A 114,432-nucleotide genomic window follows, 5' to 3' on the forward strand; every position below is an offset into this window, starting at 1 on the left:
CTTGTCCCTATAACCTTGACGGTTACAGTGCATTTACTCTTTGATGAGAGTTACCCTCGCTTTACTTCTTCCGGATTGAGATCGATTGCTGCTCCACTGAGAGCAATCGATCGTACAAGTCATGCCTGATGACCATAGCAAGTCGGTCCCACCCCTTCCCATCCCGAACAGGACCGTGAAACGACTTTGCGCCGATGATAGTGCTGCAACCAGTGTGAAAGTAGGTTATCGTCAGGCTGTTATATAGAAAAACCCCGCTAGCGTGTGCTGGCGGGGTTTTTTGCTTTGGAACTCAGGTTTTGTTGCCCGGAAACCGGTGGCGTAGCAGGGAATTCGAGGAGCATCGCTCTTCGCCTGCGCAGCGGAGATGGCCTGCAAGCCATCTCTCCTTCCAGGCACCAGTTTCCAGGAAATGTTTCAAAATAATAGGTAGCTGTCACCGGTTTTGCCGTCAGGCTACATATAACAAAACCCCGCTAGCGTGTGCTGGCGGGGTTTTTTGCTTTGAGCTCATGCCCGGCTATGTCGACACGGCCCACCTGCGCGAACTGAACGGCGGCGACGCGCGGCGCAAGCCCTTCCTGCAAACCGAGGCCCGGGCGGTGAGCCGGATGGTTGCCGCCATTGCCCGGCGCGAGGCGCAGTGCATATTCCCCTGGCAATTGCACATGCTGATCCGGCTGTTCAACTGCTTGCCACGGTCCGTGCAGAGCCTGCGGAAAAAATAAGGCCCGCACGAGGCGGGCCTTGGTCATGCGCGGGCGTGAATCAGAACCGGTAAGCCAGCTTCACCACGCCATAATCGACGCCGCTGTTCGGCTTCTTGATGCTGCCGTTGGAGAAGTGCTGCATCTTCACCGCTACTTCCCAGTTCTTGTTGAACACATAGCCAATGCCGATGTGGTCGCCGAACTGGAACGCCGTCGACAGGCGGTCATCGTTGTTGTTATAGGTTTCGGACATCAAGTGCGCGCCGATACCGATCTCGGCATAGAAGCCCAGCTTGCTCTTGTTCTCGAAGCGGAATACCGGCGTAAAGCCGATATCGACGATATGCTGCTTGTCGCCGGGGACGTTGTTGTACTGGCGGCCCTGCCAGTAACCGGCGCTGGCATCCCAGTAGCCGGTCAGGTGCGTGTTGCCGGAATCGAACCAGCTCCAGTTCGGGTTCCAGTCCTTGGTCACGCCCACACGCGCCATGCGGATCTTCGATGCGGTGGCGGCTTCGCCGTACACACCGTCGATCAATTGGCCTTCGGCCGCGAATGCGGCGTTGGCCGCCAGCAGTGCGGCCACGGCCGCGATCATTTTCTTCATGTTCATGTTCTCTCAAGTGACATGCTGTATGCATAATCGATACGGCAATCCGGCTATTGTAGCGGCCTCGGCCGATTTAAGCTGACGGGCACCCAAACCGTATCGCACCCCCGATATGGCTGTAAATCAGGCAATATTTCGAAATAAAACGCGGAGTGGAAATAAGGTGGAATTCTTGACGAAAATAACTTTTCTCGGTATCGGCTTGATGGGAGAGCCGATGGTGCGCCGCCTGTTGCAGGCCGGGCTGCCCGTTCACGCCTGGAACCGTACGTTCAGCAAGGCCGAGCGTCTTGCGGCGGAAGGTGCCGTCGCCGTGCCGCACTTGGCGGAGGCTGTGCATGAGGCCGACATTGTCATCTCGATGCTGGAGGCTGGCCCGGTGGTGAGCGCTGTCATCGACGACGCATTGCCATTGCTGCGCCCGGGCGCCTTGTGGATCGACATGAGTTCCACGCGCCAGTCCGAAGCCGAGGAATTCCACACCCGCCTCGCGGCAGCCGGTTGCCGCTTTGTCGACGCCCCGGTGTCCGGTGGCGTCGGCGGCGCCCAGGCGGGCACGCTGGCGATCATGGCCGGCGGCAGCGAGGCGGACATCGACTACGCCCGTCCAGCCTTCGAAGCGATGGGGCGCGTCACCCGGGTCGGCCCGGCCGGTGCCGGCCAGGTGTCGAAGCTGTGTAACCAGCTGATCGTCGGCGGCACCATCAATATCGTTGCCGAAGCATTATTGCTGGCCCAGGCCGCGGGTGCCGATCCCGCCGCCGTGCGCGCGGCGATCCGGGGCGGCTTTGCCGAAAGCCGCATCCTCGAGGTGCATGGCCAGCGCATGCTGGAGCGGAACTTCCTGCCCGGCGGCCAGGTTGCCACGCAACTGAAAGACCAGCACAACATCCTGGCCGCGGCAGCCGCGGCCGGCATCGCGCTGCCGGTCACCAGCCTGGTGACGGAGCGTTACGAATCGATCCGGGATCTATATCCGCAAGCCGATCATGCGGCCGCGCTGCTGGCGCTGGAGCGGCTCAATCCGGGCCAGCGCGTGGGCGATGCGCCGGACCAGTTGCCGACGGCTTGACGTATGGATGAAGCTTGAGAAGCGGGCTTCAGAAGCGGGCTTTAGAAGCGGGCTTCAGAAGCGGGCTTTATAGCCGGGCTAAATAGCCGAACTCAGCGCAAGGGCAGGGCGGTCTCCACCAGCCGCACCCAGAAACTGGCGCCCACCGGCAGCAGGTTGTCGTTGAAATCGTAGCTGCCGTTGTGCAGCACGCAGGGGCCCATGCCGTGGCCGCCGCTGCGGTGGTCGCCATCGCCGTTGCCGATGAAAATGTAGCAGCCGGGCTTTTCCTGCAGGAAGAAGGCGAAGTCCTCGGCACCCATCGTCGGCTCGGCGTTGGCATCCACGTTGTGTTCGCCCACCACGGCCTTCATCACTTCCACGGCGAAGGCGGTTTCCTTCTCGTGGTTCACCAGTGGCGGATAGTTGCGCTTGAACTGGAAGTCGACGTCGGCCTCGAACGCCGCCGCGATACCTTCGGCCAGCTCGCGCATGCGGCGCTCGACCAGATCCAGCACCGGTGTCGTAAACGTGCGCACGGTGCCTACCAGCTGGGCCGTGTCGGGAATCACGTTGGTGGCGCTGCCGGCGTGGATCTGCGTGATCGACAGCACGGCCGTGTCCAGCGGGCTCTTGTTGCGCGTGATGATCGTCTGCCATGCCTGCGCGATCTGCACTGCGATCATCACCGGGTCGACGCCCTTGTGCGGCTGGGCCGCATGCGCGCCCTTGCCGCGTACCGTCACGTGGAATTCGTTCGACGACGCCATCATCGGCCCCGTGCAGACGTTCATCGTGCCGGCCGCGTAGCCGGGCCAGTTGTGCATGCCGTAGATGGCTTCCATCGGAAAGCGTTCGAACAGGCCATCCTCGATCATCTTGCGGGCGCCGGCACCGCCTTCCTCGGCAGGCTGGAACACCAGATACACGGTACCGTCGAAATCGCGCTGCCGTGCCAGGTGGTAGGCGGCACCCAGCAGCATCGCCGTGTGGCCGTCGTGGCCGCAGGCGTGCATCTTGCCAGGGTGGCGCGAGGCGTGCGGGAAAGTGTTCACTTCCTGCATCGGCAACGCATCCATGTCGGCGCGCAGGCCGATCGCGCGGTCCGAGGTGCCGTTCTTGATGATGCCGACCAGGCCCGTCACGCCAAGGCCCCGCACCACGGGGATGCCCCATTCGGCGAGCCGGGCGGCCACCACGTCGGCGGTGCGCACTTCCTCGTAGGAGAGTTCGGGGTGGGCATGCAGGTCGCGGCGGATCTCCTGCAGCTCGGCCTGAAATGCAATGATCGGTTCTACAAGTTTCATTTGCCTCTCCCAGTTGTTCTCTTGCGGCCCCGGATAAGGGCGCCTACGCCAGCACGCCAATGAGCGAAGGAACATTGTAGCCTTTGTAACGGTCCCGCGGCCACCCCGCGCGGCTGTCTGCCGGATGGTTTACGATAGCGGATTGTTCCTCTCCGTTTTAGCCGCCGCCATGACCGCTACCCAAGTGCGTGCCGCCTGCCCGCACGACTGCCCCGATACCTGCGCCATCCTCGTCACCGTTGAAAACGGTGTCGCCACCGAGATCAAGGGCGATCCCGACCATCCCACCACGGCCGGCGTGCTGTGCACGAAAGTGTCCCGCTATGCCGAGCGTACCTACTCGCCGGACCGGCTGCTGTATCCACTGCGCCGGGTCGGCAGGAAGGGCGAGGGCAAGTTCGAACGCATCGGCTGGGATGAGGCGCTGGACGCGATTGCCGCCCGCCTCGAGCCGCTGGCGCAGACGGCACCGGAAGCCATCCTGCCCTACAGCTACTGCGGCACGATGGGCCTGCTGCAGGGCGAATCGATGTCGTCGCGCTTCTTCCACCAGCTGGGTGCCTCGCTGCTCGACCGCACGATCTGCGCGATGGCCGGTGCCACCGGCTACAAGTACACGATCGGCGGTTCGATCGGCACCGATATGGAACACTTCCAGGACGCGAAAGTGATCCTGATCTGGGGCGGCAACCCGATCGCGTCGAACCTGCATTTCTGGATGCGCGCGCAGGAAGCCAAGCGGCGCGGTGCGAAGCTGGTGGCGATCGATCCCTACCGCTCGCTGACGGCCGAGAAGTGCCACCTGCACGTCGCGCCGATGCCCGGCACGGATGCCGCGCTGGCGCTGGGCATGATGCACGTGCTGATTGCCGAAAATCTCGTCGACGACGACTACATCGCGCAGTACACGCTGGGCTACGAGCAGTTGCGGGAACGCGTGGCGGAATGGACGCCGGCACGGACCGCCGCCACCTGCGGCATTCCGGAAGAACAGGTGCTGGAACTGGCGCGCCTGTACGGCCAGGCTGCAAAGGCCGGCGAGCCGGTGGCGATCCGCGTCAACTACGGCGTGCAGCGTGTGCGCGGCGGCGGCATGGCGGTACGGAACATCGCCTGCCTGCCTGCGCTCGTGGGCGCGTGGCGGCACGCGGCAGGCGGTATCCAGCTGTCGACGTCCGGCTCCTTCCCGACCAACAAGCCCGCACTGCAGCGCCCGGACCTGCTGAAAAAGCTGCCCCGCACGATTAACATGACGACGATCGGCGACGACCTGCTGCGCCCTGCATCGCCGGAGTTCGGACCCCGCGTGGACGCTGTCATCGTCTACAACTCGAACCCGGTAGCGGTGGCGCCGGATTCGTCGAAAGTTCAGGCCGGGTTCGCGCGCGAAGACCTGTTCACGGTGGTGCTGGAACAATTCCAGACCGATACCGTCGACTACGCGGACATCGTGCTGCCCGCCACCACGCAACTGGAACACGCCGACGCGCACCTGGCTTACGGACACCTGTACATGATGGCCAATAACCCGGCCATCGCGCCGCTGGGCGAAGCGAAACCGAACACGGAGATCTTCCGGCTGCTGGCAGCCCGCATGGGCTTCACGGATCCGTGCTTCGCGGAGACCGACGACGAACTGGCATCCCAGGCATTCCGGAAAGATGATGCAAGATCAATTCATTTTGACTGGGATTCGTTAAAGCAAAAGGGCTGGCAAAAGCTGAACATGCCGGATGCACCATTTGCCTATGGCAAATTCCCCACACCTTCGGGAAAATGCGAATTCTTTTCGGAAGCAATGAAGGCGGATGGCCTGGACCCCTTGCCGGCCTACATCGAAAACTACGAATCGGCAGCATCTACCCCCGATCTCGCGGCAAAATACCCGCTGGCGATGATATCTCCGCCAGCGCGCAACTTCCTGAACTCCACCTTTGTCAATGTGCAAAGCCTGCGCGCCACCGAGGGCGAGCCGCAGCTCGACATCCATCCTGACGATGCGGCAACACGCGCCATCAATCACGGCGATATGGTGCGCATCTTCAATGATCGTGGCTCGTTCGTGTGCAAGGCGCGGGTCACGGAAAAGGCCCGCAAAGGCCTCGTGGTGGGCCTGTCGATCTGGTGGAAAAAGCTTGCGCGCGATGGCAAGAATGCCAACGAGGTGACGAGCCAGCGCCTGACCGACATGGGCCGCGCGCCGACTTTTTACGATACACTGGTTCAAGTCGAACGTGTCTCATGAGTAGGAAGCATGCGCAAGATTGCCCGTTTAAACATACGTGCCAAGTATCTGGTGGCGGGGCTTTCGTGCGCGGCTCTGCTGGCCGGTTGCGCGCAGATGAAGTACTACTTCCAGGCAGCCCAGGGCCAGTATTCGCTGTGGTCCGAATCGCGCTCCGTCGACGACTGGCTGGGCGATCCCAACACTGAACCGAAACTGCGTGCGCGCCTGGAAAAGGCTGTCACGATCCGCAAGTTCGCCGTGCGCGAACTGGGCTTGCCCGACAACGCCAGCTACAAGCAATATGCGGCCCTGAATCGCCCGTTCGTGCTGTGGAACGTCGTCGCCACACCGGAACTCTCCTTGCGTCCCATCCAGTGGTGCTTCCCGATCGCCGGTTGCGTGGCTTACCGTGGCTACTACAGCAAGGAAGACGCGATGGCCTATGCGGAAGAGCTGCGCAAGGAAGGCGACGACGTGCAGGTAGGCGGCGTCCCAGCCTATTCCACGCTGGGCTGGTTCAGCGACCCTCTGCTGTCCACCTTCATCAATTACTCGGACGCGGAACTGGCCCGCATGGTGTTCCACGAACTGGCCCACCAGGTCGTGTACGTTCCCGGCGATTCGCGCTTCAACGAAGCGTTTGCCTCTGCCGTCGAGGAAGCGGGTGTCGACCGCTGGCTCGAGTTGTACGGCAACGAGGCAATGCGCGAAGCGTATGCCCGCTACAGCATGCGCCGCAAGGAGTTCCTGGCGCTGCTCGTCAGGCATCGCCAGATGCTCTCCGAGCTGTATGCCGGCAAGGCCAGCGTGAAAAAGAAGCGCGAGGGAAAAGCGCGCATCTTCGCATCGCTGCACAAGGAATATGCCGTGCTCAAGGAAAGCTGGGGCGGCTACGCCGGCTACGACCGCTTCTTCGCCGAAAAATTGACGAACGCCCACCTGGCAGCTGTCGCCACCTATAATGATCTCCTGCCCGGCTTCAAGGCGTTGCTGGCAAAGGAAAAGACGTTCCCACGTTTCTATGCTGCAGTGCAACGCATGAGCAACCTGCCGTCCGTCGAGCGCAGTGAACGGCTTGCCGAGCTCGCGCGTTCCGCGACGCCCGCCGCCGTGACCGTCGTGGCAGAAAAAGAAGCCAGGACCTCAGGCGGCCACTGACGCGTTCCGCTGCCGGCTTGCATTGCAGGTAAGCCTCGGCCCGGCATCGCGACGCACGCAAAAGGTGGGCTGCAGGTGGAATGCAAAGGGCGGGCCGCAAAAAGCGCTTGCATACGGCACCGCCTGTCGATAGCATCTTAGCTCAAAGATAGTACGAGCGTTCGTTTTTCTGGAAGTCGACACCGCGACAGCCCGCCAGCCCTGTGCAACTGGCGGCCCATGACAGCGGGGCAATCCACGATCGCCCTGCAATAAACGGAGACAAGAGGCACAGCATGGACAAGATCTGGTTGAAGTCGTACCCATCCGGCGTTCCTGCCGAGATCGATCCGAACCAGTACCGCAGCCTGGTACATCTGCTGGAAGAGTCATTCCAGAAATACGCGGACCGCAAGGCATTCGTATGCATGGACAAGTTCATCACCTTCGGTGAACTCGATACCTATTCGAAACGCCTCGGCGCCTGGCTGCAGAGCCGCGGCATGAAGCCGGGTGCGCGCGTGGCGCTGATGATGCCGAACGTGCTGCAATATCCGGTCGCGCTGGCCGCCGTGCTGCGTGCCGGCTACACCGTGGTCAACGTCAATCCGCTGTACACGCCGCGCGAGCTGGAGCACCAGCTGGCCGATTCGGGCGCCGAAGCGATCGTCATCCTGGAAAACTTCGCCCATACGCTCGAGCAGGTGATTACCCGCACGGCCGTGAAGCACATCATCGTCGCCAGCATGGGCGAGATGCTGGGCATGGCCAAGGGCCTGGTGGTCGACTTCGTCGTGCGCAACGTGAAGAAGATGGTGCCGGCGTATTCGCTGCCGAACGCGGTGCGCTTCAAGGAGGCGCTGTCGCATGCGTCGGCCATGAAGCTCACGCCGGTGGAAATCACCCATGACGACGTGGCCTTCCTGCAGTACACCGGCGGCACCACGGGCGTCTCGAAAGGCGCCACGCTGACACACAGGAACGTGATCGCCAACGTGCTGCAGGTGGAAGCCTGGTCGCAACCGGGCCTGGTCAAGGAGCCGCGCGTCGAGGAGCCGTCGATCGTCTGCGCGCTGCCGCTGTATCACATCTTCGCGCTGACGGCCTGCGCGATGTGGGGCATGCGCATGGGGGCGCTGAACATCCTTATTCCCAATCCGCGCGACATCGGCGGCTTCATCAAGGAACTGGCGAAATACAAGTTCAACATGCTGCCGGCCGTGAACACGCTGTACAACGCGCTGGTGAACCATCCCGATTTCCACCACCTCGATTTTTCCGGCCTGAAGATCGCCAACGGCGGCGGCATGGCGGTACAGCAGGCCGTCAACGACAAGTGGCTGAAGGCGACAGGCGTGGCGATCATCGAAGGCTATGGCCTGTCGGAAACGGCGCCGGTGGCCACCTGCAACCGCGCCGACAGTACCGCGTTTTCCGGCACGATCGGCCTGCCGGTCCCGTCGACCGAGGTGACGATCCTGGATGACGACGGCAACGAAGTCCCGCTGGGCCAGCCCGGCGAGATCGCCATCCGCGGCCCGCAGGTGATGGCCGGCTACTGGAACCGGCCGGAAGAAACGGCCAAGGTGATGACGGCCGACGGCTATTTCAAATCGGGCGACGTGGGCGTGATGGACGATCGCGGCTATGTGAAGATCGTCGACCGCAAGAAGGACATGATCCTTGTCTCCGGCTTCAATGTCTATCCGAACGAGCTCGAAGCGGTGGTATCCGCGCACCCGGGCGTGCTCGAAGTGGCCTGCATCGGCGTGCCTGACGCGCATTCCGGAGAGGCGGTCAAGCTGTACGTAGTGCGCAAGGACCCGACGCTGACCGTCGATGCCTTGATGGCCTACTGCAAGGAAAACCTGACCGGCTACAAGAAGCCGAAATACATCGAGTTCCGCGACGAACTCCCCAAAACCAATGTCGGCAAGATCCTGCGGCGTGTATTGCGAGACGAAGTCACGGCCGGCACCCAGGAAGCTGCATGAGGCATCCCCACAAGGGATTCCCGAATAACAAAGAAAGAGGCACTGCATGGAAAAAATCTGGTTGAAATCCTACCCCGAAGGCGTACCCGCCGAGATCGACGTCTCGCAATACACCTCGGTGACGCATCTGCTGGAGGATTCGTTCCGCAAGTATGCCGATGAAAAGGCCTACGTCTGCATGGACAAGTTCCTTACCTATGCGCAGGTCGACCAGATGTCCCGCAAGTTCGGCGCCTGGCTGCAGGGCAAGGGCCTGCAGAAGGGCGCGCGCGTGGCGATCATGCTGCCGAACGTGCTGCAATACCCGGTGGCGATGGCCGGCATCCTGCGCGCCGGCTATACGGTGGTCAATGTCAATCCGCTGTACACGCCGCGCGAGCTGGCGCACCAGCTGAAGGATTCCGGCGCCGAAGCGATCATCGTGCTGGAAAACTTCGCCAATACGGTGCAGCAGGTGCTGCACGAAACCCCGGTGCAGCACGTGATCGTGGCCACGATGGGCGACCTGCTGGGCGGCGTGAAGGGCGCGATCGTCAACTTCGTCGTGCGCCGCGTGAAAAAGATGGTGCCCGCCTTCTCGCTGCCGCGCGCCGTGTCGTTCAAGCAGGTGCTGGCCGAAGGTGGCCGCATGACGCTGCACCCGGCCAGGATCGGCCACGACGACATCGCCTTCCTGCAATACACGGGCGGTACCACCGGCGTTTCGAAAGGCGCCGTGCTGCTGCACCGGAACGTGGTGGCCAACGTGCTGCAGAACGAAGCCTGGCTGCACATGGGGCCCCAGCAGGAGCAGGTGGTATTCGTCTGCGCGCTGCCGCTGTACCACATCTATTCGCTGACGATTTCCGCCTTCATGGGCATGCGCCTGGGCGGCCTGAACGTGCTGATCCCGAACCCGCGCGACATTCCCGGCTTCGTCAAGGAACTGGCGAAATACCGCGTGACAGTCTTCCCGGCCGTGAACACGCTGTACAACGCGCTGCTGAACAACCCGGACTTCGCCCGGCTCGATTTCTCCAGCTATAAAGTATGCAACGGCGGCGGCATGGCCGTGCAGCAGGCCGTCGCCGACAAGTGGCTGAAGCTGACCGGCACGCCGATCATCGAGGGCTACGGCCTGTCCGAAACTTCGCCGGTGGCCACCGCCAACCGGGTCGACATCAGCGAGTTCACCGGCACCATCGGCTTGCCCATCCCATCCACCGACGTGGCGATCCTGGATGACGACGGCAACGAGGTGCCGCTCGGTACGGCCGGCGAGATCGCCATCCGCGGCCCGCAGGTGATGGCCGGCTACTGGCAGCGCCCCGACGAAACGGCCAGGTCGATGACGGCCGACGGCTTCTTCAAGACCGGCGACGTGGGCATCATGGACGAGCGGGGCTACACCAAGATCGTCGACCGCAAGAAGGACATGATCATCGTTTCCGGCTTCAACGTGTATCCGAACGAAGTCGAAGGCGTGGTGGCCGCGCACCCGGGCGTGCTGGAATGCGCGTGCATCGGCGTGCCGGACAAGAATTCCGGCGAAGCCGTGAAACTGTTCGTGGTGCGCAAGGATCCGAACCTGACGGCGGAGTCGCTGATGGACTTCTGCAAGCACGAGCTGACGGCGTACAAGAAGCCGAAGTACATCGAGTTCCGCGACGACCTGCCGAAGACGAACGTGGGCAAGATCCTGCGGCGGCAGCTGCGGGACGAGAAGAAGGCTGCTTGACGGGTAATTTTCGGAAGGCCTGGTTGCGACAGCCGGGGTACTAAGCCGGGTACAGTCCCCAAGCAGGCAACACCGGGGACAGTCCCCTCTGATACAGGCAACTCTGGGGACAGCCTGCAACCTCCTCAGGCTGTCGCTAATCCCGCCTTGCCATCCTCCACCGCGAACCGGGCCAGCGTCTGCACTCCGCTGGCCTTGTTGCGCACATCGTCGAGCCCCTCGAACAGCACCGACGTCCGTTCCGGCGTGATCTCCATCAGCATGTAGCCGCGCCGGTCGCTGCGTCCGTACTTGATGTGCGGATTCATCGCCACGTACTGCGCGGTGCGTGCCTGCGGCCGCGAACTCGACGTGATCGACGTACCGCAGAATTCCGTCGCCACGACCGGATTGCCGGATGAACGGGGCCGGGTCGGATCGCGCCGCAGCTCGGCCGCATAGAACGTGTGCACGTCGCCGGACAGCACCAGCGGGTTGGCGGCGCCGCTGCCGCGTATCGCATCCAGCAGCCGCTGTCGCGCGGCCGGGTAGCCGTCCCAGCCGTCGGTCCAGAAGCGGCCGTCGCTGGCGCGGCGGATCTCGACCTGAGACGACTGCGCCATCAGGGTTTGCTGGGCCAGCACGTTCCAGCGCGCCCTGGAACTCTTCAGGCCATTCTGGAGCCAGGTCTCCTGGGCCGAACCCAGCATCGTGCGCCTGCCATCGGCCAGCATCGCGCAAGCGTTGCGGTAGACGGAGTTGGAACCGCCGCGATTGGGCCGTGCGCATGCCTGCGGCGAGCGGTACTGGCGGTTGTCCAGCACGTGGAAGCGCGCCAGCGCGCCCCAGTCGTAGCGCTGGTACATGCGTACATCCCTGAATCCGCTGGCGCTGAAGCGCAGCGGCTGATGTTCGCAGTAAGCCTGGTAAGCGGCCGCGCGGCGCGCCGCGAAGTCCGGCGTCAGCAGCTCGTCGCGCAGCGCGCCGTAGTCGTTGGCCACTTCGTGGTCGTCCCACGTCATGATCCACGGCGCCGCATGGTGCGCGGCCTGCAGGTCGCGGTCGCTCTTGTACTGCGCATAGCGGGCGCGGTACTGGTCGAGCGTGAAGCTCTCGTCGCGGCGCATGGCCCGGTCGGGATGGTCCAGGCTGTAGCGACCCCATTCGTAGATATAGTCGCCCAGAAAGGCCACCAGGTCCGGCGCGGCCTGGGCGAGATGGCGCTGCGCCGTGTAGTGGCCGAACTCCCAATGCTGGCACGACGCCACGGCCAGCTTCAGCGAGCGGGGCAGGGCGCCTGGCGCCGGCGCGGTGCGGGTGCGCGCCACGGGGCTGACCGCACCGTCCAGCATGAAACGGTACCAGTACCAGCGGTCCGGCCGCAGGCCTTTCACGTCCACGTGCACGCTGTGCGCCAGCGCCGGCTTGGCGGTGGCGCTGCCACGGGCGGCAATGCGGCGGAAACCCTCGTCCTCGGCAACTTCCCAGCGCACCGCGAACGCCACCGGCGGCGTGCTGCGAGCCTCGAGCGGGTCGAACAGGATGCGGGTCCACAGCACGACGCTGTCGGGCAGCGGTGCGCCCGAGGCGACACCGAGCGTGAACGGATACGGCGCGTTGCGCGGTGCCGCCGCGCACGTGAGCGCGGGGCCGAGCGCGGCCAGGCTGGCGACGCGCGCGCCCGTCAGCAGCAACTGCCGGCGGCCATGCTCCATCGTTATTTGTGCATCAGCGATTCGATCGGCGGCACCGGGCGCGGCTTGCGGTCCGAGCCCGTCGCCACGTAGGTCAGCGTGGCTTCGGTCACCTTGACGATGTCCGCCTGCAGGCGGTTGCGTTCCGCATAGACCTCGACGTTGACGGTGATCGACGTGGTGCCGACCCGCACGATGTCGGCATAGAACGACAGCAGGTCGCCGACGAACACGGGATTCTTGAACACGAAGGAATTGACGGCAATCGTCGCCACGCGGCCGTTGGCGCGGCGGGTGGCCGGCAGCGAACCGGCGATGTCCACCTGGGCCATGATCCAGCCGCCGAACACGTCGCCATACACATTCGCATCGGATGGGGCGGGCATGACCCGCAATTCGGGCATCTTGCCGACGGGCAGGCAGTTGGGGGCGGGGGCAGGGGCGGCAGTAACGTCGGGCGTGGTCATCATGAAAACTCGTGGGGGGATACAATGGGTTCCGATTTTAAACTACGCCAGCCAGCACGCCAGTCATGCGTCGTTCCGCCTACTCTTCCGAACCAGCCCCGCCCGCCCGTCCCGGCCGCAGCGATCTTGCCACCCTGAAAACCCTGCTGCCCTACCTGTGGGTCTACAAGTGGCGCGTGCTGCTGGCCTTGCTGGCGCTGGTGGGCGCCAAGCTGGCCAACGTCGGCGTGCCGATCGTGCTGAAGCACCTGGTCGATGCGATGACGCTCAAGCCCGGCGATCCGCGCGCGCTGCTGGTGCTGCCGGCCGGGCTGCTGCTCGCGTATGGCGCGCTGCGGCTGTCCACCACGGTGTTTACCGAGCTGCGCGAGTTCCTGTTCGCCCGCGTCACGCAGCGCGCCGTGCGTACCATTGCGCTGCAGGTATTCCGGCACCTGCATGCGCTGTCGCTGCGCTTCCACCTGAACCGGCAGACCGGCGGCATGACGCGCGACATCGAGCGGGGCACGCGCGGCGTCGGTTCGCTGATCTCGTACACCCTGTTCAACATCCTGCCCACGCTGGTCGAGATCACGCTGGTGCTGGTCTACCTCGTCACGCACTACGATGTGTGGTTCACGGCCATCACGCTGACAGCGCTGGTGCTGTACATCGCGTTCACGGTGATCGTCACGAATTGGCGCACGCATTTCCGCCGCACCATGAACGACCTGGATTCGAAAGCCAACACCAAGGCGATCGATTCGCTGCTGAACTATGAAACCGTCAAGTATTTCGGCAACGAGGAATACGAAGCGAAGCGCTACGACGAAGGCCTGAAGCACTACGAATCGGCCGCGGTGCGCTCGCAAACCTCGCTGTCCTTCCTGAATACGGGCCAATCGGCGATCATCGCCACCGCCGTCACGCTGATCCTGTGGCGCGCGACGGTGGGTGTCGTCGACGGCACGATGACGCTGGGCGACCTGGTGCTGGTGAACGCCTTCATGATCCAGCTGTATATTCCGCTCAATTTCCTTGGCGTGATCTACCGCGAGATCAAGCAGAGCCTGGCCGACATGGAGCGCCTGTTCTCGCTGCTCGACGAGAACCGCGAAGTGGCCGACGCGAAGGATGCAAAGCCGCTGGTCACGCATGGCGCACAGGTCAGGTTCTCGCATGTGGAATTCGGCTACGAAGCCAAGCGGCAGATCCTGTTCGACGTCGACTTCACGATCCAGGCCGGTACCACCACCGCCATTGTCGGGCATAGCGGCTCCGGAAAGTCCACGCTGTCGCGGCTGCTGTTCCGCTTCTATGAAGTGGGCAGCGGCGCGATCACGATCGACGGCCAGGATATCCGGGCCGTCACGCAGGATTCCCTGCGCCACGCGATCGGCATCGTGCCGCAGGATACGGTGCTGTTCAACGACACGATCGAGTACAACATCGCCTACGGCAAGCCGGGCGCCACGCATGACGAGATCGTGGCCGCGGCGCGCGCCGCGTCGATCCACGACTTCATCGACAGCCTGCCGGATGGCTACCGCACCATGGTCGGCGAGCGGGGGCTGAAACTGTCCGGCGGCGAAAAGCAGCGCGTGGCCATCGCCCGCACGCTGCTGAAGGATCCGGCCATCCTTATCTTCGACGAAGCCACGTCCGCGCTCGATTCCAAGGCCGAGCAGGCGATCCAGGCGCAGTTGAAGGAGATCGCGAAAAACCGCACGACGATGGTGATCGCCCACCGCCTGTCGACCGTGGCCGATGCGCACCAGATCCTGGTGCTGGACCATGGCCGCATCGTCGAACGGGGCAACCATGCCGCCTTGCTGGCCGCGGACGGCCTGTATGCGCAGATGTGGGCGCGCCAGCAAGCCAGGATCGATGCCCCGGCCGATGCGATGTGACCGTCGGCGCTGTTGACACTATTGCTGGGTACGTTGCCGACCGCGCGGCAAGGCGCTGATTCGCAAGGGATTTATTGGCTTGGTCCGCAACTTGCCTCGCTATGGGTAGAGGCCGCATCGCATGCGGCCCGGTCGAGGAGGCTGCCATGCGGTTGACACCTGTTGTTGCGCTTGCAGTGCTGCTGGCCTGCCTGCCGGGGCAGGCGATGGAACTGATCGAACTGCAGCCCGACCCTGCGCTCGATCCTACCGCTTACCCCGTCCCATACTCCCCCGCCTATCCGATCGATCCCCTTGCTGCCGAAGAATGGCGCGAGACTCCCTTCGTGGCCGGGTTGTCCGTCCTGCGCGCCGAGCCGGTAGCCATGCCCGCCGCGATCGTTCCGGCCACCCCGGTGCCGGAACCGGTTTCCGTGCTGATGATGGCGTGCGGCTTGCTGCTGATGGTGCCGGGCGCGTGGGCCGTGCGCTGGTCGCGCCTGGGCGACAGCGAACGCCTGCTGCAGCGAAGGTTTCCGTGAGCGGGCCGGCGGCGCATACAAATTAACGATGCAAACAAAGTCACGGCGCAAACAAGCGACGGCGCAAATAAAGTGACGGCGCGAATAAAAAGGCCGGGCTCTCAGGCCCGGCCTCGATGATGGCGCCGCGGATCAGGTCAGCGGTTCGAGCGCCGGGTCCTTCTCCTTCGCGGGATTGGTCAGTTCACCTTCCCACTTGGCTACCACGGCGGTGGCGATGCTGTTGCCGATCACGTTCGTGGCGGAACGGGCCATGTCCAGGAAATGGTCGATCGACAGCAGCAGTACCAGGCCCGCTTCCGGAATGTTGAATTGCGACAGCGTGGCGGCAATCACCACCAGCGAAGCGCGCGGCACGCCGGCCATGCCTTTCGACGTCAGCATCAGCACGGCCATCATCGTCATCTGCGTGCCCAGCGACAGTTCGATGCCGTAGGCCTGGGCGATGAAGACCGCGGCGAACGTGCAATACATCATCGAGCCGTCGAGATTGAACGAATAGCCGATCGGCAGCACGAACGCGGCGATCCGGTTGCGCACGCCGAAGCGTTCCAGGCCTTCCAGCGTTTTCGGGAATGCCGCCTCAGAGGAAGCGGTGGAGAACGCCAGGATCGTCGGGCCGCGCACTTCCGTCAGCAGCTCGAAGATGCGCTTGCCCAGGAAAATGAAACCGGCAAATATCAGCAGGCCCCACAGCACGGCGATGCCGAAGTAGAACTCGGCCATGAACACGCCGTAGGTCTTCAGCACGATCAGGCCTTCCTTGGCGATGATGCCGGAGACGGCGGCAAACACGGCGATCGGCGCGAACTGCATCACGTAGCCGGTCACCTTCAGCATCACGTGGGCCACGCCGTCGATCGCGTCGACCATCGGTTCGGCCTTCTTGCCCACGGCCGCGGCGCCCAGGCCGAAGAACAGCGAGAACACCACGATCTGCAGGATCTCGTTCTTCGCCATGCCATCCACGATCGACGCGGGGATCAGGTGGGTGATGAAGTCCTTCAGCGTCAGGCTGCTGGTGGCGAGATTGGTCACGTGTGCGGCAGTGTCCAGCGTGCCTTTCAGCGCATCGCCCGGGCGGAAGATGTTCACCAGCACGAGGCCCAGCGCCAGCGACATCACCGAGGCGCCGAAGAACCACGCCAGCGACTTCACGCCCACGCGGCCGACTTCGCTGGCATCGCCCATGCGCGCGATACCCACCACCAGCGTGGAGAAGACCAGCGGCGCGATGATCATCTTGATCAGCCGGAGGAACATCGTCGTGATCAGCGACATCGCATCCGAATACGAGGTCGGCGCCGCCATTGTGGTGTTCAGGATATAGCCAACCACGATCCCCAGGGCCAGCGCCACCAGGATCCAGGTGGTCAGGCGATTTTTTTTCTCCATGAGCGGTGTCTCTCCATGCTGGGCCCTGCGGAGGCGGGTCACGCACCGGGGCCGGGGTTTGCCGTAAAATGTTTAATTATCAGGCATTTAATCGAAAAGTTTCGCGCAGTATCCTTGGGGCATTCAACACTGTCAAGCAGGCTGTGAGCGCACGAATGGCGATGATCGACATCCAGAATATCAGTAAGTGGTATGGGCAATTCCAGGTGCTCGCCGATTGCACCACGCAAGTGGACAAAGGCGACGTGATGGTGATCTGCGGCCCTTCGGGATCCGGCAAATCCACGCTGATCAAGACCGTCAACGGCCTCGAACCGGTCCAGCGGGGCGAGATCGTTGTCGATGGCACGTCCGTGACCGCGCCCGGTACCAGCCTGCCGCAATTGCGCGCCCGGATCGGCATGGTGTTCCAGAACTTCGAGTTGTTCCCGCACCTGTCGGTGCGCGAAAACCTGGCGCTTGGCCAGGTGAAGGTGTTGAAGCGTGCCCGCGACGAAGCCAACGAACGGGGCCTCAGGTACCTCGATCGCGTCGGCCTGCTGGCGCAGCAGGACAAATACCCGGCCCAGCTGTCCGGCGGGCAGCAGCAGCGCGTGGCGATCGCGCGCGCGCTGTCGATGGATCCCGTGGCGATGTTGTTCGATGAACCCACCTCCGCGCTCGATCCGGAAATGATCAACGAAGTGCTGGACGTGATGGTCGGCCTGGCGCAGGACGGCATGACGATGATGGTGGTCACCCACGAGATGGGTTTCGCGCGCCGCGTGGCCAACCGCGTCGTGTTCATGGATGCGGGCCGCATCGTCGAGGATTGCGGCAAGGATGAATTTTTCGGCGCGCCCCGCTCGGAGCGCGCCCGCGATTTCCTGGCCAGGATCCTCCACTGAGGATCAAGACCGGCAGAATGGCAGCTTCGCTGGCGAGTGGAGCCAGGCGGATGCAGCATGCAAGGGGGTAGAATACCGCATCCGTTTTCGACAGCGCTTTCCGAGACCCGCCAATGTCCACCATCTTCGACGCCCCATCCTCCCTGACCATCATCCGCCCCGACGACTGGCACCTGCACCTGCGCGACGGCGCCACCATGGCCAGCGTGCTGCCGCACAGCGCGCGCCAGTTCGGCCGTGCGATCGTTATGCCGAACCTGAAGCCGCCGGTCACCACGGTCGCCCAGGCGGCCGCCTACCGCGACCGTATCCTGGCCGCGCTGCCGCCCGAGCTGTCGTTCGAGCCGCTGATGACGCTCTATCTCACCAATAACACCTCGCCGGACGAGATCCGCCGCGCTGCCGAGTCCGATTTCGTGCATGCCGTGAAGCTATACCCGGCCGGCGCCACCACCAATTCCGATGCCGGCGTCACCGATCTCGCCAATTGCTACAAGGTGCTGGAAGTAATGCAGGAAACCGGCTTGCCGTTCCTGGTGCACGGCGAAGTCACCGATGGCGACATCGACCTGTTCGACCGCGAGGCTGTGTTCATCGAGCGCGTGATGCGCCCGCTGCGCAAGAACTTCCCGGCACTGAACGTGGTGTTCGAGCACATCACCACCAAGGATGCGGCGCAGTACGTGGCCGAGGCCGAAGGCCCGATCGCCGCCACGATCACCGCGCATCACCTGCTGTACAACCGCAACGAGATCTTCAAGGGCGGCATCCGTCCCCATTACTACTGCCTGCCGGTACTCAAGCGCGAAGAACACCGCCTGGCGCTGGTCACGGCCGCCACCAGCGGCGACGAGCGCTTCTTCCTCGGCACCGACTCGGCGCCGCACGCGCAGGGCGCCAAGGAAGCGGCCTGCGGCTGCGCCGGCTGCTATACCGCGCTGCACGCGATGGAGCTGTACGCGGAGGCATTCGAACGCGCCGGCGCACTGGACAAGCTGGAGGCCTTTGCCAGCCTGAACGGCCCGGCGTTCTACGGCCTGGCGCCGAACGAAGGCACGATCACCCTCCAGCGCGAGCAGTGGACGCTGCCGCAAACGCTGCCGCTGGGCGAGCAGCAGGTGGTGCCGCTGAACGCCGGCGAAACCATCAACTGGAAGATGGTGTAACGGCGCGTTCGAGCCGATGTCGCCACTGTCCTTGCCCCCGGTCGACTGGTCGCGCCCCTGGTTCGACGCGGTGCGCCCGGCGGCGCAGACCATCGACGTGGCCGACGTCATCGGCACCTTCAGCGCCCGTGCCGCGGCGCTGGGGCTCGTCAACCATGCCGGCCTGCCGGTCCGCTTCGTGCCGCAGGCGGCGCTTCCCGACGGCACGGCCTATGAAGAGCACATCGGCGCGACCGGCTGCGTGCCCACGCGCGACAACCTGCACGACTTCTTCAATGGCCTGGTGTGGCTCAGCTTCCCGCTCGTCAAGCGCGAGCTGAACGCCTTGCAGGCGGCGCAGATCGCGCGCGACGGCATTCGCGGCCAGCGTGGCCCGGCGCGCGACGCGGCCACGCTGTTCGATGAAAATGCGGCGCTGCTCGTGGTGTTGGATAATATGCAAGGCCGGGCGCTGGCCGACGCGCTGCGCAACCACCGCTGGCGCGAAGCATTCGTCGAGCGTGCCGGCGCATTCGGCACGCAGGCGCAAGTCTGGCTGTTCGGCCATGCGCTGATGGAAAAGCTGGTCGCGCCGTACAAGGCGATCACCGCGCATACGCTGGTGGTGGCCGCGCCGGCCCGGTATTTTGCAATGCCGCGCGATGAACAGCAGGCGTGGATCGATGCGCACGTGGCCGAACGCCTGCGCGAGACCGGTTTGCGCAAGGCCGATTTCACACCGCTGCCGGTGCTGGGCATTCCCGGCTGGTGGGCGCTGCAGGACGATGCTTTTTATGACGACACCACCGTGTTCCGCCCGAAGCGGAACGCACCCACTCTGGAGACATCATGACAGTACGAACGATACGCTGGGGCATCCTCGGCACCGGCAAGATCGCCAAGGCCTTCGCCACCGCGTTGAAGGACACGCCTGACGCTGTCCTCGCGGCGGTTGCGTCGAGGAGTGTTGATAGCGCTACCGCGTTTGCCACCGAATTCGGCTCGCATGAACTGACGAAGAGCCACGGCAGCTACCAGGCGCTGGCCGACGATCCCGATGTCGATGCGATCTACATCGCCACGCCCCATCCGATGCACCGCGAGAACGCGCTGATGTGCCTGAACGGTGGCAAGCACGTGCTGGTCGAGAAAGCCTTCACGGTCAACCGCCGCGAAGCCGAGGACATCGTGGCATTGGCGCGTGAGAAAAAGCTGTTTGCGATGGAAGCGATGTGGACCCGCTTCCAGCCTGCCGTGCTCGAAGCGAAGCGCATCGCGGCCAGCGGCGAGATCGGCGCCGTGGCCACCGTGCAGGGTGACCTGGGCTTTTTCTCGGACGCCGGGCCGGAGCACCGCCTGTTCAATCCGGCGCTGGGCGGCGGCTCGCTGCTGGACCTGGGCATCTACCCGCTGTCGATCGCGGCCTATTTCCTCGGCCCCGTCCAATCGGTGCAGGCGGTCGGCCAGCTCGGCCCGACAGGCGTGGACGTGCAATGCACCTTTGCGCTGCAGCACGAGCACGGCGGCGTGTCAGCCTGCACGGCCAGCCTGGCCGCACGCACGCCGGCCGAGTTCACGGTCAGCGGCAGCAAGGGCTTCGTGCGCCTGCACGGCCGCTTCCACAACACGGAAGAGTTAACGGTGGAACTGGACGACGGCAGCCGCCGCACCCAGCGCGTGCCGCGCATCGGCAACGGCTATGCGCATGAAATCATCGAAGTGAACCGCTGCCTGCGCGAAGGGCTGACCGAAAGCCCGGTGATGCCGCTGGATGAGACGCTGGCGCTGATGGGCGTGCTGGACGACATGCGGCGGCAGATCGGCGTCGCCTACGACGCCGACCGCTGATCAGCGAACGCTGTTGTCGACGCGGCGCTTGCGTGGCAGCAGCAGCACGCCGGCGCCGACCAGCAGCATCGACCAGTTGGGCAGTGCCGTGTTCGCGCTGACGGCAGCCTGGGCCGCCGCCTGTTGGGTAACGCGCACGCGGTGCTCGCTGGACACGGAGGCGGCGGCCGGTACGGTTTGCGCAGCGCTGGCGCCCTGGGTGGCGGGCTGGGACAATGCGCTTGCCGCATCGGCTACTGGAGCTGGTGCCGCAATGGCCAGCGGTGCGGCAAATACCGCCAGGGCGAAAAGTAGAGACTGTTTAGTTTTTTGCATGTATTTTTTGAGATGTATAAATTGCACGCAATTTTAATGTTGCACTGCACTCGAGACAACGTATTTATTCGATAAAGTATATGTACTGGGTTGCAGGGAAGTATTTTGTTGCATTGCGGCACAGTTTTTATTGGTGAAGGCATCGAAATGTCCAATTTGCAACGTTCTCTCGACCTGAAAACGATTCTGCTGGCTACTGGCGTCGTGCTGACACTGGCGATGGGCGTGCGCCATGGCTTCGGTTTCTGGATGCAGCCGATCTCGCAGGAAAACGGCTGGAGCCGCGAAACGTATTCGCTGGCGATGGCCTTGCAGAACCTGCTGTGGGGTGCCTTCGGCCCGTTTGCCGGCATGGTCGCGGACCGCTGGGGCACCATGCGGGTAGTCCTGGTCGGCGCATTCGCCTACATGGCCGGACTGGTCTGGATGGCCACCGTCACCGATCCGGTACTGTTCATCGCCGGTTCCGGCGTGCTGATCGGGCTGGGTCTTGCGTGCACCGCTTTTGGCGCCGTCAGCGGCATCATCGGCCGTGCCGCACCGCCGGAAAAACGCTCGTGGGCATTCGGTATTTCCGGCGCCGCCAGCTCGTTCGGCCAGTTCCTGCTGATGCCGGTCGAGCAGACGCTGATCACGCAGGTCGGCTGGCAAAACGCGCTGTACCTGCTGGCTGCCATCGTCGTGTTCCTGATGGTGCCGATGGCATTCCGGCTGCGTGAGCCGGCGGCGCAGGCGGTCGCGGGCCACAAGCAGGGCATCCGCGAAGCGCTGGGCGAGGCCTTGGGCAACCGCTCGTTCCTGCTGCTGGTGGCCGGATACTTCGTGTGCGGCTTCCAGCTCGTGTTCATCGGCGTGCACATGCCGGCCTACCTGAGGGACAAGGGCGTGGCCGATCCGAAGGTGGCCGTCACGGCGCTGGCGCTGATCGGCCTGTTCAACATCTTCGGTTCGTACTGGGCCGGCAAGCTCGGTGGCAGGCTGCCGAAGCGCTATCTGCTGTCGTTCATCTACTTCGCCCGCGCCGGCGTGATCGCGCTGTTCATCGCGCTGCCGCTGTCGCCGCTGTCCGTGTACCTGTTCGCGGCGGCGATGGGCGTGCTGTGGCTGTCGACGGTGCCGCTGACGAACGGCATCATCGCCGGCGTGTTCGGCCTGTCGCACATGTCGATGCTGGCCGGCGTAGTGTTCTTCTCGCACCAGGTGGGCAGCTTCCTCGGCGTCTGGCTGGGCGGCTACCTGTTCGACCTGCAGGGCAGCTATGACCTCGTGTGGGCGATCTCGATCGGCCTCGGCGTGCTGGCCGGCCTGGCCAACCTGCCGATCGACGAGCGGGCGCTGGCGCGCCCGCAACTGAAGGTAGCGTGAGGAGGACGGCATGAGGAGGACGGCTTGAGGAGGACGGCTTGAGGGAGGCGACATGATGACGCCGCGCTGGCGGCGGCTGCTGGGGTGGTGCCTCGTCGCCGTCGTGCTGGCGGCATGCTTCGCCGCCTACTTCCAGCCCGGCTTCCTGTTCGACATGGCGACGCGGATCGTCATGTGCTTCTGACCGGCCGCGTTCAGTTTCTGAAAACGACCGTGCGGGATTGGCGCGACAGTGCGATCACGCCGGCGCCGGCCAGCAGCATCATCCAGATGCCCGGTTCGGGCACGGCAATCACCTCGATACCCAGCAGTTCCGTATAGCCCTGGTTGAGGATCTGCTGGTCGTAGCCGGGGCCATACAAGGTGAAATCGATATAGCTGGTCAGCAGGTCTTCGTTCCCGTACAGCAGGTACGAGTACTCGAAACGGAACTGGCCGCGCGGCCCGGTAAAGGCGTGGAATGCGCTGCCGTAGAACGATCCAGACGGATCGTAGTTCGTCCACCCGGGCAGCGCGACGGGCGTCCCGGAAGACATGTCCGCAAACACGGGCGGGGCCGGCGGCTGCAGCAGATCGGGGTATTCCGGCACCGGGCCGGGAACGTAATCGCCGCTCAGGTACAGGCTGGCCTGGAAGCCGGGCGCGCCGTCGATCAGGCGCGGCACTTCGGCGGGCAGCAGCGTGCCGATGACCCAGAATTGCGCGGTGTGCTCGCCGATCGCCGTCACATCGAGGTTGACCCGCGCCGCATCGCGCCAGTGGCCTTCGACATCGTAGCTCACGTCGCGAAAATGGGACGTCGTCTGCAAACCGTTTTCGATCACCACTTCGTCGCGCAAGGTGTACTCGAAGTTGAACCGGTTGCCGGTCTCCCAGAACGAAGAGCTGCTGGAAATCCATTCGCTGGTGTCGTCGATGCCGGTCGTGGCATGAACGGCAGTGAACGTCATCACCCGGGCGGCGAATGCGCCCGTGGCCGATGACAGCAACAAGCAAAGGCATGCCGACAGGCATGCAGGGCGTAGATATCGGAACATGTCGACCTCCCCGTAGTTCAGCGCGACCGGCGCCACGCTGCCAGCACGCCGGCCCCGGCGACCAGCATCATCCAGGTACCCGGCTCGGGCACCGGGAGCACGTCGATGCCCAGGAATTCGCTGTAGCCCAGGTTCCGGGTACCCGCGTCGTAGCCCGGGCCATGGATCATGAACGCGGCCTGGTCGGACAACAGCTCTTCGTTCGCGTAGATCAGGTAAGAGTGGTCGTAGGCGGCGAGATCGCGCGGTGCAGTGAAGGTCTGGTGCACATTGGCGATGTAATGCAACTGCTCCGGGTCGTAATAGGCCGAGACGCTCAGGTCCACGGGCGTGCCGGACGAGGTATCCGCGAACACGGGCGGCGCAGGCGGTTGCACCAGGTCGGGGTACTCCGGCACGGTGCCCGGTGCGTAGCTGCCGCCGAGCGAGAGGAAGACCTGGAACGAAAGGTCGCCGCCGTCGACCAGCCGCGACATTTGCGTGGCGTCGAGCGTGCCGGTGACGGCGAACTGCACGCTGTGCGCCCCGCTGGCCATGCCGTCGACATTCAGCAGGGTCCAGTCGCGCATGTGGCCGGCCACGTCGTACGTCACGTCGCGGTAATGGTAGATGGACTGCATGCCGTTCTCGAAAACCACTTCGTCGCGCAGCGTGTAGGCGAAGTTATACCGTTCGCCATGTTCGATGAAGGTGCTGTCGGTCCACTGGGTTTCGACGGCGTCGTCGATGCCGGTGGTGGCGGAGGTGGCGGTAAACGTCATGACCGGGGCGGCGAACGCGCCCGCGGTTGCAAATACCAGGGAAAGGCAGAGCAGAGACAGGCAGAGCAGGGACGGGAACGGCAAGCGCGGCGTTCGATGCATGGCAACCCCCGGCGGTTATCGATTGATATTTTGATACTGCGATTTTGGCAATGCGCCTACCAGCATATGCCAGGGCTTGCAGGCTGCAAGGACAATCGGTGTGGTGTTGTGTCCGCAATACTCGACAGGAAGTCCGGCACATCATTGAGCAGGGATGAAAGGAGAAAATTTCCTTTGGGTAATGTGTTTATCTCTCAGGCCTCAGGCCGCTCAACCCTTCTGGAGCAAGTCTCACATGAAAGCTCTTTACACCTTCCTGTTATTCGTATTCGCCAGCGTCCTCGGTTCGCAATGTATCGCTGCCGAGCACCGCAATTTCTCGCTCAAACATACCAAGGCGCATCTTCCGGTACACGGGCAGATGGACTGGCCCGGCGGGAAGATCGGCAGCTTCCGCGGCCAGGTGGTGGTGCTGATTTCGGCTGGTGGCTCGGTCGATCGTGATGGGTGGCTGCTGCGCGCGCTCGATACCGTCTGGTGGAACCGATCACCTCTGAAGGAGATGTCGGATGCATTGGTGAAAAATGGGTTTGCCGTGGTTCGGTTCGACAGTCCCGGAGTTCGCCCTCCCGCCAGTAAATGCCGGGAGGCGATAACGCGGGGACACCTGAGTGCCATGGTGGTAGCGACGCAATGTGTCGATGTGGACGTAGCCGAACAAGTGTCAGTGCCAAAATATATTGACAGCATCGAACAAGTCCTCAAGCACGTCCAGGAATTAACACCTCGCGCGCAGGGGGGATTTATCCTGTTCGGATTCTCGGAGGGCTTCTGGCACGCTGCATCGATAGCGGACAGGGGGCACGTCGCCGTGCGGGCCCTGGTTGCATTGGGCGCTGGAGTGGAAAGCCTGCAATCGCTGACGCGATGGCAGCTGACCGACAGGGCGATCGAAACGCTTCCGGAGTTCGATCGGGACAAGAATGGCGAGATCTCGAACGAGGAAATCAGGAAGGGTTATAGCGAAGGCGTAGGAAAGATTACTTCTGACGTTCGCGATTGGATCAGCCCTTCGGGCACCTGGAACGATAACAATGTCGCGGAATTCGGGCAGTGGCTTCGCAAAGGTTACGAAGACGTTGTGCTGGCGAGTCGCCCTTACGAGGAAACCGGCGACTTGCAATGGAAGGCCCTGGGCGCAGGGGTCTTGGTGCCGGACATGACCGACTCATTCCAGGACTATCATATTCTTGATTCTCGCCGGCCGCTCGACATCATTATCCAGCGGCGCATTCCCACATTGTTCTTTTGGGGGGAGCAGGATCGCCAGGTTCGAGTACAGCATCAGCGCAAGCTGATCAAAGATGCGGAAAAAATCATTCCTTATGTAAAATCATATTCTTATTCCGACCGCCATCATTTGCTGTCCAGACGCAAAGATATGGACTGGTTTGAAACGGAATTTGCAGCGGATATAAGTGGCCACATTCAAGAATTCATGTACGCAATGCGGCCCTTCCAGACAAAAATACTTGAATCGAGTATTTCGCAATCGCACGAATAAACGTCGTCAAAGTAGTTCGGCGAGAAGTCTGGCCAGACTTCCCGCTTCCCGGACAAACCTCGGAAGGAAGTACTGGACTTTACACGTCACACCTTCAGGAACTCCTCCCGTCCCCCCAGCCACCGTTCCAGGTGCGCCTCGACGACCGGCTGCCCGGCCGGATCGTGCAGCAGCGCATGCGCCACGTCGCGCGCCTGGTCGACCAGCCAGCCATCCGTTTCCAGGTCGGCGAAGCGCAGCATCGCCTGGCCGGACTGCCGAGCGCCCAGGAACTCGCCTGGGCCGCGGATTTCCAGGTCGCGCCGTGCGATCTCGAAGCCGTCGGTGGTTTCCCGCATCGTCGCCAGCCGCTGCTTGGCCACGGGCCCCAGCGGGCTCTGGTACAGCAGCAGGCAGACGCTGGCCGCCGAGCCGCGGCCCACGCGCCCGCGCAACTGGTGCAGCTGCGACAGGCCGAAGCGCTCCGCATGTTCGATCACCATCAGCGACGCATTCGGCACGTCGACGCCCACCTCGATCACGGTGGTGGCCACCAGCACGTGCACCCGGGCGGCGGTAAAGGCATCCATCACTTCCTGCTTCTCGGCCGGTTTCATGCGCCCATGCACGAGGCCCACCTGCAGGTCCGGCAGCGCCGCGGCCAGCGTTTCATGGGTTTCCGTCGCGGTCTGCAACTGCAGCGCTTCCGATTCCTCGATGAGCGGGCAGACCCAGTACACCTGGCGGCCGTCGAGCGCGGCCGCGTGGACCCGCTCGATCACTTCGTCGCGCCGGTTCTGGTCGATCACGCGGGTGACGATGGGCGTGCGGCCCGGCGGCAGTTCGTCGATCACGGACACTTCCAGGTCGGCGTAGTACGTCATCGCCAGCGTACGGGGAATCGGCGTGGCGGACATCATCAGCTGGTGCGGCACCAGCCCGTCGGCGCCCTTGTTGCGCAGCGTGAGGCGCTGGCCCACGCCGAAGCGGTGCTGCTCGTCGACGATGACGAGGCCCAGCCTGGCGAATTGCACGGTTTCCTGGATCAGCGCGTGCGTGCCGATCACCAGCTGCGCCTCGCCCGATTCGGCCAGCGCGGAAGCGGCCATCTTGTCCTTCTTTTTCAGGCTGCCCGTCAGCCACGCCACTTTCACGCCCAGCGGCTCCATCCATCCGGCGATCTTCCTGAAATGCTGCTCGGCCAGGATCTCGGTCGGCGCCATCAGCGCGGCCTGGAAGCCGCTGTCGATCGCCTGCGTGGCCGCCAGCGCGGCAACGACGGTCTTGCCGCTGCCCACGTCGCCCTGCAGCAGCCGCTGCATCGGGTACGGCTGGCGCAGGTCGGCGCGGATTTCCTCCAGCACGCGCGCCTGCGCACCCGTCAGCCGGAACGGCAGCGCGGCCTGGAATGCCGCGGTCAGCGAGCCCACCGCCGCCAGCGGCGCCGCGCCTTTCTGGCGGCGTGCGTCCTGTGCGCGCTTCAGCGACAGCTGCTGGGCCAGCAGCTCATCGAACTTCATCCGGGTCCAGGCGGGATGCGAGCGCTCCGCCAGCGCATGCTCGTCGACCTGCTGCGGCGGGTTGTGCAGCAGCCTGACCGCCGGCTCGAAGCCGTGCAACTGCATTTTCTCGATAAGCCGCGGCGGCAGCGTGTCGGTCCAGTCGACGCGCCCCATCGCATCGGCGATCGCGCGGCGCAACACCGGTTGCGACAGCCCCTCCCCGGATGGATAGACGGGGGTGAGGGAGGTCGGCAGCGGCGCGCCTTCGTTGACGATCTTGTAACTCGGATGCACCATCTCCGCGCCGAAGAAGCCGTGTTTCAGCTCGCCACGGGCGCGTACCCGCGTACCTTCCGCCAGCTGCCGGGTCTGGCTGCCGTAGAAGTTCATGAAGCGCAGCATCAGCTCGCCCGTGTCGTCGGCGATGTGGACGATCATCTGCTTGCGCGGCTTGTACGTGATCTCGTTCTTGGTGACGATGCCTTCGACCTGCGAGGTCTGGCCGCCGCGCAGGCAGGCCGCGCGGATGTCGATCACCTCGGTCTCGTCCTCGTAGCGCATCGGCAGGTGCAGCACCAGGTCCATGTCGGTGCGCAGTCCCAGCCGGGCCAGCTTGCTCTCGGTCGAGACCGCCTTGGAGGGCGCGGCTTTTTTTGCGGGGGGCTTGCTTTGCTTCGTTTCGGCCATGTTTTCGTGGTGCTTTTTTACTCGATGACTGCGTGGTAGCGTAAAATAGAAGGTTGCCCAATGCTTTTTGAGCGGAATCGTGCGCCGGTCATGCGCCTGCTGCAGGCGATCATGCGCGCTACCGCCATTACACCCATGTATTCGCTCTCCGATTTCGATTTTAACTTGCCACCCGAGCGCATCGCTCAGTTTCCGCTGCCGGATCGCAGTGCTTCCCGGCTGTTGCACGTGGATGAGACCCGCCTGGTCGACCGCAAGTTCACCGACATCCTCGACCTGCTGCAGCCCGGCGACCTGCTGGTGATGAACGATACCCGCGTGCTGAAGGCACGCTTCTTCGGCGTCAAGGACAGCGGCGGCAAGGTCGAGGTACTGGTCGAGCGCGTGCTCGACACGCACACCGTGCTGGCCCAGGTGCGCGCGTCGAAGTCGCCCGGCCCCGGCGTGAAGATCCGCCTGGCCGAAGCGTTCGACGTGACGGTCGGCGAGCGCGCCGGCGAGTTCTTCACGCTGAAGTTCGACGCCGACGTGTTCGACCTGATCGAACAGTACGGCCGCCTGCCCCTGCCGCCGTACATCGAGCATGCGCCGGGCGAAGTGGACGAGACCCGCTACCAGACCGTGTTCAACAAGGTGCCGGGCGCCGTCGCGGCGCCCACCGCCGGGCTGCACTTCGACGAAGCGCTGCTGCAGAAACTGAAGGACAAGGGCGTCAATTTCGCCTACGTCACGCTGCACGTGGGCGCCGGCACGTTCCAGCCGGTGCGCACCGAGAACCTGGCCGAGCACAAGATGCACACCGAGTGGTATACGATGCCGCAGGCGACCGTCGACGCTGTAAAGGCCGCGCGCGCGGCGGGCCGCGACGTGATCGCCGTCGGCACCACCAGCCTGCGCGCGCTGGAATCGGCGTCGCAGTCGGGCACGATCGAGGCGGGCAGCGCCGACACGGCACTGTTCATCACGCCGGGCTACCGCTTCAAGTCCGTCACGCGCCTGATCACCAACTTCCACCTGCCGAAATCCACGCTGCTGATGCTGGTCTCGGCATTCGCCGGTTTCGACGAGATCCGCGCCGCCTACGCGCACGCGATCGCCAACGAATACCGCTTCTTCAGCTATGGCGATGCCATGCTGCTGACCACGCCCAATCGGGCATAACGGATACCCGGACGGATACCCAAACAATGCTGGAATTCAAACTGATCAAGACCGATACGACCGGTCTGACGAAGGCGCGCCGCGGCACGCTGAAACTGAACCATGGCGTGGTGCAGACGCCGATCTTCATGCCCGTCGGTACCTATGGCTCGGTGAAGGCCATGTCCCCGCTGGAACTGAAGGAAATCGGCGCCCAGATCATCCTCGGCAATACCTTCCACCTGTGGCTGCGCCCCGGCAATGCCGTGATGGGCAAATTCGGCGGCCTGCATAAGTTCATGGGCTGGGACAAGCCGATCCTGACCGACTCCGGCGGCTTCCAGGTGTTCTCGCTGGGCGAGATGCGCAAGATCACCGAAGAGGGCGTGCACTTCAATTCGCCGATCAACGGCGACAAGCTGTTCCTGTCGCCGGAAATCTCGATGCAGATCCAGCGCGTGCTGAACTCCGACATCGTGATGCAGTTCGACGAATGCACGCCCTATGAAATCGAGGGCCGTCCGGCCACGCTGGAAGAGGCGGCGAAGTCGATGCGCATGTCGCTGCGCTGGGCCCAGCGCTCGATGAACGAGTTCAAGTCGGGAGAAAACCCGAACGCGCTGTTCGGCATCGTCCAGGGCGGCATGTTCGAATCGCTGCGCGACGAATCGCTGGCCGGCCTGGAAGAGATCGATTTCCCGGGCCTGGCGATCGGCGGCCTGTCGGTCGGCGAACCGAAGGAAGACATGATGCGCGTGCTCGAGCATATCGGCCCGCGCCTGCCGGCCAACAAGCCGCACTACCTGATGGGCGTGGGCACGCCGGAAGACCTGGTGGCCGGCGTCAGCAATGGCGTCGACATGTTCGACTGCGTGATGCCGACCCGGAACGCGCGCAACGGCTGGATCTTCACCCGCTTCGGCGACATCAAGATCAAGAACGCCCGCTACAAGGAAGACACCGAGCCTTTCGATTCCACCTGCTCGTGCTACGCCTGCCGCAACTTCAGCCGCGCGTACCTGCACCACCTGCACCGCGCGCAGGAAATCCTGGGCGCCCGGCTGAACACGATCCACAACCTGCACTTCTACCTGGACATCATGCAGCAGATGCGCGATGCGCTGGACGAGGATCGCTTCCCGGAATGGGTGAAGCAGTTCCACGCGGACCGCGCCCGCGGGGTGTAAAAAGAACTTGCATTAGTGTAAAAGTCCCCAATCTGTGCGGCTTTGGCCAGTGCTAGAATACAGCGCTGTTTTTTTTTAATTACATTGGAGTCACCCGTGTTCATTTCCAACGCTTATGCTCAAACCGCCGGCGCTGCCGATGCGTCGATGATGAGCAATCTCTCGACCTTCGTGCCGCTGATCCTGATGTTCGTGGTCATGTATTTCCTGATGATCCGTCCTCAGCAGAAACGCGCCAAGGAACAGAAGGCCATGATGGACGCGCTTGCCAAAGGCGACGAAGTCGTGACGGTCGGCGGCATCCTGGGCCGCGTGTCCCGCGTGACCGATGCGTACGTGACGGTGGAAGTGGCGCCGAACACGGAGATCGTGGTGCAGAAAGCCTCGGTCACGACCCTGCTGCCGAAGGGCACGCTGAAGGGTCTGTAAGACCTTCCACAGGAAGCGGGCGGCATCACCGCCCGCTTTTGTTATCGGCCAACCACGCTGAAGATCATGAATCGTTATCCCATCTGGAAATACATCCTCATTGCCGTCGTCGTGCTGCTGGGGGCACTGTACACGGCCCCCAACTACATGGGCGAATCGCCTGCGCTGCAAGTCACCAGCGGAAAATCCACGGTGAAGGTGGATAGCGATATCGTCGCCCGCGTCGAGCAGTTGCTCGCCGAGGCGAAGCTGCCCACGTCCGGCGTCACGTTCGATGCCGGATCGAGCAGTCCGTCGGTGCGCGCCCGTTTCGCGGACATCGACACGCAGTTCAAGGCCAAGCTCGCGCTGGAACGCGGCCTGAACGGCGACCCGGAAGACCCGGCCTACATCGTCACCAGCAACCTGATGGCCAATACGCCGGCCTGGATGCAGAAACTCGGCGCCCACCCGATGTACCTGGGCCTCGACCTGCGGGGCGGCGTCCACTTCCTGATGCAGGTGGATACCAAGGCTGCGCTGAACAAGCGCATCCAGGGCTTCCAGGCGGCGATCCGCGGCGAACTGCGCGACAAGAACGTGCGCCACGCCGGCATCGAACGCGCGGGCGATTCGATCGTCGTGAAATTCCGCGACGACGCCACGCGCCAGGCCGCCCGCAAGGCACTGGGCGAAATGAACGAGCTGCAGTTCGCCGATGGCACGAGCGGCGCCGACCTGACGCTGACCGCCGCGATGAAGCCGGCCGCGCTGAAGGCCACGCTGGACAACGGCGTGAAGCAGAACATCGCCACCCTGTCCAAGCGCGTCAACGAACTGGGCGTTTCCGAGCCGATCATCCAGCAGCAGGGCGCGGACCGCATCGTCGTCCAGCTGCCGGGCGTGCAGGACGTGGCGCGTGCCAAGTCGATCATCGGCCGTACCGCCACGCTGGAAGTGCGCCTGGTCGACCAGACCGTGCCGCGCGGTACCGAGCTGACCGCGGCGGTGCCGTTCAATTCCGAGCTGTTCACGGTCGGCAAGAACGTTCCGGTCGTGCTGCAGAAGGATGTGATCATTTCGGGCGACTACATCTCGTCCGCCACGGCATCGTTCGATGAAAACCAGCAGCCTGCCGTCTCGATCGACCTGAACGGCGACGGCGGCCGCCGCATGCGCGAAGCCACCCGCGACAACGTCGGCAAGGGCATGGCCATCGTGCTGTTCGAAAAGGGCAAGCCGGAAGTGCTGTCGGTCGCCACCATCCAGGACGAACTGGGCAGCCGCTTCCGCATCACCGGCATGGGCAGCATCGAGAACTCCACCGAACTGGCGCTGCTGCTGCGCGCCGGTGCGCTGTACGCGCCGATGCAGGTCATCGAGGAACGCCTGGTGGGCCCGCAGCTGGGTGCCGAGAACATCACGAAGGGCTTCAACGCCACGCTGTACGGCTTCCTCGCGATCGCCGTCTTCATGATCATCTACTACATGGTGTTCGGCGTCTTCTCCGTGCTGGCGCTGGCCATCAACGTGCTGCTGCTGGTGGCGATCCTGTCGCTGATGGGCATCACGCTGACCTTGCCGGGTATCGCCGCCATCGCGCTGGCACTGGGCATGGCGATCGACGCGAACGTGCTGATCAACGAGCGGGTGCGCGAAGAGCTGCGCGCCGGCGCTTCGCCGCAGTCCGCCATCTCGGCAGGCTTCGACCGCGCCTGGGCCACCATCTTCGACTCCAACGTGACGACGCTGATCGTCGCGCTGGCGCTGCTGGTGTTCGGTTCCGGTGCGATCCGCGGCTTTGCGATCGTCCACGGCCTGGGCATCCTGACCTCGATGTTCTCCGCCGTCTTCGTGTCGCGCGGCGTGGTCAACCTGTGGTACGGCCGCAAGAAGAAACTGCAGTCGCTGTCGATCGGTACCGTCTGGGTACCGAAAGAAGCGAAGTAACGGCCATCGGTCAATAAGAGGATTTCATGGAATTTTTCCGCATTCATAGAGACATCCCGTTCATGCGCTACGCGACGATCTTCAACGTCGTGTCGGCGCTGACGTTCGTGGCGGCCGTGTTCTTCCTGGTCACCAAGGGCCTGCACCTGTCGATCGAGTTCAAGGGCGGCACCGTGGTGGAGGTGAAGTATCCGCAGGCGGCCAACCTGGAACGCATGCGCGAGTCGCTGCGCGGCGCCGGCTTCGAGCATCCCGAAGCCAGCACGTTCGGCACCGCCAGCGACGTGCTGATCCGCCTGCCGATCACGCCGGGCACCGGCTCCGACACCACGTCGGTGCGCGCCTTCGACGCGCTGTGCCGCGCGGAAAAGGGCGCCGTCAAGCAGTTCGACGAGGTATCGCCGCAGGGCGACCACCATGCCCGTACCGCCTGCGTGGACACGGCCGGCAAGGAGCTCGTGTCGCTGCAGCGCGTGGAATTCGTCGGCCCGATGGTGGGCGAGGAACTGACGCAGAACGGCATCAACGCGCTGATCATGGTGGTGGTGGGCGTGATGCTCTACCTGGCCGTGCGCTTCGAGTGGAAGTACGCGGTGGCGGCGATCATCGCCAACCTGCACGACGTGGTCATCATCATGGGCTTCTTCGCCTTCTTCCAGTGGGAATTCTCGCTGACGGTGCTGGCGGCGATCCTGGCGGTGCTGGGCTACTCGGTCAACGAATCGGTCGTGATCTTCGACCGTATCCGCGAGAACTTCCGCAAGCAGCGCAAGATGACGGTGCACGAAGTGATCGACAACGCGATCACCAGCACGATGTCGCGCACGATCATCACCCACGGCTGCACGGAGATGATGGTGCTGTCGATGCTGTTCTTCGGCGGGCCCACGCTGCACTACTTCGCCGTCGCGCTGACGATCGGCATCCTGTTCGGCATCTACTCCTCGGTGTTCGTCGCCGCCGCCGTCGCCATGAAGCTGGGCGTCAAGCGCGAAGACCTGATCAAGCCGGTCAAGGAAAAGGACGAAACGGACGGCGCCGTCGTCTAAGGCCCGCCGCTCCCGCCAATGCCGCCTCCGGGCGGCATTTTTTTCGCCCCTACAATATTGCCAACAACCGGGGTCAGACCCCAATCTGAGGAAATATTTCCAGAAATCGGGGTCTGACCCCGGTTTCAAGAAATGTTTGTCAGGCGGGGAGAAGGATGGTGGCGCGCAGGCCGCCGGCGGGGCGGTTCGACAGCGTGACCTCGCCGCCGTGCGCGTCGATGCAGGAGCGGGCGATGGCGAGGCCGAGGCCTACGCCGCCCAGCTCGGGCTGGCGCGAGGCGTCGAGCCGGTAGAACGGCTTGAATACGTCGTCGAGCTGCGCGGCCGGGATACCGGGGCCTTCGTCGTCGATGGTGATGCGGATGGCATCGCGGCCGCCGTCGATCCGGGCCGGCGCGACGGCGATGCGTGCGCAGCGGCCGTAGCGCACGGCGTTGTCGACGAGGTTCGTCAGCGCGCGCCGGATCGCCAGCGGCCGGCAGCGGCAGGGCAGGGACGGCGGCTCGCCGGAAGCGGAAGCAGAGGCCAGTGCCACGTCGCGCCCCTGCGCCGCCTGGTCGGCCGCGATCTCGGCGGCCAGCGCGCCGACGTCGATGCCGATCGTCGGTTCGTCGCAAGCGTCGTCTTTGGAAAAGCGCAGCGTTTCCTCGATCATCGCCGCCATGTCGCGCAAGGTGCGCTGCATGCCGTCGCGCACCTCTTCGTCGTCGACCAGTTCGGCGCGCAGCCGCAGCGACGTCACCATCGAGCGCAGGTCGTGGCTGATCGAGGCCAGCATGCGCTTGTGGTCTTCCAGGTAGCGCGTCAGCCGCGCCTGCATCAGGTTGAACGACGCCGTCACTTCGCGCGCCTCGCGCGGGCCGGACAGCGCCAGCGGCTCGTATTCTCCCCGGCTGACGCGCTCTGCACCATCGGACAGCGCCTTGATCGGCCGCACGATGCGCCGCACGAACACGATGCCGATCACCAGCACCGGCAGCGTGCTGACGGGGATCGAGAAGCGCAGCGGCTTCCACCACCACTGGGTGTTGGCCAGCGGCCGCTGGGCGCTGTTGAACCAGCCGCCCGGCAGCCGCAGGGCGATGGCAAGGTCGGGATCCTCGTCGACCCCGGCGCGCCGTGCCAGCGACACCTGCACCGCGTCGGCCGGCAGCCGCAGTTCGCGCTGCAGCACGGCCTGCAGCGAACGCTCTTCTCCGTCCAGTGAGACATCGGTGATGGCGCTGCGCGGTTCGATGCGGTGGCGCGACGTGTCCGTGTCCAGCGCCGCCAGCATCGCGTTGCCGGACGTGGCATCGCGCTGCACCAGTGCGAGCCGGTAGGCGGAGGTGACGTTTTCCATCACATAGCGCCGCGACATCCGGTGCAGCGTGTCGCTGCCGCCGTTGCTGGCCGTGGCCAGCAGCGCGATCAGGTGCGCCGCCAGCAGCCCGCAGAACAGCAGGCCGACCAGCTGGCCCGCCATCGTCTGCGGCAACAGCCGCCCGGCGAACCCTTTCACGAAGCGGCCAGCGCGGGGCGGGCGGTCACCGTGGCGGCGAACAGGTAGCCATTGCCCCACACGGTCTTGAGCAGGCTGGGGCGGCGCGGATCCGGTTCCAGCTTCTTGCGCAGCCGGCTCACCTGGCTGTCGATGCTGCGGTCGAAGGCCAGCGCATCGCCGCAACCGGTCAGGTCCATCAGCCGGTCGCGCGAGAGCACCGTGCCGGGATGTTCGGCCAGCACCCGCAGCAGCCGGTACTCGGCGCTCGAGAGCGCGGCCGGCTGGCCGTCCGGATCGAACAGCTCGCGCTTGCCGGTATCGAGGAACCAGCCGCCGAACGCATAGCCGGTGGCGGCATTGCCCACCGACGCGGCGGTGCGCCGCCAGCGCCGCAGCACCATGCGGATCCGCGCCACCAGTTCCGGCGGATCGAACGGTTTCACGACGTAGTCGTCGGCACCGCTGTCCAGGCCGGCCACCTTGTCGGCGGACGTATGCATGGCCGTCAGCAGGATCACTGGCGTATCGAGCGTGCCGGACACGCGCCGGCACAGCGACAGGCCGTCTTCGCCCGGCATCATCACGTCCAGCACGATCAGGTCGAAGCGTTCCTGCCGCAGCAGCGCGCCGGCCTGCGCCGCGTCGGCGGCGGTGGTCACCGCCAGTCCCTGCCGCCGCAGGTAGGCGGCCAGCGAGCTGCGGATGTCGGGGTGGTCGTCGACGACGAGGATATGGTCGGCTGCTGTCATCGGGGTGTTCCGTCAATGCGGATGATTCTCATTTACAAACCTCGATTGTAGCAGTGCCGCCGGGCTGGTGCTATCGGAGCAGTCATCGGGGCAGTACATCGGGGCAGTACTTATGCCAGCACCCACGCCACGGCACCCAGCAACGCTCCTGCCGGCGCCGTCCAGCGCACCGGATACGGGGCATACGTCATCTGCAGTCCGATGCCGAGCGCACCGAAGGTGAGGAAGCCCAGCCAGGCCAGGATGCCGACCGACGTGCCCCAGGCCGCGATCGCCGGCACCAGCGCCACCGCCAGCAGCGCCCAGCCGCCCAGCCGCAGCGACATGGCCGCAAACGCCTTGCCATACACCTGCTCCTGGTGCCGATCCATCGACAGCGCCACCGCCGTCATGGCCGCATAGCTCAGCGCCAGCACGATCAGCGCGGTCATGGCGTCACCTCCTTCAGTGCAGCCGGCACGGCCCTCGCCGCCGGCCGGTCCTTGCGCAGCAAATGACGGGCAATCCAGCCGAACAGCGCGGCGATTGCCAGCATCGCGAAATCGAAGCCGACGATGCCGGCCTGGCCGAGCGGGATGCTGGTGAGCAGGCCATGCCCGCCGGTCAGCGGATTGAGGACCGGCAGCAGCGCGAACAGCACGACCACGGCGATGCATTGCTCGATCCACGCGGCGCGCGCAGGCCGCACCGCCGCATGCACGAGGGCGGCCAGCCAGGCGAGGAAGAAGCCGTTGATTTCCCATGCCGACCGTTCCGCCATCTCCACCGGCAGCAGGCGGTTCAGCCAGAAGTAGGCGCCGGTCGCCAGCGCCAGGCCGGTGATGACGCCGACATTGGTCACTTCCACCACGCGGTGGCCGAATGGCGTGCGGCCCAGCTTCCTGCGCTCCGGCGCCCGCTTGACGACCCACAGCACGAGGCCCGTCGCCACCATCGCGGTGCCGACGACGCCGGACAGGAACAGCAGCCAGCGCACCGTGGGCCCGGCGAAGCGGCCCATGTGCGCGCTGGCGAACACGTTGCCGAACGCGCTGGCGGCCGACGGTGCCGGCAGCGGCGGGCGTTCCTTGATCTTGCCGGTGGCGGCATCGAAGACCAGCCGTGCGGAGGCGCCGCGCGTGGTCAGGCTGTCGCTGCCATGCGCGCGCAGCTCCACCGTGGCACCCGGCTTGTTGGGGCGGTTGACGGTGATGCGGCCCACTTCATGGCCCGGCCATTCGGTGCGCGCCTGCGCCATCATCGGGACGATCGCCGCCGCCAGGTCGACGCCGCTGCCGGCACCGTCGCGCGAACGGCCGCCCCGGCCGCTTTCCGGTCCGCTCCGGCTACCTTCACGGCCACCAACGCGGCCTTCGCTGCCGCCTTGCTGCTGCTGCTGCTGCTGCTGCTGCCCACCCGGCACCATGCCGCGGCGCTCCATGTTATAGGCTTGCCGGTCGCCTCCATAGGCGCTCTCCGCGCCCCAGGGCATCAGCGTCCCCATCAGCAGCAGCAGGCCGGAGAACGTGATCATGATGTGGAACGGCAGCGCCAGCACGGCCGTCGCATTGTGTGCGTCCAGCCACGAGCGCTGGCCCTTCTTTGGCCGGAACGTGAAGAATTCGGTGAAGATCTTCTTGTGCGTGATGACGCCGCTGATGATCGCCACGAACATGAACATGGTGGCGATGCCGACGATCCAGCGGCCCGTCACGCGGTCCATCGCATGCAGTTCGAAGTGGAAGCGGTACAGGAAACTGCCGCCACGCGTTTCGCGCGCCGCGATCTTTTCGCCGGTGGCGGCATCGAGTTCGGCGCGCCTGGTGCCGGCGCGGCCGGCCGCGGCGTTCCTGTCGCGCCAGCTGGCGGACACGGTGGTCTGCCGTTCGTTCGGCAGTTCCAGCGTCCACGTGTTCGCATTCGGCGCAAGCTTCTGCATGCCGGCCATCGCCACCGCCGCCGTCTGCGCGGCATCCGCGCCGGGCACCGAGGCGTGCAGCTCCGGTTTCATCCACAGGTTCACCTCGTCGAGGAAGTAGCTGAGCGTGCCGGTGAAGAACACCGCGTACAGCAGCCAGCCCAGCACGATGCCGGTCCAGGTGTGCAGCCACGACATCGACTGGCGGATGCCTTCCGGCCTGCTGTCGGGCCTCATGCGGCACCTCCCGCGCCGGCCTTGGCCAGCCACGCCAGGGCCGCCAGCAACGCGGCGGGCAGCACGATGCCGGCCCACGCACGGCGTGTGCTCGCCACCGCGAACACCCAGATCGCCGCACACAGGTGCACGACGAACGACGACATGGTGGCGGTGCTGACGGCATCCACGCGGGCCATGCCGGTCTTTTGCAGCCACAGGCTCATGCACGCGGCCCACGCGGCGGCCAGCAGGTAGCCACCGAAAATCGCCGCCACACTGCGCGATGCGACCAGCCATCGGTAGGAGCCGGGCAGGGGAGTGTTTTTACTCACGACAGTTCCTTCATGACGAAAGCGCCCGCGCACTTCCGGTACGCGGGCTAGCAGGGATCGAGGCAGGAATCAGAACGACGACGTCAGGCTGACGAACAGCGAACGGCCCGCTTCGTTGTACGACGCCGCGCCGGACGTGCCGTTGGTGCTCAGGCGGAACAGGCGTTCGTCGAACAGGTTGTTGATGCCGGCGCGCAGGCGCAGGTTCTTCGTGAACGCGTAGCCGGCGCTGATGCCCCACACGCTGTACGGGTCCAGCGTGTTCAGTGCATCGCCGGTGGCTGGCGCACCCTGCGTGGTCAGCTTGCGCGGCTCCTGCTTGCCGTACCAGGTACCGGTGAACAGCAGCGATACCTTGTCGCTGACCTGCCAGTCGAGCGACGTGTTCAGCGTGAACTCGGGGATCACGGACAGCGGCTCGCCCGTGGTCTTGTTCTCGTTCTCGATCATGTACGTGAGGTTGTTGATGAATTTCACGCTGGTGCCGAAGGGGACCGTCACATTGCCTTCGACACCCTGCACCACCGCCTTCGGTGCGTTTTCCCACTGGAACAGGCGGCCGTTGGCCGACGTGTTGCCCAGCAGGCTGTCCATGCCGCCGACGATCTTGTTGCGGTAATCGTTGTGGAAATACGTCACGCTGGCGCTGCGGCCGGCATCGCTCCAGCCGATGCCGATCTCCTTGTTCACCGACGTTTCCGCCTCCAGGTTGTCGTTACCGCGCAGGTAGCAGCCGCCGCCCAGGTTCGGATTGTTGACGGGGCAGCCGTTGCCGCGCGTGTAGTACAGGTAGTTCGGATTCGACTGGTACAGGTTCGGCGCCTTGAACGCGCGCGCCACGCCGCCCTTGATCGTGACGGTCGGCGTCAGCGCATACGAGGCGTTCAGGCTCGGGCTCCAGTTGGTGCCGAACTGGCTGTGCTTGTCGAAGCGCAGGCCGGGCGTGAGGATCAGCTCGTTGGTCACGCCGATATTGTCTTCCACGTACACGGCATAGGTTTCGGCATCGGCCTTGCCGTCACGGTTCGTCGCGGTCATGCCGGGAATCGCGGTGGCCGTCTGCGTCATCGAATACGGATCGTCGAGCTTTTCCTGGCGCACGTCGAAGCCCACCGTCATCATCTGCGACAGGCCGAACAGCTTGCCCGGCATATTCAGTTCGCCGTTCAGGATGTAATTCTCCAGTTCGGAGGTGGACCATGACGTGGCATTCGAGATGCTGCCTTCCGGTCCGCCCGCCAGGCCTTCGTTCAGGCGCGTGTTGTCGGTGTTTTCCCATTGCAGCGACAGCTTCGAGGTGCCGATAGCCCACTTGCCGCGGTGCGTCAGCGCGGCGGTGCGGCGGATCATCACGTTGGTTTCAGCACCGGCATTGGCCAGCTCGCCCAGCAGCGCCGTGCCGGTGGCATTGACCGCGCGGTCACCCGCATAGATGTTGCCCTGGCGCGAAAAGCCCGATTCCAGTTCCAGCACCTGGCCCGGTGCCAGGTCCCAGCGCAGCAGGCCGCCCACGTCGCGATTGCGCACGCCTTCGCGGCCGGCCGGCGGGATCGCGCCGTCGGCCGTGTTTTCCGCCGTGGCGTTGATCGACAGGTCGTCGGCGTCGGTCTTGTTCACGTTGCCGAAGACGCGGAAGGAAAACTTGCCGGCCAGCGGGCCGGAAAGGTTGAAGCCGAGGCGCTTCGTCGAGCTTTCCTCGCCGTGCTCCGGCGCCAGCGCGTAGGCCGTGACGGAGCCGGACAGCTTATCGCCCGGCGCCTTCGTGATGATGTTGACCACGCCGCCGGCGGCGCCGGAACCGTAGCGTGCAGCGGCGGGGCCACGCAGCACTTCGATGCGCTCGACCAGTTCGGCCGGCACCCAGTTCGTGTCGCCCCGCGTATTGCGTTCGCCGCTGCGGCCCATGCGCACCGAGTTGCGCGACGTGACCGGCTTGCCGTCGACCAGGATCAGCGTGTTTTCCGGGCCCATGCCGCGCAGGTCGATCTGGCGGTTGTTGCCGTACTGGCCGGTCGAGCTGTTGCCGGTCAGGTTCACGCCGGGCATCGTGCGGATGATTTCGGAAAGGTCGTTGGCGGGCGGGCGAGCCGCGATGTCGGCGGCGGTGATCGTCGATACGCCCGGCGCCTGTTTCAGCTCCTCTTCGGCGGTGGCGGTTACCTGCACTTCGGCGAGCTGCTGTTCGGGAGCGGCTTGCTGGGCCAGCGCGGGAGACGAGAGAAAGGCCATGCACAAGGCGGTGGCGAGCGGGGTGCGTTGCAGAGTGAGATTCATCTTCCTGATCCAGTTGTCGTGACTTGTTCCGCGATCGCTGCCTGTCCCGAACATGACTATCGGCAACCTCCAGATCGCGCGCAATTGAGAATGATACTCATTTAAGATCGGAAAAGTTTGTCAAAATGTGGCGACCGCACTGTGCACGCGCTGGCGATGCCGGCATCGATGGCGTGGCAACAACAACGGCGTTCGGGCTTCCAGCGGTAGGGCGCGATGTGCGGCGGGCAAAGCCGGGCGATCATGCGGTGCGAAGAAACCGGCCATCCTCCGCACGAATGTGTTGACTTCGCAAAATCCCCTGATTACACTAATTGCATCTGTTAGCGCTATCAGCGATGGCTTGAAAATCATCGAAAACCTGATCGCGCTGGCTAGGACAAGATAATGTTAGCGCTGCCAGCTCGTCCGTAGAGATGAACGGCACCGCGCGATGCAGGAGGAGACGACCATGCTGAGCATCACGCCACCCGCCACGGTTGCTGCGGCACTTATGCCGCGCGCACCGCGGGCAGCATGACGGAAGGTCCGATGGGCGGACCGGGTTACACTTTCCCGGTCTGTTTTTTTCTGTGCGGGTGGACATCGGTCTGCCCGCGCAGTTTTTTTTCGCAGGGCCTTCCACATGAATGACTCATCAGGCAAGGGCGCAGGCAAGGGCGCCGGCCATCCCGCCGGCACGCCGCTTCCATGGCGCGAAAAGATCAGCTACGGCATCGCCGACATGGGGTTCAATTTTTACTGGACCAATATCGCCACGTTCCTGCTGATCTTCTACACCGACGTATTCGGCATCTCGGCCGCCGCCGCGGCGTCGATGATGTTCGCGATCAAGCTGATCAACGCCTTCACCGATCCGATGATCGGCGCCATCGCCGACCGCACCACGACCCGCTTCGGCAAGTTCCGCCCGTACCTGGTGTGGGTGGCCGTGCCGCTCGGCTGCGCCGCGGTGCTGACCTACACCACGCCCGATCTCGACGGCGACGGCCGCCTGCTGTGGGCCTATGGCACCTACCTGCTGATGATGGTCTGCTACACCGCCATCAACATCCCCTACAACGCGCTGTCCGGCGTGATGTCGGCCGATCCGCAGGAACGTTCCACCATCAACGGCCTGCGCTTCATCTGTGCGTTCGGCGGCAGCATGCTGGTCACCGCCGCCACGCCGGCCATGGTGAAGGCTTTCGGCAACGGCGACGACGAACGTGGCTGGCAGCTGACGATGGCGGCCTGGGCGGTGGCGGCCTGCGTGATGTTCGTGATCGCCTTTGCCAACACGCGCGAGCGCATCGCCCCGCCGCCGCAGCAGAAGACCAACGTCATGCAGGACGTGCGCGACCTGTCGCGCAACGGCCCGTGGGTGGTGCTGTTCTTCCTGGCGCTGATCATCATGGTCACGATCACGCTGCGCACCACCACCGCCGCCTACTACTTCAAGTACGTGGTCGGCCGGCCGGAACTGATGGGAACCTTCGTGTCGGTGTACATGTTCGCGGCGGCAGTGGGCGCCGCCGCGTCGCCGCTGATGACGCGCTTCGTCGACAAGAAAAAACTGATGATCATCCTGATGAGCACCACGGCCGTGCTGTCCGGCGCGTATTTCTTCGTGCCGCAGGACCAGGTGTGGCTGATGTTCGTGCTGCAGGCCGGCATGGGCCTGGTACTGGGGCCGAAGTCGCCGCTGGCGTTCTCGATGTATGCCGACACGGCCGACTACAACGAATGGCGCACCGGCCGCCGCGCCACGGCGATGACGTTCGCCGCCGCCACGTTCTCGCAAAAGCTGGGCACCGCGCTGGCGGTGGCCGTCATCGGCGCGCTGTTCACCACGCTGGGCTACGTGCCGAACGCCACGCAAAACCCGGGTTCCACGGCCGGCATCGTATGGCTGATGTCGCTGATTCCCGCCGCGTTCGCGCTGGTCGCCGTGGGCGTGATGTGCTGCTACCGCCTCGATGCCGCCACGCTGCGCACCATCCAGTCCGACCTCGCCGCGCGCAAGCCGGCATCCCGCAATTCCGGAGAAGAACCTGATGCAAGCCCCGATACACTCTCGAGCCCATTCCCACCTCCTGCGCCCGTCCGCTGACGGCAGCCGCTATGACCTGCTGTCGCCGACCGCCATGCCGCGTGCGGCCGGTTTCCTGTGGAACCGCAGGATGATGATCCAGGTGAACTGCCGCGGCTACGCGGTGGCCCAGTACATGCAGCCGGAGCCGGCCAAGTACGCGTATGCGCCGAACCTGGAAGCGAAGACGTTCATGCAGCCGGAGCAGGGCTACTATGCCCATCATCCTGGCCGCTTCTTCTACGTGAAGGACGAGGAAACGGGCCAGCTGTTCTCCGTGCCGCATGAACCGGTGCGCGCGGTGCCGGACCGCTTCGAATTCTCGGCCGGCAAGAGCGACATGGCATGGATCGTGGAAAGCCTCGGCATCCGCATCGAGCTCGTCATGGGCCTGCCGGTGGACGACGTGGCCGAGCTGTGGTCGCTGAAGATCTGCAATCTCTCCGGCCGGCCGCGCCGCCTGTCGGTGTACCCGTATTTCACGATCGGCTACATGAGCTGGATGAACCAGTCGGCCGAGTACCGTGCCGACCTTGGCGGCATCGTGGCGTCGTCCGTCACGCCGTACCAGAAGGTGGCCGACTACTTCAAGCAGAAGAACTTCAAGGACCGCACGTTCTTCCTGTGCGAGCGGGCGCCCGACGCATGGGAAGCCGCGCAGGAAGCATTCGAAGGCGAGGGCGGCCTGCACGCGCCGTCGGCGCTGCGGGAAGACGCGCTGGGTGGCGGCGACGCGCGCTACGAAACGCCGGTGGCCGCCGTGCAGTACCGGCTGGCGCTGGCGGCAGACGGCAGCGAGGAATTCCGCTTCCTGTTCGGCCCCGCTTTCGACGATGCGGAGATCGCCGCGCTGCGCGAGCGGTACCTGTCCGCCGCCGGCTTCGCCGCCGCGCGCGAAGCCTATGCCGCGTACATCGGCGCCGGTGCCGGCTGCGTCACGGTGGAGACGCCGGACCCGGAGTTCGACAACTTCGTCAATCACTGGCTGCCGCGCCAGGTGTACTACCACGGCGGCTCGAACCGCCTGACCACGGATCCGCAGACCCGCAACTACCTGCAGGACAACATGGGCATGAGCTTCGTGCACCCGCCCACCGCGCGCGGCGCCTTCCTGCATGCGCTGTCGCAGCAGGAGGCGAGCGGCGCCATGCCGGACGGGATCCTGCTGGTCGAAGGCGCCGAGCTGAAATACATCAACCAGGTGCCGCACACCGACCATTGCGTGTGGCTACCCGTGTGCCTGAAGGCTTACCTGGACGAGACGGCCGACTGGACGCTGCTGGACGAACCGGTCGCCGACACCGAAGGGCACAGCCTGACGGTGGCGCAGCGCATCGGCCGCGCGATGGACTGGCTGCTGACGGAGCGCGACGAGCGCGGCCTGTCGTACATCGCGCAGGGCGACTGGTGCGATCCGATGAACATGGTCGGCTACAAGGGCAAGGGCGTGTCCGGCTGGCTGACGGTGGCCGCCGCCTACGCGTTGAACCTGTGGGCGGACATGTGCGCGCAGCACAAGGATGAGGAAGGAGCACGGCATTTTCGGGCTGGTGCCCAGGCCATGAACGATGCCGCCAACAAGCACCTGTGGGATGGCCGCTGGTTCGCCCGCGGCATCACCGACGACGGCGTGGTATTCGGCGTGGCCGACGACAGGGAAGGGCGCATCTGGCTCAACCCGCAGGCATGGTCGATGCTGTCCGGCGCGGCCAGTGCGGAGCAGCGCGCGTCGATGATCGGCGCGGTCGAGGAACAGCTGCACACGCCGTACGGCGTGCAGATGTTCGCGCCGCCGTTCTCGAAGATGCGCGAGGACGTCGGCCGCGTCACGCAGAAGCATCCCGGCTCGGCCGAGAACGGCGCCGTCTACAACCACGCCGCCGCCTTCTACATCTACAGCCTGTACGACGGCGCCGAGGGTGAGCACGCGTGGGACCTGATGCGCAAGATGATCCCCGGTCCCGACGAGGCGGACTACCTGCGGCGCGGCCAGCTGCCGGTGTTCATTCCGAACTACTACCGTGGCGCATGGCGCGAATACCCGCGCACGGCGGGCCGTTCGAGCCACCTGTTCAACACCGGTACCGTGTCGTGGATCTACCGCTGCGTGATCGAGGGCCTGTGCGGCCTGGTGGGGGATGCGGAAGGCCTGCGCATCGCGCCGCAACTGCCGGCGGCCTGGCCAGGCATGAAGGCCGTGCGCACGTTCCGTGGCGCGACGTTCGAGGTCAGCGTGCAGCGGGGCGATGTGCGGGAAGTGAGCGTGCGTTGCAACGGCACGCCGTTGGCCTCGGCGCGCGTGACCGGCATCGAAGCGGGGCGCACCTACCGGCTGGAAGTGACGATACCGGCCGCGTGACCGGGTGGCCGGCGCATGCGCCGGCCTTGCCTGTCAGGGGCGGATCACGCCGCCGGCACGATGCGGCCGACCAGCTGCGGCACGTCTTCGCGGATGTCGAGCACGATGCCCGCCTCGTCCGGCTGCAGCGGTTCCAGCGCCGCGAACTGGCTGTCCAGCAGCGACAGCGGCATGTAATGGCCGACACGCGCATTCATCCGCTCGGCGATCAATTCGCGCGTGCCGTCCAGGTGCGCAAAATGGACATCGCCCGGCACCCCGCGCAGGCCTTCGCGCAAGACATCGCGATAACGCCGCTTCAGTGCCGAACATCCGACGACCACGCCTTCGCCGCGCTGCGCTGCCTCGCGGATCTCCCGCTGCAGGCTGGCCAGCCAATGCAGGCGGTCGCCATCCGTCAGCGGCACGCCGGCGCTCATCTTCGCCACGTTTTCCGGCGAGTGAAACCGGTCGCCCTCCACATAGCGCACGCCCAGCCGCTCCGCCAGCGCCGTCCCCACCGAACTCTTGCCGCAACCGGCAACACCCATTACCACCCAGTACGGGGCGTCCACTTTAGTCATTTCGCCCTCTGATAGCGCTAACAAAAGCGGTCAGTGTACTGCACGCAGCCAGATTGTTCAACCGGGGGGGACTGCTCGGTTTCAGACAAGTACCAACCTGACAGGTACCCTGACACTGTTCAGTTAACGGAATTTGATGCCGCAGCAGCGCCTGCGTTGTCGTGTCGGACACCGGCTTCTTGGTGTCGGACACGGGTTTTCGGCGACGATTTATAGCGTTCATGCAAAAACCGGTGTCCGACACCTGAAACCGGTGTCCGACACCAGGGCGCTGCCGCCATTGGCTGCGTCAAGCGCTTTCGCGTGCCATCAGCGTGAAGCCGAGATCGAGGTGCGCCTGGGCCGGCCGTTCGCCGCGGATCGTGGCGCGCAGCATCGTGGCGGCTTCGAAGCCGATCTTGTAGCGCGGGGTGCCGACCGTCGTCAGCGCCGGCTTCATCCATGCCGACGCGGGCAGGTCGTTGAAGCCGCAGATGGCCAGCTGCCCCGGTACTTCGATGCCGCGGCGCTGGCACTGGTAGATGGCGCCGTGCGCCAGGTCGTCGTTGCAGCAGAAGATCGCGTCGCAATCGGGCACCTGGGCCAGCATGCGCCCCAGCAGTTCGGCGCCCAGCGCGATGGTGGAAGGGTCGGGCACCATGATTTCCAGGCGCGGATCGGCCAGGCCGGCGTCTGCCATCGCCTTGCGGTAGCCTTCGGCGCGGCGCAGCGTGCGTTCGTCGAGCTGGGCGCCGATGAAGCCGATGCGCTTCTTGCCCTTGCCGAGCAGGTAGCGCGTCATCGCCTGGCCTGCCTCCACCTGCGAGAAGCCGACGCACAGCAGGTCCGGGTCGGACGACAGGTCCATCATCGATACCACCGGCACGCGCGAGGTTTCCAGCATCTGCTGCACGCGCGGACTGTGCGTCAGGCCGGACAGCAGGATGCCGTCCGGGTTCGACTGCATGTAGACGTTGAGCAGCTTTTCCTCTTCGGCGTCGGAGTAGCGGGTGTTGCCGATCAGGAGCTGGTAATTGTCGTCATCGAGCGCATCCTGGATCCCCTGCAGGACGGCGGTGAACACGGTATTCGACAGCGACGGCACCAGCACGACGATGACGTTCGATTGCGCCGAGGCGAGGGCGCGGGCGGCACGGTTCGGCACGTAGCCGAGTTCCAGCACGGCCTGCTCGACCCGCTGGCGCAGCAGCGAGGACACCAGGTCGGGCTGGTTGATGGCGCGCGAGGCCGTCATCGGCGCCACGCCGGCACGGGCCGCAACGTCGCTCAGCGTGACGCGGCCGCTGGCGCGGCTGCGGGAAGAAGGGGATTTGCTCATATCTGGAGGGGCTCTTGAGGACCCTTGGAATCCTACTTTGTTTATGGTGTTGTTGGGCTGGATTTATCCATATATCGGGAACCACTGTCAATCGACGCTGCGCTGTCGATACCCCCATAGTATGACCGATGCGGCCCCCGGCAGTCGCATGCCGCCATGCTAAGCTTGCCGCTTTGTCACCGGAGAACCGCATGAACCGCACCGGCCGGATGTTCCAGTTGATGGATGCGCTGCGCGGCAATCGCCTTCCCGTCACAGCGGCCGCGCTGGCTGAACGGCTGGGCGTCTCCGAGCGCACGATCTACCGCGACATCGCCGCGCTGGCCGAGCTGGGCGCGCCGGTGCAGGGGTCGGCCGGTGTCGGCTACCTGCTCAAGAGCGGCTTTTTCCTGCCGCCGCTGATGTTCGACGCCGACGAGCTGGAAGCGCTGGTGCTGGGGGCACGCTGGGTGCGGCGCCAGGGCGATGCGGCGCTCGCCACCGCCGCCGCCAGCGCGCTGGCCAAGATCGCTACCGCCACCCCGAAGGACCTGCGCGACGAGATGGCGGAAACCAGCCTGTGGGTACCAATCGCGCCGCCGTCGCCGGAGCACGACGCCTTCGTGCGCCCGGCCCGAGAAGCGATCCGCCGCCAGCACAAGCTGCGCATCAGCTACAGCGACGAGCACGGCCGGTCTTCGGAACGCACCGTATGGCCGTTCGCACTGGCCTTCCTGGACGGCCGCCGCCTGCTGGCCGCATGGTGCGAACTACGCGCCGCGCAGCGCCACTTCCGCATCGACCGTATCCGCGACGCCACCACCCTCGCCGAGCGTTATCCGACGCCGCGCCATGCGCTGATCCGCGCCTGGCGCGCCGAGCATGGCATCCGCGACGACTCCTGACAGGAACTGTCAACCGTCGCCCTTACCATGCTTGCCAGAGAATATCGATGTTATGTGAACTGGCGCACAGAACGGGGCCGGGCCGACTAGTACTATGGAACTGTCTCTTTCAGGACATCCCTAGTTTTGGACTTGGCCCGCTTTCGAGCGGGCATTTTTTTTGTCCCTTGCTTTGTTGTCCTTGCGTTGTTGTTTCGCGCAGTTGCGCCGCAATGGGAGACTGGATGGACGACGGATACGAGATGTTGCTAGGGTGGCCGCGGCCCGCGCACGATGGACAGGCAGGCCTGCATGCAGGTCCGCGCCAGCCGATTGAGTGGGACGATGCGGATGGTGCCGGCCCTGACCGCCTGTTCAACCGTTACCGGCGGCTGCGCCTGGATGCGTGGGCCGCCGTCGCCGGCCCTGCCGGCAGGAGCGGGCCTGTGGACGGAACCCCGCCTGCCGGTTTGGCCGCACCTGCCGCCGGGGCCGAGCCTATTGCTCGCTGCCCGGCAATGCCCAGCGCAGCCCGCGCGTGATGACGGCGGGCCCCACGGTGAAATGGTCTTCCTCCGGAATCACGTCGGCGGCGATCCGCAGCCCCGGGTAATTGCGCGACTTCAGCGCCGCCTTGAACGCGCGCACCTCGCGTACCGTGTCTTCGCGCTTGTTGAAGCGCGGCCCCGGCTTGATCGCCTCGTACTCGCCGACCGCCAGCAGCACGTTGGCGCGGATATCGCGGCGGCTGGCGGCGACCGCCTTCTCGCGCTCGAACATCATGCGCCGGCCGAACCACAGCGACGGGCTGCCCAGCACGTAGTTCTCGAACATCGGCCGCTCGCCGAACAGCATTTCCAGGCCCAGCAGCGAGCCATACGAATGGCCGATGAAGGTCTTGCGATGCATGTCGGCGCGGTAGTGCTTCGTCACGAACGGGAACACGTCGTTGGCGATGAACCGGGAGAATGCCGCGGCCTCGCCGAACTTCGGCTCGCGGCCCGGCATGTCGGAGCGCACGTCGGCATCGTCGGGCGGCCCCGGCGTGTAGTCGCGGCGGCGGCTGTATTCCGGCGTGTCGCCGTTCGCGTAGGACAGGCCCACCAGGATGAATTCGTCGATCGTGTGGCCCCTGCGGCCGGCGCGGCTGGCAATCGCGCGCGTCAGGGGAAAGGCGTACGGCGCGTCGGTGACGAACACTACCGGGTAGCTGCGGCCGGAGCGCGCATACGACGGCGGCAGGCTCACATAGATCTGGTAATCGCGCTGCAGTTCGCGGGCGCGCACGGTGCGCACCTCGGTTCCCTCCAGCACGTACGGCGCGCCCTCGAGCGCGATCGAGGCGCCCTGGGCCAGCGCGCCGCCGGCCACGAAGCAGCACGCGACGGCAAGGGCGCGGAGATGGTTCTTCATGTTGTCGGCAAGGCAAAAGAAACGATTATCGCCGAAATGGGGATTCCGGGGGCCGGTGCCTACAGCATCAGTACCGCATGCAGCGACTGCACCTCGATGCGCGACTCGTCGAGGATCGCCTGCAGCGTGCCGTCGCCGACCGCGAAGTCGATCGTGCGGGCCGCCTGCGGCGTCGTTGCGCCGGGACGCGCATGCATCGGCGAGGGGACCGGCGCCAGGTCGTCGGCCAGCAGCAGCGTGTCACCCAGCGTTTCCGGCGGCAGCGCGCGCATGCCGGCCCACATGGCTTCGACGGCGCGCACCACGTGTTCCGGCACCATCAGCGCGCCCAGCACGCGCCGCCCGATGACGGTTTCGCCATGCGCAATCCAGTCGTCGGCCATGTCCTCGGCCAGGCCGGGAAAGTCGGCCGCGCGCGACAGCAGATAAAACGCACCCACTTCGTGGACGATGCCGGCAAACAGTGCCGTATCCGGATCCACGTGCGTGACGCGGCGCGCGATCACCTGGGCCAGCGCGGCCACATGCGCCGTGTGCGACCACAAGCGCTCCGCTTTCGCCTGCAGGCCGGCTTCGAGCGTGCTGCCCAGCTGGCGCACGATCAGCGCCGCGACCAGCGATTGCAGCGTGCGCACGCCGAGCCGGTGCACGGCCGCGCGCACGCTGGAGATCGGCGTGCCGGAACGGTTGAAGGCCACGGAATTGGCGATGGCGACAGTGCGCGCGGCCAGCAGCGGGTCGGCGCCGATCAGGCGCGCGGCAATGTCCACATGGCAGTCGGGATCGACGAGGGCCTGCTGGAGCTTGATGGAAGCCTCCACGCTGGCGGGAAATGCAAGCTCGCCGCGGCCGGCCTGGGCCGCGATCGTGTTGAAGGCGTCGATTCTGTCCATCGAAAAATTATACCCACTATATTGCCATGTGGAAACAAATTGCAATGGCAAGATGCCTGGGGTGTTGCGCAAATACCGCCACAAGCGCCGTCGCAGGTGGCGTTTGTCGCGCTGCGGCGTTCGCCGCGATGCGGCTTACTCCTGGCGGAAGATGGCGTCGCAACCCTCGTGGGTGGTGCCTTCCATGTCGGCCAGTTCGTCCGTCAGCTCCAGGTCTTCCAGTTCCTCGACGGCATTGGTGAAGCTGTTGTGCTTCGTGGCGCCGATCAGGCGGTAGATGTCGCCATCCTCGTTGCGCACGCCGATCAGGAACTTCTGCGCGCGCACCTCGTCCTCGGTAGCGGTTTCCAGCAGCAGGTTGCCGGCGATCTCTTTGTCGAACTTGGCCGGCGTGAAGCCGTCGATCAGGGTAGTTTTAAGCATCGTCTTAATCAGGATGGAGTGGATTCGGGAGAGGCATCGATCACGGACTTCAGGCGCGCCAGCACCCTTTCCAGTTCCGCGTAATCGGCCTCCGTGTAGTGGGCGAACACCGCGCCGCCGCGCGAGGTCACGCGGGGGAACACCTCAAGGAACGTTCGTTCTCCGGCCGGCGTGAGCCGGATGAACCAGCTGCGCGCATCGAGCGTGCTGCGCTCGCGCATCACCAGCCCTTTCTGCTCGAGGCGTTCGATCACGCCGGTCAGCGTGCCTTTCGTGATCAGCGTGCGCTCGCCCAGATCCTTGTACGACATGCCCGGCGTATTGCCCAGCGTGGCGATGATGTCGAACTGGGCATGCGTCAGGCCATTTTCGCGCACGTGGCGGCCGGACAGGCGCTCGAAGGCTTGCATGCACTCCGCCAGCAGCCGGATACTTTTCAGATAACGTTCACCCATGGGCGGATTATAGCGGGCGCCCGCCACCACCGGTGCCTCCGGTTGCCGCGTACCGGCGCCGGGCCTTGGCCACCCCCGAACTGTTACCATAGCAATCCCGTTTCCCTTGCCCCGATGACACCCCGCATGTCCGATGTCCTTCGCTAACCTCGCACGGCTCGGCCGCGAGCGGCCGCTGCGCATGCTGCTCGTGAATGCCGGCGATGCCGAGAGCCTCACCTGGTCCGGCCTGGTCCAGCCGCTGCGGCTGGCGCAGCGCCTGCTGGGCGATGCCTTCCTGCTCGACATCCGCACGCCGGCCGCCGTGGCGGCCACCGGTGCCGATGGCTGGCACGTGGCGCTGCTGGTCGCGGACGAGCAGCAGCCCCCATTGCCGCCGCAACTGCTGTACGCGGTGCTCGACCGTTGCCGCACCGCCACCAGTTGGGGCGGCGTCGGCGCCGCCGTGCTGTGGCTGGCCGCGGCGGGACATGCCGCCGGGGTGCGCATCGCGCTGCCCTGGGCCCTGTACGGCGATACCGGGGAAGTCGCCGAGCAGGCGATCCTGACACCGCACCTGTTCGAATGCGATGGCCGGCACATCACCTGCTGCGGCGGCGCGGCCAGCATCGATTTCGCGCTGACCCTGATCGAGCACCTGCTCGGCAGCGGCACCGGCGCCGCCGTCAAGGAGGCGCTGTGCATCGACCGCGTGCGCACTGCCGACGAACGCCAGCGCGTGGCCTTGCAGGCCCGCTTCGGCGTGCTGCAGCCGAAGCTGTCCGAAGCGGTGACGCTGATGGAAGCGAACATCGAGGAGCCGCTGTCCACCGACGACATCGCCAACCTGGTCGGCCTGTCGCGCCGCCAGCTCGAGCGCCTGTTCAAGCAATACCTGGGCAGCCTGCCGTCGCGCTACTACCTGGAACTGCGGCTGCAGCGCGCCCGCCAGCTGCTGCGGGAAACCAACCACTCGATCGTGCAGGTGGGGCTGATGTGCGGCTTCTCGTCCGGCTCGCACTTTTCCACCGCATTCGGCACGCTGTTCGGCAACACCCCCCGCGAAGAACGCCAACGCAAACTCGCCGCCGCCTGAAATGTTTCCCGAAAACCGGTGACAGACACCAATTTCCAGGAAATGTTTCTCGAAAACCGGTGTCTGTCACCGGTTTTTCTGCAACAGGCCGTGCCGGAGGCCAAGGCATTGCATTGGGCGCACCGGTTTTAGGAAATTTCTTGTCGCATCTTCAAAAGAGTTTTAGCATCCCCGCTTTTACAATCTGTACATACCGTGGAATTGCCGCGGCCGTACCTCTTCTTTTCCTGGGGAATGCCAATGAACGCCAAGCTTGATTCGACTGTTACCACTCGCCCTGTCACCCGGCAGACTTACGACGAAGTCCTGGTGCCAACGTACGCACCGGCGCAGATGGTACCGGTGCGAGCATCGGGCCTGGACCTGTGGGACCAGGAAGGCAAGCGCTACCTGGACTTCACCTCCGGCATCGCCGTCGCGGCGCTGGGCCACTGCAACCCGATCGTCGTCGAGGCGCTGACCCGCCAGGCCAACACCGTCTGGCACCTGGGCAACGGCTACACGAACGAGCCCGTGCTGCGCCTGGGCCTGGCGATCACGGAAGCCACGTTCGCCGACCGCGCGTTCTTCTGCAATTCCGGTGCCGAAGCCAACGAGGCGGCGCTGAAGCTGGCGCGCAAGCATGCGCATGCCAGGTTCGGCGAGCACAAGACGCGCATCGTGTCGTGCCTGAATTCGTTCCACGGCCGCACGCTGTTTACCGTGTCCGTCGGCGGCCAGCCGAAATACACCGAAGGCTTCGAGCCGCTGCCGCCGGCGATCGACCACATTCCGTACAACGACATCGAAGCGGCGCGTGCCGCGATCGGCGACGATGTGTGCGCCGTGATCGTCGAGCCGGTACAGGGCGAGGGCGGCGTGATGCCGGGCAGCCCGGAATACCTGCAGGAACTGCGCGCTCTGTGCGACAAGACCGGCGCGCTGCTGATCTTCGACGAGGTACAGTGCGGCATGGGCCGTACCGGCTCGCTGTTCGCCTACATGGGCTATGGCGTGACGCCGGACGTGCTGACGTCGGCGAAAGCGCTGGGCAACGGCTTCCCGGTCGCGGCGATGCTGACCACCGAGGAGCTGGCGAAGAACCTGTCGGTCGGCACGCACGGCACCACGTACGGCGGCAATCCGCTGGCCGCCACGGTGGCGCTGACGGTGCTGGAAACCATCAACCAGCCGGCCTTCCTGGCACGCGTGAAGGAAGCCAGCCTGTACCTGATCGGCAAGCTGGAAGAACTGGTGCGCGATTACCCGCAGGTATTCACCACCGTGCGCGGTGCCGGCCTGCTGCTGGGCATCGTCGTCAGCGACGAGTTCAAGGGCCGTTCGAAGGATATCCAGCGCGCCGTCGAGGCGGAAGGCCTGATGGTGCTGATCGCCGGCCCGGACGTCGTGCGCATGGCGCCGGCGCTGGTCGTCACCGATGCGCAGATCGACGAAGCCATCGCGCTGATGCGCAAGGGCGTGGACAAGCTGCTGGCAGCGAAGTAATCCCGGGCTTCCGGCGTCGTCCATGCCGCCGGCGCGGCGCATCAGTCGTTCATGCATCGTGCCGGCGTTTTCATTCAAACCAGGAGTGCCTATGTACGTCGTCCGTCCGGTGGAAACCGCGGATATCCCCGCGCTCGAATCGTTGGCCGCGGTGACGATGCCGGGTGTGCACACGCTGCCCCGCAGCCGCGACAAGATCGTCATGGCCGTCGAGCGTTCGCTGGCCTCGATGGCCGCGCAGGTCGACATTCCCAGCGAGGAATCGTACCTGTTCGTGCTGGAATCGCTGGAAGAGCGCCGCATCTGCGGCACCGCCGCCATCTTCGCCTCGGCCGGTTCCAACGGCACCTATTTCTCGTTCCGCAACGACGTGATCCAGCAGGTCTCGCGCGACCTGAACATCTGCCACAGCGTGCATGCGCTGACGCTGTGCTCGGAGCTGACCGCCTATTCGCACCTGTCGTCGTTCTATGTCGCGCCGGAAGTGCAGCAGGGCCCCGAAGCGGCGCTGCTCTCCCGCTCCCGCCTGCTGTATGCGGCGCAGCATCCGCGGCGCTTCGGCGACCGCTTCTTCGTGCCGCTGGCCGGCGTGACCGACGATGCGGGCCAGTCGCCGTTCTGGAACGCGGTGGGCCGCAAGTTCTTCAAGATGGACTTCCTCGACGCCGAGCGCACCATCGGCGGCGCGCGCAACCGCACGCTGATCGTCGAGCTGATGCCGCATTACCCCGTGTACGTGCCGTTGCTGCCGGGCGATGCGCAGGCCGTGATGGGGCAGATCCACCCGTCCGGCGAGCTGGCCTTCAACCTGCTCACGGCGGAAGGCTTCGAGGCCGACGAATACATCGACATCTTCGATGGCGGCCCGATCCTGCAGGCCCACAAGCACGCGCTGCGCACCTTCACCACTTCGCAGAAACTGCGCGTGCGCACCGGCGTTGCCCGCACCAGGGAGGGCCCGCTGTTCAACTATGCGGTGTCCAACGCCGACAGCGCGGCATTCCGCGCCGTGACGATCCCCTGCCCGGACCTGGACGGGTGCGACGCCGTGGCGCTGCCGCCCGAAATCCAGGACATCCTGCGCGTCGCCGAAGGCGACAGCGTGACCTGCGTACGCATCTGAGGAGAAACCCATGCTTGTTGTACGCGCCATCCACGAGGGCGATCTCGACGGCCTGTTCAACCTGGCCAGCCAGGTCGGCACCGGCATGACCACGCTGAAGGCCGACATGAAGATGCTGGGCGACCGCCTGGCCACCGCGTGCGCATCGTTTGCCGAAACCATCCCGCCCGAAGAGCGCGACTACCTGTTCGTGATGGAAGACACCGCGAACCACCGGCTGGCCGGCGTCTGCGCGATCAAGGGCGCCGTCGGCCTGACCGAACCGTTCTATAACTACCGGATCGGCACGCTGGTGCATTCGAGCCGCGAGCTGAACGTGTTCACGAAGATGGAAACGCTGTACCTGTCGAACGACCTGACCGGGTCGTCCGAACTGTGTTCGCTGTTCCTGCACCCGGATTACCGGGTCGGCCACAACGGCAAGCTGCTGTCGAAAAGCCGCTTCCTGTTCATCGCCCAGTTCCCGCACCTGTTCACGGAAAAGATCATCGCCGAGATGCGCGGCTACCAGGCGGAGGACGGCAGCTCGCCGTTCTACGAAGGCCTGGGCCGGCATTTCTTCAAGATGGATTTCCACCATGTCGACGACCTGACCGCGCTGGGCAAGAAATCGTTCATCGCCGAACTGATGCCGCGCCAGCCGCTGTACATCGCCTACCTGCCGCAGGATGCGCAGGATGTCGTCGGCGCCGTGCACAAGTCCACCGCGCCGGCGCGCCGCCTGCTGGAGCAGGAAGGCATGCACTACGAAGGTTATGTGGACATCTTCGACGCCGGCCCGGTGCTGCAGGCGCGCGTGTCGGAACTGCGCGCGCTGCGCGACAGCGAACTGGCCATCATCGCGCCGGACGACGACATGGTGCACGCGTGCGCGCCTGCCACCACCGAGCCCACGCTGGTGTCGAACACCACGCTGCGCGACTTCCGCATGATCATCACCGAGGCGGCCAGCGTCAACGGCAGCATCGACCTGTCCGCCGCCGAACAGCAGCTGCTGCATTGCGCTACCGGCGCCACCGTGCGCACGCTGCCCCTGAACGTCAAGAAAAACCAGTGAGGAAGACCATGCCCGACACCGTCCTGTCCAACTTCATCGCCGGCCGCTGGCAAGCCGGCAGCGGCGCCGAACTGATCACCGTCGATCCGGCCACCGGCAACGAGACCTGGCGCGGCAAGGCTGCCGCGCCGGAAGACGTGGCCGCCGCCTGCAGCGCCGCCCGCGCCGCCTTCGAGCCGTGGGCCGAGCGGCCGCTGGAAGAGCGCATCGCCATCGCCACGCGCTTTCGCGACCTGCTGAAGGAAAACAACGAGGCGCTGGCCGGGCTGATCGCCCAGGAAGTCGGCAAGCCGATGTGGGAAGCGCGCACCGAAGTGACGACGATGGCGAACAAGGTCGACATCTCGGTCCAGTCGTACAACGCGCGCACTGGCGAAGTGCACAACAAGGTGGCCGATGGCGAGGCCGTTCTGCGCCACCGCCCGCACGGCGTGTTCGGCGTGTTCGGCCCGTACAACTTCCCCGGCCACCTGCCGAACGGCCACATCGTGCCGGCCCTGATCGCCGGCAATACCGTGGTGTTCAAGCCCAGCGAGTACGCGCCGCGCACCGCGATGAAGACCGTGGAGCTGTGGGAGCAGGCCGGCGTGCCGGCCGGTGTGATCAACCTGGTCAACGGCGGCCGCGATACCGGCGTGGCGCTGGGCCAGAATGCCGACATCGACGGCGTGCTGTTCACCGGCAGCAGCCAGACCGGCGCCGCGCTGCACCGCCAGTTCGGCGGCCAGCCGGGCAAGCTGCTGGCGCTGGAAATGGGCGGCAACAATCCGCTCGTCGTCTGGGACGTGAAGGACATCGATGCCGCCGTGTTCATGGCGATCCAGTCGGCCTTCATCTCGGCCGGCCAGCGCTGCACCTGTGCGCGCCGGCTCGTCGTGCAGAAGGGCGAGCAGGGCGACGCGTTCCTCGACCGCCTGGTCGACGTGGCGTCGAAGATCCAGGTGGGACCGTCGCATGCCGAGCCGCAGCCGTTCATGGGGCCGGTGGTGTCCGCCGCCGTCGCGGAAAAACTGGTGCAGGCGCAGCACGACATGGTGGCCAAGGGCGGCAGGCTGCTGCTGGAAATGCAGCAGCTGCAGCCCGATACCGGCTTCGTCTCGGCCGGCATCGTCGACGTGACCGATGCGCAGGGCATCCCCGACGAGGAATGGTTCGGTCCCCTGCTGCAGGTGTACCGCACCGACGATTTCGACACGGCGCTGCGCATCGCCAACAACACCGAATTCGGCCTGGCCGCCGGCCTGCTGTCGAACGAGGAAACGCTGTGGAAGACCTTCCAGCGGCGTGCCCGCGCCGGCATCGTCAACTGGAACCGCCCGACCACCGGTGCGGCCAGCACGGCGCCATTCGGCGGCGTCGGCAAGTCCGGCAACCACCGGCCAAGTGCCTACTATGCAGCCGATTACTGCGCCTATCCGGTCGCATCGATCGAGAACGGCGCACTGGAAATGCCGGCCAAGCTGTCGCCGGGCCTGACGTTCTGAGGAAATCCATGAGTACGCGTGAATTCAACTTCGACGGCCTGGTGGGCCCGTCGCACAATTACGCCGGCCTGTCGTTCGGCAACGTGGCATCGTTCAACAACGTGAAGAGCGCCTCGAACCCGAAGCAGGCTGCCCTGCAGGGCCTGGCCAAGATGCGCGCGCTGGCCGCGCGCGGCTTCGCGCAGGGCGTATTGCCGCCGCAGGCGCGGCCGAACTTCCGGCTGCTGCGCAGCCTGGGCTTCGGCGGCAGCGATGCCGACGTGCTGGCGCGTGCCTTCAAGGAGTCGCCGGTGCTGCTGGCCAGCGCATATTCGGCATCGCCGATGTGGACCGCCAACGCGGCCACCGTCAGCCCGTCGCGCGACACGGGCGATGGCCGGGTGCATTTCACGCCGGCCAACCTGAACAACAAGCTGCACCGCTCGCACGAGCACGTGCAGTCGGGCCGCGCATTGCGCGCCATCTTCCATGACGAGCGCCACTTCGCCGTGCACGATGCGCTGCCGTCGACGCCGGCGTTCGGCGACGAGGGCGCCGCCAATCACACGCGCCTGTGCCGCGATCATGGCGCTGACGCGGTCGAACTGTTCGTCTACGGCCGCGTCGAATTCGACCCGGCCGCGCCGGCACCGGTGCGCTACCCGGCCCGGCAGACGCTGGAAGCGTCGGAGGCGGTGGCCCGGCTGCATGGATTGCAGGAAGCGCGTACCGTGTACGTGCAGCAGAATCCGGCCGTGATCGACCAGGGCGTGTTCCACAACGACGTGATCGCCGTCGGCAATGCCGACGTGCTGTTCTACCACGAGCAGGCCTTCGCCGACGAGCAGGGCACGCTGCTCAAGCTGCGCCAGGCCCTCGACGGTGTCGATGCGGAGCTGACCCCGATCCGCGTCGATACCGGCCAGGTGGCGGTAGCCGATGCGGTGCAGAGCTACCTGTTCAACAGCCAGCTGCTGTCGAAACCGGACGGCAGGATGGCTCTCGTGATTCCCCGCGAATGCGAGGAAAACGCCGCCGTGTCGACCTACCTGGCCGGCCTGGTGTCCAGCGGTGGCCCGATCGACGAGCTGGTGCACTTCGACCTGCGCCAGAGCATGCGCAACGGCGGCGGCCCCGCGTGCCTGCGCCTGCGTGTCGCGCTGACGGGCGCGGAAGCGGCAGCCATGCACCAGGGCGTGCTCATGACGGAAGAACTGTACCGCACGCTGGTGGCCTGGGTGGAAAAACACTATCGCGACCAGCTCGCGCCGCAGGACCTGGCCGACCCCGCGCTGGCGATCGAGATCGCCGCCGCACTGGAGGAACTGGAGCGCCTGCTCGGGCTCCCTGGGCTGTATGATCTGGGCTGACCGGCAAGGCTGACCCGCCGGTTGTCCGCCGGTTGCCCGCCATGCCTCGCCGCCGGGGCTCGGCCATCTGGCGGATTGTAGAAACGGTGGGGCTGAGCGATCCTCGGCCCCACTGCACATGCGCCAGCCACGAGCCGGCGCGCAGTACCCATCACGCACACTGGAATAACTGGAGAAGCAGATGACAAAGATGCCGCAGCAACTGCGTAAAGAGACCCTCGACCTCGTCAATGCCGGCCAGGCCACCGCCGGCTCGCCCGTGCAGGCGCTGATCGCCGCCTGGCTGAAATCGCTCGATGACGAAGACCTGGCCGATACGCTGCCCGAGAGCCTGGCGCCGGTGCTGGTGGAAGGCTTCACCCAGGCGGCACGCCGCACGGCGCCGGGCGCGCAGGTTGCCACGCTGCGCCATGCGGATGGCCGCGGCGGCCACGCCACCGCGCTGCTGGTCCTCAACGACGACATGCCGTACCTGGTCGATTCCATCGTGATGGCGCTGCGCCGCCAGAAGGTGCAGGTAAATGGGGTACTCAACGCCGTGCTGCCGGTCACGCGCGACGCGAGCGGCAATGTGACCGCCGTCGGCGAAGCCGGCGCGCATCTGGAATCGTATGTGCTTTGCCTGCTGGCGGAAGAACCGGACGAGGCATCGCTGCGCGAACTGGCCAGCCGCATCGGCATGGTGGCGGCCGATGCCGCCGTCGTCAAGCGCGACCTGCCGACGATGAAGAACCGCTTCACCACCGTCGCCGATTCGGTGCAGGGGCAGGGCGACGAAGGCGCCGAGGCGGCCGCCTTCCTGCAGTGGGCGCGCGACGAAGGCTTCGAGGTGCATGGTTACGCCTACTACCACGTGAAGCCCGGCACGCACGAACTGGAGCGCGACCTGCCCAGCCGCATCGGCGTGCTGCAGGATACCGCGCACCCCGTATACGGCACCTGCCTGGCCAACATTCCCGGCGACCTCGACACGCTGAACCGCCGCGGCCATATCCTGTCGATCGTGAAAGCCGACGCGGGCGGTACGCTGCACCGCGACGAGCAACTGGACTTCATCGGCGTGCGCGCTGCCGACGCGGCCGGCAACGTGCTCGGCGAACATTGCTTCATCGGCCTGTTCACCCGCGCCGCCATGCTGACGCCACTGGCGCGCCTGCCGTTCGCGCGCGGCCGCATCGCCCGCGTCCTGAAGATCGCCAACCTGCGGCAGGAAGGCTTCCGCGCCGAGAAATTCATCGAGATCCTGGAATCGCTGCCGCGCACCGAGGCGCTGGAAGCGGAACCGGAATGGCTGGCCGAAGTGTGCAGTGCCGTCGTGTCGCTGTACAAGCAGCCGCGCACCAAGGTCTTCGCGCGGCGCGACGTGTACGCCCGCCACCTGAACGTGCTGGTCTACCTGCCGCGCGAGCGCTACAGCGCCAGCGTGGCGCATGCGCTGTCGCGCGCGCTGCAGGAAAGCTCGGGCGCTACGCACGTCAGTTCGCACACGCTGGTGGCGGACGGCCCGCTGGCCCGCCTGTACCTGATCGCGCACGCGGCGCGCTACCCGCTGGACCTGGAAAACGACGTGCAGCGCCCGCTGCTGTCGATCCTCGACGGCTGGCACGAAGGCTTCTCGGAGCTGGCCGACGCGGTGCCGGACGAGCACCTGCGCAACGACCTGCGCCGCCTGTGCGCCACGTTGCCGGTCGACTACGTGGCCGCCACGTCGCCGATGGTGGCGTTCCACGACCTGGACAAGATCCTGCGCAACGGCACGTCGCAGCGCGCCTCGGTGCGCATCGAGCTGGCCTCCGCGGCGGGCCCCGCCACCATCCGCATCTACACCCTGGACAAGACGCCCACGCTGTCGTCGATCATGCCCGCGCTGCATAACGCCGGCGTGCTGATCGACCGCGAACGCGCGCACACGATCAGGACCGCCGATGGCCAGCGCCATTACGTGACCAGCCTGGCGGTGGATGCCACGTCGGCCGAGAAGCTGGCGCGGCCCGGCGTGGCCCGGGTGGCCGAGGACCTGTTCGCCGCGCTGTTCAACGACGATATCGAGGATGGCCGCCTGAACGGCCTGGTGGTCGAAGGCGGCCTGAATCCCCGCCAGGTCCAGCTGGTGCGCGCCTACATGAGCTACTGGCGCCAGACCGGCACGCAGTTCTCGGTGCGCTACATTGCCGAAAGCCTGCGCCGCCAGCCGGCGCTGGTAAAGGAAATCGTCGACGCGTTCGAAGCGCGCTTCGACCCGGCGCGGGGCGAACAGGAGCGAATCGCCGCGCGTGAAAACCTGGTGGCGCTGAAGGCCCGCGTGCCGCAGGTCAACCATGCCGACCTCGAAGTGATCCTGGGCGCGCTGCTCGACCTGATCCTGGCCACCGTGCGCACCAATTACTTCCAGCCGAGCCCGGTCCTGCAGAACCTGGACGTGCTCGATCCACGGGACAAGATCATCTTCAAGTTCGATACCAGCAACCTCGCTCTGCTGCCGGAGCCGAAGCCGTATCGCGAGATCTACGTGTTCTCGCGCCGCTTCGAGGGCGTGCACCTGCGCGGTGGCCCGGTGGCGCGCGGCGGCTTGCGCTGGTCCGACCGCATGGAGGATTACCGCACCGAAGTGCTCGGCCTCGTGAAGGCGCAGATGGTCAAGAATGCCGTGATCGTGCCGGCCGGAGCGAAGGGCGGCTTCGTGTGCAAGCAGATGCCCGCCGGCGCGCCGCGTGAAGTCATCGCGGCCGAGGGCGAAGCCGTGTACCGCATGTTCATCGCCAGCCTGCTGGAAGTGACGGACAACCGTGTGCTGGGCAAGATCGTGCCGCCGGAACAGACCGTCCGCTACGACGACGACGACCCTTACCTGGTGGTCGCGGCCGACAAGGGCACGGCCACGTTCTCCGACATCGCCAACAGCATCGCCGTGCAGCGTGGCTTCTGGCTCGGCGACGCGTTCGCCTCCGGCGGCTCGAACGGCTACGACCACAAGAAGCTGGGCATCACGGCGAAAGGGGCATTCGAAGCCGTCAAGCGCCACTTCTACGAGATGGGCCACGACATGGCGACGACGCCGTTCACCGTGGTCGGCGTGGGCGACATGTCGGGCGACGTGTTCGGCAACGGCATGCTGTTGTCCGACAAGATCCGCCTGCTGGCGGCGTTCGACCACCGCCACATCTTCCTCGACCCGGATCCGGACACCGCGACCTCGTTCGCCGAGCGCCAGCGGCTGTTCGCGCTGCCCCGTTCGTCGTGGGAGGATTACGACAAGAGCCTGATCTCGGCGGGCGGCGGCGTGTATCCGCGTTCGGCGCGCACGATCGAGCTGTCGCCGCAGGTCCGCGCGGCGCTCGACATCGCCGAAAGCACGCTGTCGCCCGAGGAACTGATGCACCGTATCCTGCTGGCGCCCGTGGACCTGTTCTACAACGGCGGCATCGGTACCTACATCAAGGCCTCTACCGAGACCAACGCACAGGTAAAGGACCGCGCCAACGACCAACTCCGCGTCGACGGCAATGCGCTGCGCTGCAAGGTGGTGGGCGAGGGCGGCAACCTGGGTGCCACGCAGGCGGGCCGCATCGAATTCGCGCTGGCTGGCGGGCGCATCTTCACCGATGCGATCGACAACTCGGCCGGCGTCGACTGCTCGGACCACGAAGTCAATGCGAAGATCTGGCTCGACGTGGAAGTCAATGCCGCCAAGCTGACGGAAGTGGAGCGCAACCGCACGCTGAACGAGATGACGGACGATATCGTGCGCCTCGTCCTGCGCGACAACACGCAGCAGACACGCCTGCTGGTGCGCGAGCTGCAGGCGCAATCGGATGTCGCAGTGCAGAAGGGCTATGCCGCGCTGATCGCCAGCCTGGAAGAAGAAGGCGCGCTGTCGCGCGAGCTGGAGATGCTGCCGTCGGTGGCCGAGCTGGCGCGCAGGAAGGGCGACAACCGCGGCCTGACGACGCCGGAGCTGGCCGTCGTCGTCGCCAACGTGAAGAACCGCTACAAGCGCATCCTGGGCGCGTTGCCGCTGACGGAGGAAAGCTGGGCGGAAACGGTGCTGCGGCCGTACTTCCCCGGCTTGCTGGTGGCCACGCGCTCGCCGCTGGCGCATCCGCTGGCCAACGCGATCCTGGCCACCGTGCTGGCCAACGAGGTGGTCAACCGCTGCGGCCCGCTGATGATCCGCAACCTGGCGCAAGAGCATGGCGTGGCGGAGAGCGACGTGATCCTGGCGTGGGGCCAGGCCTGGTCCGCGCTGAACCTGGCGCCGCTGTTCGACACGCTGGACGCCGATGCGCTGGCCGTGCCCCGTGAAGTGTCGATGGCGGTCGATGCGCGCAGCCGGTCCGCGCTGCGCGCCGTGATGGAGGGCGTGCTGGCGGTGCCGAAGGAACAGTTGCGCGGCAGCGGCGGCATCGCCGAGCTGTCCCGCCTGTTCACCGAGCCGGGCATGGTCCACCGCCTCGCACCGGAAGGCACGTCGGCCGAGGCCGATACCGTGCCCGACCTGAAACCGGAATTCGCCGCGGCGTGGACGGCGCTGGAAGGCATCGAGGGCGTGTCGGCCTTCGTGTTCACGGCGCTGTCCGTGCAGCGGCCGGACGGCATGGACTTGCCGGCATTCCTGGCGCTGGGCACCACGCTGCGGTCGAAAGCGGGCATCGATGCGCTGGAACGCGGCCTGAACCTGCCTGCTGCCAGCCGCTCGCAGGAACAGTTGCGCAGCTATGCGCAGCAAGCCTTGCGGCGCACGCAGCAGCGGCTGCTGGCGCAGGTGCTGGCACGTGCGGCCGGCCATGGCACCGGGGCGGTGGATGCGGTGATCGCGACGCTGAACCTGCCGGCGTTCACTGCGCCGACGGACCTGGAGCAGGCGATGCTGGATGTGTGGACGCTGTCCGAAGCCGTGACCACTGGCGGCTACGGCACGCAGAAGGCGGCCTGACATGGTGGAATCGCTGCAGGACACATCGTCGGACGCATTGCAGGACATACTGCAGGAGGTATTGCCAGCGCCCGTGCGTGCGCTGGCCGAGGCGGATTTCTCGGCCGTCGCGCGCGCGTTCGGCGACGCCGGCTTCACGGTCGCCGAGCCGGCGGACGGCATCCTCACCATCCGCCGCCCGCGCACCAGCCGGCCGGCGGTGCTGCTGTCGGTCGGCGTGCATGGCGATGAAACGGGGCCGATCGAGCTGACCGCTTACCTGCTCGATGCGCTGGCGCGCGAGCCGCAGGCGCTGGCGGTGGATTTGATGGTCTGCGTCGGCAGCATCGGCGCGATCCGTGCCGGCAAGCGCTTCATCGATGCCGACTTGAACCGCATGTTCCGCGCCGAGCGGGGCAGCCTGGCGGGCACCGCCGAAGCGGCGCGGGCGGACGAGATGATCGCCGCCACCGCCGCGTTCTTCGCCGATGCCGGCCCGGAGCGCTGGCATCTCGACCTGCACACGGCGATCCGCGCATCGCATTACCCGACGTTCGCGATCGTGCCGGAACTGATCGAAGCCGGCGCGCGCGAGCGCCTGGTCGGCTGGCTGGGCGAGGCCGGCATCGGCGCCGTGATCCTGAACCGGGAAACGGCCGGTACCTACAGTTTCCACACGGCCGAGCACTACGGCGCGGCCGGCAGCACCGTCGAACTGGGGCGCATCGGCACGCTGGGCCGGAACGACCTGGCGCAGTTCGCCGCCGCCTCCGCCGCGCTGGACCGGCTGCTGCGCGGGCAGCCATCCCCGCCCGATGCGCAGGCGTCGCCACACTTGTTCCGCGTCGCGCAGAACATCATCAAGCTGTCCGACGGCTTGACGATGGCGTTCGGCCGGGAAACGCAGAACTTCACGCCACTTCGGCAGGGCGACGAAATTGCCCGCGACGGCGATACCGTTTACACGGTGCAGCATGCGGAGGAATTCGTCGTCTTCCCCAATCCCGACGTCCGCATCGGCCTGCGCGCCGGCATGATGGTCGTGCGCATCGGCTGACCCCGCTATTGATACGGTTCCGGGGGCCGACGAAAAAAAAGCCACCGCGAAGGTGGCTCAAGAGGGAGTGTGAAACCTGACGCGCTGTTCAGGCCGAGGCGAACTGCGTGGCCCGGGCCTGGGAATTCTGTTCGCGCACCTTGCGTACTGCCGGCGCGGCGGGCAGGCTGGCTGCCGAGGAAGCGGCCGTGGCCGGAACCGGCGGCGAAACCGGCGATGCGCCGGCGCGGCCTCCGTCCGGCAGCCAGCGCACGATGGCCGCGGTCGCCACGACGGAGAGCAGCACGATGCCGGCGGCGGCCACCAGCATCATCGGATCGATGCGCGAAGAAGTGGTTGGGATCTTCTGGTACAGCGTCATCTCTTCCTCCTGATCGCTATCAGCTTGGTGAAATGCAAGATTATCCTTGTACCAATAAGCGATCTACCTTTTCCCTGTATCAAAAGTAAGCACATGTAACGACACGCTTGCAGCAAGCTCCCGGCAAGCTCCCGCGAACTTGGCTACACTCGTCGGTACCTCGTTACAAGGAACGCCATGAGCCAGCTTTTTTCACCGTACTCCCTCGGCCAGGTGCCATTGAAGAACCGCATCGCGATCGCGCCGATGTGCCAGTATTCCGCCACCGACGGCCTGCCCGCCGACTGGCACATGATCCACCTCGGCAATCTCGCCCTGTCCGGCGCCGCGCTGCTGATCCTGGAAGCGACGGCCGTTTCGCCTGAAGGCCGCATCTCCGCGCAGGACCTGGGCCTGTGGTCGGACGAACACCGGCAGGCGCTGCAGCCGATCGTGGCCGCCATCCGCAGGCATTCGCCGATCGTGCTGGCCGTGCAGATCGCCCATGCCGGCCGCAAGGCCTCGTCCGCCGTGCCGTGGGAAGGCGGCGGCAATATCCGTCCTGAAGATGGCGGCTGGCAAACGGTGGCGCCATCGGCCATTCCCCATGCCGACAACGAGACAGTGCCGCTGGCGCTGGACGAAGCCGGCCTGGCGAAAGTAAAGGACGATTTCGTGGCGACGGCCCGCCGCGTGCACGAACTCGGCATCGAAGCGATCGAACTGCACGGCGCGCATGGCTATCTGCTGCACCAATTCCTGTCGCCGCTGTCCAACCAGCGCACGGACCGCTACGGTGGCTCGCTGGAAAATCGCATGCGCTTCCCGCTGGAAGTGTTCACGGCGGTACGCGAAGCCGTGCCGCGCGAGGTGGCCGTGGGCATGCGCATTTCCGCATCCGACTGGGTCGAAGGCGGCTGGGATATCGAGCAGAGCGTGGTCTTCGCCAACGCACTGAAAAAGCTGGGCACGGATTTCATCCACGTCTCCAGCGGCGGGGTGTCGCCGCGCCAGAAGATCCCGGTCGGCCCCGGCTACCAGGTCGGCTTTGCCGAGCGCATCCGCAAGGAAACGGGCCTGCCGACCATCGGCGTCGGCCTGATCACCGAAGCGGAACAGGCCGAAGCCATCGTCGCACAAGGCCAGGCCGACATGGTGGCCCTGGCCCGCGGCATCCTGTACGATCCGCGCTGGCCGTGGCATGCGGCCGCGCAACTGGGCGCCCAGGTCGACGCGCCGCCGCAATACTGGCGCTGCCAGCCGCACGACCAGAAAGCGTTGTTCGGCGACACCCGGCTGGGGCAGCGCTGACCGGTATACAAAGGGGAACGATGCGCCATTACGATCTACTGATCTTCGACTTCGACGGCACGCTGGCCGACAGCTTCCCCTTTTTCCTCGAAGTGTTCGATACGCTGGCCGACGCGCACCACTTCCGGCGCCTGGACCGCTCGCGCCTCGAGGAACTGCGCGGTGCCGACGTGCCGCAGATCATGCGCCACGTGGGCTTGCCGCGCTGGAAGCTGCTGCCGGTGGCCATGCATTTCCGCACGCTGATGGCCCAGAGCATCGGCAGCATCCGCCTGTTCGACGGCGTGCCCGACGTGCTGCGCAGCGCGGCGGCCGATGGCGTGCTGCTGGCGATCGTCAGCTCCAATTCCGAAGCCAATGTGCGCGCCGTATTGGGCGACGATGCGCGCCTGTTCGCCCACTTCGAATGCGGCGCCGCGCTGTTCGGCAAGCGCCGCCGGCTGCGCCGCGTGCTGCAGGGCACCGGTGTGGCCGACGAGCGCGTGCTGTGCGTGGGCGACGAAGTGCGCGACATCGATGCGGCGCATGCCGAAGGCCTGGACTTCGGCGCGGTCGGCTGGGGGTACGCCAGGCCGGAAGCGCTGCGCGCCCGTGCGCCGAAACTGATGTTCGGCAGCGTGGAGGAGATGGCAGTGCATCTCGGCTGCCCGGTGGGATATTGAAGTCCCCAGGTTGGCGCAACATCGCATTGACGTAACTTTATTACCACTTGTTTTTTGCACACAAAATTCCTGTAGGGCAGCCGCGAAACTTGGCCCTATAATCGCGACTTTGCCCGGCGTCACGAGCGCTTCGGCTTTGACACCCTGAACAAGGAATCCCTGTGAGCCAGACGCTGGTCCAGAAACTGACCCGTACCAAGCCGGTCGGCGCTGCCGCCGATGCGAGCCCGGAAACGACGCCGGGCATCGGCATGGAAGCACCCCACGCCAGCGGCGGCCTGGCCCGCTCGATGGGCCTTTTCTCTCTGACGATGATCGGTGTCGGCGCCACCATCGGCACCGGCATTTTCTTCACGATGGTCGAAGCGGTGCCGAAGGCCGGCCCGGCGGTGATCCTGTCGTTCCTGCTGGCCGCGCTGACGGCGGGCCTGACGGCGCTGTGCTACGCCGAACTGGCGTTCCGCATTCCCGCTTCCGGTTCCTCGTACTCGTTCGCGTATGCCACGGTGGGCGAATTCCTCGCCTTCATCATGGCCGCCTGCCTGCTGCTCGAATACGGGCTCGCCGCCAGCGCCACGGCGATCGGCTGGTCCGATTACCTGAACAATTTCCTCGGCAACGCGTTCGGCTGGCACATACCGACGCTGCTGCGCACGCCGATGATCGTGTCCACGCCGGAAGGGGTGGTCTTCAACTGGGGCCACGTCAACCTGCCGCCGATCATCCTGGTGGCCATGTGCTGCTTCCTGCTGTCGCGCGGCGCCAAGGAATCGGCGCGCACGAATGCCGTCATGGTCATCGTCAAGCTGGCCATTCTGCTGTTCTTCGTGGCCATTGCCTTCAGCGGCTTCAATGCCGACAACTTCACGCCGTTCTTCAAGGGCGAAGGCGAGAAAGGCCTGCTGGGCATGGCGGGCGTGACGGCCGCCGCCGGCACCGTGTTCTTCTCGTTCATCGGACTCGATACCGTGGCGACCGCCGGCGAGGAAGTGCACAATCCCAAGCGCAACGTCCCGCTGGGCATCCTTGCCGCGCTGGTCATCGTCACCGTGTTCTACATGCTGGTGGCCGTGGCCGCGATGGGCGCGCAGCCGGCGCACATGTTCGAAGGCCAGGAAGCCGGCCTGGCCGTGATCCTGCAAAACGTGACGGGCCAGGCGTGGCCGGCCTTGGTGCTGTCCGCCGGTGCCGTGATCTCCGTGTTTTCCGTGACGCTGGTGACGATCTACGGCCAGACGCGGATCCTGTATGCGATCTCGCGCGACGGCCTGATCTCGAAGGGCTTCCACAAGGTGCACCAGCGCACCGCCACGCCGGTGCTGAACACGATCATCGTCAGCATCGTGGTGGCCTGCGTGGCCGGTTTCGTCGACGCCACGTTCCTGTGGGACATGGTCAGCATGGGCACGCTGACGGCGTTCATCCTGGTGTCGGTGGCGGTGCCCGTCATGCGCGCCAAGGAGCGCCGTGCCGGCACCTACACGAAAGGCGGCTTCCGCGTGCCGCTCGGTCCCTACCTGGTTCCCGGCCTGTCGATCGCGGCCTGCCTGTACCTGATGGTGGGCCTGTCGCACACCACGCGCGTGATCTTCTCGATCTGGATGGCGGCCGCCATCCTCACCTATTTCGCCTACGGCATCCGGCACTCCCGTCTCAACAAGGTTTGACATGCAACTGAAAGCAATCGCCCTCGCAAGCTTCGTGGCCGCGGCCACATCGTCCGGGGCGGTTGCCCTGGCCGCGGACACGGGCGTTTCCCTGGCCATCCGCGACTACAAGGCGGTGGCGCTGTCGCCTGCCGGGGAGCGGATCGCCGCGCTCGAATCGGTCGATACCGGCGTGCCCGGCAAGCGGCCGCACGCCGTCGTGGTGGTGCGCGATGCCGCCACCGGCAAGATCGTCGGCGAATACGACCCGTGCAAGACGTGCAGCTATGACCGCCCCAGCTGGTCGCCGGACGGCAAGAACGTCGCCTTCATCGGCAGCGCCGGCGGCAAGGCCACGCTGTACGTCGGCACGCGTGCGCTGGCCAGCGTGGACGGCAACGCGAATTCGGCGCGCTGGTCGCCGGACGGCGCATCGCTGGCGCTGCTGGCCACGGTCGGCGCGCGCAAGGAAACCGGCGCCACCGCGGCCGGCGCCCGCCTGGTCGGCGAGATCGGCAGCAACGACGATGCGCAGCGCATCGCCACCGTGCCGGCTGCCGGCGGCACCGTGAAACTGCTGTCGCCGGACGACACCTTCATCTACGAATACGACTGGACGCCGGACGGCAAGGGCTTCGTGGCCACTGGCGCGAAAGGCAACGGCGACAACAACTGGTGGGTCGCCAAGCTGGCCTACGTGGACGCCGCCAGCGGCGCATTGCGCGTGATCGCTTCGCCCGCCACGCAACTGAACCTGCCGCGCGTGTCGCCGGACGGGAAGACGGTGGCGTACGTGGGTGGCCTGATGAGCGACTTCGGCTCGATCGGCGGCGACCTCTGGACGGTACCGCTGGCCGGCGGCGAGCCGAAAAACATCACACCCGGTTTCAAGGGCACGTTCCATGGGCTGGCATGGCGGAAGAACGGCCTGGTCGGCTCGGCGCTGATGGGCGACCAGCTGACCGTGCTGTCCATCGACGCGGCCAGCGGCACGACGACTCAGCACTGGTCCGCCGCCGTCACCGCGGCCGGCGGTACCGATGGCCGGCTGTCGTTCAGCGCCGACGGCACGCAGGTGGCTGCTGCGGTCGAGGACTTCGCCAGCGCGCCGCGCCTCGTCGCCGGCCCGCTGGCGCAACCGAAGCATGTCACGCAGGACAACGACAAGCTGGCCGCCCAGGTTTCCGTGGGCAGCGTGGGATGGGGGATCGAAGGCTTCAGCAGCAAGGGCTGGGTGGTGGGGCCGTTGCAGGTCCAGCCCGGCAAGAAATATCCGATGATCGTGCAGGTGCATGGCGGCCCGGCATCGGCCGTCACGCCGCGCTACATCGCTGCCGGCGCAGCGGGAAATTCGACCGTGCGTGCGCTCGTCGATGCGGGCTATTTCGTGTTCATGCCGAACCCGCGCGGCAGCTTCGGCCAGGGCCAGGAATTTGCGCGGGCCAACCGCCGCGACTTCGGTGGCGGCGACCTGCGCGACATCCTGGCCGGCGTGGACGCCGTCTCCAAGGTGATGCCGGTCGACGCTGCACGCCTGGGCCTGATGGGCCATTCGTACGGCGGCTTCATGACCATGTGGGGCGTCACGCACAGCGAGCGCTTCAAGGCGGCCGTGGCCGGCGCCGGCGTGGCCAACTGGGTCAGCTACTACGGCCAGAACGGTATCGACCAGTGGATGGTGCCGTTCTTCGGCGCCACGATGTACGACGATCCGGCCATCTACCGCAAGCTGTCGCCGATCGAGTACGTGAAGAATGCGAAAACGCCGACCCTGGTCTACGTGGGCGAGCGCGACGTGGAAACGCCGGCAGCGCAATCGATGGAATTCTGGCACGCGCTGAAGGCGCTCGGTGTACCGACCACCTTCGTGGTCTACGAGGATGAAGGGCACGCGATCCGCAAGCCGGAACACCAGCAGGACCTGGTCAGGCGGATCGTCGGGTGGTTCGATAAGTATCTGTAATGCGGAAGGACCCGGAATTAACGGGGCCTGGAAAAACAAAAGCCGGCAATGCCGGCTTTTTTCACAACGCGTCCCTGGAATCTCAGATGGCGGCGGCGCGTGCGCGCAGCTTGGCCGCTTCGTGCGGTGCCTCGGCTTCCAGTTCGTCGGCCCAGCGCAGCAGCGACATGCGCACGCCGACCTTGTAGTACGACGGCAGTTCCGCGTCCGGCTTGGACTTGCTGCCCTGGACTTCGGCCAATGCCGCCGGCGTGGTGCGCAGCAGGGCGCGCAGCCAGTTCATCACGATGCGGCCGGTGCTGTCCAGGGAACCTGCGGTGGCGGAAGTGGTGATGATGGCGGTCGACATGGCTGAGCTCCTGAATGAATTGATCGTTGATGCAGTGCAGTATAGGGTGCGCTCAGAAATAAAAAAACTTTTCATTTGTGATGTTCGGCATACGTAAATCGTATAACATGGGTTTCCCTGTTGCAACGATTTATTACCCAGCAGAATATCCTGTCATCACTGGATCGCATAAGAAGGGCATGGAGACCTCGCACAAGTCTCGCGTCACGGGGTTCGCGTCATGTCGGCCACGTAAACAAAAAAAGCCGGCAATGCCGGCTTTTCAACGTACCGCGGAAAAATCAGTCGATCTTCCATGCATAGTCGACCCGCGTCCACGTATCGGCCGGCGCGCCGTCCTTCGAACCCGGCGCGAACTTGCACGCGGCCAGCTTGCGCAGCGCGGCGGTATCCAGCGACTTGTAGCCGCTCGACTTGTTGATGCGCGAATCCTTCACTTCTCCGCCGGCGGAAACCAGCAGCGACATCGACACCGTGCCTTGCTCTTCGTTCACCAGCGCGTTACGCGGGTAATCGGCCTTGCAGTTACGGGCATCGGGAGTGGCCGGGACTTCGACGGCGGACGCGGCACCGGAAACGAGCAGCGCGGCAAACAGACCCAGGTAATGCTTGGCGGAGATTTTGTTGGACATGATTTTTTTTCCTCAGAAGTTAATGACAGTTAGCCGGGCGAGATCGCCTTGGCTGTCTCCTGAATTAACGTTGTTGCATTGCAGTGTAGGCAAACTCGCGTCATAACAAAACTTTTCATTTGTGATGTGATCCATTCGCCGATCAAATGACTCGGCCTGCAAATAAAGGGTTTTCATCACGTTCCGGCATGACCGCCGGCGCTGAAAGACATAAAGCTGAAGACACCGGCCAATGCGTCGCGCCATAAAAAAAGCCGGCAATGCCGGCTTTTTATCGTGGTGCGAGATCGGGTGGATCAGTCGCGGCCTGCCAGGTTGCGCAGTTCGGCGGCCTGGCTCGGCGACAGCCTGTCGAAGTCTTTCGCCAGGCGCAGCAGGGCCTCGCGCTCGCGCAGCGAAGACGACTGCGAAGCGCTGCCATGCGAGGCGGCGGCGGCGAACGGTGCGAAGGCAAGCATCTTGCCGAAGAAGTTCATGGCAGCGCGACCCACGGTGTCCAGATAGCCGCGGGTGGCAGGCGTGGTGATGAGTGCGGTAGACATGTCAGTTCCTGAAAAGAGTGTTGATGCAGTGCAGTATAGGGACGTCCAGGTCATAAATAAACTTTTGATTCGTGATTCCCGCCATTCGCGAAACGTATACTTATCGAAGAGAAAACGGTCACTGTCCGATGCCGAACACCAAGTTGTCCGTCCCCGGACAGCACCAGGCCAGCCTTCCTGTAGAAGGGATTGGCACAATGCTTGCGTAGCAGACAAGATCGAAAACCAAAGGAGACAACGATGCGCCTGCGCGACTTCCGCATTGGCTGGCGAGTCCTGGCTCGGCAGCCGATGCATACGGCTGCGATGCTGCTTGGCCTCGCCGTCGGGCTGGCCACTGCCTTCCTGCTGCTGGCATTCGTCCATTACTCGTTCAGCTATGACAGCGCGGTGCCGGACAACCGCAACGTCTATGTCTTCAAGCACAAGCTGAAACTGCTGGCCGAGCCGCACTGGATCGAGCAGATGCCGCTGCCCGCCTACGACGTGGTGGCCGACAGTGGCTTGCCGCTGACGCTGTGCGTCATGATTCCCCACGGGGAAACGGTCAACGTGAACGGCAAGCTGCAGGATATCGAGTTCACCGAAGTCAGCGCCACTTTCCCCGCCATGTTCGGCGTGCGCGCGCTGGCAGGCGACCTGGCGGCCGCGCTGGCCCGGCCGGACGGGCTCGCGCTCACGCCGCGCGGCGCCGCGAACCTGTTCGGCACGGCGGCGGCACTTGGCAGCACGGTCGAGGTCAACGGCCGCGTGCTGCGCGTGCTGGCACTGCTGCCCGAGCCGCAGCCGAATACCACGTTGCCCTACACCGCGCTGGTGGGCGAGGGCACGGTGCTGTGGAAGCCCGGCGAGCGCGAACAGCAGCGGTATAACTGGACGGGACTTGCGGGCAAGCTGTACGCCAGGGCACCGGGCGTGCAAGCGCAGGCAATGGCCGCGCCGGTACAGCAGGAGGCCAATCGCGTGGTTGCGGCGATGCTGGGGGCCGATGCCATGCGCAAGGTGGGCGGCACGATGGTGGAAGTGGCCGTTACGCCGCTGGCCGAGGCTTACTTCGACACCGACGTCGCGGTCTTCCATGGTGGTGCGCGCGCGTCGAAGGCGCGCGTGCTGGCACTGGCCGGGCTGGCGCTGCTGATCATTGCGCTGGCCGCCACCAACTACGTCAACCTCGCCACCGTGCGCGTGCTGGCGCGCGGCCGGGAGATCGCGGTGCGCAAGACGCTGGGCGCCGGCGCGGGCCGGCTGGCCACGCAGTTCGTGGCCGAATCGGCCGCCGTGGCCCTTGCCGCGACGGGCCTGGGCCTGATGCTGGCCTGGCTGCTGCTGCCCATGTTCTCGGAACTGATGGACCGTCCGCTGGCCGCTTTCCTGTCGCCGGCGTCGCTGCTGGCGGCAGTGGCAATCGGACTGGCAACGGGCCTGGCGTGCGGCATCTGGCCGGCGCGGATGGCGCTGCGCGTCTTGCCGGCACGGGCGCTGGCTGGCCGGGCCGGCAGCGAGCCGGCGGGCAATGCCTGGCTGCGCCGCGCGCTGACCGTCTTCCAGTTCGCCGCTGCGATCAGCCTGTGCGCGCTGGCGCTGGCCATCGGCTGGCAGGCCCGTTTCGCGGCACGGGCCGATCCCGGCTTCGCGGTGGACGAGTTCATCCTGATGCACCTGCACCACGAGGCCTCCGCCGGGAAGCGGCAGGCCTTCCTCGAGGCGGTCGAGCGCCTGCCGGGCATCGGCGGCGCGGCGCTGATCGACCTGCCGTTCGGCTACCCGATGGTGCGCAACAGCACCGCGTTCCGCGGGCCGGCCGGGGTCGAGCAGCGCCTTGAAATGAGCCTGGTCAGCCCGAACTTCTTTGCCGTGACCGGGATCGTGCCGGTGGCGGGAACCGGTTTCGATGGCGGCCGTCCGGCGGCGCCGCAGAAAAACGACGTCATCCTGAACGGGGCCGCCGCGCGTGCGCTCGGTTTCGCTTCCGAGGCCGCCGCCGTGGGCCAGGCCGTGATGATGGGCAGCGTACCGCTGCGCGTGGTCGGCATCGCTCCGCCACTGCGGCACAAGGGCTCGCGCTATCCTTTGACGGCGATGGTGTACATGGTGGCGCAAGCCGACGCGAACCTTGTCATGCTGCGTACCCGGCTGGACGCCGATGTCCTGGAAAAAGCGCTGCTGCCATTGCGGGAGCGTTACTTACCCGGACAGCCGCTCCGGGTACAGCGGGCCCGCGCCGTGTTCGAGGACGGCAGCGCCGACGACCGGCGCATTGCCCGCCTGCTCACGCTGGGTACCGCGGTCGCCACCGGCATCGCCGCGTTCGGCATCTACGTGCTGGCCGCCGGCAGCGTGCAGCGGCGCGGCCGGGAAATCGCACTGCGCAAGCTGCACGGCGCCGGCGGCCGGGCCATCGCGCTGCTGGTCGGCACCGAGTTCGCCTTGCTGCTGCTGGCGGCCGCCGCGCTGGCACTGCCGCCGGCCGGCTTCGCCATCGCGCACTACCTGGCCGGCTTTGCGGAGGCGACGGCTCATGCCTGGTGGGCACTGCCGGCCGCGCTGATCGTCGGCGTACTGACGGCATTGGGCGCCACGCTGCGCCATGCCATCGTGGCGATGCGGGTAATGCCGGTGGCGGCGTTACGGCAGGGGGAGTAAGCCATTCGGCGGAGGATCTTGCAAATGAGAAGTGTTATCATTTGCGTTTGGTCAATCCCCATCGCACCCTCCCATGTCTTCCCGCACCCTCCGCCTGCCCTTTCCCGCACTTTCCCGTTGCGCCGCGGCCATTTCGGCCGCGTTCGCTGCCTTCACCGTAGCCGTTCCCGCCCTTGCGCAGGAAGCGGGCGAGCCGCTGGAAACCGTGACGGTGACGGGCAACTGGCTCGGCTCTGGCCTGCAGAACAGCGTCAAGAACTTTGCCGGCGCACGCACCGTCGTGCAGAAGGAGGACATCGATGCCACCGGCGCGGCCAATATCGGCGACGTGCTGCGCCGCATCCCGGGCGTGCAAAGCACGGACAATTCGGGCACCGCAGGCAGCGCCATTTCGCTGAACATCGGCGTGCGGGGCCTGGCGGGGCGCTATTCGCCGCGCTCGACGATCCTGCTCGACGGCGTGCCGCTGGCGGTGGCGCCGTATGGCCAGCCGCAGCTGTCGTTCGCCCCCGTCAGCCTGAACAACATCGAGGCGATCGACGTGGTGCGCGGCGGCGGCGCGGTGCGCTACGGCCCGCAGAACGTGGGCGGCATCATCAATTTCACGACGCGTTCGATTCCCGAAGCGCCCGGGATTGCCGGCGATGCGTCGGTGCGCTACAACCACTTCGGCGAGGGCGGCCATAGTACCCAGTACAGCGCCTTCGTCGGCAGCCAGCTCGATAATGGCTTCGGTGTCGCGCTGCTGTATTCCGGCATCGACGGCAGCGGCTGGCGCGAAGGCAGCGACGAAAAGGTCAACGACTTCGCCGTGAAGTTCCGCTACCTGCTGGACGCGGGCGCGCAAATCTACGGAAAGCTGTCGTACTACGATGTGAAGTCGATGACGCCCGGCGGCCTGACCGTGGCGCAATACGACGCCAATCCGTTCCAGAACACCCGCCCCACCGACTACTGGGACGGCGACCGCAAGGGCATCGACCTCGGCTACCTGAACACCATTTCCACCACGCAGGAAGCGGAGGTCAAGGTGTACTACAACGAGAGTTCGCGCAGCAGTGCGCTGATCAATGCCGGCCGCACCGCCATGACCTACCAGCCGCGCAACTACCAGGTGCTGGGCGTGGAACCGCGCTACACCCAGCGCGTGAAATGGGGCGCCGCCACGCACGACGTGACGGCCGGCTACCGCTACCTGCGCGAGCGCGGCGACGACAACAACTACACCGTGACCGTGGCCACCGGCGTGCAGGGCGCCACCGCCACCTTCGACAACGAGACCGATGCCCACGCCCTCTACGTCGACGACCGTATCGCCTACGGTGCCTGGCGCATCACGCCGGGCGTGCGCTTTGAAAAAATCGATTCCCTGCGCACCGACCGCGCCGGCGGCCGCGACTTCGACACGTCGAACGACAAGGCGCTGCCGTCGCTGAACGTGGCCTACCTGGTCGATCCGGCGCTGACGGTATTCGCGAACTACGGCACCTCGTTCGGCCCGGTGCAGAACACCCAGCTCAATTCGCAGACGGCGGCCAACCCGCTGAAACCGGAACTGGCGAAGACCGTGGAACTGGGCGCGCGCTGGAAGGCCCGCGGGCTGGCGGCCGAGGCCACGCTGTACCGCCTGCGCTTCGACAACCAGATCCTGCAGGTGCCGGGCAGCACGCCGGCCACGTTCCGCAACATCGGCGCCACGCGGCATGAAGGCATCGAGACGGCCGTCGACTACCGTTTCGACGGCGCGCTGGAAGGTTTCAATGTCTACGCGAACTGGAACTACACGAAGGCGATCCAGGAGTCGGGCAACACGGCCGGGCTGGACGTGCCGTTCTACGCGCGCCGTACCGGCACGGTCGGCGCCCGCTACGAGACCGGCGCATTCTCCGCCGGCCTGTCGGCTACCGCGCAGAGCAGGCAGTTCTCCGATGCGGAAAACACCATCGCGGAAACCGCGAACGGCGGCGTGGGCAGCATCCCCGGCTTCGGTACCGTCAACGGCCAGGTGGGCTGGAAGCTGCCGGGCAGGCCCGGCGTGCAGCTGCTGGCCGGCGTGAACAACCTGGCCGACAAGCGCTACTACACGCGCAACGTGGATGGCAATCTCGGCCGGATGGTGGCCGCGCCGCGCACCGCCTGGGTGCAGGCCAGGATGACCTTCTGACCTTCTGACCGCTTGGCTTTTTAACTTTTCAACCGGCGAGGGCCGGCTCGGCCAGCGGCGCCAGCCCATAGGCGGCGCGGGCCTTGTCGCATTCCGGCGTGTACGCGCTGAAATCGCGGCAGGTGGCCGAACGCAGCGGGTAGATCGTGCAGCCGACCTTGCCGCCCACGTCGCCTTCGAGCGCCACGCAGCGCACCGGCGTTCTTTCCGTGCCGCGCATGGCGATGCGGTGCGGCGTAATGGGAATGGTCATGTGGCGCGGCACCGTGCCGCCGGGATGGGCATCGCTTTCGCCCCAATAGAAGGACACGCGGTAATGCGCGCAGCATGCACCGCAGTCCTGGCAAACGTCGGAAGTGGATTCGGACATCGTGTACAGGCCGAGTTGAGCTTGGCCTGGAATGATATCAGGACGACCACGGATCAGGTACTCCCGGCGTGCTGCCGCGGGCGCACCTGCGCCCGCATCTGCGCCCGCATCTGCGTCTACTTCCGCGCCTACACCCGCACCACGTTCCGCTCGATCGCTTCGCTGTGCACGAGGATCTTTTCCGCGTCGGCATGCAGCAGGCGCACGCGGCGCTGCACCACCGGCCAGCCGGGCCAGTCCACCGAACCGGCCGGGGCGATCGTTTCCGACCAGGCCAGGTCTTCCTCCAGGCTCGGCACCGGCGTCTTCACGCCGTGCCTGGCCAGCGCATTGGCCAGCGTGCGGCCGACCTGCACGTGGCTGGCGGCCAGCATGCGGTTCACCTCGCGCGCCGGAATGTCCTTCACGTGGCGGCGCAGGATCGCGCGCAGTGCCGCCACGTGCGCCACCAGCAGGTAGTTCTGCACGATGAACAGGTTGATGTCTTCCACCGCGCGGCGCTTGCTGGCAGGTTCGTCCAGCATGCGCACCATGGCCGCGCTCAGCATGGCCAGCGCATCCATCAGCCCCTTGCGCTGGATCCGGTAGGGGAAGTCGTTGCGGCACTTGCCCTGCAACAGTTCGAACGCCGCTTCCATGTAGCGCCCGTTCGCCACCAGCACCTGCTGGATCAGCTTCGGCAGGCTCTGGTACTCCCAGCTCGCCAGCACGAAGCTGAACACGGTGGCGACGGCGGCGCCGATGAACGTGTCGACCAGCCGTTCCGTGATCGTGTGCAGGTTGCCGCCGGCGGCCAGGTTCATCTGCAGCAGGATCATGATCGACACCGCGATCGCCGTATACCGGTAGCGCAGGTAGACGAAGGTGGGGGTGGCGATGGTGGCCAGGATCAGGGCGGTCAGGATCACCGCGGGGTGGTTGAAGAACAGCAGGATCGCGGCCGTGATCACGCAGCCGATCACGGTGCCGACGATGCGGTCGCCGCGGCGCTGCATCGTCATCGAGAAGCTGGGCCGCAGGATGATCACGATGGTGAGGATGATCCAGTAGCTGTGCGCCGAATATGGCAGCAGCGTGCCGATCGCCAGTCCCACCGCGATGGCCATCGCTACCCGCAGGGAGAAGCGGAACACCGGCGAATCCATGCGGAAGTGCGACAGCAGCACGCCGATCTCGTACTTTTGCTGCGACAGGAATGGCTGCATGTCGGCGTCCTGCCAGTACGGCGTGCTGTCGTAGGCCTTCTGGCTGGCGCCGTGCAGTTCGCCGACCATGTTGATGATGGCGCGCACCTTGTTGCGCTGCGCGCGCAGCACGGCCAGCGCTTCATGCGCCGGCTTGCCTGCCTCGACGCGGCGCTGCAGTTCGGCCAGCTCGGCCTCGATCGCGGCCAGTTCCGGCTCGTAGCTGATGGCCTGGAACGACGCCTTCTTGCGCGTGACCGCATAGGCCACCGACTCGATGTCGCGCGCGCACTTGAAGGCCAGCCCGCGCAACGCTTCCAGTGCCGGCGAATCGGCCAGGTGCACGCGCAGCTGCGCGTAGTCGGTATGCGTCGACAGGATCTGCTCGTACAGGTCCAGCATGCACACGTGGATCTGCACCACGATCGCATCCTTGCGGTTCTGGTGCGCGCGCAGGATCAGGTCGCGCGAAGCCTGCTGCTTGTCGGCCAGCGCGGCCTGCTGGCGCACCAGCTTGTTGAACTGCTCCGTCAGGTTGTAGCGCGTGTCGTAGAAGTCGGCCTTGGTGTCGATGTAGGCGGCCAGTTCGAACAGCGCCTCGGCCAGCACCTGCTGCTTGATGCGGTGGCGCAGCAGCCACGCGATGCCCATTGCGTAGGCCAGGTAGGCGATGCCGCCCAGCGTGAACAGGCCGGCATGCGCCAGCGCCTGCAACGGCGTCAGATGGTGCTCCATCGACATCGTCATGATGAACAGCGTGGCGAGCTGCAGCGGCATCGACTTCTTGCCGTACACGATCATCATGCTGGCCAAGAACGACAGCAGCACCAGCACGGCGGTCAGCAGCCAGAAATAGGGCGCGCACAGGCTCACTACCAGCGTCACCAGGCTGCACAGCAGCACCGATGCCAGCATCTCGTTGAGCTTGTGGCGCAACGGGCTGGGCATGTCCATCAAGGCCGTGCACAGCGCGCCGATGCCGACCGACATGGCGGTGGCCATGTCGGCGACGGCGAGCGTCGCGCAGATGATGCCGATCAGGCCCGCGCCGAAGCGCAGGCCGAGATGGAAGTAGTGGCTATGGAAGAAGGTGCGCGGGCTCAGTGCATAATGTAACAAGGGCGGTAAAGACTGGGACATGGACCCGCCTTCGTTACAGCAGCCCCAGTACCGGATAGCGGCGCCACTCCGGCTCCGCATGCCGCGCGCAGTTGTGCAGGATGAAGTCCAGCACCGCCTCCTGGTTCGCCAGCAAGCCAGGGTTGGCCGCCTTCCATGCGTCGAATTTCATGCGCAGTCCGGGCTCTTCCTCCAGCAGCTGCACTGCCAGGTCTTCGAACACGTAGTCGGAGATCGCTTCCTTTTTCTCCAGCACGGAGTTGAAGAAACCCCAGCGGAAGAAGCTGTCGTGCGCCTGCGGTTCCAGCGTTTCGACGGCGTAGCGGGCATTGTCCTGGTCCAGCGGCACGATCCAGTCGCCGGCGTTCAGCGTGAACGTGCCGGTGCGTGCCTCGACGTCGACCACGTCATGGAACATGTGGCCCTCGTAGGCGGTGGCGCGGGTCGACAGTTCGCCGATGTGGTAGTAGCGCGCCTCGGCCTGCCGTTCCTGCTCGACGCGCGTCATCCGCACGCCGTTCCATTGCAGCCGCTCGACGACTTCGCGCCAGGCCTGCGGGATCACGTACGCTGTCGGCACCTGTACCACGGTGTCCGGCAGGAAGCTGTTGAAGTAGGGGATGTCCTTCTCGTACGGCTTGCTGCGGTCGTACGACAGCCGCGTATAGTTGCCCAGCACGCTCGGATGGCGGCGCGCTTCGTAGCCCTTGAAGCGGAAGGTGGATGGCGTGTCGGACATCTTCCACGTCACCGTCCATTCGCGTTGCCGGCGTTGCGCGGCTTTCGCTTCGTCGCGCAGGCGGCGGATTTCGCCGGCATGCCGCACGGTGAATTCGCGCGTCACGTCCAGCAGCGTGCGCATCGATTCATAGCGGTCGCTGAACGGCTTCAGCATGTGCGTTTCCGGCATGAAGCCGATGATGTTGTGCAGTGCCGTGAAGCCGGTGGAGAAGCGCGGCACTTCGAGGAATTCGGCAATGCCGTCGTCCGGCGTGTCCTGCACCGGATTGACGTACGGGCAGGTGGGCCAGCCGCGCTGCGCCATCTCCGTATAAATGTGCGGCAGCATCGTGTCGCGCAGGAACGGGCCGAGACCGGAACCCAGCTTGTCGGCCTGGGTGTGGATCAGCGTCATCGTGTACGTGTAGTCGGCGCCGTTGGACGTGTGCGTGTCGACCATCACGTCCGGGTCCCAGGCGGTGATCAGTTCGTTGAAGAAGCGCGCGTTCAGCGTGTCGCACTTGATGAAGTCGCGGTTCAGGTCCAGGTGGCGGCTGTTGCCGCGGAAACCGAACAGTTCAGGGCCTTCCTGGTTCGGCCGCGAGGTATTCGCGCGGTTCAGCGCGCCGTCCACGTTATACACGGGCACGAACAGCAGCACGGTGTCGCCCAGCGTGGCCAGTTTCGCCGGGTCGAAGCAGAAGTCGCGCACGATCGCCATGCAGGCGTCGATGCCTTCCGGTTCGCCCGGGTGGATGCCGTTGTTGTTGAAAAAGACGGGCCGGCCGGCGCGCTTGATTGCTTCGCGGTCGAACACGCCGTCCGCGCTCACCACGCCCACGTGCAGCGGAATGCCGCCATCGGAAACCCCTGCCTGCCGGAAGCTCAGCACCCGGGGAAAGCGGCGCGCCAGTTCTTCGTAGAACGCGATGCATTCGGACCACAGCGTGGTCTGGTTCTGGTTGCCTTTTTCGTAAGGCGTGGGCATGGGGGCGAGCGATTCGGGGTGCATGGTCTGGATCTCAGGAGCATTGACGGGAACGGTGGCGCCGGGTAGGCGGCCGAGCCGCGATTGTAGCATTGCAACCTCTGTGGCAAGGACGCCGCAGCGGCCCGGAAACGTGCGTACGCGGCGTTGAAAAGCATGCTATCAACGGCGTTTTCAGGAGGGGAACCAATGGAACGGATGATGGCTTTCACTGCGAAAATACTGTGCGTACTCACGCTGGCGCTGGGCGGCATTGCCGCGGCACAGCAGCCGGCCACGGCGCCGCGCTTCACGTTGAATATACCGGCTGCCACCCCGGCGGCGCAGGCCGAGTACTCGGTGCAATTCATCGGCACGGCGACGGTGCTGGTCCGCTTCGGCGGCCTGACGATCCTGACCGACCCGAACTTCCTGCACAAGGGCGATCACGTGCACCTGGGCTATGGCCTCACGTCCGAGCGGCAGACGGATCCCGCGATCGAATTCGATGCGCTGCCGCCGATCGACCTGGTGCTGCTGTCGCACCTGCACGACGACCACTTCGACAAGCTGGTGCGGGAAAAACTGAAGCGCGCCACGCCGATCGTGACCACCGCCTCGGCGGCGGACGACTTGCGGGAACTGGGCTTCACGGCCGTGATCGGGCTCAGCACGTGGCAGGACGTGCTGGTGACGAAGGGGGAAACCACGCTGCGCCTGACGGCGATGCCTGGCCGCCATGGCCCGGTGGCGGCGGCCGCCCTGCTGCCGGCGGTGATGGGTTCCATGCTGGACTTCTCATCGGCCGCCGGGCGGTACCGCATGTATGTCTCCGGCGACACGATGGTGTACCGCGACATCGACGAGATTCCGCGGCGCTTCCCCAGCGTGGACCTGGCGCTGCTGCACCTGGGCGGCACCCGCATCCTCGGCATCGTGACGGTGACGATGGATGCAAAGGAAGGCCTGAAAATGCTGAAACTGATCGCGCCGCATCACGCGATCCCGATCCACTACAACGACTACGACGTATTCAAGTCGCCGCTGTCGGACTTCCAGAAGGCCGTGCAGGACGCCGGGCTGGCCGACAAGGTCAGTTACCTGAAGCATGGTGAAACATACCGCTTCAAGCCGGTGGCGCCGGGCCCGGCGACATCGGCACGCTGATCGCGGAATAGTGACATTCGGCAATAAGGTTGCGGCAGTTCATCTTTCCGATGAAGCCGGCATGGTAACTGTAGGGTTTCCACGGAGGCCCCATGAAGATGCCACAGCCGCAGTGCCTGCCTTTGCTTTCGTTACTGTTGCCATTGATATTCGGCACCTTCATGCCCGCGCCCGCCGCCGCCGCCGACGTGCCGCGCTACCGGATCACGATCCCGTCCGGCATGGCGAGCCGGGATCCCGGCGGCGTGGTGCGATTCTTCGGCACCGCCACCGCGCTGCTGCGCGTGCGCGGGCTGACCGTGCTGATCGATCCGGGCGCCGACGGGGCCGTGTCGTCGCCCGACATGGCCGGGGTCGACCTGGTGCTGCTGTCGAATCCCGACTGGAGCGGCGTGGCCGGGGCGGGGTGGGGCACCGGATGGCGCGGGCGGCCGGTGGTGGCGATGGCGGGCAGCGCCGAACGCCTGCGCAGCCACGGTATTCGCAGCGTATATCCGCTCGACACATGGGAAGGCATCACGGTGCGCAAGGGCGGTACGCGGCTGCGCGTGACGTCGATGCCCGATCCGCTGGGCGCGCGGCCGGCACTGCTGGCGGCCATGCTCGATTTCGGGCCGTCGTGCCGGGTGCTGGTCAACCACGGCGACCTGTCGGCAACCGAGATCGGTTTGATTCCGCAGCGTTTTCCCGGTGCCCGGATGGCACTGCTGCGGCACGCCGGTACGCCGCTGCTGCTGGCGATGGAGAAGGATGGCGGCGAGCCGGTGCCGGCCCATCCGGTGGCGCGCGGCGAGCCATACCGTTTCGGCTCGCCGACCTGCCGTTGAGCCCGGCCTTGGATCGGTCTGGTTCAGCGGGCCCGTTCGTCGACCGACTGGCCCAGGCTTACTTCTTCGCGTTGGCCTCGACCCATTTCTCGAACGCGGCCACGAACTTGCCGATCAGCTCCTTGGTCTGCTCGTTGTTGATGCTGCCGTCTTCGCCCAGGTAGTTCTGCGAGCCGCCGATGTAGAGTTCCGGCGCCGGCATCACCGGCACATTCAGGAACACCACGGCCTGGCGCGTGTTGTGGTTGGCGCCGAAGCCGCCCTGGGCACCCGGCGATTGCGAGACGACGGCGGCCGGCTTGCCATCCCAGACGCTCTGGCCCCACGGCCGCGAACCGACATCGATCGCGTTCTTCAGCGCACCCGAGATCGTGCGGTTGTATTCCGGCGTGAAGAACAGCACGGCGTCGGCGGCCTTCAGCTGGGTGCGGAACGCGGTCCACGCTTCGGCCGGCGTGTTGGCGTCGTCCAGGTCCTGGTTGTACAGCGGCATGTCCAGCTCGACCAGTTCGCCCTCCAGCGACGGCGGCAGCATGTTGATGACGGCCTGGGCATATTTGCGGGTCAGCGATTCCTTGCGCAGGCTGCCGACGAGGACAGCGACTTTCTTTGCCATGCTTGATCTCCTGAGAGTTGCGTGTGAAAAAGACAATGTACCGCAAGCTGGCCGGATGTGCAGGAATCCGCTGTCCGTTTGGCCTGGCGTTTGCCGCGAGGCAGACGCGCGGCTATGCCGGAAGAGAGACGGCGCCAATGAAAAAAGGCGCTGACACCCGAGCACGTGGGGTGAACTGAACCATTCGCTGCCATCGCTGTCTCATATCCTATTGACGATGGAGGCGGCGATGCATGGCGGCGTGTTCAACAGCTTGCTGGAACGATTGCGCGGGCAACTCGACGGGTTCTCCGGCGCCCAACTGACAACACTGCGTGCCCTGCTCGAGTCGGCGTCCTCACTGGCGACCTGTCTTGAACTGATCGAAAAGTTCGGCCGGCCCTGCGATCGTTGTCCGCATTGCGCGGCGACCCGTATCCATGGGCACGGCAGCACTGGCGGCCTGCAACGCTACCGCTGCCTGACGTGCCGCCGTACTTTCAATGCCTTGACCGGTACACCGTTCGCTTTCCTGCGGTTGCGCGGCAAATGGCTGCCGTTCCTGCAGGCGGTGCTCGATTCCCGCACGGTCCGGGGCGCCGCCGAAAACATCGGCATCCACCGCAACACCAGCTTTCGCTGGCGCCATCGTTTCATGGGATCAGCACGGCACGACCGGCCACCGCGGCTGCAAGGCATTGTCGAGGCGGATGAGACCTATCTGCTCGAATCGCAGAAGGGCAGTCGGCACCTGGACCGGCCGGCGCGTCGGCGTGGCGGCAAGGCCAGGCGGCGCGGCATTTCCAACGAACTCGACTGCATCCTCGTGGCACGCGACCGTGACGGCAAAACGCGGGATTTCGTCTGCGGCCGAGGCCCGGTCACGGCGCGCCAGCTGGCGTCCCACCTGCCACCAGTACTGGCTGCCGATGTCCTGCTGGTGTCGGACAGCGCTGCCGCTTACCGAACATTTGCGCGCCGCGCCGGCATCCTGCATGAAGCAGTCAATCTGAGCGCAGGAGTGCGCACCCGCGGCGCGCTCCACCTGCAACATGTGAACGGCTATCACAGCCGCTTTCATGGCTGGCTGACGCGCTTCAATGGCGTGGCGAGCAAATACCTGCCGAACTACCTGGGCTGGCGCCATGGCCTCGACGGGTGCCGTTGGCTGGCTCCGGCAGACTGCCTGATCGCCGCGCTGCGCGGCAATGGCGCTCTTTCTTGATGACCTGGCGAAACTTCCACAGGTTCGGGTGACAGCGCCATGAAAAAAGCCACGCCCCTCGCGGGACGTGGCTTTCAATCGGGGCGGGAACGCTTACTCGGCGCCCATTTCCTTCAGCAGGTTATCGGCCTTGTCCACATGCTTCATGTTCCACAGCATATAGCGCAGGTCGACCTGGATGTCGCGGGTGTTGGCCTTGTTGAAGTCCCAGTCCGAGATGATCGAATCGAGGGTGCCGTCGAATGCCAGGCCGACCAGCTCGCCCTTCGCGTTCAGTGCCGCCGAACCCGAGTTGCCGCCGGTGATATCCAGCGTGGCCAGGAAGTTGACCGGCACCGTCTTCAGCTTCGGATCGACGTACTTGCCGAAGTCCTTCGCCTTGATCGCGTCCAGCTGCGCCTTCGGTGCGTCGAACTCGCCCGTGCCGGTATGCTTGGCCAGCACGCCCTTGACGGTGGTGAAGGCCGTCCAGGTGCTGCCGTCGGCGCCATGGTCGCGGCCGGCGACATTGCCGTAGGTAACGCGCAGCGTGCTGTTCGCGTCCGGGTAGACGGCCTGTCCCTTCGACTTCATGTAGGCGATCTTGGCCTTCATGTAGCTGCCGTAAGCCTGCTGCAGCTTGCCGGCCAGCTCTTCCTCCTCCGCTTCGGCTTTCAGGTCGGCGTCATACAGGGCGACGGCGGCCTTGATGAAGGCATCGTCGCTGCCCTGGAAGTCGGCCGGCTTCTTGTCCAGCCAGGCATTGCGGTCGGCCGCATTGGTCAGCTTGGTGCCGCTGTACAGCTTGTCGAGCGCCGCGGACAGCTCCGCATCGCTCATGCCGGCGCGCAGGCCCAGCGCCGTGTTGAACGCCTGCTTCTGTTCGGCCGCCGGTTGTGCCAGGTAACCCTTCATGTGGTGCATGGCCAGGGCCTTGTCCACCTTGGGATCGAAGGTACGTTCCATCGCCGCCATATTGGCCTTCAGGCGCGACAGGTCGCGTACCTGGTAGCCGGACTTGCGGTCGGCATCGGGCTTCTGGTTTTCGTTGGCCAGGCGGTACAGGGTGCGGGCACCCATCAGCAGGCGCGGTTCCGCGTAGTTGTAGTTGAAGTTGCGCTTGACGCCGGCATCGCGCTCGGCGATCAGGTGCTCGACCTTGTCGATATCGTCAGCGAATTCCGCCTTGCGCTTCGTGTCGGCATTGATCCACTTTTTCAGCTGCTCATGCTCGGCCGTCTTGCGCTGCAAGAAGTCGCTGGTGGCATACGAGTCGATCATGCCCTGGCGGTTCTTGTAGTAGTTGTTGATACTGGCGACCTGGCCCGCGTATTTCAGCGTGACATCCTTGTTGCCCTTGGTCTCGCGGTCGATGATCGCCAGGTTGTCGGCCGAGGCCTTGACGAATGCCGGGTAGAACCAGTCGAAGGTGAACTGCACTTCGGACGGCAGGCGGTGACGGTTGGTACGGCCCGGGTAGCCCATCGCCATCACGAAGTCGCCTTCCTTCACGCCTTCCTTGGCCAGCTTCAGCACGTGGTTGGGCACGTAGGGCACGTTGTCCTTGCTGAAGTCGGCGGCCTTGCCATCCTTGCTCACGTAGGCACGGTAGAAACCGTAGTCGCCCGTGTGCCGCGGCCACATCCAGTTGTCGGTGTCGCCACCGAACTTGCCCACGCCGGCCGGCGGCACGTGCACCAGGCGCACGTCGCGGATTTCCAGCTGCTTGATCTGGTAGAACTCCAGGCTGCCGTAGAACGCCGGCACGGTGCAGCGGTGTCCAGGATCGGCCTCGCATGCCGCCACCAGCGTTTTCTGGTTCTTCTCGATCGCATCGCTGCGGGCCTTGCCGGACAGCTTGGCGACTTCCGGCGTGATGATCTTGTCGGTCACGTTCAGCACTTCCTTCGTGACGAACACGCGCGTGCCCGGCGCGGCCGGCAATTCCTCGCCGAGCGAGCGGGCCACGAAACCGTTGGCCAGCAGGTCGCGCTCCGGCGTGGATGCCTGCGCCACGCTGTTATATACACAGTGGTGGTTGGTGACCACCAGGCCTTGCGGCGATACGAACGACGCCGAGCAGCCACCCAGGCTGACGATGGCGCCGGCCGGGAATTCGGTCAGGCGGGTCAGGCTGTTCGGATCGAGTTTCAGGCCGGCGGCTTTCAGTTGCTTGGCGATCTGCGGCAACTGCTGCGGCATCCACATGCCTTCGTCGGCATAGGCGGACGTGGTGCTCATGATGGCGAGCGCGAGAAGTGATTTTTTCATGCGATGGTAGAGGAGTAGTTGTAGGCGTCCCGGATTTTTGCCGCGGGTTACGTGGCGCGTGCAAGTATCCGCATCGCATTGCGATTCGTCAATCAGGAATTTATATGGCGAAACCGCATGAAATTTGGTTCGCAGACAATAAAAAAGCCGGCCCGCAGGCCGGCTTGTTGCCACTTCATTGCTACCGCATATGCAAGCCGGTTAGCGTGCCCTGCCGCGGAAGACCAGGTTGACGATGGCCAGCAGGATGACGGCGCCCAGGAACGACACCAGCAGCGAGAGTGGACTGAAGTCGTCGGCATTGATGGTGCCCGTGCCAAACAGGGGCGACAGCAGCCAGCCGCCGAGCAATGCGCCGACGATACCGACCACGACGTTCAGGAACAGCCCTTGCTGGGCGTCCGTTTTCATGACAAGGCTGGCGAGCCAGCCGATGATGCCCCCGATAACGATCCAGATGATGAAGTTCATGCTCGTTCCCCTATATATCGTTAAGAAGAGACCGGGCCGTTTAGCCCCGCCGTGATCAAAAGTGTAAGGGCGTCGCATCCACGCGGTCCGTGCGCCAGCGTACGTTCCCGCGCGGTCGGTCCTAAAGTCCGTCCTTTGTGCGGAAACGTACAGAGAGCTACTGTCGACAAGCCTATCGTGACGTTGTCAATTGACTCACATACAAGGAGACCCTCATGAGCCAGACCAACCAGAATTCCCGTCTCGTCACCGGCCTGTTCAACGACCGCGAAAGCGCCGAGCGTGCCTATCACCATGCAACGGCGCGTGGCTACAGCAAGGACGACATCAACGTGCTGATGTCCGATGAAACCCGCAAGCGCTATTTCACCGGCAACGAGCAGGTCGAAACTGAACTGGGCAGCAAGGCTGCCGAAGGCGCGGGCATCGGTGCCGGCGTGGGCGGCGCGATCGGTGCCGCATTGGCTGCCGTGGCTGCCGTCGGTACCACGCTGGTATTGCCGGGCCTGGGCGTGGTGGTTGCCGGTCCGCTGGCGGCAGCGCTGGCAGGCGCCGGTGCCGGCGGTCTCACCGGCGGCCTGCTGGGCGCGCTGATCGGTGCCGGTATTCCGGAAGAACGGGTACAGCACTACGAAGAAGGCCTGAAAAGCGGCGGCATCGTGATGGGCGTGAATGCTCGCTCGGATGAAGATGCCGCGCATATCGAATCGAGCTGGAAAGATAGTGCCGGCCAGCACGTGATCGGCACCGGTCTTGGCGCTGCGGGCGGCGCGGCGGCAGGCCTGGCGGCCGGCACGCCGGGCGGCCCGATCGGCATGGCGGCAGGTGCCGTCGTTGGCGGTATCGCTGGCGGCCTGGCAGGCAAGGGCGCGGCCGAAGTGGTGAATCCGAAATCGGGTGACGACCTCAGCGACCATCACCTGGCAACCGGCGTGGGTGCCGGCGGCGGTGCGATGGCGGGCATGGCACTGGGCGCTGCCGCGGGCCCGGTCGGCATGGCTGCCGGCGGCGCCATCGGTGCGCTGGCGGGCGGCATGACCGGCAAGGGTGTCGGTGGCCTGGTCAACCCGGCCGAGGAAAAGACCTACTGGGAACAGCAGCACCGCAACGAGTCGTACTACAACCCGGCTTACCAGTACAACGACTACGATCCGGCCTACTCGCTGGGCTACAACGGCCGTGCCAACTACCGTGGCGACTGGAACACCAACGAGGCAAGCCTGCAGAACGACTGGGAGCGCACGAAAGGCAATTCCCGCCTGTCGTGGAACGAAGCGAGGAGCGCCACCCGCTCCGCCTGGGACCGCGTCGAGCGCAAGCTGCCGGGCGACTGGGATAAAGACGGCAAGTAAGCCATAGCCGTTCGAGGGAAGCATGAAAAAGGCCGGGATTTCCCGGCCTTTTTTTAACTGCCCGCGCCGGCAGCCGCCATCCTGCGTCGCGCATGCTTCAGTTTGAGCAAGGGCTGCTCGACGAAATAGCAGCTCAGCACGCTGACCGGCAGCACGATCAGGCAGGCAAGCGCCAGCTTCAGCCAAGGGGAGACGGGCGGCAGGTAAGCCACGAGCAGTGTCTGTACCGGCCAGCCGTACAGGTAGACGCCGTATGAAATGTCCGGCAGCTTGTTGAACGTTTCCGTCAGCCACATCGGGCGGAAGGCAAAGTAGAACAGCAGATAGCCGCCGAACGTGGCCAGCCCCAGTTCCGCGTAGCGGCGCGAGAACATCAATACCAGCAGCGCCACCGCCGACAGCAGCGCGCCGCGGCGGGTAAACCGGTAGCAGTCGCGGTACAGGTAGAAACAGCCGCCGGCGAAGAACAGCGAACCCAGCCGCACGATCGGGTCATTCAGCAGCAGGGCCAATGGCGCGAATGGCAGGGGCAAGCCGAACGAGGCGTACAGGTAAGCCGCGAAACCCGTCACCGTCAGCGCCAGCCACACGCCCCGGTGCCGGATGCCGCCGGATACGCCCAGCAGCATCACGGCGAGATAGCAGGCGAATTCGCGCATGATCGTCCACATCGAGCCATTTACCTGCGGTTCGGGCAGGCCCTCGAATACCGGCGGGGTAATTGGTCCGTGCAGTACGGCGAGGCACAGCGCGACTGTGCTGGTGGACAATTCCCTGAAATAGCGCCCGGCATCCGCGCCCAACGGGGCCACGATGTACACGCAAACCAGGCTGGCAACGATGAAGCCGGGATAGATGCGCAGCACGCGCTTGCGCAGGAACTGGGCAGGCACCGGATCGAGATCCCAGCTTTGCACGATCAGGTAGCCGCTGAGCAGGAAAAAGCCATCCACCGCGAGCTCGCCGAACGACAGCGTGTGGAAAAGCTGCGTCAGCAGTTCGCGGTGGCGGTCGCCGTCCTGCAGCTCGGGCGCGTGCGACAGCAGCACGAGCAGTGCGAGCAGCAGGCGCAGCAGATTGAAGTTATTTTGATGACGCAACATCCCCATGACTGCCTCGAAGTTTTGGTTATGAAATTTATATGCATTTTTTATAACCAAATGTACGTCGATAGCGGTTGGGAAGCAAGATTCGGTCGCAGGGATGGCGGCCCGGAACAACAGTACGGCGCGAAAACGACGCTCCGCTACGCCGCGTGCCGTGCCGCCGACTCGATTTCCGCCCGGGCAGCGGCGGCCAGCGCTGCCGCATCGGTGCCGATCGCCTTCAGCGCCCGCGCCGCGGTGCCGCGCGGACTGGCTGCGACCACGGCCGCCACGTGTGCGCCCGTCAGCGGTTCGCCGGGCGCGCGCGGCCAGTCGGCCAGCGACCGCATCACCGCCTGCATCGAACCTTTTGCGCGATAGGGGCCGGTTCCCGGCGGCACCGCAGCATCGTCCGCCAGCAGGCCGGGATCGGCGCCGGTTGCCGCCAGCGCGGCGCCGTGGGCGGCCGTGATGCCGGCCCCCAGCCGGGATGGATCTGCTCCGGCACGGAGCAGTGCGCGCCGCGCCAGGCCGTCCGGCAGGTCGAGCGCCGCAAGCAGGAAGTGCTCGGGGCCCGGTTCCGGTTCGCCCATCGCATTGGCGTGCCGTTCGGCACCCTCGCAGAGGACCTTGATGGTGCGCATGTCGGCGATGCGCTGTTTCAGACGCTGCAGCATGACGTTCCTTTCTAGGATTGAATCAACGGTGCCAGGCGCTTGTGCGCGGCCTGCTTCGACACGCCCAGTGCATCGGCCACCTGGCTCCACGACCAGCCCTGAGCGATGGCGGCCGCCACGGCCTTGCGTTCGAGCTTGTCCGCGGCCAGGCGCAGTGCGACGACAGCCGCCAGCGCTTCGGCGGGATCGTCGGGACGGGGGAGGGTTTCGGGATCGATCATGCGTCAATCTTAGTTGACGATTTCGATGGCGTCAACAAAAGATGACGCGACCAGCAACTGGCGAAAACCGGTGACGAAAACCGGTGACAGACACCAGTTTTTTTGAAACATTTCTCTTAAACCGGAGCCTGTCCCCGGTTTTGGGGCAACAAAAAGCCCCGCACGCGGCGGGGCTGGCATGGGGACGGGGGCGCGCTTATTCGGCGGCGATGGCCTCGACCTGGATCGCCAGCTTCACTTCCGGTGCGAAGTTGGGGATGCCGAAGTTGATGCCGAAGTCGGTGCGCTTGAATTCGGCCGTGGCGTTGGCGCCGCACACTTCGCGCTTCAGCCGCGCATCCTGCACGCACTTGAAGCGGTCCACTTTCAGCTCGACCGGCTTGGTCACGCCGTTCAGCGTCAGCTCGCCGTCCACGCCCACCAGCTGGTCGCCGTTGAACTTGAACGACTTGCCCTTGTAGGTGGCGGTCGGGAATTTTTCGACGTTGAAAATGTCCGGCGCTTTCGCATGCGTATTCATCTTGTCGTGGCCGAAGTCGATCGACGTCGTATCGATCGTGATGTCCAGGCTGCCGGTCTTGGCGGCGCGGTCCATCGTGATCGTGCCCTTCGTGTTGTTGAACTTGCCGCGCCACAGCGACAGTCCCTTGTGGTCGGCCTCGAAACTCGGGTAGGTATGGCTCGGGTCGATGTTGTAGGTGGTGGCGTTGGCAAGGCCAGCCATGGCGAGCAAGGCTACGATCAGCGTGGATTTCATGCGGTCTCCTTCGGTGGATGGGTGCTGCAGGATCGGTACGGGCTTATTGCAAGATGATTGCGGGATGATTGCGGGATTACCATGAAATTACTGTGAAACGACGTGGAACTTGATCGTCACTTCATCGGCCACCATGCTCGTGTCCTTCCACTCGCCTTCGCCGATGTTGTAGGCGAGGCGCTTGATCGGCACGGCGCCGTCGAACACCTGCTTGCCGCCCTCGGTCTTCACGGTGACGGGGAAGGTGACGTCGGCCGCCTTGCCCTTGATCGTCAGCTTGCCGGTCACGTTCAGCTTGCCGGCGCCGGCGCTCTTGATCGACGTCGAGACGAAGGTCGCTTTCGGGAACTGGGCGGAATTGAACCACTCCTTCTTGGCCACTTCCCTGTTGTACTCGGGGTCGCCCATGTCCAGGCTGGCCGTCTCGACTTCCACGGTGGCTTTCGACGCGTCCGGTTTCGCGGCGTCGTAGTCGATGACCACGCTGTGCTTCTTGAACTTCGATTCGACCGGCACATTCATCTGCTTGAACGTGGCGGACACGGAAGTCTTGGCGGGATCGGTCTTCAGCACGGCGGCGCCGGCCGCCAGCGACAGGCCGACGAGGGAGGCGAGCAGGATCGGTTTCAAATACGTCTTCATGAATGAGGCTCCGAAAGGTTAGGGAAGCATGCGTTTCAGGACATCGTCCCGATCCACGAAATGGTGTTTCAGCGCGGCGGCCACGTGCATCACGACGAGCGCGGCGAGCGCCATGTTGAGCCAGTAGTGCACCGGCTTCAGGGCGTCCTTCAGGGCAGGATCGGCCTCGAACGCGGCGGGAATCTGCCACATGCCCAGGTAGACGACCGGCACGCCGGCCGCCGTGGTGTACAGGTAGCCGGACAGCGGCACGGCGAACATCAGGATGTACAGCAGCACATGCGTCGCGTCCGCGGCTTTCGCCTGCCACGGTGCGATGCCGGCGGCGTGGACCGGCGGCCGGTTCCGGTGGCGCCACAGCAGGCGCAGCGCGGCCAGGGCCAGCACGCTCACGCCCAGCCACTTGTGCCAGGAATAGTATTTCAGCTTGGTGGGCGTGAAGCCGGGAATGTCGACCATCACCAGGCCCATCGTAAAGGCGGCAATGATCAGCAGCGCGATCAGCCAGTGCAGCGCCATCGCGGTTCTTGTGTAGCGTTCCATCTGAAGCACCCCTGTTTTAGTACGCATTAGGACTAATGCCTCGCCACTGTAGCAAAGAAACGTAAATCTTGCTGGCAGGATGTAAAAACGGCAGCCCTTACCCTACAGGATAAGGAGCTGCCGTCATAGGGGGCTATGGTGAGAGGATACTTAAGAGCAAAGAATCCTGACTGCCGGTCCCGGCTTAGATCGCCTTGGCCAGCTGGGCCGCGATGCCCGTGTAGTTTGCCGGCGTCATCGCCAGCAGCAGGTCTTTCGCTTCCTGCGGAATGGCCAGCTTGCCGATGAATTCCTGCAGCGCTTCCCTGGTGATGCCCTTGCCGCGCGTGAGTTCCTTCAGCTGTTCATACGGATTCTCGATACCGTAGCGGCGCATCACGGTCTGCACCGGCTCGGCCAGCACTTCCCAGCTGGCGTCCAGGTCGGCCGCCAGGCGCGCCGGGTTCACTTCCAGCTTGTTCAGGCCGCGCAGGCAGCTGTCATAGGCCAGCAGTGTGTAGCCCAGGCCCACGCCGATGTTGCGCAGCACGGTGGAGTCGGTAAGGTCGCGCTGCATGCGCGACACCGGCAGTTTTTCGGACAGGTGCTTCAGCACGGCATTGGCCAGGCCCAGGTTGCCTTCCGAGTTCTCGAAGTCGATCGGATTGACCTTGTGCGGCATCGTCGACGAGCCGATCTCGCCGGCCTTCAGCTTTTGCTTGAAGTAGCCCAGCGACACGTAGGTCCAGATATCGCGGTTCAGGTCCAGCAGGATCGTGTTGGCGCGGGCGAAGGCGTCGAACAGCTCGGCCATGTAGTCGTGCGGTTCGATCTGGATCGTGTACGGATTGAACGTCAGGCCCAGGCGCTGTTCGATCACGTTCTTCGAGAATGCCGGCCAGTCGAACGACGGGTAGGCCGACAGGTGCGCATTGTAGTTGCCGACCGCGCCGTTCATCTTGCCGAGGATTTCCACGCCGGCAATGCGTTCCACGGCTCGCTGCAGGCGCGCGATCACGTTCGCGAATTCCTTGCCCAGCGTGGTCGGGCTGGCCGTCTGGCCATGCGTGCGCGACAGCATCGGCAGGTCGGCATTGGCGTGGGCGATGTCCTTCAGCCTGGCGACCAGGCCGTTCAGGGCCGGCACCATCACGCCGTCGCGCGCCGCTTTCAGCATCATGCCGTGCGACGTGTTGTTGATGTCTTCGGACGTGCAGGCGAAGTGGATGAATTCCGAAGCGGCCACCAGCTCCGGCACGTCCTTCACCTGCTCCTTCAGCCAGTACTCGACCGCCTTCACGTCGTGGTTCGTGACGGCCTCGATTTCCTTGATGCGCGCGGCATCCGCTTCCGAGAAGTCGGCGGCCAGCTTGTCGAGCAGCGCCGTGGCGCTGGCCGGGAAAGGCTTGATCTCGGCAAATCCAGCCTGCGACAGCGCCTGCAGCCACGCGATCTCGACCTTCACGCGGTGGTGCATGAAGCCGGCTTCGGACAGGATGGGGCGCAGCTTGTCGGTCTTGGACGCATAGCGGCCGTCCAGCGGGGAAAGGGCCGACAACGTGGAGTATGGAGTGGTCATGGTGAAGGGGGAGGCAGGAAAAACAGCGATTTTACCATCGCCGTGCACTTTTTTTGACCACGCTCCCGGCCCCTGAGGCAATGGGGCCGATGCTATACTGGGCCACGCTCCCACCCGGTACTTTCCCATGAAACTGATCGGTTCCCTCTCCAGTCCCTACGTGCGCAAGGTGCGCGTCGTGCTCGCGGAAAAAAAGCTCGATTACCAGATGCGGCTCGAGAACGTGTGGAGCGGGGATACCGGCATCCACCTCGTCAACCCCCTCGGCAAAGTACCCTGCCTGGTGATGGAAGACGGCTATGTGATGTACGACTCGCGCGTGATCGCCGAATACCTCGATACGCTGACGCCCGTCTGCAAGCTGTTGCCGCCGAATGGCCGCGAGCGCATGGAAATCAAGAACTGGGAAGCCCTGGCCGACGGCGTGCTCGATGCCGGCGTCGCCGTGCGGCTGGAGCGCACGCAGCGCCCGCCCGAGCTGCAGAGCAGCGCGTACATCGACCGGCACCTGACGAAAGTCGCACGCGGCCTGGCCTCGATGTCCGACCGCCTGGCCGATTCGCCGTGGTGCGCCGGCAACCATTATTCGCTGGCGGACGTGGCCGTGGGATGTGCGCTCGGCTGGTTCGACCTGCGTTTCCCCGAGATCGACTGGCGCACGCCGCATCCGAACCTGGCGCGCCTGCACGACAAGCTGCACGAGCGGCCGTCGTTCCGGGATACGGTGCCTCAAGCGTGATAATTCAAGCGTGACAGTCAAGGCGTGACAATCCAGGCGTAACAATTCATGCGTCACAACGCAGGCGTAACAACGCAGGCGTGACGATTTGACCGTCACCATTCAGGCTGGATCGCCCCGGTCCGGTCCGGCGGGCCTGAACACGCGCCGGCCGTGCGGGCGCCCCTGAAACCATTGCGCTACACTGTGGCGTCACGATAGAGCGGGGCGGCCATGGAACAATCTGTAGCGGTTTTCGGCGAAGCACTGGTGGACGATTTCAGCAGCCAGCGGGTGGTCGGCGGCGCGCCGTTCAACCTGGCACGGCACCTGGCCGGCTTCGGCCTTCCCGTCACGATGGTGACCCGCATCGGCGACGACGACAACGGCGCCCTGATCCGCAACGAATTCACGCGTTTCCGGCTTGCCGACGCGGGCCTGCAAACGGGGGCCGGCGAGCCGACCGGCAGCGTGCACGTGGAAGTGGGCTCCGACGGCAGCCACCGCTTCACGATCGTGCCGGACCAGGCCTACGACCGCATCGACGGTGTTGCCGCGCTGGCCGCCGTGCAGGCCGCCCAACCCGGCATCTTCTGTTTCGGCACGCTGGCGCAACGGGACCCGGTGTCGCGCGCCGCGCTGCATGGCTTGCTGGAACAGACCGAAGCGGTGCGCTTCCTCGACCTGAACCTGCGCGCCGGGCACGTGGACGAAGCCATCGTGTTCGACTCCCTGCAACAGGCCGATATCGTCAAGGTCAACGAAGAGGAATTGCAGCAGCTGTTCAAGTGGTACTGCCACACGTGCCCGGACACGGTCAACATGGAATGCATCTCGGTCGATACCGAGTGCCGCGCGATGATGCACAATTTCTCGCTGTCCGCGCTGGTGGTCACCATGGGCGCGCGCGGCGCGCTGTATCTGTCGGCCGATGGCGCGCACCTGGCCGACCATGGCACGGGCAGCAGCGAATGCTTCGTCGATTCGGTGGGAGCGGGGGATGCGTTCAACGCCGTGTTCCTGCTGGGCCGGCTGCGCGGCTGGACGATGGAACGGACGCTGGCGCGCGCGAATGCGTTCGCGGCGGCTTCCTGCGGCTATGCGGGCGCGGTGCCGCAGGATCTGTCGTGCTACGCCCGCTGGCTGGACCAGTGGTCGCGTGAACCAGTGGTCGCGTGAAGCAGTGATCGCTTGAGGGCTGACCCGGACACCGCCCGGGCCGGAGTGCCTTGTCAGTGCGCCTCGTCCGCAGGCGCCATCTGCGTCTGCAGGTAGTTCTGGATGCCGACCTTGCCGATCAGGTCCAGTTGCGTTTCCAGGAAGTCGATGTGCTCTTCGGTATCTTCCAGGATTTCCAGCAGCAGGTCGCGCGACACATAGTCGCCCACCTTTTCCGCCTGGGCGATGCCTTCCACCACCGTCACGTGGGCGCCGCGTTCCAGCTTCAGGTCCGCTTCCAGCATCTCCTGGGTGTTCTCGCCGATCAGCAGCTTGTGCAGCGCCTGCAGGTTCGGCAAGCCATCGAGCATCAGGATGCGGTCGATCAGCTTGTCGGCATGCTTCATCTCGCCGATCGATTCCTCGTATTCCTTCTTTGCCAGCCGTGCCAGCCCCCAATGCTTGTACATCCGCGCGTGCAGGAAATACTGATTGATCGCGGTGAGCTCGTTCGTCAGCTGTGCGTTCAGCAAACGGATGACGTCTTTATCGCCCTTCATGGGAAAGCCTTTTCTTGATGTTTGTCGATCGTGGCATTTTGCCACAGATAGGTGATAAACCCAAGGCAAACCCCTTGCGTTCGTGGTCAAAATGGTGTAATGGCATTGCGAAAGCAAATGAAAACCATTATCATTCACGTTTTATGCCAACGCTACAATAAGGAAGACATGTCGTTCATCAAGAGCCGCAAGCACTCGCCAGCCACGCTCGCCGCTATCGCCACCCTGGCGATGCCGCTTGCACTGCACGCTGAAACCAATGCCGAACCGGTTGCCCAGCAAGGCGACAACAAGATGCCGGAGGTGACGGTCACCGGCCGCGCCGCCAACAACGAATTCCAGATTCCCCAGCGCTCCGCTTCCGACAAGTTCACGGCGCCGCTGCTCGACACGCCCAAATCGGTCACCGTCGTCCCGAGCGAAGTGATCGCACAGACCGGCGCCACGTCGCTGGCCGATGCGCTGCGCACGGTACCCGGCATCACGATGGGCGCTGCCGAAGGCGGTAACCCGGTGGGCGACAACCTGTTCATCCGCGGCTACAACGCCCAGACCGACACCTATATCGACGGCATCCGCGACAGCGGCTCGCAATCGCGCGAAGTGTTCGCGATCGAGCAGGTCGAAGTCGTCAAGGGGCCGAACTCCGCCTACGGTGGCCGTTCGTCGGCGGGCGGCGGTGTCAACATCGTCAGCAAGACCGCCAAGCTGGACAACTTCTACAACGGCAGCGTGGGCTTCGGCACCGACAACTACAAGCGCGTGACGGCCGACGTCAACCGCCAGATCGGCACCGACTCCGCCTTCCGCATCGCCGTGATGGGCCATGAGAACGATGTCGCTGGCCGCGGCCCGGTGGGCGGCGACCGCTGGGGCATCGCGCCGACGATCGGCTTCGGCCTGTCGGGCCCGACCCAGGTCAACCTGTCGTACTACCACATGGAATCGAGCGAACTGCCCGACACGGGCATCCCGTTCAACAACCCGTTCAGCACTGGCCCTAACGTGGCGAAGAACGGCAACGGCACGCCGATCTCGGTGCCGCGCGACAGCTTCTGGGGCCTGACCAACCGCGATTTCCGCGACACGGAAACCGATATCGCCACCGTCGACGTGAAGCACGACTTCGGCAACGGCCTGACGCTGCGCAACGTGACGCGCTATGGCAAGACGAGCCAGGATTACGTGTGGACGCAGCCCGACGATTCGAAGGGCAACGTCGTGCTGTACGGTACCGTGTGGCGCCGCGCCAACACCCGCGTGACGGAAACGGAAACGCTGGCCAACAGCACCGCACTGTCCGGCGAGGCGCGCACCGGCACGCTGAAGCACAACTTCAGCACCGGCATCGAGTTCTCGCGCGAGCAGACCGACCGCGGCACCTACCTCTTCACGCCGGGCACCAACAACCTGCTGACGAACAACACCGTCTGCGCCACGTCCGGCGCGGCAACGGGCTATAACTGCGCTCCGCTGGTGGGCGCCAACCCGGATGATCCATGGGCCTACAACCGCGCGCTGTCGCCGGCGAAAACGGCCGTGCGCACCAACACCCGCGCCGCCTACGCGATCGACACGATCGAGTTAACGCCGCAGTGGCTGGTGAACCTGGGCGTGCGCTGGGACGACTACCGCTCCGTGCTGGATACGCCGCAATACACGCTGAACGGCAACACCACCGCCGCCACGCATGCCGAGGTGAACGCCACGTTTACCAACTACCAGGCCGGCCTGGTGTACAAGCCGGCCGCGAACAGCAGCGTGTACCTGTCGTACGGTACGTCGTCCACGCCGCCGGGCAATGATGCCGGCGATGGCCTGGACGGCCTGACGGCCGCCATCCAGTACCTGAAGCCACAGGAAAGCCGCAACTTCGAGCTGGGGACCAAGTGGGAAGTGCTGTCGCGCCGCCTGTCGGTGTCCGCCGCGATCTTCAAGAGCGACATGAACAATGCCCGCGTGACGGCGCCGGACGGCACCACGCAGAACGTGGGCAAGAAGAGCGTGCGCGGTGTCGAATTCGGCGCTTCGGGCAGCATCACCAACGCCTGGCAGGTCTTCGGCGGCTACACGTGGCTGGACGGCAAGGTCGACGACAACGGTTTCGTGAACACGGCGCCGAACGGTGCGCCGGCAGTGTGGGCTCCGTCGCCGTTCAACGGCAACGTGTTCCCGACCACGCCGAAGCACAGCGCGTCGCTGTGGACCACGTACAAGGTGCTGCCGAACCTGACGGTTGGCGGCGGCCTGAACTCGATGTCGAAGGTGTACGCCAACGTCAACAACAACAAGTGGGCGCCGGGCTATACCCGCTTCGATGCGATGGCGAACTACATCGTCAACCCGAACATCAGCCTGCAGCTGAACGTGCAGAACCTGTCGGACAAGCTGTACTACGACAAGGTCTCCTCGCCGCACTACGCCGGCGTGGCGGCCGGCCGCAGCGCATCGCTGACCGCCAGCTTCAAGTACTAAGGAAACCCCGGCGTGATACTGCATATCCCCGGCGTGCTGGCGCCCGAGCAAGTCCGGCAATTCCGTGAGCGCCTTGCACAGGCGGACTGGATCGACGGGCGCGCCAGCGTCGGCTCGCAGGGGGCGGCAGTCAAGCGCAACCGCCAGCTGGCGGAAGGTTCCCCGCTGGCCGTCGAGCTGGGCGGCATCGTCGCCCGCGCCCTGACGGCCAACCCGCTGTTCTTCGCCGCGGCACTGCCGCTGCGGATCCTGCCGCCGTACTTCAACGGCTATGCCGGCGGCGAAACCTATGGCGACCATATCGATGGCGCCATCCGCGTGGCGTCTCCCGGCGCCGCGCCGCTGCGGGCGGACGTGTCGACCACCGTGTTCCTGTCCGACCCGGAAGAGTATGACGGCGGCGAACTGATCGTCACCGACGCGTATGGCACGCACGAAGTCAAGCTGCCGGCCGGCGACGCGATCCTGTACCCGTCGACGACGGTGCACCGGGTGGAGCCGGTCACGCGCGGCGAACGCCTGGCCTCGTTCCTGTGGACGCAAAGCATGGTCCGCGACGACTGGCGGCGCACGATGCTGTTCGAACTGGACCAGAACATCCAGTCCGTGCGCGCGGCCCACGGCGACAGCCAGGCCACCGTCGGGCTGACCGGGCACTATCACAACCTGCTGCGGATGTGGGCGGAGACGTAGAACAGCTGTATAAAAAAACCGGTGACAGACACCAGTTTTTTTGGAATATTTCGCCAAAACAAAACCGGTGACAGACACCCGTTTTTTCGGAATATTTCCCGAAAATGGGTGTCTGTCACCGGTTTTTTTGCAACATTTCCAATTAACTGGAGCCTGTCACCGCTTTTTCAGGACAGCTTGAAGTTGATCGGCACCAGCACGTAGACCGGCACCGCCTTGCCATCTTCCATATACGGCTTGAACAGGCTGCGCAGCGCGGCTTGCCGTCCTGCTTCGTCCAGGTTCGCGGAGCCGGACGTTTTCTGCACCGTCGCTCCCTCCGGCGTGCCCTTTTCGCTGACCAGCACGCGCAGCGTGACGACGCCCGTTTCACCCAGCCGCCGTGAAATCGACGGATACACCGGCTGCGGCGGGCGCACGTATTCGACGCCTGTCACCAGCTTCGGCGCGGCCGGTGCCGGCGGGGCGGCCACGGGCGGTGCCGGCGGTGCGGGCGCGGCGGCCACGACCGGTGCCGGTTCGGCGGGCTTCACCGGCGCCGGCGGCACGGTAATCGTGTTTTCGATGACGATCGGCAGTTGCGGAACGACCGGCGTGAACACGGGCGGCGGCTTGATGGCCACTTCGACCACCTTCGGCGGTGCCGGCGGCGCCGGTGGCGCGGGCGGTGCGACGAACGTCACGTCGACGACCTGCGGCATTTTCTTGACCGCGTCGACCACCATGCCGTTCTGCATGGCCCAGAAACCGGCCACGTGAAGAGCGACGATGACGGCGATCTTGCCGGATTTGTTGCGGCTGCTGCCGAGAGCGAAGTCCTGCACAGCTTCGGTGGGTGCGGCAGGCGATTTGGACGTGAGTCGAGGCAGGCTCAGCGAATCCAGCCCGAGCCGCGACACGCCAGGCCCTTGAAGGCCGGGCAGGGTTTGCATGGAATTCCTCAGGTAGTGAGGGTGGGGCGCTTCAGAACCGTTTCCTGGATCGGCGCGGCCACGTGTTCGTTCAGCACTTCAACGGCATAGTCCAGGCAGTTGCCGCAGCACGTGGAAACTCCCAGTGCCTCGCGCAGCCCGTCCATGGTGCTGATACCAAGGTCGATGGCTTGACGGATTTCCCGATCGGAGATGTTGTTGCAAACGCAAACGATCATTGAAACACCTTCTGGCTGATATATAACAGGGACCCGCCCGAAGGCGGTCTCATCAAGAAAGCAGGGCAGGAACCCGGCGCGAAAAGCTGTCTGAAGAGTTATGGCAAAGCTGCCAATCTTAAGACCTTCTTAATGAGAATCATTATCATTACGGTTCCTATTCTGCCGCAACAGCGCGTACAATGCAAGCGTTACCTGCAAATACAAACCATTCGCATTTGCCTCTATAATAGACAGATTGATTTCCCTCAGAGAACTGCCATGACACACGCCCCCCTGATCAATCTCGACGCCCTGGCGACCGGGAAAAGTGGCACGGTGGTGCGTGTCGCGCCGGGCAATCCGGCCGATACCGAGGATGGCGCCGACCTCGCGCGCCGCCTGATGGAGCTGGGCTTCGTGCCCGGCGAAAAAATCCGCATGCTCAAGCGCGGCATGCCCGGCGGCGAGCCGCTGGCGATCCGGGTCGGCAATTCGACCTTTGCCTTGCGCCGTTTCGAAGCGGCCCTGGTCGCGGTCCAGCCTGAATAGAACGAGGTCCTAGATAGCATGGGTGTTACCGAGAAAGTGGTGCAGGCTGTGAGCCGTGCGCCGATGATTGCTTTGCTGGGCAATCCGAATTGCGGCAAGACCGCGCTGTTCAACCGCCTGACCGGCGCGCGCCAGAAGGTGGCCAACTACGCCGGCGTGACGATCGACCGCAAGGAAGGGCATTTCACGTCGCCCGCCGGACATGCCTTCAAGGTGCTGGACCTGCCGGGCGCCTACAGCCTGAAGGCGCACACGCCCGATGAGGAAATCACGCGCGACGTGGTGGCTGGCCTGCGTGCCGGCGAAACGCCGCCCGACCTGGTGGTGTGCGTGGTCGACGCCACCAACCTGCGCCTGAACCTGCGCCTCGTGCTGGAAGTGCAGCGCCTCGGCCTGCCGATGATCCTGTGCCTGAACATGATGGATGTGGCGCGGCGCCGCGGTATCGAGATCGATGCCGACAGGCTGGCGCGGGAACTGCGCATGACCGTCGTCGAAACGGTGGCGGTGCAGGGCGGCGGCGAGAAATCCCTGCTGCGCGCGCTGGACGAGCTGGGGCCGGTGCCGGCCACGAAGGCGCAGCCGCTGGCCGCCATCGAAGCGGTATCGGTCGAGGACACGCAGCGCGAAGTGCGCCGCATCCTGAGCGTGGCAACCAACAATATCCAGGGCAGCGATACGGGCACCGACAAGATCGACAACGTGGTGCTGCACCCGGTCGCCGGCCCCGTCATCCTGGCGGTGCTGATGTTCCTGGTCTTCCAGGCGGTGTTCAGCTGGGCCGAGACGCCGATGGAAATCATCGAAGGCACGTTCGGCGCGATCGGCGAAGCCGTGCAGGGCGTGATGGCCGAAGGCGTGCTGCGCAGCCTGCTCGTCGATGGCGTCATTGCCGGCGTCGGCGGCGTGATCGTGTTCCTGCCGCAGATCCTGATCCTGTTCTTCTTCATCCTCGTGCTCGAGGATTGCGGCTACCTGCCGCGCGCCGCCTTCCTGCTCGACCGGCTGATGGGCGGCGTGGGCCTGTCGGGGCGCGCGTTCATCCCGCTGCTGTCGTCGTTCGCCTGCGCAATCCCCGGCGTGATGGCCGCGCGCACGATCCAGAACCCGCGCGACCGGCTGGTGACGATCATGATCGCCCCGCTGATGACGTGCTCGGCGCGCCTGCCCGTGTATGCGCTGCTGATCGCCGCGTTCATCCCGGACCGCGAAGTGGCCGGCATCTTCAACCTGCAAGGGCTGGTGCTGTTCGTGCTGTACTTCGCCGGCATCATCTCGGCAATGGTGGTGGCCTGGGTCATGAAGCGCACGATGGGCGCCAAGCGCAAGCACGCGCTGATGATGGAATTGCCGAACTACCACGTGCCGAACCTGCGCAACCTGGCCATCGGGCTGGTGGAACGCGCCAAGATCTTCCTGCTGCGCGTGGGCACGCTGATCCTGACGCTGACGATCCTGCTGTGGGCACTGTCGAGCTTCCCCGGCGCCCCGGAAGGCGCCACCCAGCCGCCGATCTACTACAGCGTGGCCGGCATGATCGGGCGCGCGCTGGAATTCGTGTTCGCGCCGATCGGCTTCAACTGGCAGATCTGCATCGCGCTGGTGCCCGGCATGGCGGCACGCGAAGTGGCCGTCGGCGCGCTCGGTACCGTGTATGCGCTGTCCCAGACCGGCGACGAAGTCGCCACCGCGCTGGCCCCGCTGCTGGCCAGCACGTGGTCGATGGCCACCGCGCTGTCGCTGCTGACTTGGTATGTCTACGCGCCGCAGTGCCTGGCCACGCTGTCGGTGGTCAAGCGCGAGACGGGCCATACCCGCTACGCGCTGATGATGGCCGGTTACATGTTCGGCCTCGCCTACACCGCCTCGTTCATCGTTTACCAGACCGCCCGCCTGCTGGGGGCATAGGAGTTTTTCATGTGGCAGGAACTGATCGTTGCATTGATCGTCATCGCCGCCGTGCTGCAGGCGTGCCGGAAATTCCTGCCCGCCGCGCTGCGCCAGCGGATGGTGTACGCGCTGGCAAGGAAAGGCTTCGACCAGGACCGGCTGGCGAAGCTGTTCAGGGTGCAGTCGGACTGCGGCAGCGGCTGCGGCTCGTGCGGCTCCTGCGAGACCACGCCGGCACCCATCGATACCTCCAGCGATGGCGGTACCAAGCGGCGCGTGATCATGCTGGAGGTGCAGCGCTGATTGCCCTGCGCCGATCCTCGAAAACCCGGGCTCGTCCCGGGTTTTTTATTTGGTGGCGGCAGCGCCGCGGGGCGGTGTCGGACACCGGCTCTCTGCTGCCGAAGGCAAGTCCATCCGCCGCCGCTGGATCGCGCTGGCGCCAAAAAAAAGGCGCAGTCACCCGAGCGCGTGGGTGAGCTGAACCATTCGCCGCAAGCGCGGTCTCATATCGTATTGACGATGGAGGCGGCGATGCACGACGGCGTGTTCAACAGCTTGCTGGAACGCTTGCGCGGGCAACTCGACGGGTTCTCCAGCGCCCAACTGGCGACACTGCGCGCCCTGCTTGAGTCGGCCTCGTCATTGGCGACATGCCTGGAATTGATCGAAAAGTTCGGCCGGCCCTGCGATCGTTGTCCGCATTGCACGGCGACCCGCATCCACCGTCACGGCAGTACTAGCGGCCTGCAACGCTACCGCTGCCTGACGTGCCGCCGTACCTTCAATGCGTTGACCGGCACGCCGTTCGCTTTCCTGCGCCTGCGCGGCAAATGGCTGCCATTCCTGCAGGCGGTGCTTGATTCCCGCACCGTCCGGAGCGCCGCCGAAAACATCGGCATCCACCGCAACACCAGCTTTCGCTGGCGCCATCGTTTCATGGGCGCAGCACGGCACGACCGGCCACCCCGGCTGCAAGGCATTGTCGAGGCGGACGAGACCTATCTGCTCGAATCGCAAAAAGGCAGCCGGCACCTGACCCGGCCGGCCCGCCGGCGTGGCGGCAAGGCCAGACGGCGCGGCATCTCGAACGAACTCGACTGCATCCTCGTGGCACGCGACCGTGACGGCAAAACCCGGGATTTCGTCTGCGGCCGTGGCCCGGTCACGGCGCACCAGCTGGCGCGCCACCTGTCGCCGGTGCTGGCCGCCGATGTCTTGCTGGTGTCGGACAGCGCTGCCGCGTACCGCACGTTTGCGCGCCGCGCCGGCATCCTGCATGAAGCGGTCAATCTGAGGGCAGGCGTGCGCACCCGCGGCACAATCCACCTGCAGCACGTAAATGGCTATCACAGCCGTTTTCATGGCTGGCTGTCGCGCTTCAATGGCGTGGCGAGCAAATACCTGCCGAACTACCTGGGCTGGCGCTATGGTCTCGACGGGCAACGCTGGCTGGCTCCGGCGGATTGCCTGATCGCCGCTCTGCGCGGCAATTGCTCCGTGCCTTGATGACCTGGCGAAACTTCCACAGGTTCGGGTGGCAGCGCCAAAAAAAACGCCACCCGAAGGTGGCGTGAAGCTCTGGAGGATAAAGCAATGAAACCGTGTGATGCCTTTAGAAGCGGAAGTTCGCCGTCAGGCTGGCCGAGCGCGGCGTGCCCGGCGTGTAGCGGTAGCCGCTCTTGTTGATCGCCGCCACGTATTCCTCGTCCGCCAGGTTGTACACGTTCAGACGCAGGTCCACGTTCTTCGTGAGGGCATACGATGCCATCGCGTCGGCCACCCAGTAGCTCTTCGCGTAGGCCGGGGTACCCACGGCGCCGTCGGTGCCGCGCAGCAGCTTGCCGTTGTAGCGCACGCCGCCGCCGACCGTCAGGCCGAACGGGAAGTTGTAGGTGGTCCAGCTGGTGAACGCATCCTTTGGCGTGTAGGACAGGGCGTTCTGGCCGGCGGCGGTGACGACGCGGCCCGCTTCCACGCTGGTCTTCATGTGCGTGTAGCCGGCGCTGACCATCCAGTTCGGCGTGACCTGGCCCTGCACGGACAGCTCGAGGCCTTCGACGCGCTTCCTGCCGTTCTGGTAGTACACGGCGGTGTTGGTGGGATCCTGCTCGAGCTCGTTCTTCACGTCGGTCCGGTACAGCGCCGCGGTGAACGCCAGCTTCTGTTCCAGGAAGTCCCACTTGGTACCGATTTCCTTTGTCGTGGTTTCCTGCGGATCCAAGGTCGGATTGGCCGCGCTGCTGGCCGACGACGACAGCGTGAAGTTGGCGCCGCCCGGCGGCTGCTTCGAGCTCGCCACGGTGGCATAGACGCTGCTGTTCGGGGTCGGCTTGTACAGCACCGACAGCTTGCCGGTCGTCAGCGTGTCGCTGGAATTGAGCGCCGTCGCCGTCAGGCCCCCGGTGGTGGCCAGCGCGGTGGAAACATAGTCGGTGTCATAGTGATCCACGCGCACGCCGGCGTTGACCATCCACTGCTCGCCGATCTTGATGGTGTCGAATACATACAGCGCCTGCGTGTCGGTGCTGCCCTGCGAGCCGGCGCCGGTGCGCACGGTGTTCAGGCCGTCCAGGCTGCCATCCGGGTTCGGCGCGTACAGCGGCGTCGGCAGCAGCACGCCGCCGCCGGCACGGCCATACGACGTCTGCTTCTCGCTGATGAATTCCAGGCCGCCCACCACCGTATGCTGCAGCGCACCCGTCGTTACGTCCCACGTCACCACGGTCTGGTTGGCCATGATGCGGTTCTCGACGTCCTTGAACGTACGCGTCGTACGGTTCAGCATCCAGGTCGATGGATTGGCTGGATCGATCGACGGATATGCGGCGGTCGGAACGGTCATCAGGTTGACCGTGTTGCCCATGAACGCCGTCAGCAGGTAATCCTGCTTGGTCTTGCCGTAGCGCGCAGTGTTCTGGATGCGCAGGGCCGGCGAGAAGTCATGGTCGATGCGCACGGTGGCCATATCGGCCGTCACGTCGTCGTGGTCGGACACGTGGCCGTAGAAGCCTTCCGGGTCCACCATCGGCGCGTTGCTGATATAGGGGCGGGTGGCATCCGGGCTGGTGTAGCCGGGCAGGCCGATGGTCGGCACGCCGCCGTCGGGAATGTTGTCCTGCTTTACGTGCAGGTAGGACAGGTGCGCGCGGGTCTTGCCGCCCAGGCCGAAGGCGACCGTCGGCGCCACGCCCCAGCGCTTGTTCTTCACCACGTCGCGCGCGGCGCTTTCGGAATCCTGGGCCATCACGTTCAGGCGGAAGGCGATGCCATTCTCGGCATTCAGTACGCGGTTGATGTCGGCGGTGGCCCGTTTCTGGCTGCCGCTGCCGCCCATGATGGTGCCGGCGATCGCATTTTCCAGCGTGGCCTGTTTCGACTGCATGTTGATCGAGCCGGTCGGTGCGCCGCGGCCGGTGTCGGTGCCGGCCGGGCCTTTCAGTACGTCGATCTGTTCGATGTTGAACACGTCGCGCGAGATCGAGCCGACGTCGCGCACGCCATCGACGTGGATGCTGCCGGACGTGTCGAAGCCGCGCAGGAAGATCGCGTCACCCGTGTTCGTGTTGCCGTTTTCGCCCAGGAAGAAAGTACCCACGCCCGGCGAGTTGCGCAGCGCCTCGGTCAGCGTCGTGGCAGCCTGCTGCTCGAATAGTTCCTTCTTGATCACGGTGATCGTCTGGGGCGTATTCACCAGTTTTTCCGTGTATTTCGGCGACGATGCGCGCTCGGCCTTGAAGTCATTTTCCTTGGTCGCCTCGGCGACGACTTCCGACATCTGCTTGTCCTGCGGATCGGCCGCGTGCGCGGCGGCGGCCGGCAACAGCAGCGAAGCCAGTACGGTGCTCATCTGCAAACGGGTAGGGTGTTTACGACTCTTAATCTGGGCCATTTCTAAACGTGTCCGTGTAAGTTTTTGTAAAGACTGTCGAGTGTAGCAATTGTGGCAAAGTATGTAAACGAGAATTGTTATCATTCGCATTCTTAGCAACACCCTCTCCATGTCTGGTCGCCGCTGTGGAAATGCTAAGCTGGCGGTTTGCAACTTACCGGCCACGTCGCGATACATGATTACTGTCCATCACCTGAACAATTCCCGCTCGCAGCGCGTGCTGTGGCTGCTGGAAGAACTGGGCCTGCCATACCAGGTCGTGCGCTACCAGCGCGATGCGCGCACGATGCTGGCGCCGCCGGAGCTGAAGGCCGTGCACCCGCTCGGCAAGTCGCCGGTGATCGTGGACGGCGACTGCACGGTGGCGGAATCCGGCGCGATCGTCGAATACCTGATGGACCACTACGACCAGGGCCGCCTGCGCCCGCCCGGGCGCACGCCGGAAAAACGCCGCTGGACGTACTTCCTGCATTACGCGGAAGGGTCGATGATGCCGCCACTGCTGATGAAACTGATCTTCGACCGGGTGGAAACGGCGCCGGCGCCGTTCTTCGTAAAGCCGATCGCGCGCGGCATCGCGCAAAAGGTGAAGGGCAACTACATCCTGCCGCAGATCCGCCAGCACCTCGACTACCTGGAGGGGGAGCTGGGCCGGCACGAATGGTTCGCCGGCGACGCGTTCAGCGCCGCCGATATCCAGATGAGTTTTCCGCTGGAAGCGGCGGCGTCGCGCGGTGGCCTCGACGCGGCGGCCTACCCGAAGCTGGCGGCCTTCCTCGAACGCATCCATGCGCGCCCGGCCTACCAGCGCGCGCTGGAGCAGGGCGGGCCCTACGAACTGCTGCGTTGAGGCGTGCGGTAAAATCGGAATTTTTGCCATGGGACGCCTGCTTGCCATCGACGGCCTGAACATCGTACGGCGCGTGTACGAGGCCAGCCCCGAACCCGACTCGGACCTGAAGGCCGAGATCGCGCTGCGCCATGCCCTCAATTCCCTGCGCACGCTGATCAACGGCCATGAACCCACGCACGTGCTGCCCGCGTTCGACTTCGGCGGCCGCACCTGGCGCCACGACCTGTACGGCGGCTACCGCGAATCGCGCGCACCGATGCCCGCACCGCTGCGGGCGGCCTTGCCGGGCTTTTACGCGAAACTGGAAACGTTCGGGCTGCGGCCCGTGTCGCTGCCCGAAGTGGAGGCGGACGACGTGATCGGCACCGTCGTCATGCGCTGGCTGAGCCAGAACCGGGGCGAGGCGGTCGTGGCCACCACCGACAAGGATCTGCATTGCCTGATCGCCCATGGCGCCCGCGTGTGGGACCACTTCAAGAGCGAATGGCACGACCACGCGTGGGTGGAGAACAAGTGGGGCGTGCCGCCTGCCCAGCTGCCGGATTTGCTGGCGCTGATGGGCGATGCCACCGACAGCATCCCCGGCGTCTCGAAAGTGGGGCTGAAGACGGCGGCCAGGCTGCTGCGCACCTACGGCACGCTCGACGCGATCATGGCCGGCGCCGGCATCCTGAAGGACCAGGTCGGCGAGGCACTACGAAAGGAGCGGGAGATGCTGTATCTTTCCCGTCAGCTCGTGGAACTGAAAACGGATGTTACCGTGGGCGTCAGCTGGAACATGCTGGCTTGGGAGCGTTGAAGCAATGGTAATGAGAACGAAAGAACAACAATGCTGAAGGCAGTGATCATCGACGGCAGCGCAGTGGCGCGCGGCCTGCTCAACACGGTGCTGACGGATGGCGGCTACGACGTGGTCGGCCAGGCGCACACCTGCGCGGCCGGCACCGCGCTGCTGATCAAGTTCAATCCGCAGATCGTCTGCATCAACCGCGACCAGCTCGAACAGGACGTTCCCGCCGTCGAGGCGATGCGCCGGCAATGGCCGAAGGCGCTGATCTTCATGGTCTCCAGCGAATTCGACGCCGCCACCGTACAGAAGGCGCACGCGATGGGCATCAACGGCTTCATCGTCAAGCCGTTCAACGCCGGGACTGTGCTGAAGACGATCCGCAATACCGTGATCGCGATGGTGAAGCGGCAGCAGAAGGTGCAGGAAGAAAGTGGCGGGCCAGAGCCGGCGGCGAGAGAATAATCGTTACTTGAAAAATAGGGACGGACCGGATCGCCGGACCGCCTGTTTTTCAGGAAACAATGATTTATTTCCTAGAAAACAGGGTCCGTCCCTATTTATTAGGTCCGTCCCTATTTATTAGTTGGCGGCGCGCGGGCCGGCGATAATGCCGCCGCCCAGGCACACGTCGCCGTCGTACAGCACGGCCGACTGCCCCGGCGTCACGGCCCATTGCGGGTCCATGAACGACAGCGCGAAGTCCGAGGCGCCTTGCGGCACCACGTCGCAGGCCACGTCGGCCTGCCGGTAGCGGGTCTTGGCGGCGATGCGGCCGGCTTCCGGCGGCACGCCGGCGATCCAGCTGGCCTGGTCGGCCGACAGGTCCGGCGACAGCAGCCATGGATGATCGTGGCCCTGCACCACCCACAGCGTGTTCGTTGCCACGTCCTTGCGCGCCACGTACCACGCGTCGCTGCTGCCGTCGGCCTTTTGGTAGCTCTTCACGCCGCCGATGCCGATGCCCTTGCGCTGGCCCAGCGTGTAGAACGACAGGCCGACGTGTTCGCCGACGGTCTTGCCGTCCGGCGTCTTCATCGGGCCTGGTTGATACGACAGGTAGCGGTTCAGGAATTCGCGGAACGGCCGTTCGCCGATGAAGCAGATGCCGGTCGAATCCTTTTTCGCGGCATTCGGCAGCTTCAGCTTCTCGGCGATCTGGCGCACTTCGGTCTTCGGGATCTCGCCCAGCGGGAACAGCGTCTTCGACAGCTGCGCCTGGTTCAGGCGGTGCAGGAAGTAGCTCTGGTCCTTCGTGTGGTCGACCGCTTTCAGCAGTTCGTGGGTGCCGGTGGCGGTGTTATGGCGCACGCGCGCATAGTGGCCGGTGGCGATCAGGTCCGCGCCCAGCAGCATCGCGTGGTCGAGGAAGGCCTTGAACTTGATTTCGGCGTTGCACAGCACGTCCGGGTTCGGCGTGCGGCCGGCCTGGTACTCGCGCAGGAATTCGGCGAACACACGGTCCTTGTATTCCGCGGCGAAGTTGACCGCCTCGATATCCACGCCCACCACGTCGGCCACGCTGGCCGCGTCGATCCAGTCCTGGCGCGTGGAACAGTATTCGGAATCGTCGTCGTCTTCCCAGTTCTTCATGAACAGGCCCACCACCTCGTAGCCCTGTTCCTTCAGCAGCCATGCCGACACCGAGGAGTCCACACCGCCGGACATGCCGATCACGACTTTTTTCTTGCTCATTTGGTCAATCCAATCTAAATCACACTTCCTCGTATACCGAGACGTGCGTATGCAGCAGTTCGAGCGGAGCGCGCTTGCCCGCCAGGTATTCGTCGACGCACGTCATCAGCAGCGGACTGCGGTGGCGTTCGCGGCAGGCGGCGATTTCGTCGCGTGTCAGCCACATCGTGCGCAGGATGCCATCGTCCAGCGGCCGGTCCGGGTGGTATTCGCCCGCCTCGCCGCAGAACGCAAAGCGCAGGTACGTCACCAGTTCGCCGGTGCGGGCCGAGCGGTAACGGGACATGTACATGCCGACCAGCGCCGTCGGCGTGAAGTCGTAGCCCGTTTCTTCCAGCGTTTCACGCACCACGGCCTGCTCCAGCGATTCGAGCGGGTCCAGATGGCCCGCGGGCTGGTTCAGGCGGATGCCGTCGCTGGTCTCTTCTTCGATCAGCAGGAACTTGCCGTCGCGCTCGATGACGGCGGCAACGGTCACATTGGGTTTCCAGGTACGCGGCATGGGGGTCATCCTTGAAAGAGCCGGTATTTTAGCCTGTTCCGCCAGGACACATGTGACTGCCGCGTGACACTCCACATCGGTTGTTGTCCGCAAGTCCAGGTTGTCTTATCAAAAACAATTTTTTACAAGATTTCCGTGCTAGTGTTGAGTCAGTCTTACAGCTGCGCCAACAACAATACTGGAGGCGGTTCATGAGGATAGGAATTCCGGCCGAGACACGGCCGGGCGAAACACGCGTCGCCGCAACGCCCGAAACGGTCAAGAAACTCGCCGGCAAACACCAGCTGGTCGTGCAATCCGGCGCCGGCCTGGCCGCCTCCATCCCCGACGATGCCTTCGCGGCCGCCGGCGCCACGATCGGCAGCGCGGCCGATGCCTACGGGGCGGAAATCGTGCTGAAAGTACGCGCGCCGGACGACGGCGAGCGGGCGCAGATGCGGCATGGCGCCGTGCTGATCGGCATGCTGAACCCGTTCGATGCCGACAACACCGCCGCGATGGCCAGCGCCGGCCTGTCCGCTTTCGCGCTGGAAGCCGTGCCCCGCATCACGCGGGCGCAATCGATGGACGTGCTGTCGTCCCAGGCCAACATCGCCGGCTACAAGGCCGTGATGGTGGCCGCCAACACCTACCAGCGTTTCATGCCGATGCTGATGACGGCCGCCGGCACCGTGAAGGCGGCGCGTGTGCTGATCATGGGCGTCGGCGTGGCCGGCCTGCAGGCCATCGCCACCGCCAAGCGCCTCGGCGCCGTGATCGAGGCTTCCGACGTGCGCCCTCCCGTCAAGGAACAGGTCGAGTCGCTGGGCGCGAAATTCATCGACGTGCCTTTCATCACCGACGAGGAAAAGGAAATCGCCCAGGGCGTGGGCGGCTATGCGCGGCCAATGCCGGCGGACTGGATGCGGCGGCAGGCGGAACTGGTGCACGAGCGTGCCAGGCAGGCCGACATCGTCATCACCACCGCGCTGATCCCCGGCCGCAAGGCGCCGGTGCTGATCTCGGAGGAAACGGTGCGGGCCATGAAGCCCGGTTCCGTGATCGTCGACCTGGCGGTCGAACAGGGCGGCAACTGCCCGCTCTCCGAGCTGGGAAAAACGGTGGTGAAGCACGGCGTGTACATCGTCGGCGAACCGAACCTGGCCTGCCTGGTGGCGGCCGATGCCTCCGCGCTGTATGCCCGCAACGTGCTCGATTTCCTCAAGCTGATCATCGACAAGGACGACCGGCTGGTCATCGACCGCGAGGACGAAATCATCAAGGCCACCCTGGTGGCGCACGCCGGAGAAGCATCAAGAAAATAAGTCGGTAATCAAGCGAAAAACAAGGGGGAGCTTCATGGAAGCGAGCCACACCATCATCGAAACAGGGAGACCGTCGTGGAAGTGAGCCACACCATCATCAACCTGATCATCTTCGTGCTCGCCATCTACGTGGGCTACCACGTCGTCTGGAACGTGACGCCGGCGCTGCATACCCCGCTGATGGCGGTCACCAACGCGATCTCCGCCATCGTCATCGTCGGCGCCATGCTGGCCGCCGGCCTTACCGAAGGCCTGATCGGCCAGGTCGCCGGCACCGTCGCCGTGGCGCTGGCGGCCGTCAACGTATTCGGCGGCTTCCTCGTCACGCGCCGCATGCTGGAGATGTTCCGCAAGAAGGACAAGAAAGAGGGAGGCAAATGATGGCGTTCATCTCGATGAACCTGGTGACGATGCTGTACCTCGTTGCCTCCGTTTGCTTCATCCAGGCGCTCAAGGGCCTGTCGTCGCCGGCTACCGCGCGGCGCGGCAATGCGTTCGGCATGGCCGGCATGGCGATCGCCGCGCTGACGACGATCGCGCTGATCGCGAAATTGCAGGCCGACAGCACGGCAAGTGGCAACGGTGGGGGCGGCATGGGCTTCGGGCTGGTTGCGCTGGGCGTGATCGTCGGCGGCGCTGTCGGCGCGTACCTGGCGAAAACCGTCGAGATGACGAAGATGCCGGAACTGGTGGCGGCGATGCACTCGCTGATCGGCCTGGCCGCCGTGTGCATCGCCGTGGCCGCCGTGTCCGAGCCGCAGGCATTCAATATCGCCGCGCCGGGCGAAGCGCTGCCGCTGGGGAACCGCATCGAGCTGTTCATCGGTACCTTCGTCGGCGCGATCACGTTTTCCGGTTCCGTCATCGCGTTCGGCAAGCTGGCCGGCAAGTACAAGTTCCGGCTGTTCCAGGGCGCGCCGGTGGTATTCGCCGGCCAGCACGTGCTGAACCTGGTGCTGGCGCTGGTGATGGTCGGGCTGGGGCTGGCGTTCGTGTTTGCCGGCGGCGTCGAACCGGCGTGGACGCCATTCATGATAATGACGGCGATCGCCTTCGTGCTGGGCGTATTGATCATCATCCCGATCGGCGGGGCGGACATGCCGGTCGTGGTCTCCATGCTGAACAGCTACTCGGGCTGGGCGGCGGCCGGCATCGGCTTCTCGCTGAACAACGCGATGCTGATCATCGCCGGTTCGCTGGTGGGCTCGTCGGGCGCGATCCTGTCGTACATCATGTGCAAGGCGATGAACCGCTCGTTCTTCAACGTGATCCTCGGCGGCTTCGGTGGCGATGCCGCTGCGGCGGCGACGGGCGGCGCCGGCCAGGCCGCGCGGCCGGTGAAATCCGGCTCGGCCGACGATGCGTCGTTCCTGATGAGCAATGCGGAAACGGTGATCATCGTGCCCGGCTACGGCCTCGCCGTGGCACGCGCCCAGCATGCGCTGAAGGAACTGGTGGAAAAGCTCACGGAGCACGGCGTCACTGTCAAATACGCGATCCACCCGGTGGCGGGCCGCATGCCGGGCCACATGAACGTGCTGCTGGCCGAAGCCGAGGTGCCGTACGACCAGGTGTTCGAGATGGAAGACATCAACGGCGAATTCGCCCAGGCCGACGTGGCGCTGATCCTGGGCGCCAACGACGTCGTCAACCCCGCCGCCAAGGATCCGAAATCGCCGATCGCCGGCATGCCGATCCTGGAAGCCTTCAAGGCCAAGACCGTGATCGTCAACAAGCGCTCGATGGCCTCCGGCTACGCCGGCCTGGATAACGAGCTGTTCTACATGGACAAGACGATGATGGTGTTCGGCGACGCCAAGAAGA

99 protein-coding genes and 1 rRNA gene (1 of these 100 only partly in view) are annotated in these 114,432 nt (G+C 65.1%); 56 read left to right on the top strand and 44 right to left on the bottom strand.

Annotated elements, in window-relative coordinates:
* Nucleotides 1-124: 124 nt before the first annotated feature.
* A 5S ribosomal RNA gene (rrf, locus tag FHS02_RS05070) occupies nt 125-237 on the top strand.
* Nucleotides 238-512: 275 nt separating this feature from the next.
* The gene (locus tag FHS02_RS05075; protein ID WP_137315067.1) at nt 513-728 is read left to right on the top strand and encodes a hypothetical protein; all 216 of its coding nucleotides are present in this window, start codon (nt 513-515) and stop codon (nt 726-728) included.
* 40 nt (nt 729-768) lie between these two features.
* Here the strand turns inward: FHS02_RS05075 and FHS02_RS05080 are convergent, their stop codons facing one another.
* Nucleotides 769-1,323, bottom strand: coding sequence for an acyloxyacyl hydrolase (locus tag FHS02_RS05080; RefSeq protein ID WP_137315066.1), 555 nt, complete (start codon nt 1,321-1,323; stop codon nt 769-771).
* A gap of 169 nt (nt 1,324-1,492) precedes the next feature.
* Between FHS02_RS05080 and FHS02_RS05085 the strand changes: the two genes are divergently transcribed.
* Entirely contained in the window at nt 1,493-2,392 is a 900-nt protein-coding gene (locus tag FHS02_RS05085; protein WP_260115629.1) for an NAD(P)-dependent oxidoreductase, read from the top strand.
* Between the two features lie 92 nt (nt 2,393-2,484).
* On the opposite strand, the gene FHS02_RS05090 is transcribed toward FHS02_RS05085, so the two are convergent.
* On the bottom strand, nt 2,485-3,678 hold the full coding sequence (locus FHS02_RS05090; protein WP_137315064.1) for a M20 aminoacylase family protein: 1,194 nt from the start codon (nt 3,676-3,678) through the stop codon (nt 2,485-2,487).
* Between the two features lie 169 nt (nt 3,679-3,847).
* Between FHS02_RS05090 and FHS02_RS05095 the strand changes: the two genes are divergently transcribed.
* The 4 genes from FHS02_RS05095 to FHS02_RS05110 all read left to right on the top strand — a co-directional run bounded on the left by FHS02_RS05095 (nt 3,848) and on the right by FHS02_RS05110 (nt 10,753).
* Entirely contained in the window at nt 3,848-5,923 is a 2,076-nt protein-coding gene (locus FHS02_RS05095; protein ID WP_137315063.1) for a molybdopterin-containing oxidoreductase family protein, read from the top strand.
* 9 nt (nt 5,924-5,932) lie between these two features.
* Entirely contained in the window at nt 5,933-7,063 is a 1,131-nt protein-coding gene (locus FHS02_RS05100; RefSeq protein ID WP_137315062.1) for an aminopeptidase, read from the top strand.
* A 275-nt stretch (nt 7,064-7,338) separates the two neighbouring features.
* Nucleotides 7,339-9,036 (top strand): long-chain fatty acid--CoA ligase, encoded by a 1,698-nt coding sequence (locus FHS02_RS05105; protein ID WP_137315061.1) that lies wholly within the window; start codon nt 7,339-7,341, stop codon nt 9,034-9,036.
* Between the two features lie 46 nt (nt 9,037-9,082).
* Nucleotides 9,083-10,753 (top strand): long-chain fatty acid--CoA ligase, encoded by a 1,671-nt coding sequence (locus FHS02_RS05110; protein ID WP_137315060.1) that lies wholly within the window; start codon nt 9,083-9,085, stop codon nt 10,751-10,753.
* A gap of 125 nt (nt 10,754-10,878) precedes the next feature.
* Here the strand turns inward: FHS02_RS05110 and FHS02_RS05115 are convergent, their stop codons facing one another.
* Nucleotides 10,879-12,447 (bottom strand): alkaline phosphatase D family protein, encoded by a 1,569-nt coding sequence (locus FHS02_RS05115; RefSeq protein ID WP_137315059.1) that lies wholly within the window; start codon nt 12,445-12,447, stop codon nt 10,879-10,881.
* Between the two features lie 2 nt (nt 12,448-12,449).
* On the bottom strand, nt 12,450-12,893 hold the full coding sequence (locus tag FHS02_RS05120) for an acyl-CoA thioesterase (RefSeq protein WP_175424998.1): 444 nt from the start codon (nt 12,891-12,893) through the stop codon (nt 12,450-12,452).
* Between the two features lie 65 nt (nt 12,894-12,958).
* Here FHS02_RS05120 and FHS02_RS05125 point away from each other — a divergent pair, with 65 nt between their 5' ends.
* Complete coding sequence (locus tag FHS02_RS05125; protein ID WP_137315057.1) at nt 12,959-14,782, top strand: ABCB family ABC transporter ATP-binding protein/permease; 1,824 nt, start codon at nt 12,959-12,961, stop codon at nt 14,780-14,782.
* 146 nt (nt 14,783-14,928) lie between these two features.
* Nucleotides 14,929-15,303: a hypothetical protein gene (locus FHS02_RS05130; RefSeq protein ID WP_137315056.1), complete on the top strand. Its 375-nt coding sequence runs from the start codon at nt 14,929-14,931 to the stop codon at nt 15,301-15,303.
* Between the two features lie 132 nt (nt 15,304-15,435).
* Here the strand turns inward: FHS02_RS05130 and FHS02_RS05135 are convergent, their stop codons facing one another.
* Nucleotides 15,436-16,698 (bottom strand): dicarboxylate/amino acid:cation symporter, encoded by a 1,263-nt coding sequence (locus FHS02_RS05135; protein WP_137315055.1) that lies wholly within the window; start codon nt 16,696-16,698, stop codon nt 15,436-15,438.
* 161 nt (nt 16,699-16,859) lie between these two features.
* Between FHS02_RS05135 and FHS02_RS05140 the strand changes: the two genes are divergently transcribed.
* From FHS02_RS05140 to FHS02_RS05155, 4 genes are all read left to right on the top strand, one after another.
* On the top strand, nt 16,860-17,585 hold the full coding sequence (locus FHS02_RS05140; protein ID WP_137315054.1) for an amino acid ABC transporter ATP-binding protein: 726 nt from the start codon (nt 16,860-16,862) through the stop codon (nt 17,583-17,585).
* 113 nt (nt 17,586-17,698) lie between these two features.
* Nucleotides 17,699-18,751 carry a dihydroorotase gene (gene pyrC, locus FHS02_RS05145; protein ID WP_137315053.1) on the top strand — a complete coding sequence of 351 codons (1,053 nt, stop codon included), beginning with the start codon at nt 17,699-17,701 and terminating at the stop codon, nt 18,749-18,751.
* A gap of 16 nt (nt 18,752-18,767) precedes the next feature.
* Nucleotides 18,768-19,583 carry a DUF3025 domain-containing protein gene (locus FHS02_RS05150; RefSeq protein WP_137315052.1) on the top strand — a complete coding sequence of 272 codons (816 nt, stop codon included), beginning with the start codon at nt 18,768-18,770 and terminating at the stop codon, nt 19,581-19,583.
* Nucleotides 19,580-20,578, top strand: a complete 999-nt coding sequence (locus tag FHS02_RS05155) for a Gfo/Idh/MocA family protein (RefSeq protein ID WP_137315051.1) — start codon at nt 19,580-19,582, stop codon at nt 20,576-20,578. The genes FHS02_RS05150 and FHS02_RS05155 overlap by 4 nt, the downstream gene beginning before the upstream one ends.
* On the opposite strand, the gene FHS02_RS05160 is transcribed toward FHS02_RS05155, so the two are convergent.
* Nucleotides 20,579-20,893, bottom strand: a complete 315-nt coding sequence (locus FHS02_RS05160; protein ID WP_137315050.1) for a hypothetical protein — start codon at nt 20,891-20,893, stop codon at nt 20,579-20,581.
* A 147-nt stretch (nt 20,894-21,040) separates the two neighbouring features.
* On the opposite strand from FHS02_RS05160, the gene FHS02_RS05165 reads away from it, so the two are divergent.
* Both FHS02_RS05165 and FHS02_RS31820 read left to right on the top strand, forming a co-directional pair.
* Nucleotides 21,041-22,258 (top strand): MFS transporter, encoded by a 1,218-nt coding sequence (locus tag FHS02_RS05165; RefSeq protein WP_137315049.1) that lies wholly within the window; start codon nt 21,041-21,043, stop codon nt 22,256-22,258.
* 52 nt (nt 22,259-22,310) lie between these two features.
* Complete coding sequence (locus FHS02_RS31820) at nt 22,311-22,442, top strand: hypothetical protein (protein WP_259772474.1); 132 nt, start codon at nt 22,311-22,313, stop codon at nt 22,440-22,442.
* A gap of 10 nt (nt 22,443-22,452) precedes the next feature.
* Here the strand turns inward: FHS02_RS31820 and FHS02_RS05170 are convergent, their stop codons facing one another.
* Entirely contained in the window at nt 22,453-23,250 is a 798-nt protein-coding gene (locus tag FHS02_RS05170) for a PEP-CTERM sorting domain-containing protein (protein ID WP_175424857.1), read from the bottom strand.
* A gap of 62 nt (nt 23,251-23,312) precedes the next feature.
* Entirely contained in the window at nt 23,313-24,056 is a 744-nt protein-coding gene (locus FHS02_RS05175) for a PEP-CTERM sorting domain-containing protein (RefSeq protein ID WP_137315047.1), read from the bottom strand.
* Between the two features lie 337 nt (nt 24,057-24,393).
* Here FHS02_RS05175 and FHS02_RS05180 point away from each other — a divergent pair, with 337 nt between their 5' ends.
* Nucleotides 24,394-25,662, top strand: coding sequence for a hypothetical protein (locus FHS02_RS05180; protein WP_137315046.1), 1,269 nt, complete (start codon nt 24,394-24,396; stop codon nt 25,660-25,662).
* Between the two features lie 86 nt (nt 25,663-25,748).
* On the opposite strand, the gene recG is transcribed toward FHS02_RS05180, so the two are convergent.
* Nucleotides 25,749-28,058, bottom strand: coding sequence for an ATP-dependent DNA helicase RecG (recG, locus tag FHS02_RS05185; RefSeq protein WP_371870554.1), 2,310 nt, complete (start codon nt 28,056-28,058; stop codon nt 25,749-25,751).
* Here recG and queA point away from each other — a divergent pair.
* The 5 genes from queA to secF all read left to right on the top strand — a co-directional run bounded on the left by queA (nt 27,966) and on the right by secF (nt 33,564).
* On the top strand, nt 27,966-28,991 hold the full coding sequence (queA, locus tag FHS02_RS05190) for a tRNA preQ1(34) S-adenosylmethionine ribosyltransferase-isomerase QueA (protein WP_137317555.1): 1,026 nt from the start codon (nt 27,966-27,968) through the stop codon (nt 28,989-28,991). The two genes, recG and queA, sit on opposite strands and share 93 nt — an antisense overlap.
* 26 nt (nt 28,992-29,017) lie before the next feature.
* Entirely contained in the window at nt 29,018-30,157 is a 1,140-nt protein-coding gene (tgt, locus tag FHS02_RS05195; RefSeq protein ID WP_137315044.1) for a tRNA guanosine(34) transglycosylase Tgt, read from the top strand.
* A gap of 96 nt (nt 30,158-30,253) precedes the next feature.
* On the top strand, nt 30,254-30,586 hold the full coding sequence (gene yajC / locus FHS02_RS05200) for a preprotein translocase subunit YajC (protein ID WP_131148792.1): 333 nt from the start codon (nt 30,254-30,256) through the stop codon (nt 30,584-30,586).
* Nucleotides 30,587-30,652: 66 nt separating this feature from the next.
* A complete protein-coding gene (gene secD, locus FHS02_RS05205; protein ID WP_137315043.1) occupies nt 30,653-32,515 on the top strand; it encodes a protein translocase subunit SecD in 1,863 nt (620 codons plus the stop codon).
* 26 nt (nt 32,516-32,541) lie between these two features.
* The gene (secF, locus tag FHS02_RS05210) at nt 32,542-33,564 is read left to right on the top strand and encodes a protein translocase subunit SecF (RefSeq protein ID WP_137315042.1); all 1,023 of its coding nucleotides are present in this window, start codon (nt 32,542-32,544) and stop codon (nt 33,562-33,564) included.
* Between the two features lie 139 nt (nt 33,565-33,703).
* Here secF and FHS02_RS05215 read toward each other — a convergent pair whose 3' ends face one another.
* The 6 genes from FHS02_RS05215 to FHS02_RS05240 all read right to left on the bottom strand — a co-directional run bounded on the left by FHS02_RS05215 (nt 33,704) and on the right by FHS02_RS05240 (nt 40,518).
* Nucleotides 33,704-35,065: an ATP-binding protein gene (locus FHS02_RS05215; protein WP_229422262.1), complete on the bottom strand. Its 1,362-nt coding sequence runs from the start codon at nt 35,063-35,065 to the stop codon at nt 33,704-33,706.
* On the bottom strand, nt 35,062-35,796 hold the full coding sequence (locus FHS02_RS05220) for a response regulator (RefSeq protein ID WP_137315041.1): 735 nt from the start codon (nt 35,794-35,796) through the stop codon (nt 35,062-35,064). The genes FHS02_RS05215 and FHS02_RS05220 overlap by 4 nt, the downstream gene beginning before the upstream one ends.
* Nucleotides 35,797-35,906: 110 nt before the next feature.
* Complete coding sequence (locus FHS02_RS05225; protein ID WP_137315040.1) at nt 35,907-36,227, bottom strand: DUF3325 domain-containing protein; 321 nt, start codon at nt 36,225-36,227, stop codon at nt 35,907-35,909.
* A complete protein-coding gene (locus tag FHS02_RS05230; RefSeq protein ID WP_137315039.1) occupies nt 36,224-37,930 on the bottom strand; it encodes a PepSY-associated TM helix domain-containing protein in 1,707 nt (568 codons plus the stop codon). The genes FHS02_RS05225 and FHS02_RS05230 overlap by 4 nt, the downstream gene beginning before the upstream one ends.
* Entirely contained in the window at nt 37,927-38,244 is a 318-nt protein-coding gene (locus FHS02_RS05235) for a DUF3649 domain-containing protein (protein ID WP_137315038.1), read from the bottom strand. Before FHS02_RS05235 ends, FHS02_RS05230 begins: the two co-directional genes overlap by 4 nt.
* 69 nt (nt 38,245-38,313) lie before the next feature.
* Nucleotides 38,314-40,518 (bottom strand): TonB-dependent siderophore receptor, encoded by a 2,205-nt coding sequence (locus FHS02_RS05240; RefSeq protein ID WP_137315037.1) that lies wholly within the window; start codon nt 40,516-40,518, stop codon nt 38,314-38,316.
* Nucleotides 40,519-41,143: 625 nt separating this feature from the next.
* Here FHS02_RS05240 and FHS02_RS05245 point away from each other — a divergent pair.
* The gene (locus FHS02_RS05245) at nt 41,144-42,610 is read left to right on the top strand and encodes an MFS transporter (protein ID WP_137315036.1); all 1,467 of its coding nucleotides are present in this window, start codon (nt 41,144-41,146) and stop codon (nt 42,608-42,610) included.
* Entirely contained in the window at nt 42,555-44,948 is a 2,394-nt protein-coding gene (locus FHS02_RS05250) for a GH36-type glycosyl hydrolase domain-containing protein (protein WP_137315035.1), read from the top strand. Before FHS02_RS05245 ends, FHS02_RS05250 begins: the two co-directional genes overlap by 56 nt.
* A gap of 44 nt (nt 44,949-44,992) precedes the next feature.
* Here FHS02_RS05250 and FHS02_RS05255 read toward each other — a convergent pair whose 3' ends face one another.
* Together FHS02_RS05255 and gntR are read right to left on the bottom strand one after the other, a co-directional pair.
* Nucleotides 44,993-45,511: a gluconokinase gene (locus FHS02_RS05255; protein ID WP_229422261.1), complete on the bottom strand. Its 519-nt coding sequence runs from the start codon at nt 45,509-45,511 to the stop codon at nt 44,993-44,995.
* Nucleotides 45,512-45,800: 289 nt separating this feature from the next.
* Nucleotides 45,801-46,829 (bottom strand): HTH-type transcriptional regulator GntR, encoded by a 1,029-nt coding sequence (gene gntR / locus FHS02_RS05260; protein WP_137315034.1) that lies wholly within the window; start codon nt 46,827-46,829, stop codon nt 45,801-45,803.
* A gap of 191 nt (nt 46,830-47,020) precedes the next feature.
* Here gntR and FHS02_RS05265 point away from each other — a divergent pair, with 191 nt between their 5' ends.
* Nucleotides 47,021-47,713 carry a helix-turn-helix transcriptional regulator gene (locus FHS02_RS05265; protein ID WP_175424856.1) on the top strand — a complete coding sequence of 231 codons (693 nt, stop codon included), beginning with the start codon at nt 47,021-47,023 and terminating at the stop codon, nt 47,711-47,713.
* A 477-nt stretch (nt 47,714-48,190) separates the two neighbouring features.
* Here FHS02_RS05265 and FHS02_RS05270 read toward each other — a convergent pair whose 3' ends face one another.
* The 4 genes from FHS02_RS05270 to FHS02_RS05285 form a co-directional block, all read right to left on the bottom strand.
* Nucleotides 48,191-49,105, bottom strand: a complete 915-nt coding sequence (locus tag FHS02_RS05270) for an alpha/beta hydrolase (protein ID WP_137315033.1) — start codon at nt 49,103-49,105, stop codon at nt 48,191-48,193.
* Between the two features lie 59 nt (nt 49,106-49,164).
* Nucleotides 49,165-49,998, bottom strand: coding sequence for an HDOD domain-containing protein (locus FHS02_RS05275; RefSeq protein WP_137315032.1), 834 nt, complete (start codon nt 49,996-49,998; stop codon nt 49,165-49,167).
* A gap of 135 nt (nt 49,999-50,133) precedes the next feature.
* Nucleotides 50,134-50,421, bottom strand: a complete 288-nt coding sequence (locus FHS02_RS05280; protein WP_137315031.1) for a hypothetical protein — start codon at nt 50,419-50,421, stop codon at nt 50,134-50,136.
* 8 nt (nt 50,422-50,429) lie between these two features.
* The gene (locus FHS02_RS05285; RefSeq protein WP_137315030.1) at nt 50,430-50,876 is read right to left on the bottom strand and encodes a MarR family winged helix-turn-helix transcriptional regulator; all 447 of its coding nucleotides are present in this window, start codon (nt 50,874-50,876) and stop codon (nt 50,430-50,432) included.
* Between the two features lie 133 nt (nt 50,877-51,009).
* On the opposite strand from FHS02_RS05285, the gene FHS02_RS05290 reads away from it, so the two are divergent.
* From FHS02_RS05290 to FHS02_RS05325, 8 genes are all read left to right on the top strand, one after another.
* Nucleotides 51,010-51,951, top strand: a complete 942-nt coding sequence (locus FHS02_RS05290; protein ID WP_137315029.1) for a GlxA family transcriptional regulator — start codon at nt 51,010-51,012, stop codon at nt 51,949-51,951.
* A 240-nt stretch (nt 51,952-52,191) separates the two neighbouring features.
* Nucleotides 52,192-53,436, top strand: coding sequence for an acetylornithine/succinylornithine family transaminase (gene astC / locus FHS02_RS05295; RefSeq protein ID WP_137315028.1), 1,245 nt, complete (start codon nt 52,192-52,194; stop codon nt 53,434-53,436).
* 91 nt (nt 53,437-53,527) lie between these two features.
* A complete protein-coding gene (locus tag FHS02_RS05300; RefSeq protein ID WP_137315027.1) occupies nt 53,528-54,559 on the top strand; it encodes an arginine N-succinyltransferase in 1,032 nt (343 codons plus the stop codon).
* 10 nt (nt 54,560-54,569) lie between these two features.
* Nucleotides 54,570-55,616: an arginine N-succinyltransferase gene (astA, locus tag FHS02_RS05305; RefSeq protein WP_137315026.1), complete on the top strand. Its 1,047-nt coding sequence runs from the start codon at nt 54,570-54,572 to the stop codon at nt 55,614-55,616.
* Between the two features lie 8 nt (nt 55,617-55,624).
* A complete protein-coding gene (gene astD, locus FHS02_RS05310; protein WP_137315025.1) occupies nt 55,625-57,100 on the top strand; it encodes a succinylglutamate-semialdehyde dehydrogenase in 1,476 nt (491 codons plus the stop codon).
* Between the two features lie 8 nt (nt 57,101-57,108).
* Nucleotides 57,109-58,449, top strand: a complete 1,341-nt coding sequence (gene astB / locus FHS02_RS05315; RefSeq protein ID WP_137315024.1) for an N-succinylarginine dihydrolase — start codon at nt 57,109-57,111, stop codon at nt 58,447-58,449.
* Nucleotides 58,450-58,630: 181 nt separating this feature from the next.
* A complete protein-coding gene (locus FHS02_RS05320) occupies nt 58,631-63,382 on the top strand; it encodes an NAD-glutamate dehydrogenase domain-containing protein (RefSeq protein WP_137315023.1) in 4,752 nt (1,583 codons plus the stop codon).
* Nucleotide 63,383: 1 nt separating this feature from the next.
* Nucleotides 63,384-64,418: a succinylglutamate desuccinylase gene (locus tag FHS02_RS05325; RefSeq protein ID WP_137315022.1), complete on the top strand. Its 1,035-nt coding sequence runs from the start codon at nt 63,384-63,386 to the stop codon at nt 64,416-64,418.
* Nucleotides 64,419-64,506: 88 nt separating this feature from the next.
* Here FHS02_RS05325 and FHS02_RS05330 read toward each other — a convergent pair whose 3' ends face one another.
* Nucleotides 64,507-64,779: a hypothetical protein gene (locus tag FHS02_RS05330; protein WP_137315021.1), complete on the bottom strand. Its 273-nt coding sequence runs from the start codon at nt 64,777-64,779 to the stop codon at nt 64,507-64,509.
* Nucleotides 64,780-64,956: 177 nt separating this feature from the next.
* On the opposite strand from FHS02_RS05330, the gene FHS02_RS05335 reads away from it, so the two are divergent.
* The 4 genes from FHS02_RS05335 to FHS02_RS05350 all read left to right on the top strand — a co-directional run bounded on the left by FHS02_RS05335 (nt 64,957) and on the right by FHS02_RS05350 (nt 70,340).
* The gene (locus FHS02_RS05335; protein ID WP_137315020.1) at nt 64,957-66,069 is read left to right on the top strand and encodes an NADH:flavin oxidoreductase/NADH oxidase; all 1,113 of its coding nucleotides are present in this window, start codon (nt 64,957-64,959) and stop codon (nt 66,067-66,069) included.
* Nucleotides 66,070-66,089: 20 nt separating this feature from the next.
* Entirely contained in the window at nt 66,090-66,731 is a 642-nt protein-coding gene (locus tag FHS02_RS05340) for an HAD hydrolase-like protein (protein WP_137315019.1), read from the top strand.
* 161 nt (nt 66,732-66,892) lie between these two features.
* On the top strand, nt 66,893-68,398 hold the full coding sequence (locus FHS02_RS05345; protein WP_137315018.1) for an APC family permease: 1,506 nt from the start codon (nt 66,893-66,895) through the stop codon (nt 68,396-68,398).
* A 1-nt stretch (nt 68,399) separates the two neighbouring features.
* Nucleotides 68,400-70,340 carry a S9 family peptidase gene (locus FHS02_RS05350; RefSeq protein ID WP_137315017.1) on the top strand — a complete coding sequence of 647 codons (1,941 nt, stop codon included), beginning with the start codon at nt 68,400-68,402 and terminating at the stop codon, nt 70,338-70,340.
* Nucleotides 70,341-70,422: 82 nt separating this feature from the next.
* On the opposite strand, the gene FHS02_RS05355 is transcribed toward FHS02_RS05350, so the two are convergent.
* The 3 genes from FHS02_RS05355 to FHS02_RS05365 form a co-directional block, all read right to left on the bottom strand.
* Nucleotides 70,423-70,689, bottom strand: coding sequence for a hypothetical protein (locus tag FHS02_RS05355; RefSeq protein ID WP_137315016.1), 267 nt, complete (start codon nt 70,687-70,689; stop codon nt 70,423-70,425).
* A 281-nt stretch (nt 70,690-70,970) separates the two neighbouring features.
* Nucleotides 70,971-71,321 (bottom strand): energy transducer TonB, encoded by a 351-nt coding sequence (locus FHS02_RS05360; RefSeq protein ID WP_137315015.1) that lies wholly within the window; start codon nt 71,319-71,321, stop codon nt 70,971-70,973.
* A 296-nt stretch (nt 71,322-71,617) separates the two neighbouring features.
* Nucleotides 71,618-71,863: a hypothetical protein gene (locus tag FHS02_RS05365; protein WP_137315014.1), complete on the bottom strand. Its 246-nt coding sequence runs from the start codon at nt 71,861-71,863 to the stop codon at nt 71,618-71,620.
* Between the two features lie 240 nt (nt 71,864-72,103).
* Between FHS02_RS05365 and FHS02_RS05370 the strand changes: the two genes are divergently transcribed.
* The gene (locus FHS02_RS05370; protein WP_137315013.1) at nt 72,104-74,506 is read left to right on the top strand and encodes an ABC transporter permease; all 2,403 of its coding nucleotides are present in this window, start codon (nt 72,104-72,106) and stop codon (nt 74,504-74,506) included.
* Between the two features lie 73 nt (nt 74,507-74,579).
* Nucleotides 74,580-76,670, top strand: a complete 2,091-nt coding sequence (locus FHS02_RS05375; protein WP_137315012.1) for a TonB-dependent receptor family protein — start codon at nt 74,580-74,582, stop codon at nt 76,668-76,670.
* 28 nt (nt 76,671-76,698) lie between these two features.
* Here FHS02_RS05375 and FHS02_RS05380 read toward each other — a convergent pair whose 3' ends face one another.
* The 3 genes from FHS02_RS05380 to FHS02_RS05390 form a co-directional block, all read right to left on the bottom strand.
* Complete coding sequence (locus FHS02_RS05380; protein WP_137315011.1) at nt 76,699-77,040, bottom strand: YkgJ family cysteine cluster protein; 342 nt, start codon at nt 77,038-77,040, stop codon at nt 76,699-76,701.
* 128 nt (nt 77,041-77,168) lie between these two features.
* A complete protein-coding gene (locus FHS02_RS05385; RefSeq protein WP_137315010.1) occupies nt 77,169-79,364 on the bottom strand; it encodes an FUSC family protein in 2,196 nt (731 codons plus the stop codon).
* A gap of 13 nt (nt 79,365-79,377) precedes the next feature.
* Complete coding sequence (locus tag FHS02_RS05390) at nt 79,378-81,075, bottom strand: M14 family zinc carboxypeptidase (RefSeq protein ID WP_137315009.1); 1,698 nt, start codon at nt 81,073-81,075, stop codon at nt 79,378-79,380.
* A 174-nt stretch (nt 81,076-81,249) separates the two neighbouring features.
* Here FHS02_RS05390 and FHS02_RS05395 point away from each other — a divergent pair, with 174 nt between their 5' ends.
* Nucleotides 81,250-82,197: an MBL fold metallo-hydrolase gene (locus FHS02_RS05395; RefSeq protein ID WP_229422260.1), complete on the top strand. Its 948-nt coding sequence runs from the start codon at nt 81,250-81,252 to the stop codon at nt 82,195-82,197.
* Nucleotides 82,198-82,289: 92 nt separating this feature from the next.
* Nucleotides 82,290-83,024: a hypothetical protein gene (locus FHS02_RS05400; protein WP_137315007.1), complete on the top strand. Its 735-nt coding sequence runs from the start codon at nt 82,290-82,292 to the stop codon at nt 83,022-83,024.
* 58 nt (nt 83,025-83,082) lie between these two features.
* On the opposite strand, the gene FHS02_RS05405 is transcribed toward FHS02_RS05400, so the two are convergent.
* Nucleotides 83,083-83,640 carry an NADPH-dependent FMN reductase gene (locus FHS02_RS05405; protein ID WP_137315006.1) on the bottom strand — a complete coding sequence of 186 codons (558 nt, stop codon included), beginning with the start codon at nt 83,638-83,640 and terminating at the stop codon, nt 83,083-83,085.
* A gap of 229 nt (nt 83,641-83,869) precedes the next feature.
* Between FHS02_RS05405 and FHS02_RS05410 the strand changes: the two genes are divergently transcribed.
* Nucleotides 83,870-84,844, top strand: coding sequence for an IS1595 family transposase (locus FHS02_RS05410; RefSeq protein ID WP_137315005.1), 975 nt, complete (start codon nt 83,870-83,872; stop codon nt 84,842-84,844).
* A 93-nt stretch (nt 84,845-84,937) separates the two neighbouring features.
* Here FHS02_RS05410 and FHS02_RS05415 read toward each other — a convergent pair whose 3' ends face one another.
* Both FHS02_RS05415 and FHS02_RS05420 read right to left on the bottom strand, forming a co-directional pair.
* Nucleotides 84,938-87,094 carry a S46 family peptidase gene (locus tag FHS02_RS05415; RefSeq protein WP_137315004.1) on the bottom strand — a complete coding sequence of 719 codons (2,157 nt, stop codon included), beginning with the start codon at nt 87,092-87,094 and terminating at the stop codon, nt 84,938-84,940.
* Nucleotides 87,095-87,295: 201 nt separating this feature from the next.
* Nucleotides 87,296-87,565: a GlsB/YeaQ/YmgE family stress response membrane protein gene (locus FHS02_RS05420; RefSeq protein ID WP_137315003.1), complete on the bottom strand. Its 270-nt coding sequence runs from the start codon at nt 87,563-87,565 to the stop codon at nt 87,296-87,298.
* A 215-nt stretch (nt 87,566-87,780) separates the two neighbouring features.
* Between FHS02_RS05420 and FHS02_RS05425 the strand changes: the two genes are divergently transcribed.
* A complete protein-coding gene (locus tag FHS02_RS05425; RefSeq protein ID WP_137315002.1) occupies nt 87,781-88,917 on the top strand; it encodes a hypothetical protein in 1,137 nt (378 codons plus the stop codon).
* 53 nt (nt 88,918-88,970) lie between these two features.
* Here the strand turns inward: FHS02_RS05425 and FHS02_RS05430 are convergent, their stop codons facing one another.
* The 7 genes from FHS02_RS05430 to purB all read right to left on the bottom strand — a co-directional run bounded on the left by FHS02_RS05430 (nt 88,971) and on the right by purB (nt 94,400).
* Nucleotides 88,971-90,020: an acyltransferase family protein gene (locus FHS02_RS05430; RefSeq protein WP_175424855.1), complete on the bottom strand. Its 1,050-nt coding sequence runs from the start codon at nt 90,018-90,020 to the stop codon at nt 88,971-88,973.
* Between the two features lie 143 nt (nt 90,021-90,163).
* Nucleotides 90,164-90,679: a Clp protease N-terminal domain-containing protein gene (locus FHS02_RS05435; RefSeq protein WP_137315000.1), complete on the bottom strand. Its 516-nt coding sequence runs from the start codon at nt 90,677-90,679 to the stop codon at nt 90,164-90,166.
* An 11-nt stretch (nt 90,680-90,690) separates the two neighbouring features.
* Complete coding sequence (locus FHS02_RS05440) at nt 90,691-90,900, bottom strand: helix-turn-helix domain-containing protein (RefSeq protein ID WP_137314999.1); 210 nt, start codon at nt 90,898-90,900, stop codon at nt 90,691-90,693.
* Between the two features lie 196 nt (nt 90,901-91,096).
* On the bottom strand, nt 91,097-91,657 hold the full coding sequence (locus tag FHS02_RS05445; RefSeq protein WP_137314998.1) for a YceI family protein: 561 nt from the start codon (nt 91,655-91,657) through the stop codon (nt 91,097-91,099).
* A gap of 87 nt (nt 91,658-91,744) precedes the next feature.
* Nucleotides 91,745-92,299, bottom strand: a complete 555-nt coding sequence (locus tag FHS02_RS05450) for a YceI family protein (protein WP_137314997.1) — start codon at nt 92,297-92,299, stop codon at nt 91,745-91,747.
* An 18-nt stretch (nt 92,300-92,317) separates the two neighbouring features.
* Complete coding sequence (locus tag FHS02_RS05455) at nt 92,318-92,923, bottom strand: cytochrome b (protein WP_371870558.1); 606 nt, start codon at nt 92,921-92,923, stop codon at nt 92,318-92,320.
* 103 nt (nt 92,924-93,026) lie between these two features.
* Nucleotides 93,027-94,400: an adenylosuccinate lyase gene (purB, locus tag FHS02_RS05460; protein WP_137314995.1), complete on the bottom strand. Its 1,374-nt coding sequence runs from the start codon at nt 94,398-94,400 to the stop codon at nt 93,027-93,029.
* Nucleotides 94,401-94,527: 127 nt separating this feature from the next.
* On the opposite strand from purB, the gene FHS02_RS05465 reads away from it, so the two are divergent.
* Together FHS02_RS05465 and FHS02_RS05470 are read left to right on the top strand one after the other, a co-directional pair.
* On the top strand, nt 94,528-95,139 hold the full coding sequence (locus FHS02_RS05465) for a glutathione S-transferase family protein (protein ID WP_137314994.1): 612 nt from the start codon (nt 94,528-94,530) through the stop codon (nt 95,137-95,139).
* A 213-nt stretch (nt 95,140-95,352) separates the two neighbouring features.
* On the top strand, nt 95,353-96,297 hold the full coding sequence (locus tag FHS02_RS05470) for a PfkB family carbohydrate kinase (protein ID WP_137314993.1): 945 nt from the start codon (nt 95,353-95,355) through the stop codon (nt 96,295-96,297).
* A gap of 53 nt (nt 96,298-96,350) precedes the next feature.
* Here the strand turns inward: FHS02_RS05470 and bfr are convergent, their stop codons facing one another.
* Nucleotides 96,351-96,836, bottom strand: a complete 486-nt coding sequence (bfr, locus tag FHS02_RS05475; RefSeq protein ID WP_137314992.1) for a bacterioferritin — start codon at nt 96,834-96,836, stop codon at nt 96,351-96,353.
* A 168-nt stretch (nt 96,837-97,004) separates the two neighbouring features.
* Here bfr and FHS02_RS05480 point away from each other — a divergent pair, with 168 nt between their 5' ends.
* Entirely contained in the window at nt 97,005-99,311 is a 2,307-nt protein-coding gene (locus FHS02_RS05480; RefSeq protein ID WP_137314991.1) for a TonB-dependent receptor, read from the top strand.
* Between the two features lie 12 nt (nt 99,312-99,323).
* A complete protein-coding gene (locus tag FHS02_RS05485) occupies nt 99,324-100,004 on the top strand; it encodes a Fe2+-dependent dioxygenase (protein WP_137314990.1) in 681 nt (226 codons plus the stop codon).
* 167 nt (nt 100,005-100,171) lie between these two features.
* Here FHS02_RS05485 and FHS02_RS05490 read toward each other — a convergent pair whose 3' ends face one another.
* Together FHS02_RS05490 and FHS02_RS05495 are read right to left on the bottom strand one after the other, a co-directional pair.
* On the bottom strand, nt 100,172-100,936 hold the full coding sequence (locus FHS02_RS05490) for an energy transducer TonB (RefSeq protein WP_137314989.1): 765 nt from the start codon (nt 100,934-100,936) through the stop codon (nt 100,172-100,174).
* Nucleotides 100,937-100,944: 8 nt separating this feature from the next.
* Nucleotides 100,945-101,154 (bottom strand): (2Fe-2S)-binding protein, encoded by a 210-nt coding sequence (locus FHS02_RS05495; protein WP_137314988.1) that lies wholly within the window; start codon nt 101,152-101,154, stop codon nt 100,945-100,947.
* Between the two features lie 261 nt (nt 101,155-101,415).
* Here FHS02_RS05495 and FHS02_RS05500 point away from each other — a divergent pair, with 261 nt between their 5' ends.
* From FHS02_RS05500 to FHS02_RS05515, 4 genes are all read left to right on the top strand, one after another.
* On the top strand, nt 101,416-101,685 hold the full coding sequence (locus tag FHS02_RS05500) for a FeoA family protein (protein ID WP_137314987.1): 270 nt from the start codon (nt 101,416-101,418) through the stop codon (nt 101,683-101,685).
* Between the two features lie 18 nt (nt 101,686-101,703).
* On the top strand, nt 101,704-103,593 hold the full coding sequence (gene feoB / locus FHS02_RS05505) for a ferrous iron transporter B (RefSeq protein WP_137314986.1): 1,890 nt from the start codon (nt 101,704-101,706) through the stop codon (nt 103,591-103,593).
* Between the two features lie 9 nt (nt 103,594-103,602).
* Complete coding sequence (locus FHS02_RS05510) at nt 103,603-103,878, top strand: DUF6587 family protein (RefSeq protein ID WP_137314985.1); 276 nt, start codon at nt 103,603-103,605, stop codon at nt 103,876-103,878.
* A 231-nt stretch (nt 103,879-104,109) separates the two neighbouring features.
* Nucleotides 104,110-105,084, top strand: coding sequence for an IS1595 family transposase (locus FHS02_RS05515; protein WP_137314984.1), 975 nt, complete (start codon nt 104,110-104,112; stop codon nt 105,082-105,084).
* Between the two features lie 106 nt (nt 105,085-105,190).
* On the opposite strand, the gene FHS02_RS05520 is transcribed toward FHS02_RS05515, so the two are convergent.
* Nucleotides 105,191-107,467, bottom strand: coding sequence for a catecholate siderophore receptor Fiu (locus FHS02_RS05520; protein WP_137314983.1), 2,277 nt, complete (start codon nt 107,465-107,467; stop codon nt 105,191-105,193).
* Between the two features lie 175 nt (nt 107,468-107,642).
* Here FHS02_RS05520 and FHS02_RS05525 point away from each other — a divergent pair, with 175 nt between their 5' ends.
* The 3 genes from FHS02_RS05525 to FHS02_RS05535 are packed head-to-tail and all read left to right on the top strand — an operon-like array spanning nt 107,643 to nt 109,572.
* On the top strand, nt 107,643-108,317 hold the full coding sequence (locus FHS02_RS05525) for a glutathione S-transferase family protein (protein ID WP_137314982.1): 675 nt from the start codon (nt 107,643-107,645) through the stop codon (nt 108,315-108,317).
* 28 nt (nt 108,318-108,345) lie between these two features.
* The gene (locus tag FHS02_RS05530; RefSeq protein ID WP_137314981.1) at nt 108,346-109,119 is read left to right on the top strand and encodes a 5'-3' exonuclease; all 774 of its coding nucleotides are present in this window, start codon (nt 108,346-108,348) and stop codon (nt 109,117-109,119) included.
* Nucleotides 109,120-109,149: 30 nt separating this feature from the next.
* Nucleotides 109,150-109,572, top strand: a complete 423-nt coding sequence (locus tag FHS02_RS05535) for an ANTAR domain-containing response regulator (RefSeq protein WP_137314980.1) — start codon at nt 109,150-109,152, stop codon at nt 109,570-109,572.
* A gap of 117 nt (nt 109,573-109,689) precedes the next feature.
* On the opposite strand, the gene mnmA is transcribed toward FHS02_RS05535, so the two are convergent.
* Nucleotides 109,690-110,802, bottom strand: a complete 1,113-nt coding sequence (gene mnmA, locus FHS02_RS05540) for a tRNA 2-thiouridine(34) synthase MnmA (RefSeq protein ID WP_137314979.1) — start codon at nt 110,800-110,802, stop codon at nt 109,690-109,692.
* A gap of 19 nt (nt 110,803-110,821) precedes the next feature.
* The gene (locus FHS02_RS05545; protein ID WP_137314978.1) at nt 110,822-111,304 is read right to left on the bottom strand and encodes an NUDIX hydrolase; all 483 of its coding nucleotides are present in this window, start codon (nt 111,302-111,304) and stop codon (nt 110,822-110,824) included.
* Nucleotides 111,305-111,495: 191 nt separating this feature from the next.
* Between FHS02_RS05545 and FHS02_RS05550 the strand changes: the two genes are divergently transcribed.
* The 3 genes from FHS02_RS05550 to FHS02_RS05560 all read left to right on the top strand — a co-directional run.
* Nucleotides 111,496-112,608: a Re/Si-specific NAD(P)(+) transhydrogenase subunit alpha gene (locus FHS02_RS05550; RefSeq protein ID WP_137314977.1), complete on the top strand. Its 1,113-nt coding sequence runs from the start codon at nt 111,496-111,498 to the stop codon at nt 112,606-112,608.
* Between the two features lie 75 nt (nt 112,609-112,683).
* Nucleotides 112,684-112,989, top strand: a complete 306-nt coding sequence (locus FHS02_RS05555; RefSeq protein WP_137314976.1) for a proton-translocating transhydrogenase family protein — start codon at nt 112,684-112,686, stop codon at nt 112,987-112,989.
* Nucleotides 112,989-114,432, top strand: partial view of an NAD(P)(+) transhydrogenase (Re/Si-specific) subunit beta gene (locus FHS02_RS05560; RefSeq protein ID WP_137317551.1) — the 5' portion only. It continues 32 nt past the right edge of the window; only the first 1,444 of its 1,476 coding nucleotides appear in the window; the start codon lies at nt 112,989-112,991; its stop codon lies beyond the right edge, outside the window. Before FHS02_RS05555 ends, FHS02_RS05560 begins: the two co-directional genes overlap by 1 nt.

The sequence above is a fragment of the Pseudoduganella umbonata genome, from assembly GCF_014192225.1.
Taxonomy (GTDB): Bacteria; Pseudomonadota; Gammaproteobacteria; order Burkholderiales; family Burkholderiaceae_D; genus Rugamonas; species Rugamonas umbonata.

What these genes read in the sequence shown, in the direction of transcription:
- FHS02_RS05075 (WP_137315067.1), top strand. Translation starts at nt 513, where the DNA reads ATGCCCGGCTATGTCGACACGGCCCACCTGCGCGAACTGAACGGCGGC.
- FHS02_RS05080 (WP_137315066.1), bottom strand. Translation starts at nt 1,323, where the DNA reads ATGAACATGAAGAAAATGATCGCGGCCGTGGCCGCACTGCTGGCGGCC.
- FHS02_RS05090 (WP_137315064.1), bottom strand. Translation starts at nt 3,678, where the DNA reads ATGAAACTTGTAGAACCGATCATTGCATTTCAGGCCGAGCTGCAGGAG.
- FHS02_RS05095 (WP_137315063.1), top strand. Translation starts at nt 3,848, where the DNA reads ATGACCGCTACCCAAGTGCGTGCCGCCTGCCCGCACGACTGCCCCGAT.
- FHS02_RS05100 (WP_137315062.1), top strand. Translation starts at nt 5,933, where the DNA reads ATGCGCAAGATTGCCCGTTTAAACATACGTGCCAAGTATCTGGTGGCG.
- FHS02_RS05105 (WP_137315061.1), top strand. Translation starts at nt 7,339, where the DNA reads ATGGACAAGATCTGGTTGAAGTCGTACCCATCCGGCGTTCCTGCCGAG.
- FHS02_RS05110 (WP_137315060.1), top strand. Translation starts at nt 9,083, where the DNA reads ATGGAAAAAATCTGGTTGAAATCCTACCCCGAAGGCGTACCCGCCGAG.
- FHS02_RS05115 (WP_137315059.1), bottom strand. Translation starts at nt 12,447, where the DNA reads ATGGAGCATGGCCGCCGGCAGTTGCTGCTGACGGGCGCGCGCGTCGCC.
- FHS02_RS05120 (WP_175424998.1), bottom strand. Translation starts at nt 12,893, where the DNA reads ATGACCACGCCCGACGTTACTGCCGCCCCTGCCCCCGCCCCCAACTGC.
- FHS02_RS05125 (WP_137315057.1), top strand. Translation starts at nt 12,959, where the DNA reads ATGCGTCGTTCCGCCTACTCTTCCGAACCAGCCCCGCCCGCCCGTCCC.
- FHS02_RS05130 (WP_137315056.1), top strand. Translation starts at nt 14,929, where the DNA reads ATGCGGTTGACACCTGTTGTTGCGCTTGCAGTGCTGCTGGCCTGCCTG.
- FHS02_RS05135 (WP_137315055.1), bottom strand. Translation starts at nt 16,698, where the DNA reads ATGGAGAAAAAAAATCGCCTGACCACCTGGATCCTGGTGGCGCTGGCC.
- FHS02_RS05140 (WP_137315054.1), top strand. Translation starts at nt 16,860, where the DNA reads ATGATCGACATCCAGAATATCAGTAAGTGGTATGGGCAATTCCAGGTG.
- pyrC (WP_137315053.1), top strand. Translation starts at nt 17,699, where the DNA reads ATGTCCACCATCTTCGACGCCCCATCCTCCCTGACCATCATCCGCCCC.
- FHS02_RS05150 (WP_137315052.1), top strand. Translation starts at nt 18,768, where the DNA reads ATGTCGCCACTGTCCTTGCCCCCGGTCGACTGGTCGCGCCCCTGGTTC.
- FHS02_RS05155 (WP_137315051.1), top strand. Translation starts at nt 19,580, where the DNA reads ATGACAGTACGAACGATACGCTGGGGCATCCTCGGCACCGGCAAGATC.
- FHS02_RS05160 (WP_137315050.1), bottom strand. Translation starts at nt 20,893, where the DNA reads ATGCAAAAAACTAAACAGTCTCTACTTTTCGCCCTGGCGGTATTTGCC.
- FHS02_RS05165 (WP_137315049.1), top strand. Translation starts at nt 21,041, where the DNA reads ATGTCCAATTTGCAACGTTCTCTCGACCTGAAAACGATTCTGCTGGCT.
- FHS02_RS31820 (WP_259772474.1), top strand. Translation starts at nt 22,311, where the DNA reads ATGATGACGCCGCGCTGGCGGCGGCTGCTGGGGTGGTGCCTCGTCGCC.
- FHS02_RS05175 (WP_137315047.1), bottom strand. Translation starts at nt 24,056, where the DNA reads ATGACGTTTACCGCCACCTCCGCCACCACCGGCATCGACGACGCCGTC.
- FHS02_RS05180 (WP_137315046.1), top strand. Translation starts at nt 24,394, where the DNA reads ATGAAAGCTCTTTACACCTTCCTGTTATTCGTATTCGCCAGCGTCCTC.
- queA (WP_137317555.1), top strand. Translation starts at nt 27,966, where the DNA reads ATGTATTCGCTCTCCGATTTCGATTTTAACTTGCCACCCGAGCGCATC.
- tgt (WP_137315044.1), top strand. Translation starts at nt 29,018, where the DNA reads ATGCTGGAATTCAAACTGATCAAGACCGATACGACCGGTCTGACGAAG.
- secD (WP_137315043.1), top strand. Translation starts at nt 30,653, where the DNA reads ATGAATCGTTATCCCATCTGGAAATACATCCTCATTGCCGTCGTCGTG.
- secF (WP_137315042.1), top strand. Translation starts at nt 32,542, where the DNA reads ATGGAATTTTTCCGCATTCATAGAGACATCCCGTTCATGCGCTACGCG.
- FHS02_RS05220 (WP_137315041.1), bottom strand. Translation starts at nt 35,796, where the DNA reads ATGACAGCAGCCGACCATATCCTCGTCGTCGACGACCACCCCGACATC.
- FHS02_RS05225 (WP_137315040.1), bottom strand. Translation starts at nt 36,227, where the DNA reads ATGACCGCGCTGATCGTGCTGGCGCTGAGCTATGCGGCCATGACGGCG.
- FHS02_RS05230 (WP_137315039.1), bottom strand. Translation starts at nt 37,930, where the DNA reads ATGAGGCCCGACAGCAGGCCGGAAGGCATCCGCCAGTCGATGTCGTGG.
- FHS02_RS05240 (WP_137315037.1), bottom strand. Translation starts at nt 40,518, where the DNA reads ATGAATCTCACTCTGCAACGCACCCCGCTCGCCACCGCCTTGTGCATG.
- FHS02_RS05245 (WP_137315036.1), top strand. Translation starts at nt 41,144, where the DNA reads ATGAATGACTCATCAGGCAAGGGCGCAGGCAAGGGCGCCGGCCATCCC.
- FHS02_RS05250 (WP_137315035.1), top strand. Translation starts at nt 42,555, where the DNA reads ATGCAAGCCCCGATACACTCTCGAGCCCATTCCCACCTCCTGCGCCCG.
- FHS02_RS05255 (WP_229422261.1), bottom strand. Translation starts at nt 45,511, where the DNA reads ATGACTAAAGTGGACGCCCCGTACTGGGTGGTAATGGGTGTTGCCGGT.
- gntR (WP_137315034.1), bottom strand. Translation starts at nt 46,829, where the DNA reads ATGAGCAAATCCCCTTCTTCCCGCAGCCGCGCCAGCGGCCGCGTCACG.
- FHS02_RS05265 (WP_175424856.1), top strand. Translation starts at nt 47,021, where the DNA reads ATGAACCGCACCGGCCGGATGTTCCAGTTGATGGATGCGCTGCGCGGC.
- FHS02_RS05270 (WP_137315033.1), bottom strand. Translation starts at nt 49,105, where the DNA reads ATGAAGAACCATCTCCGCGCCCTTGCCGTCGCGTGCTGCTTCGTGGCC.
- FHS02_RS05275 (WP_137315032.1), bottom strand. Translation starts at nt 49,998, where the DNA reads ATGGACAGAATCGACGCCTTCAACACGATCGCGGCCCAGGCCGGCCGC.
- FHS02_RS05280 (WP_137315031.1), bottom strand. Translation starts at nt 50,421, where the DNA reads ATGCTTAAAACTACCCTGATCGACGGCTTCACGCCGGCCAAGTTCGAC.
- FHS02_RS05285 (WP_137315030.1), bottom strand. Translation starts at nt 50,876, where the DNA reads ATGGGTGAACGTTATCTGAAAAGTATCCGGCTGCTGGCGGAGTGCATG.
- FHS02_RS05290 (WP_137315029.1), top strand. Translation starts at nt 51,010, where the DNA reads ATGTCCTTCGCTAACCTCGCACGGCTCGGCCGCGAGCGGCCGCTGCGC.
- astC (WP_137315028.1), top strand. Translation starts at nt 52,192, where the DNA reads ATGAACGCCAAGCTTGATTCGACTGTTACCACTCGCCCTGTCACCCGG.
- FHS02_RS05300 (WP_137315027.1), top strand. Translation starts at nt 53,528, where the DNA reads ATGTACGTCGTCCGTCCGGTGGAAACCGCGGATATCCCCGCGCTCGAA.
- astA (WP_137315026.1), top strand. Translation starts at nt 54,570, where the DNA reads ATGCTTGTTGTACGCGCCATCCACGAGGGCGATCTCGACGGCCTGTTC.
- astD (WP_137315025.1), top strand. Translation starts at nt 55,625, where the DNA reads ATGCCCGACACCGTCCTGTCCAACTTCATCGCCGGCCGCTGGCAAGCC.
- astB (WP_137315024.1), top strand. Translation starts at nt 57,109, where the DNA reads ATGAGTACGCGTGAATTCAACTTCGACGGCCTGGTGGGCCCGTCGCAC.
- FHS02_RS05320 (WP_137315023.1), top strand. Translation starts at nt 58,631, where the DNA reads ATGACAAAGATGCCGCAGCAACTGCGTAAAGAGACCCTCGACCTCGTC.
- FHS02_RS05325 (WP_137315022.1), top strand. Translation starts at nt 63,384, where the DNA reads ATGGTGGAATCGCTGCAGGACACATCGTCGGACGCATTGCAGGACATA.
- FHS02_RS05330 (WP_137315021.1), bottom strand. Translation starts at nt 64,779, where the DNA reads ATGACGCTGTACCAGAAGATCCCAACCACTTCTTCGCGCATCGATCCG.
- FHS02_RS05335 (WP_137315020.1), top strand. Translation starts at nt 64,957, where the DNA reads ATGAGCCAGCTTTTTTCACCGTACTCCCTCGGCCAGGTGCCATTGAAG.
- FHS02_RS05340 (WP_137315019.1), top strand. Translation starts at nt 66,090, where the DNA reads ATGCGCCATTACGATCTACTGATCTTCGACTTCGACGGCACGCTGGCC.
- FHS02_RS05350 (WP_137315017.1), top strand. Translation starts at nt 68,400, where the DNA reads ATGCAACTGAAAGCAATCGCCCTCGCAAGCTTCGTGGCCGCGGCCACA.
- FHS02_RS05355 (WP_137315016.1), bottom strand. Translation starts at nt 70,689, where the DNA reads ATGTCGACCGCCATCATCACCACTTCCGCCACCGCAGGTTCCCTGGAC.
- FHS02_RS05360 (WP_137315015.1), bottom strand. Translation starts at nt 71,321, where the DNA reads ATGTCCAACAAAATCTCCGCCAAGCATTACCTGGGTCTGTTTGCCGCG.
- FHS02_RS05365 (WP_137315014.1), bottom strand. Translation starts at nt 71,863, where the DNA reads ATGTCTACCGCACTCATCACCACGCCTGCCACCCGCGGCTATCTGGAC.
- FHS02_RS05370 (WP_137315013.1), top strand. Translation starts at nt 72,104, where the DNA reads ATGCGCCTGCGCGACTTCCGCATTGGCTGGCGAGTCCTGGCTCGGCAG.
- FHS02_RS05375 (WP_137315012.1), top strand. Translation starts at nt 74,580, where the DNA reads ATGTCTTCCCGCACCCTCCGCCTGCCCTTTCCCGCACTTTCCCGTTGC.
- FHS02_RS05380 (WP_137315011.1), bottom strand. Translation starts at nt 77,040, where the DNA reads ATGTCCGAATCCACTTCCGACGTTTGCCAGGACTGCGGTGCATGCTGC.
- FHS02_RS05385 (WP_137315010.1), bottom strand. Translation starts at nt 79,364, where the DNA reads ATGTCCCAGTCTTTACCGCCCTTGTTACATTATGCACTGAGCCCGCGC.
- FHS02_RS05390 (WP_137315009.1), bottom strand. Translation starts at nt 81,075, where the DNA reads ATGCACCCCGAATCGCTCGCCCCCATGCCCACGCCTTACGAAAAAGGC.
- FHS02_RS05395 (WP_229422260.1), top strand. Translation starts at nt 81,250, where the DNA reads ATGATGGCTTTCACTGCGAAAATACTGTGCGTACTCACGCTGGCGCTG.
- FHS02_RS05400 (WP_137315007.1), top strand. Translation starts at nt 82,290, where the DNA reads ATGAAGATGCCACAGCCGCAGTGCCTGCCTTTGCTTTCGTTACTGTTG.
- FHS02_RS05405 (WP_137315006.1), bottom strand. Translation starts at nt 83,640, where the DNA reads ATGGCAAAGAAAGTCGCTGTCCTCGTCGGCAGCCTGCGCAAGGAATCG.
- FHS02_RS05410 (WP_137315005.1), top strand. Translation starts at nt 83,870, where the DNA reads ATGCATGGCGGCGTGTTCAACAGCTTGCTGGAACGATTGCGCGGGCAA.
- FHS02_RS05415 (WP_137315004.1), bottom strand. Translation starts at nt 87,094, where the DNA reads ATGAAAAAATCACTTCTCGCGCTCGCCATCATGAGCACCACGTCCGCC.
- FHS02_RS05420 (WP_137315003.1), bottom strand. Translation starts at nt 87,565, where the DNA reads ATGAACTTCATCATCTGGATCGTTATCGGGGGCATCATCGGCTGGCTC.
- FHS02_RS05425 (WP_137315002.1), top strand. Translation starts at nt 87,781, where the DNA reads ATGAGCCAGACCAACCAGAATTCCCGTCTCGTCACCGGCCTGTTCAAC.
- FHS02_RS05430 (WP_175424855.1), bottom strand. Translation starts at nt 90,020, where the DNA reads ATGTTGCGTCATCAAAATAACTTCAATCTGCTGCGCCTGCTGCTCGCA.
- FHS02_RS05435 (WP_137315000.1), bottom strand. Translation starts at nt 90,679, where the DNA reads ATGCTGCAGCGTCTGAAACAGCGCATCGCCGACATGCGCACCATCAAG.
- FHS02_RS05440 (WP_137314999.1), bottom strand. Translation starts at nt 90,900, where the DNA reads ATGATCGATCCCGAAACCCTCCCCCGTCCCGACGATCCCGCCGAAGCG.
- FHS02_RS05445 (WP_137314998.1), bottom strand. Translation starts at nt 91,657, where the DNA reads ATGAAATCCACGCTGATCGTAGCCTTGCTCGCCATGGCTGGCCTTGCC.
- FHS02_RS05450 (WP_137314997.1), bottom strand. Translation starts at nt 92,299, where the DNA reads ATGAAGACGTATTTGAAACCGATCCTGCTCGCCTCCCTCGTCGGCCTG.
- purB (WP_137314995.1), bottom strand. Translation starts at nt 94,400, where the DNA reads ATGACCACTCCATACTCCACGTTGTCGGCCCTTTCCCCGCTGGACGGC.
- FHS02_RS05465 (WP_137314994.1), top strand. Translation starts at nt 94,528, where the DNA reads ATGAAACTGATCGGTTCCCTCTCCAGTCCCTACGTGCGCAAGGTGCGC.
- FHS02_RS05470 (WP_137314993.1), top strand. Translation starts at nt 95,353, where the DNA reads ATGGAACAATCTGTAGCGGTTTTCGGCGAAGCACTGGTGGACGATTTC.
- bfr (WP_137314992.1), bottom strand. Translation starts at nt 96,836, where the DNA reads ATGAAGGGCGATAAAGACGTCATCCGTTTGCTGAACGCACAGCTGACG.
- FHS02_RS05480 (WP_137314991.1), top strand. Translation starts at nt 97,005, where the DNA reads ATGTCGTTCATCAAGAGCCGCAAGCACTCGCCAGCCACGCTCGCCGCT.
- FHS02_RS05490 (WP_137314989.1), bottom strand. Translation starts at nt 100,936, where the DNA reads ATGCAAACCCTGCCCGGCCTTCAAGGGCCTGGCGTGTCGCGGCTCGGG.
- FHS02_RS05495 (WP_137314988.1), bottom strand. Translation starts at nt 101,154, where the DNA reads ATGATCGTTTGCGTTTGCAACAACATCTCCGATCGGGAAATCCGTCAA.
- FHS02_RS05500 (WP_137314987.1), top strand. Translation starts at nt 101,416, where the DNA reads ATGACACACGCCCCCCTGATCAATCTCGACGCCCTGGCGACCGGGAAA.
- feoB (WP_137314986.1), top strand. Translation starts at nt 101,704, where the DNA reads ATGGGTGTTACCGAGAAAGTGGTGCAGGCTGTGAGCCGTGCGCCGATG.
- FHS02_RS05510 (WP_137314985.1), top strand. Translation starts at nt 103,603, where the DNA reads ATGTGGCAGGAACTGATCGTTGCATTGATCGTCATCGCCGCCGTGCTG.
- FHS02_RS05515 (WP_137314984.1), top strand. Translation starts at nt 104,110, where the DNA reads ATGCACGACGGCGTGTTCAACAGCTTGCTGGAACGCTTGCGCGGGCAA.
- FHS02_RS05520 (WP_137314983.1), bottom strand. Translation starts at nt 107,467, where the DNA reads ATGGCCCAGATTAAGAGTCGTAAACACCCTACCCGTTTGCAGATGAGC.
- FHS02_RS05525 (WP_137314982.1), top strand. Translation starts at nt 107,643, where the DNA reads ATGATTACTGTCCATCACCTGAACAATTCCCGCTCGCAGCGCGTGCTG.
- FHS02_RS05530 (WP_137314981.1), top strand. Translation starts at nt 108,346, where the DNA reads ATGGGACGCCTGCTTGCCATCGACGGCCTGAACATCGTACGGCGCGTG.
- FHS02_RS05535 (WP_137314980.1), top strand. Translation starts at nt 109,150, where the DNA reads ATGCTGAAGGCAGTGATCATCGACGGCAGCGCAGTGGCGCGCGGCCTG.
- mnmA (WP_137314979.1), bottom strand. Translation starts at nt 110,802, where the DNA reads ATGAGCAAGAAAAAAGTCGTGATCGGCATGTCCGGCGGTGTGGACTCC.
- FHS02_RS05545 (WP_137314978.1), bottom strand. Translation starts at nt 111,304, where the DNA reads ATGCCGCGTACCTGGAAACCCAATGTGACCGTTGCCGCCGTCATCGAG.
- FHS02_RS05550 (WP_137314977.1), top strand. Translation starts at nt 111,496, where the DNA reads ATGAGGATAGGAATTCCGGCCGAGACACGGCCGGGCGAAACACGCGTC.